Source organism: Mycobacterium sp. DL, assembly GCF_039729195.1.
Taxonomy (GTDB): Bacteria; Actinomycetota; Actinomycetes; order Mycobacteriales; family Mycobacteriaceae; genus Mycobacterium; species Mycobacterium hippocampi_A.
This window is the reverse complement of sequence record NZ_CP155796.1, coordinates 5,712,843-5,828,185: the sequence shown is the minus strand read 5'-3', so window position 1 is coordinate 5,828,185 and position 115,343 is coordinate 5,712,843. Positions and strand designations below refer to the sequence as shown.

106 protein-coding genes (1 of these 106 only partly in view) are annotated in these 115,343 nt (G+C 67.7%); 54 read left to right on the top strand and 52 right to left on the bottom strand.

Annotated elements, in window-relative coordinates; all coding sequences use genetic code 11:
* On the bottom strand, positions 1-1,129 hold the 5' portion of the coding sequence (locus ABDC78_RS27685; protein WP_178359648.1) for an MFS transporter. Its footprint begins 161 nt before the window's first position; only the first 1,129 of its 1,290 coding nucleotides appear in the window; its start codon is at positions 1,127-1,129; the stop codon falls past the left edge of the window.
* 64 nt (positions 1,130-1,193) lie between these two features.
* On the bottom strand, positions 1,194-1,508 hold the full coding sequence (locus tag ABDC78_RS27680) for a hypothetical protein (RefSeq protein WP_178359649.1): 315 nt from the start codon (positions 1,506-1,508) through the stop codon (positions 1,194-1,196).
* A gap of 47 nt (positions 1,509-1,555) precedes the next feature.
* Here ABDC78_RS27680 and ABDC78_RS27675 point away from each other — a divergent pair, with 47 nt between their 5' ends.
* From ABDC78_RS27675 to ABDC78_RS27660, 4 genes are all read left to right on the top strand, one after another.
* The gene (locus ABDC78_RS27675) at positions 1,556-2,011 is read left to right on the top strand and encodes a PPOX class F420-dependent oxidoreductase (RefSeq protein ID WP_178359650.1); all 456 of its coding nucleotides are present in this window, start codon (positions 1,556-1,558) and stop codon (positions 2,009-2,011) included.
* A gap of 216 nt (positions 2,012-2,227) precedes the next feature.
* On the top strand, positions 2,228-3,463 hold the full coding sequence (locus ABDC78_RS27670) for a glycosyltransferase family 4 protein (protein ID WP_178359651.1): 1,236 nt from the start codon (positions 2,228-2,230) through the stop codon (positions 3,461-3,463).
* A complete protein-coding gene (locus tag ABDC78_RS27665) occupies positions 3,457-4,182 on the top strand; it encodes a class I SAM-dependent methyltransferase (protein WP_178359652.1) in 726 nt (241 codons plus the stop codon). Before ABDC78_RS27670 ends, ABDC78_RS27665 begins: the two co-directional genes overlap by 7 nt.
* Complete coding sequence (locus tag ABDC78_RS27660; protein WP_178359653.1) at positions 4,175-5,239, top strand: prenyltransferase; 1,065 nt, start codon at positions 4,175-4,177, stop codon at positions 5,237-5,239. Before ABDC78_RS27665 ends, ABDC78_RS27660 begins: the two co-directional genes overlap by 8 nt.
* Here the strand turns inward: ABDC78_RS27660 and ABDC78_RS27655 are convergent.
* Complete coding sequence (locus ABDC78_RS27655; RefSeq protein WP_178359654.1) at positions 5,236-5,940, bottom strand: class I SAM-dependent methyltransferase; 705 nt, start codon at positions 5,938-5,940, stop codon at positions 5,236-5,238. The genes ABDC78_RS27660 and ABDC78_RS27655 overlap by 4 nt on opposite strands.
* 53 nt (positions 5,941-5,993) lie before the next feature.
* Between ABDC78_RS27655 and ABDC78_RS27650 the strand changes: the two genes are divergently transcribed.
* Complete coding sequence (locus ABDC78_RS27650) at positions 5,994-6,563, top strand: TetR family transcriptional regulator (RefSeq protein WP_178359655.1); 570 nt, start codon at positions 5,994-5,996, stop codon at positions 6,561-6,563.
* A 3-nt stretch (positions 6,564-6,566) separates the two neighbouring features.
* On the opposite strand, the gene ABDC78_RS27645 is transcribed toward ABDC78_RS27650, so the two are convergent.
* Positions 6,567-7,148, bottom strand: coding sequence for a TetR/AcrR family transcriptional regulator (locus tag ABDC78_RS27645; RefSeq protein WP_178359656.1), 582 nt, complete (start codon positions 7,146-7,148; stop codon positions 6,567-6,569).
* A gap of 99 nt (positions 7,149-7,247) precedes the next feature.
* On the opposite strand from ABDC78_RS27645, the gene ABDC78_RS27640 reads away from it, so the two are divergent.
* The gene (locus ABDC78_RS27640) at positions 7,248-8,624 is read left to right on the top strand and encodes a cytochrome P450 (RefSeq protein WP_178359657.1); all 1,377 of its coding nucleotides are present in this window, start codon (positions 7,248-7,250) and stop codon (positions 8,622-8,624) included.
* Positions 8,625-8,635: 11 nt separating this feature from the next.
* On the opposite strand, the gene msrA is transcribed toward ABDC78_RS27640, so the two are convergent.
* Positions 8,636-9,145, bottom strand: a complete 510-nt coding sequence (msrA, locus tag ABDC78_RS27635) for a peptide-methionine (S)-S-oxide reductase MsrA (protein ID WP_178359658.1) — start codon at positions 9,143-9,145, stop codon at positions 8,636-8,638.
* Positions 9,142-9,609 carry a peptide-methionine (R)-S-oxide reductase MsrB gene (gene msrB, locus ABDC78_RS27630; protein WP_178359659.1) on the bottom strand — a complete coding sequence of 156 codons (468 nt, stop codon included), beginning with the start codon at positions 9,607-9,609 and terminating at the stop codon, positions 9,142-9,144. Before msrB ends, msrA begins: the two co-directional genes overlap by 4 nt.
* A 67-nt stretch (positions 9,610-9,676) precedes the next feature.
* Here msrB and ABDC78_RS27625 point away from each other — a divergent pair, with 67 nt between their 5' ends.
* The 4 genes from ABDC78_RS27625 to ABDC78_RS27610 are packed head-to-tail and all read left to right on the top strand — an operon-like array spanning position 9,677 to position 13,121.
* Positions 9,677-10,111 (top strand): hypothetical protein, encoded by a 435-nt coding sequence (locus ABDC78_RS27625; protein ID WP_178359660.1) that lies wholly within the window; start codon positions 9,677-9,679, stop codon positions 10,109-10,111.
* A gap of 44 nt (positions 10,112-10,155) precedes the next feature.
* Positions 10,156-10,662, top strand: a complete 507-nt coding sequence (locus ABDC78_RS27620) for a nuclear transport factor 2 family protein (protein WP_178359661.1) — start codon at positions 10,156-10,158, stop codon at positions 10,660-10,662.
* Positions 10,659-11,708 (top strand): NAD-dependent epimerase/dehydratase family protein, encoded by a 1,050-nt coding sequence (locus tag ABDC78_RS27615; protein ID WP_178359662.1) that lies wholly within the window; start codon positions 10,659-10,661, stop codon positions 11,706-11,708. Before ABDC78_RS27620 ends, ABDC78_RS27615 begins: the two co-directional genes overlap by 4 nt.
* Positions 11,709-11,738: 30 nt before the next feature.
* Entirely contained in the window at positions 11,739-13,121 is a 1,383-nt protein-coding gene (locus ABDC78_RS27610) for an FAD-dependent oxidoreductase (protein ID WP_178359663.1), read from the top strand.
* Here the strand turns inward: ABDC78_RS27610 and ABDC78_RS27605 are convergent.
* Positions 13,118-13,591: an SRPBCC family protein gene (locus ABDC78_RS27605; RefSeq protein WP_178359664.1), complete on the bottom strand. Its 474-nt coding sequence runs from the start codon at positions 13,589-13,591 to the stop codon at positions 13,118-13,120. The genes ABDC78_RS27610 and ABDC78_RS27605 overlap by 4 nt on opposite strands.
* Here ABDC78_RS27605 and ABDC78_RS27600 point away from each other — a divergent pair.
* The 3 genes from ABDC78_RS27600 (at position 13,582) to ABDC78_RS27590 (ending at position 15,543) form a co-directional block, all read left to right on the top strand.
* Positions 13,582-14,004 (top strand): DUF427 domain-containing protein, encoded by a 423-nt coding sequence (locus ABDC78_RS27600; RefSeq protein WP_178359665.1) that lies wholly within the window; start codon positions 13,582-13,584, stop codon positions 14,002-14,004. The genes ABDC78_RS27605 and ABDC78_RS27600 overlap by 10 nt on opposite strands.
* Positions 14,005-14,013: 9 nt before the next feature.
* Positions 14,014-14,925: a DNA-3-methyladenine glycosylase 2 family protein gene (locus ABDC78_RS27595; RefSeq protein ID WP_178359666.1), complete on the top strand. Its 912-nt coding sequence runs from the start codon at positions 14,014-14,016 to the stop codon at positions 14,923-14,925.
* Between the two features lie 69 nt (positions 14,926-14,994).
* A complete protein-coding gene (locus ABDC78_RS27590) occupies positions 14,995-15,543 on the top strand; it encodes a DNA starvation/stationary phase protection protein (RefSeq protein ID WP_178359667.1) in 549 nt (182 codons plus the stop codon).
* Positions 15,544-15,547: 4 nt separating this feature from the next.
* Here ABDC78_RS27590 and ABDC78_RS27585 read toward each other — a convergent pair whose 3' ends face one another.
* Positions 15,548-16,351 carry a PaaI family thioesterase gene (locus ABDC78_RS27585; RefSeq protein ID WP_178359668.1) on the bottom strand — a complete coding sequence of 268 codons (804 nt, stop codon included), beginning with the start codon at positions 16,349-16,351 and terminating at the stop codon, positions 15,548-15,550.
* Between the two features lie 639 nt (positions 16,352-16,990).
* On the opposite strand from ABDC78_RS27585, the gene gltB reads away from it, so the two are divergent.
* Positions 16,991-21,580, top strand: coding sequence for a glutamate synthase large subunit (gene gltB / locus ABDC78_RS27580; protein WP_178359669.1), 4,590 nt, complete (start codon positions 16,991-16,993; stop codon positions 21,578-21,580).
* Positions 21,573-23,039: a glutamate synthase subunit beta gene (locus tag ABDC78_RS27575; RefSeq protein ID WP_178359670.1), complete on the top strand. Its 1,467-nt coding sequence runs from the start codon at positions 21,573-21,575 to the stop codon at positions 23,037-23,039. Before gltB ends, ABDC78_RS27575 begins: the two co-directional genes overlap by 8 nt.
* Before the next feature lie 501 nt (positions 23,040-23,540).
* Here the strand turns inward: ABDC78_RS27575 and ABDC78_RS27570 are convergent.
* Positions 23,541-24,401 (bottom strand): LLM class F420-dependent oxidoreductase, encoded by an 861-nt coding sequence (locus ABDC78_RS27570; protein ID WP_178359671.1) that lies wholly within the window; start codon positions 24,399-24,401, stop codon positions 23,541-23,543.
* A gap of 81 nt (positions 24,402-24,482) precedes the next feature.
* Here ABDC78_RS27570 and ABDC78_RS27565 point away from each other — a divergent pair, with 81 nt between their 5' ends.
* Entirely contained in the window at positions 24,483-25,052 is a 570-nt protein-coding gene (locus ABDC78_RS27565) for a TIGR03086 family metal-binding protein (RefSeq protein WP_178359672.1), read from the top strand.
* Between the two features lie 21 nt (positions 25,053-25,073).
* Here ABDC78_RS27565 and ABDC78_RS27560 read toward each other — a convergent pair whose 3' ends face one another.
* The 3 genes from ABDC78_RS27560 to ABDC78_RS27550 form a co-directional block, all read right to left on the bottom strand.
* Positions 25,074-26,474 (bottom strand): GntP family permease, encoded by a 1,401-nt coding sequence (locus ABDC78_RS27560; protein WP_178359673.1) that lies wholly within the window; start codon positions 26,472-26,474, stop codon positions 25,074-25,076.
* Between the two features lie 68 nt (positions 26,475-26,542).
* Entirely contained in the window at positions 26,543-27,505 is a 963-nt protein-coding gene (locus tag ABDC78_RS27555; RefSeq protein ID WP_178359674.1) for a 3-hydroxyacyl-CoA dehydrogenase family protein, read from the bottom strand.
* 23 nt (positions 27,506-27,528) lie between these two features.
* Positions 27,529-28,449, bottom strand: a complete 921-nt coding sequence (locus tag ABDC78_RS27550; protein WP_178359675.1) for a sugar phosphate isomerase/epimerase family protein — start codon at positions 28,447-28,449, stop codon at positions 27,529-27,531.
* A gap of 177 nt (positions 28,450-28,626) precedes the next feature.
* Between ABDC78_RS27550 and ABDC78_RS27545 the strand changes: the two genes are divergently transcribed.
* The 4 genes from ABDC78_RS27545 to ABDC78_RS27530 all read left to right on the top strand — a co-directional run bounded on the left by ABDC78_RS27545 (position 28,627) and on the right by ABDC78_RS27530 (position 32,433).
* The gene (locus ABDC78_RS27545; RefSeq protein WP_178359676.1) at positions 28,627-29,349 is read left to right on the top strand and encodes a GntR family transcriptional regulator; all 723 of its coding nucleotides are present in this window, start codon (positions 28,627-28,629) and stop codon (positions 29,347-29,349) included.
* Between the two features lie 100 nt (positions 29,350-29,449).
* The gene (gene lerK / locus ABDC78_RS27540; RefSeq protein ID WP_178359677.1) at positions 29,450-31,165 is read left to right on the top strand and encodes an L-erythrulose 1-kinase; all 1,716 of its coding nucleotides are present in this window, start codon (positions 29,450-29,452) and stop codon (positions 31,163-31,165) included.
* A 25-nt stretch (positions 31,166-31,190) separates the two neighbouring features.
* On the top strand, positions 31,191-31,649 hold the full coding sequence (locus ABDC78_RS27535; protein WP_178359678.1) for a ribose-5-phosphate isomerase: 459 nt from the start codon (positions 31,191-31,193) through the stop codon (positions 31,647-31,649).
* The gene (locus ABDC78_RS27530) at positions 31,642-32,433 is read left to right on the top strand and encodes a triose-phosphate isomerase (protein ID WP_347133248.1); all 792 of its coding nucleotides are present in this window, start codon (positions 31,642-31,644) and stop codon (positions 32,431-32,433) included. The genes ABDC78_RS27535 and ABDC78_RS27530 overlap by 8 nt, the downstream gene beginning before the upstream one ends.
* A gap of 2 nt (positions 32,434-32,435) precedes the next feature.
* On the opposite strand, the gene ABDC78_RS27525 is transcribed toward ABDC78_RS27530, so the two are convergent.
* Both ABDC78_RS27525 and ABDC78_RS27520 read right to left on the bottom strand, forming a co-directional pair.
* Positions 32,436-34,067, bottom strand: a complete 1,632-nt coding sequence (locus tag ABDC78_RS27525; protein WP_178359680.1) for a SulP family inorganic anion transporter — start codon at positions 34,065-34,067, stop codon at positions 32,436-32,438.
* Positions 34,064-34,438 carry a metalloregulator ArsR/SmtB family transcription factor gene (locus ABDC78_RS27520; protein WP_178359681.1) on the bottom strand — a complete coding sequence of 125 codons (375 nt, stop codon included), beginning with the start codon at positions 34,436-34,438 and terminating at the stop codon, positions 34,064-34,066. The genes ABDC78_RS27525 and ABDC78_RS27520 overlap by 4 nt, the downstream gene beginning before the upstream one ends.
* Positions 34,439-34,549: 111 nt before the next feature.
* On the opposite strand from ABDC78_RS27520, the gene ABDC78_RS27515 reads away from it, so the two are divergent.
* The gene (locus tag ABDC78_RS27515; RefSeq protein WP_178359682.1) at positions 34,550-35,554 is read left to right on the top strand and encodes a PHP domain-containing protein; all 1,005 of its coding nucleotides are present in this window, start codon (positions 34,550-34,552) and stop codon (positions 35,552-35,554) included.
* A gap of 1 nt (position 35,555) precedes the next feature.
* Here ABDC78_RS27515 and dinB read toward each other — a convergent pair whose 3' ends face one another.
* Together dinB and ABDC78_RS27505 are read right to left on the bottom strand one after the other, a co-directional pair.
* Positions 35,556-36,794 (bottom strand): DNA polymerase IV, encoded by a 1,239-nt coding sequence (gene dinB, locus ABDC78_RS27510; RefSeq protein WP_178359683.1) that lies wholly within the window; start codon positions 36,792-36,794, stop codon positions 35,556-35,558.
* A gap of 24 nt (positions 36,795-36,818) precedes the next feature.
* Entirely contained in the window at positions 36,819-37,463 is a 645-nt protein-coding gene (locus tag ABDC78_RS27505) for a TetR/AcrR family transcriptional regulator (protein WP_178359684.1), read from the bottom strand.
* 76 nt (positions 37,464-37,539) lie between these two features.
* Here ABDC78_RS27505 and ABDC78_RS27500 point away from each other — a divergent pair, with 76 nt between their 5' ends.
* Positions 37,540-39,015 (top strand): NAD(P)/FAD-dependent oxidoreductase, encoded by a 1,476-nt coding sequence (locus tag ABDC78_RS27500; RefSeq protein ID WP_178359685.1) that lies wholly within the window; start codon positions 37,540-37,542, stop codon positions 39,013-39,015.
* Positions 39,016-39,022: 7 nt separating this feature from the next.
* Here the strand turns inward: ABDC78_RS27500 and rraA are convergent, their stop codons facing one another.
* The 5 genes from rraA to ABDC78_RS27475 all read right to left on the bottom strand — a co-directional run bounded on the left by rraA (position 39,023) and on the right by ABDC78_RS27475 (position 42,207).
* Positions 39,023-39,508, bottom strand: coding sequence for a ribonuclease E activity regulator RraA (rraA, locus tag ABDC78_RS27495; protein WP_178359686.1), 486 nt, complete (start codon positions 39,506-39,508; stop codon positions 39,023-39,025).
* Positions 39,509-39,515: 7 nt separating this feature from the next.
* Entirely contained in the window at positions 39,516-39,971 is a 456-nt protein-coding gene (locus ABDC78_RS27490; RefSeq protein WP_178359687.1) for a hypothetical protein, read from the bottom strand.
* 78 nt (positions 39,972-40,049) lie between these two features.
* A complete protein-coding gene (locus tag ABDC78_RS27485) occupies positions 40,050-40,916 on the bottom strand; it encodes a CopD family protein (RefSeq protein ID WP_178359737.1) in 867 nt (288 codons plus the stop codon).
* 53 nt (positions 40,917-40,969) lie between these two features.
* On the bottom strand, positions 40,970-41,509 hold the full coding sequence (locus ABDC78_RS27480) for a copper resistance CopC family protein (protein ID WP_256736151.1): 540 nt from the start codon (positions 41,507-41,509) through the stop codon (positions 40,970-40,972).
* Positions 41,510-41,550: 41 nt separating this feature from the next.
* Entirely contained in the window at positions 41,551-42,207 is a 657-nt protein-coding gene (locus tag ABDC78_RS27475; RefSeq protein WP_178359689.1) for a DUF6474 family protein, read from the bottom strand.
* A 215-nt stretch (positions 42,208-42,422) separates the two neighbouring features.
* On the opposite strand from ABDC78_RS27475, the gene ABDC78_RS27470 reads away from it, so the two are divergent.
* From ABDC78_RS27470 to ABDC78_RS27460, 3 genes are all read left to right on the top strand, one after another.
* Positions 42,423-43,412: a hypothetical protein gene (locus tag ABDC78_RS27470; protein ID WP_178359690.1), complete on the top strand. Its 990-nt coding sequence runs from the start codon at positions 42,423-42,425 to the stop codon at positions 43,410-43,412.
* Positions 43,413-43,474: 62 nt separating this feature from the next.
* Positions 43,475-43,966: a DUF955 domain-containing protein gene (locus tag ABDC78_RS27465; protein ID WP_178359691.1), complete on the top strand. Its 492-nt coding sequence runs from the start codon at positions 43,475-43,477 to the stop codon at positions 43,964-43,966.
* Positions 43,963-45,159, top strand: a complete 1,197-nt coding sequence (locus ABDC78_RS27460) for a hypothetical protein (protein WP_178359692.1) — start codon at positions 43,963-43,965, stop codon at positions 45,157-45,159. Before ABDC78_RS27465 ends, ABDC78_RS27460 begins: the two co-directional genes overlap by 4 nt.
* A gap of 33 nt (positions 45,160-45,192) precedes the next feature.
* On the opposite strand, the gene ABDC78_RS27455 is transcribed toward ABDC78_RS27460, so the two are convergent.
* From ABDC78_RS27455 to sodN, 4 genes are all read right to left on the bottom strand, one after another.
* Positions 45,193-45,591: a helix-turn-helix transcriptional regulator gene (locus ABDC78_RS27455; protein ID WP_178359693.1), complete on the bottom strand. Its 399-nt coding sequence runs from the start codon at positions 45,589-45,591 to the stop codon at positions 45,193-45,195.
* Positions 45,592-46,012: 421 nt separating this feature from the next.
* Entirely contained in the window at positions 46,013-46,732 is a 720-nt protein-coding gene (locus ABDC78_RS27450; RefSeq protein WP_178359694.1) for a TMEM165/GDT1 family protein, read from the bottom strand.
* Between the two features lie 264 nt (positions 46,733-46,996).
* The gene (locus tag ABDC78_RS27445; protein WP_178359695.1) at positions 46,997-47,530 is read right to left on the bottom strand and encodes a peptidase; all 534 of its coding nucleotides are present in this window, start codon (positions 47,528-47,530) and stop codon (positions 46,997-46,999) included.
* Between the two features lie 176 nt (positions 47,531-47,706).
* The gene (gene sodN, locus ABDC78_RS27440) at positions 47,707-48,129 is read right to left on the bottom strand and encodes a superoxide dismutase, Ni (protein WP_178359696.1); all 423 of its coding nucleotides are present in this window, start codon (positions 48,127-48,129) and stop codon (positions 47,707-47,709) included.
* Positions 48,130-48,151: 22 nt separating this feature from the next.
* Between sodN and ABDC78_RS27435 the strand changes: the two genes are divergently transcribed.
* The gene (locus ABDC78_RS27435) at positions 48,152-48,505 is read left to right on the top strand and encodes a S26 family signal peptidase (RefSeq protein ID WP_256736152.1); all 354 of its coding nucleotides are present in this window, start codon (positions 48,152-48,154) and stop codon (positions 48,503-48,505) included.
* Positions 48,506-48,508: 3 nt separating this feature from the next.
* Here ABDC78_RS27435 and ABDC78_RS27430 read toward each other — a convergent pair whose 3' ends face one another.
* Positions 48,509-48,667, bottom strand: a complete 159-nt coding sequence (locus ABDC78_RS27430) for a hypothetical protein (protein WP_178359697.1) — start codon at positions 48,665-48,667, stop codon at positions 48,509-48,511.
* Positions 48,668-49,036: 369 nt separating this feature from the next.
* On the opposite strand from ABDC78_RS27430, the gene ABDC78_RS27425 reads away from it, so the two are divergent.
* The 3 genes from ABDC78_RS27425 to ABDC78_RS27415 are packed head-to-tail and all read left to right on the top strand — an operon-like array spanning position 49,037 to position 51,266.
* Positions 49,037-49,378 (top strand): rhodanese-like domain-containing protein, encoded by a 342-nt coding sequence (locus ABDC78_RS27425; protein ID WP_178359698.1) that lies wholly within the window; start codon positions 49,037-49,039, stop codon positions 49,376-49,378.
* 36 nt (positions 49,379-49,414) lie between these two features.
* Complete coding sequence (locus tag ABDC78_RS27420) at positions 49,415-50,440, top strand: DUF4328 domain-containing protein (RefSeq protein WP_178359699.1); 1,026 nt, start codon at positions 49,415-49,417, stop codon at positions 50,438-50,440.
* Between the two features lie 4 nt (positions 50,441-50,444).
* Entirely contained in the window at positions 50,445-51,266 is an 822-nt protein-coding gene (locus tag ABDC78_RS27415) for a glycerophosphodiester phosphodiesterase (protein WP_178359700.1), read from the top strand.
* Here ABDC78_RS27415 and ABDC78_RS27410 read toward each other — a convergent pair.
* The 4 genes from ABDC78_RS27410 to ABDC78_RS27395 form a co-directional block, all read right to left on the bottom strand.
* Positions 51,263-51,808 carry a ferritin gene (locus ABDC78_RS27410; protein WP_178359701.1) on the bottom strand — a complete coding sequence of 182 codons (546 nt, stop codon included), beginning with the start codon at positions 51,806-51,808 and terminating at the stop codon, positions 51,263-51,265. The genes ABDC78_RS27415 and ABDC78_RS27410 overlap by 4 nt on opposite strands.
* 126 nt (positions 51,809-51,934) lie before the next feature.
* Positions 51,935-53,083, bottom strand: a complete 1,149-nt coding sequence (locus ABDC78_RS27405; RefSeq protein WP_347133547.1) for an LCP family protein — start codon at positions 53,081-53,083, stop codon at positions 51,935-51,937.
* 148 nt (positions 53,084-53,231) lie between these two features.
* Positions 53,232-53,999, bottom strand: a complete 768-nt coding sequence (locus ABDC78_RS27400; protein ID WP_178359702.1) for a type II CAAX endopeptidase family protein — start codon at positions 53,997-53,999, stop codon at positions 53,232-53,234.
* A 39-nt stretch (positions 54,000-54,038) separates the two neighbouring features.
* Positions 54,039-54,827, bottom strand: a complete 789-nt coding sequence (locus ABDC78_RS27395; RefSeq protein ID WP_178359703.1) for a DUF2470 domain-containing protein — start codon at positions 54,825-54,827, stop codon at positions 54,039-54,041.
* Between the two features lie 114 nt (positions 54,828-54,941).
* Here ABDC78_RS27395 and pheA point away from each other — a divergent pair, with 114 nt between their 5' ends.
* Both pheA and ABDC78_RS27385 read left to right on the top strand, forming a co-directional pair.
* Positions 54,942-55,883, top strand: coding sequence for a prephenate dehydratase (gene pheA, locus ABDC78_RS27390; RefSeq protein WP_178359704.1), 942 nt, complete (start codon positions 54,942-54,944; stop codon positions 55,881-55,883).
* The gene (locus ABDC78_RS27385) at positions 55,880-56,578 is read left to right on the top strand and encodes a histidine phosphatase family protein (RefSeq protein WP_178359705.1); all 699 of its coding nucleotides are present in this window, start codon (positions 55,880-55,882) and stop codon (positions 56,576-56,578) included. The genes pheA and ABDC78_RS27385 overlap by 4 nt, the downstream gene beginning before the upstream one ends.
* A gap of 254 nt (positions 56,579-56,832) precedes the next feature.
* Here the strand turns inward: ABDC78_RS27385 and ABDC78_RS27380 are convergent, their stop codons facing one another.
* Entirely contained in the window at positions 56,833-57,183 is a 351-nt protein-coding gene (locus tag ABDC78_RS27380) for a metallopeptidase family protein (protein WP_178359706.1), read from the bottom strand.
* A 3-nt stretch (positions 57,184-57,186) separates the two neighbouring features.
* Entirely contained in the window at positions 57,187-58,575 is a 1,389-nt protein-coding gene (locus tag ABDC78_RS27375) for a septum formation family protein (protein WP_178359707.1), read from the bottom strand.
* A gap of 122 nt (positions 58,576-58,697) precedes the next feature.
* Between ABDC78_RS27375 and serS the strand changes: the two genes are divergently transcribed.
* From serS to ABDC78_RS27360, 3 genes are read left to right on the top strand one after another with little or no spacing between them, the layout of a single operon-like run.
* Positions 58,698-59,963, top strand: coding sequence for a serine--tRNA ligase (gene serS / locus ABDC78_RS27370; protein ID WP_178359708.1), 1,266 nt, complete (start codon positions 58,698-58,700; stop codon positions 59,961-59,963).
* A gap of 5 nt (positions 59,964-59,968) precedes the next feature.
* On the top strand, positions 59,969-60,772 hold the full coding sequence (locus ABDC78_RS27365) for a DUF5718 family protein (RefSeq protein ID WP_178359740.1): 804 nt from the start codon (positions 59,969-59,971) through the stop codon (positions 60,770-60,772).
* A 7-nt stretch (positions 60,773-60,779) separates the two neighbouring features.
* Entirely contained in the window at positions 60,780-61,766 is a 987-nt protein-coding gene (locus ABDC78_RS27360; RefSeq protein WP_178359709.1) for an MOSC domain-containing protein, read from the top strand.
* Positions 61,767-61,772: 6 nt separating this feature from the next.
* Here the strand turns inward: ABDC78_RS27360 and ABDC78_RS27355 are convergent, their stop codons facing one another.
* The 4 genes from ABDC78_RS27355 to ABDC78_RS27340 are packed head-to-tail and all read right to left on the bottom strand — an operon-like array spanning position 61,773 to position 65,694.
* Positions 61,773-62,114 (bottom strand): hypothetical protein, encoded by a 342-nt coding sequence (locus tag ABDC78_RS27355; protein ID WP_178359710.1) that lies wholly within the window; start codon positions 62,112-62,114, stop codon positions 61,773-61,775.
* A complete protein-coding gene (locus ABDC78_RS27350) occupies positions 62,111-63,661 on the bottom strand; it encodes an MBL fold metallo-hydrolase (RefSeq protein ID WP_178359711.1) in 1,551 nt (516 codons plus the stop codon). The genes ABDC78_RS27355 and ABDC78_RS27350 overlap by 4 nt, the downstream gene beginning before the upstream one ends.
* 38 nt (positions 63,662-63,699) lie before the next feature.
* A complete protein-coding gene (locus ABDC78_RS27345) occupies positions 63,700-64,404 on the bottom strand; it encodes a phosphotransferase (protein WP_178359712.1) in 705 nt (234 codons plus the stop codon).
* 15 nt (positions 64,405-64,419) lie between these two features.
* Positions 64,420-65,694: an Nramp family divalent metal transporter gene (locus tag ABDC78_RS27340; protein ID WP_178359713.1), complete on the bottom strand. Its 1,275-nt coding sequence runs from the start codon at positions 65,692-65,694 to the stop codon at positions 64,420-64,422.
* A 160-nt stretch (positions 65,695-65,854) separates the two neighbouring features.
* On the opposite strand from ABDC78_RS27340, the gene ABDC78_RS27335 reads away from it, so the two are divergent.
* From ABDC78_RS27335 to ABDC78_RS27325, 3 genes are read left to right on the top strand one after another with little or no spacing between them, the layout of a single operon-like run.
* Positions 65,855-66,631, top strand: a complete 777-nt coding sequence (locus ABDC78_RS27335) for a 1-acyl-sn-glycerol-3-phosphate acyltransferase (protein ID WP_178359714.1) — start codon at positions 65,855-65,857, stop codon at positions 66,629-66,631.
* A 5-nt stretch (positions 66,632-66,636) separates the two neighbouring features.
* Positions 66,637-67,383: a lysophospholipid acyltransferase family protein gene (locus ABDC78_RS27330; protein ID WP_178359715.1), complete on the top strand. Its 747-nt coding sequence runs from the start codon at positions 66,637-66,639 to the stop codon at positions 67,381-67,383.
* Positions 67,380-68,219, top strand: a complete 840-nt coding sequence (locus ABDC78_RS27325; protein ID WP_178359716.1) for an HAD family hydrolase — start codon at positions 67,380-67,382, stop codon at positions 68,217-68,219. Before ABDC78_RS27330 ends, ABDC78_RS27325 begins: the two co-directional genes overlap by 4 nt.
* Before the next feature lie 12 nt (positions 68,220-68,231).
* On the opposite strand, the gene ABDC78_RS27320 is transcribed toward ABDC78_RS27325, so the two are convergent.
* The gene (locus ABDC78_RS27320) at positions 68,232-69,854 is read right to left on the bottom strand and encodes an N-acetylmuramoyl-L-alanine amidase (protein WP_178359717.1); all 1,623 of its coding nucleotides are present in this window, start codon (positions 69,852-69,854) and stop codon (positions 68,232-68,234) included.
* A gap of 161 nt (positions 69,855-70,015) precedes the next feature.
* Entirely contained in the window at positions 70,016-70,966 is a 951-nt protein-coding gene (locus tag ABDC78_RS27315; protein ID WP_178359718.1) for a hypothetical protein, read from the bottom strand.
* Between the two features lie 196 nt (positions 70,967-71,162).
* Here ABDC78_RS27315 and glf point away from each other — a divergent pair, with 196 nt between their 5' ends.
* From glf to ABDC78_RS27235, 16 genes are all read left to right on the top strand, one after another.
* Complete coding sequence (gene glf, locus ABDC78_RS27310) at positions 71,163-72,392, top strand: UDP-galactopyranose mutase (RefSeq protein WP_178359719.1); 1,230 nt, start codon at positions 71,163-71,165, stop codon at positions 72,390-72,392.
* Positions 72,389-74,452 (top strand): glycosyltransferase, encoded by a 2,064-nt coding sequence (locus ABDC78_RS27305; protein ID WP_178359720.1) that lies wholly within the window; start codon positions 72,389-72,391, stop codon positions 74,450-74,452. Before glf ends, ABDC78_RS27305 begins: the two co-directional genes overlap by 4 nt.
* Complete coding sequence (locus ABDC78_RS27300) at positions 74,445-74,981, top strand: phosphatase PAP2 family protein (protein ID WP_178359721.1); 537 nt, start codon at positions 74,445-74,447, stop codon at positions 74,979-74,981. Before ABDC78_RS27305 ends, ABDC78_RS27300 begins: the two co-directional genes overlap by 8 nt.
* A 2-nt stretch (positions 74,982-74,983) precedes the next feature.
* Positions 74,984-75,919, top strand: a complete 936-nt coding sequence (locus tag ABDC78_RS27295) for a decaprenyl-phosphate phosphoribosyltransferase (RefSeq protein ID WP_178359722.1) — start codon at positions 74,984-74,986, stop codon at positions 75,917-75,919.
* Positions 75,920-75,971: 52 nt separating this feature from the next.
* Positions 75,972-77,939, top strand: a complete 1,968-nt coding sequence (gene zomB, locus ABDC78_RS27290) for a flagellar motor control protein ZomB (protein WP_256736157.1) — start codon at positions 75,972-75,974, stop codon at positions 77,937-77,939.
* A 219-nt stretch (positions 77,940-78,158) separates the two neighbouring features.
* Positions 78,159-79,208 carry an alpha/beta hydrolase family protein gene (locus tag ABDC78_RS27285; protein ID WP_178359723.1) on the top strand — a complete coding sequence of 350 codons (1,050 nt, stop codon included), beginning with the start codon at positions 78,159-78,161 and terminating at the stop codon, positions 79,206-79,208.
* 179 nt (positions 79,209-79,387) lie between these two features.
* Positions 79,388-80,299 (top strand): alpha/beta hydrolase family protein, encoded by a 912-nt coding sequence (locus ABDC78_RS27280; protein WP_178359724.1) that lies wholly within the window; start codon positions 79,388-79,390, stop codon positions 80,297-80,299.
* Positions 80,300-80,368: 69 nt separating this feature from the next.
* Positions 80,369-80,815, top strand: coding sequence for a DUF732 domain-containing protein (locus ABDC78_RS27275; protein WP_178359725.1), 447 nt, complete (start codon positions 80,369-80,371; stop codon positions 80,813-80,815).
* Positions 80,816-80,833: 18 nt separating this feature from the next.
* Positions 80,834-81,844 (top strand): cutinase family protein, encoded by a 1,011-nt coding sequence (locus tag ABDC78_RS27270; protein WP_178359726.1) that lies wholly within the window; start codon positions 80,834-80,836, stop codon positions 81,842-81,844.
* A gap of 191 nt (positions 81,845-82,035) precedes the next feature.
* Positions 82,036-83,925, top strand: a complete 1,890-nt coding sequence (fadD32, locus tag ABDC78_RS27265) for a long-chain-fatty-acid--AMP ligase FadD32 (RefSeq protein ID WP_178359727.1) — start codon at positions 82,036-82,038, stop codon at positions 83,923-83,925.
* 63 nt (positions 83,926-83,988) lie between these two features.
* Entirely contained in the window at positions 83,989-89,367 is a 5,379-nt protein-coding gene (gene pks13 / locus ABDC78_RS27260; RefSeq protein ID WP_178359728.1) for a polyketide synthase Pks13, read from the top strand.
* A 16-nt stretch (positions 89,368-89,383) separates the two neighbouring features.
* Positions 89,384-90,940 (top strand): acyl-CoA carboxylase subunit beta, encoded by a 1,557-nt coding sequence (locus tag ABDC78_RS27255; RefSeq protein ID WP_178359742.1) that lies wholly within the window; start codon positions 89,384-89,386, stop codon positions 90,938-90,940.
* A gap of 34 nt (positions 90,941-90,974) precedes the next feature.
* The gene (locus ABDC78_RS27250) at positions 90,975-91,925 is read left to right on the top strand and encodes a DUF4331 family protein (RefSeq protein ID WP_178359729.1); all 951 of its coding nucleotides are present in this window, start codon (positions 90,975-90,977) and stop codon (positions 91,923-91,925) included.
* A gap of 36 nt (positions 91,926-91,961) precedes the next feature.
* On the top strand, positions 91,962-92,348 hold the full coding sequence (locus ABDC78_RS27245; RefSeq protein ID WP_178359743.1) for a hypothetical protein: 387 nt from the start codon (positions 91,962-91,964) through the stop codon (positions 92,346-92,348).
* Positions 92,332-92,775, top strand: a complete 444-nt coding sequence (locus ABDC78_RS27240; RefSeq protein ID WP_178359730.1) for an RDD family protein — start codon at positions 92,332-92,334, stop codon at positions 92,773-92,775. The genes ABDC78_RS27245 and ABDC78_RS27240 overlap by 17 nt, the downstream gene beginning before the upstream one ends.
* Positions 92,769-94,094, top strand: a complete 1,326-nt coding sequence (locus ABDC78_RS27235; RefSeq protein ID WP_178359731.1) for a serine/threonine-protein kinase — start codon at positions 92,769-92,771, stop codon at positions 94,092-94,094. Before ABDC78_RS27240 ends, ABDC78_RS27235 begins: the two co-directional genes overlap by 7 nt.
* A gap of 5 nt (positions 94,095-94,099) precedes the next feature.
* Here the strand turns inward: ABDC78_RS27235 and ABDC78_RS27230 are convergent, their stop codons facing one another.
* The 9 genes from ABDC78_RS27230 to ABDC78_RS27190 all read right to left on the bottom strand — a co-directional run bounded on the left by ABDC78_RS27230 (position 94,100) and on the right by ABDC78_RS27190 (position 111,132).
* Positions 94,100-97,219 carry an arabinosyltransferase domain-containing protein gene (locus ABDC78_RS27230; protein WP_178359744.1) on the bottom strand — a complete coding sequence of 1,040 codons (3,120 nt, stop codon included), beginning with the start codon at positions 97,217-97,219 and terminating at the stop codon, positions 94,100-94,102.
* A gap of 56 nt (positions 97,220-97,275) precedes the next feature.
* Complete coding sequence (locus ABDC78_RS27225) at positions 97,276-100,473, bottom strand: arabinosyltransferase domain-containing protein (protein WP_178359745.1); 3,198 nt, start codon at positions 100,471-100,473, stop codon at positions 97,276-97,278.
* Between the two features lie 72 nt (positions 100,474-100,545).
* On the bottom strand, positions 100,546-103,767 hold the full coding sequence (locus ABDC78_RS27220; protein ID WP_347133247.1) for an arabinosyltransferase domain-containing protein: 3,222 nt from the start codon (positions 103,765-103,767) through the stop codon (positions 100,546-100,548).
* 4 nt (positions 103,768-103,771) lie between these two features.
* Positions 103,772-105,646, bottom strand: a complete 1,875-nt coding sequence (locus tag ABDC78_RS27215) for a galactan 5-O-arabinofuranosyltransferase (protein WP_178357811.1) — start codon at positions 105,644-105,646, stop codon at positions 103,772-103,774.
* A complete protein-coding gene (locus ABDC78_RS27210; protein WP_218620478.1) occupies positions 105,646-106,440 on the bottom strand; it encodes a decaprenylphospho-beta-D-erythro-pentofuranosid-2-ulose 2-reductase in 795 nt (264 codons plus the stop codon). The genes ABDC78_RS27215 and ABDC78_RS27210 overlap by 1 nt, the downstream gene beginning before the upstream one ends.
* Positions 106,441-107,823 carry an FAD-binding oxidoreductase gene (locus ABDC78_RS27205; protein WP_178357812.1) on the bottom strand — a complete coding sequence of 461 codons (1,383 nt, stop codon included), beginning with the start codon at positions 107,821-107,823 and terminating at the stop codon, positions 106,441-106,443.
* Between the two features lie 43 nt (positions 107,824-107,866).
* Positions 107,867-109,006, bottom strand: coding sequence for a hypothetical protein (locus ABDC78_RS27200; RefSeq protein ID WP_178357813.1), 1,140 nt, complete (start codon positions 109,004-109,006; stop codon positions 107,867-107,869).
* A 12-nt stretch (positions 109,007-109,018) separates the two neighbouring features.
* Positions 109,019-109,414, bottom strand: coding sequence for a GtrA family protein (locus tag ABDC78_RS27195; protein ID WP_178357815.1), 396 nt, complete (start codon positions 109,412-109,414; stop codon positions 109,019-109,021).
* 41 nt (positions 109,415-109,455) lie between these two features.
* Positions 109,456-111,132, bottom strand: a complete 1,677-nt coding sequence (locus ABDC78_RS27190) for a DUF222 domain-containing protein (RefSeq protein ID WP_347133246.1) — start codon at positions 111,130-111,132, stop codon at positions 109,456-109,458.
* A gap of 283 nt (positions 111,133-111,415) precedes the next feature.
* Here ABDC78_RS27190 and ABDC78_RS27185 point away from each other — a divergent pair, with 283 nt between their 5' ends.
* Positions 111,416-111,721: a hypothetical protein gene (locus ABDC78_RS27185; RefSeq protein ID WP_178357503.1), complete on the top strand. Its 306-nt coding sequence runs from the start codon at positions 111,416-111,418 to the stop codon at positions 111,719-111,721.
* A 64-nt stretch (positions 111,722-111,785) separates the two neighbouring features.
* Here the strand turns inward: ABDC78_RS27185 and ABDC78_RS27180 are convergent, their stop codons facing one another.
* Genes ABDC78_RS27180 through nadD form a run of 5 tightly spaced genes read right to left on the bottom strand, consistent with a single transcriptional unit; the run spans position 111,786 to position 115,048 of the window.
* Positions 111,786-112,625 (bottom strand): DegV family protein, encoded by an 840-nt coding sequence (locus ABDC78_RS27180; protein WP_178356886.1) that lies wholly within the window; start codon positions 112,623-112,625, stop codon positions 111,786-111,788.
* A 9-nt stretch (positions 112,626-112,634) separates the two neighbouring features.
* Positions 112,635-113,390 carry a diglucosylglycerate octanoyltransferase gene (gene octT, locus ABDC78_RS27175; RefSeq protein ID WP_178356887.1) on the bottom strand — a complete coding sequence of 252 codons (756 nt, stop codon included), beginning with the start codon at positions 113,388-113,390 and terminating at the stop codon, positions 112,635-112,637.
* The gene (gpgP, locus tag ABDC78_RS27170; protein WP_178356888.1) at positions 113,380-114,057 is read right to left on the bottom strand and encodes a glucosyl-3-phosphoglycerate phosphatase; all 678 of its coding nucleotides are present in this window, start codon (positions 114,055-114,057) and stop codon (positions 113,380-113,382) included. The genes octT and gpgP overlap by 11 nt, the downstream gene beginning before the upstream one ends.
* On the bottom strand, positions 114,054-114,431 hold the full coding sequence (gene rsfS, locus ABDC78_RS27165) for a ribosome silencing factor (RefSeq protein WP_178357206.1): 378 nt from the start codon (positions 114,429-114,431) through the stop codon (positions 114,054-114,056). Before rsfS ends, gpgP begins: the two co-directional genes overlap by 4 nt.
* Positions 114,428-115,048, bottom strand: a complete 621-nt coding sequence (nadD, locus tag ABDC78_RS27160; protein WP_347133546.1) for a nicotinate-nucleotide adenylyltransferase — start codon at positions 115,046-115,048, stop codon at positions 114,428-114,430. The genes rsfS and nadD overlap by 4 nt, the downstream gene beginning before the upstream one ends.
* Between the last annotated feature and the right edge of the window lie 295 nt (positions 115,049-115,343).

Sequence of the window (115,343 nt, the reverse complement as noted above, 5' to 3'; positions counted from 1 at the left end):
CGGCGGCCAGCGGGCCGAACGCGGTGCCCAGCGACAACGCCGCGACCAACCCGCCGAAGAGGCCGCCGAAGTTCTTGAGGCCGAAGTATCGCGAGGCGAGGTAGGCGATGACATCGACCTCGGCTCCCAGGGTCAGGCCGAACAGCGCGGCGGCGGCGGTCTGGCTCACCGGGTTGCCGCCGTCGAACAGCAGCAGGGCGCTGCCCACGATCGGCACCAGGTACGCGCACGCCCCGACGAAGCGACCCGAGAACCGGTCCAGCAGCACCCCGATGCCGAGACGGCCGATGATCGAGAAGACACCGACCAGTGAGGCGGCGCCCGCTGCGGCGAGCGGTTCGGCGCCCGCGTCGCGCAGAATCGGCACCAGGTGCACCACCACCCCCAGCGTGGTGAAGGCGAAGAGGCCGGCAGCGGCCAGAAGCTTGTAGAACGTCGCCGACCTCAGACCTTCGCCGAGTGTGAGCCCGGGCAGGTCGGCCGCTGCGGGCACCGGGATCGTCTGGCTGCGGACGGGCGCGGCTGTTCTGTCGTCCTGTGCGCCGCGGAAGAAGAACCCGACGACGACGAGGACGAGCAGACCCCACAGCACACCGAGGCCGAGAAACGCCCCGCGCCAACCCCATTCGCCGATCAACACAGTGGCCAGTGGCGGGAACACCGCGGCTGCCAGTGAACCCCCGGACAGCGTCACCGCGAAGGCGAGCCCGCGCGATGTCTCGAACCGGCTGGCGACCGCGGACGTCCACACGGTGGTCTGCACCCAGAAGGAGGCGAAGGCCAACAGCGCCCACAGCATGATCCAGTTGGCCATCGAACCCGTCGCCGTGGCCAACAGCGCGAAAGCCGCGGCCATGAGCGTCACACCGACCAGGCCCACCCGTCTGGGACCCAACCGGTCGACGGTCAACCCGATGGGCACCGCCGCCGCGGCGGCGGCCATGCCGACGATCGTCAGTCCTACCGAGGCCTGGGCGCGGCTCCAGCCGAACTCGTTCTGCAGCGGTTCCATGAACACGCCCAGGCAGTAGACGTGGATGACGCCCATCGAATAGCCCAGGCCGGCTGCAAACGGCACCGAGCCATATCGCCGCCATTCGGCGACTCCCGCGCTCCCGATTCCGGCCATGGCACTCCCTTGACAGTGATGGGCCAGATTGTAAAGACAGACAGGCGGGTGAGTGAGTGTTCGGTCAGGCCGACTTCGGTTCGACGGCTCCGCCTGCCTCGCTGATGCGTCGGCGCGCTTCGCCGACGGAGATGCGTAATCGGCGGGCCAGTACCTCGGCCCACGGCGCGCCGGCGAACTCGATCGGTGTCGGGCCGGCGACGAGCGCGCCGAGGAGGCGACGCTGCAGGGCGCCCACCGTCTTCTCCATCGCATCGAGTCGGATCAGCACGGCGCGCTGATCTCTCGGGGGCAGGGTGTGAACCGGCAGGGCTGCAAGGGCCTGCCAGGCCGCGTCCGCGGCGTTCAGGGCGGTCAGGATGTCATTGTTCGAACTCATGTTCGACACAGTACGGACGAGGTCCGACACGTCGATACATTGGAGACATGGCCCGAAAGCTCGCCACGGCCGACGTGGTCACCCTGCCCGAACTGCTCGACTTCGTCCGGCCGCGGCACCGCATGGTGCTGACGACGTTCCGGGCAGGCGAATCACTGCAGAGTTCGCCGGTGACGGGCGGGGTCGACGGCGAGGGGCGCATCGTCGTCGCGACGTACCCGCAGCGCGCGAAGTCGGCGAACATCCGGCGCCGCCCGCGCGCGAGCGTGGTGGTCCTGTCCGACGAATTCGACGGCCCTTATGTCCAGATCGACGGCCATGCCGAGGTGATCGATCTGCCGGAGGCCGTCGAGGGTCTCGTCGAGTACTTCCGGTCGGTGGCCGGCGAGCATCCGGACTGGGAGGAGTACCGCCAGGCGATGATCGACCAACGGAAATGCCTGATCAGAGTCACTCCGCAACGGTGGGGTCCGGTGGCGACAGGCGGGTTTCCGCCGCAATAAGCCAGGGTAAGCGGAAAGGGCTGGGCAGGACGCCCGACGGCGTCTGTGGTAGTCAGAGCTAGCGGTCGCGTTGCGTCAGCTAGCACGTCAAACTATAGTCTGGACACATGTCCAGAAGGGTCCGGGTTACTTGCTGCACACGATTCGACCAGCTCAGGGCGGCTATTGTTCCTGGATCACTGCGCCTTCGCGCCGTCCAGGGCATGTGAGCTGACCATGCGCATCGCCTTACTGTCCTACCGGAGCAAGACCCACTGCGGGGGCCAGGGCGTCTACGTCCGGCACCTGAGCCGCGGTCTTGTCGAACTCGGCCACGACGTCGAGGTCTTCTCCGGGCAGCCCTACCCCGAGGGCCTCGACCCCCGGGTGCGCCTGACCAAAGTGCCCAGCCTCGATCTCTACCGGGAGCCGGACCCGTTCCGCATCCCGATGCCCAACGAGATCAAGACCCGGATCGACCTGCAGGAGCTGTTCGCCACCTGGACCGCTGCCTTCCCGGAACCCAAGACCTTCAGCCTGCGTGCCGCGCGACTGCTGGCCGAGCGCCGCGACGACTTCGATGTGGTGCACGACAACCAGTGCCTGGGCACCGGGCTGCTGTCCATCGCTCGATCGGGCCTGCCGGTGGTCGCCACGGTGCACCACCCCATCACCCGTGACCGGGTCCTCGACGTGGCCGCCGCCAAGTGGTGGCGCAAGCCGCTGGTGCGCCGGTGGTACGGATTCGCGGAGATGCAGAAGACCGTCGCCCGGCTGATCCCCGAGTTGGTCACCGTGTCCTCGACATCGGCCGCCGACATCGCCGAGGATTTTGCCGTCAGCGCCGACCAACTCCACGTCGTACCGCTCGGGGTGGACACCGAACTGTTCCAACCGTCACCGCACCGGGTGCGCAACCGGATCATCGCCATCGCCAGCGCCGACGTCCCGCTCAAGGGTGTCAGCCACCTGCTGCACGCGGTGGCGCGGCTGCGCGTCGAACGTGATCTCGAGCTGCAGCTCGTCGCCAAACTGGAACCCAACGGCCCGACCGAGAAGCTCATCGCCGAGCTCGGCATCTCCGACATCGTGCACAGCTCGAGCGGGCTGAGCGATTCGGAGCTGGCGAGTCTGTTGGCCTCTGCCGAGGTCGCCTGCATCCCGTCGCTGTACGAGGGCTTCTCGTTGCCGGCCGTAGAGGCGATGGCCAGCGGCACCCCGATCGTCGCCAGCCGGGCGGGCGCGCTTCCCGAGGTGGTCGGCGCCGACGGCGAATGCGCCCGGCTGGTCAAGCCTGCCGACGTGGACGAACTGACGAATGTGCTTGGCGAACTGCTCGATTCACCGATCGAGCTGCGCAGACTCGGTGCCAACGGACGCCGCCGTGCTCTAGACGTCTTCAGTTGGGAATCCGTCGCCGCGCAGACCGTGGCCGTGTACGAGCGGGCCTGCGAAAGGGTTGCACGATGCTGACTGTGGACTTCGACCGACTCGGAGTCGGGGCCGGAACCAAGGTCATCGACGTCGGTTGTGGCGCGGGACGGCACACCTTCGAAGCTTTCCGACGAGGTGCCGACGTGGTCGGATTCGACCAGAGCGCATCGGATCTCAACGACGTCGACGAGATCCTGCAGGCGATGAAGGAGCAGGGGGAGGCGCCCGCATCGGCCAGAGGTGAGGCCGTCAAGGGTGATGCCCTGGAGTTGCCCTACGGCGACGGCACATTCGACTGCGTCATCGCCTCGGAGATCCTCGAGCATGTTCCCGCCGATGACCGTGCGATCGCCGAGTTGGTACGAGTCCTCAAACCCGGTGGTGCCCTGGCGATCACGGTTCCACGCTGGCTTCCCGAGCGGATCTGCTGGGCACTCTCGGACTCCTACCACGCCAACGAGGGCGGGCACATCCGCATCTACCGCGCCGACGAGTTGCGCGACAAGGTCGTCGCCCACGGCCTGGAGTTGACCCACACCGAACACGCGCACGCCCTGCATTCACCGTTCTGGTGGCTCAAATGTGCTGTCGGAACCGAGAAGTCGAACAATCCGGTGGTGGCTGCCTACCACAAGCTGCTGGTCTGGGACATGATGAGTCAGCCGTGGCTGACGCGCACCGCCGAGTCGGCCCTGAACCCGCTGATCGGCAAGAGCGTGGCACTCTATTTCCGCAAGGCCGACGTCGCCGATGGCTGAGATCCCCAGCGTGCCGGGTGTGTTCACCACTGAGCAGTGTCTGCAGACAGCGGAGTCGATCGCCGCGACGCAGGAGTCGACCGGGGCGATCCCCTGGTCTGACGGTGGCCACACCGACCCGTGGGATCACATCGAGAACGCGATGGCGCTGACGGCCGCGGGACTGCTCGGCCCGGCGCGGGCAGCCTTCGAGTGGTCGCGCCGGACGCAGCGACCCGACGGAACCTGGCCGATCCAGCTACGTGACGGCGTCGTCGAGGATCCCAACAGCGACAGCAACTTCTGTGCGTACATCGCCACCGGCGTCTGGCACCACATCCTGGTGACCGACGACCGGCGGTTCGCCGAGGCGATGTGGCCCGTGGTCGCCAAAGCCATCGACTTCGTTCTCGAACTCCAGGGCAGTACGGGCGAGATCGCCTGGGCGCGAAGCCCTGCCGGTATCGCCGACGAGGCACTGCTGACAGGTTGCGCGAGCATCCACCACAGCATCCGATGCGCGTTGGCGCTGGCCGACTACATCGGCGTACCGGAGCCGGAATGGGAGGTGGCGGTCGGGCGACTCGGTCACGCGATCGCTCACCACCCCGAGGTGTTCGTCACCAAGGACCGGTGGTCGATGGAGTGGTACTACCCGGTGCTCGGCGGTGCGTTGCGCGGGTCGCAGGCGCAGGCCCGCATCGACGAACGCTGGGACGATTTCGTCGTCGAGGGTCTGGGAATCCGCTGCGTCGACGACCGTCCGTGGGTCACCGGAGCCGAAACCTGTGAGCTGGTAATGGCTCTGGAGGCTCTCGGCGACCGGGAGCGGGCCCACCAACAGTTCTCGGCCATGCATCACCTGCGGGAGGGCGACGGCTCCTACTGGACGGGTCTGGTCTACTCCGACGGCAAGCGCTGGCCGGTGGAGCGCACCACCTGGACGGGTGCCGCGGTGATCCTCGCCGCCGACGCGCTGTCGTCCACCACGCCCGGCTGCGGCATCTTCCGCGGTGCGGATCTGCCGAGAGGCCTTGAGGGCGAATACGATTGCGAGTGCGCAACCAGCGAGCGCTAGGCGAGGCCGAGCGTTCCCACTCGTCCTGCCGCCCGCTCGAGCACTCGCATCGAACCGGTGGCCCGGATCTCACGGAACTCGCCGGTGTCCAGCGCCCGACGGTAGATGAGGTACGGCGCGCGACCGCCGTCGGCCGGATCGGGAAAGACGTCGTGGATGATCAACGCGCCACCGACGTCGACCCACCGGGCCCAGCCGTCGAAGTCGCGGTTGGCCGCCTCCTCGGTGTGGCCGCCGTCGATGAACAACAGCCGCAACGGAGTTCGCCACCCCCTGGCCACCACGGGGGACCGTCCGACGATGGCGACGACGTGGTCGTCGAGGCCGGCGGCGTCGAGGGTGTGCCGCATCGTCGGCAGAGTGTCGAACAGGCCGGTGACGGGGTCGACCATCGTCGTGTCGTGGTACTCCCACCCGGCCTGGTGTTCCTCGGACCCGTGATGGTGATCGACGGTGTAGACCAGTCCGCCGGTCTGCTTGGCGGCAGCGCCCAGCATCACCGTCGACTTGCCGCAGTAGGTGCCGATCTCCACACCGATGCCGTCCCCCAAATAGCCGACGGCAGTGTCGTACAGCGCGCGGCCCTCGTCCGCCGGCATGAAGCCGGTGACGCCTTCGGCGAGTTCGAACAGGGCGGCGGCGGCCGGTGGCAGTGCAGTGCCGCTTTCGGGTTGACCGCTTACCTCGGTCGTGTGGTTCATCTGGCCCAACTTACCGTTGCTGGCCCCTGCCAGTTGTAGTAGCGTCCGGACATGTGTCCGATCCGGCTCTGGAGTCGACTCGGCGCCGGTTGACGGCCAGGCAGGCCGACACCGTGGACCGGTTGGGCCGAGCCGCCGTCGATCTGCTCAGTCGTGAGGGTTTCGCCGGTCTGACCGTGCGGCGGGTGGCTGCGGAGGCGGGCGTGGGAGCAGCCACGGCGTACACATATTTCTCGTCCAAGGAGCATCTGGTCGCCGAGGTCTTCTGGCGCCGTCTGGCCGGTTCGCCGTGCACTCCCCAGGACACCGGCGATCGGGCGGCCAAGGTGGTCCAGGTTCTCGGGCACATCTCGCTCCTGGTCGCCGACGAACCCGAGTTCGCGGGCGCCGTGACCACTGCGCTGCTGGGCCGGGACCCGGATGTCGAGGTCCTCAGGCTCCGCATCGGACGCGACATCAGGGATCGACTCGCCACCGCGCTGGGGCCGGACACCGATCCCGATGTCCTCGACTCGCTGGAGATGCTCTACTCGGGTGCGCTGGTGCGGGCGGGCATGGGGTACGCGTCGTACGAGGAGATCGCCCAGAAGTTGGAGAAGTCGGCGCGGTTGGTGCTGGGCTGATCTCTACGAAGGGCCGAGCATCGCTGTCCCGGCGGCGACCGCGGGTTCGATGATGCCGGCGATGTCACCGCCGTCCTCGACGAACAGCGCTGTGAGTTCGCGCAATCCACCGAGAAGGATCAGGGCCATCGGCCGCGAGATCGGGGTCAGGTGTGCACGCCGGAAACCCGGGCTGTCGGTGAGGGTGACGAGCATGTCGGTCAGGAGGTCCATGGCCTGGCGATGCAGCGGGCGGGCCACCGCGCCCAGCGCGGGAGCCTCGCGGATCCAGCTCAGGGTCACGGCGGGCCGCGCCCCGATGTGGTCGACGTATGCGCCGACCGCCTGGCGGATCTGCACCCGCCAGTCCGCTTCCCCGTCCACGGTCGCCTGGATGCCGGCGATCAGATCGTCGTTGTTGCGGCGCAGCAGTTCGATCAGACAGTCCTCCTTGCTGGCGAACTGTTCGTAGAAGGTGCGCTTGGAGGTCCGGGCGTGGCGCACGATGTCGGCGACGGTGCTGTCCCGGTAGCCACGTTCGCCGATGGACGAGGCCAGGCCGTCGAGAAGGCGGTCGGCCACCGCGGCGAGCACCGGAGTCGTCATGACCGCTCCTTCACCCTTGCGCCGTCGTGGTACCACCCGGTACCGTACCGGAGAAGTCTGCGGTACACCGTAGTACCACCGATCGACCGGGAGATTCCGATGAGCGAAGCCACGATCGTGACGCCGGCTCCAGCCGCCCCCACCGACCCCGCGGAAGCTGCCGCGCCGCCGCTGCCGGTCCGGTTGCCGCCGACCCCGCCCCTGCCCAAGTTCCTGCAGGGCCTCGGCTTCTCGGTCTCCCGCAAGTGGACGGTCGCGCAGATCGTCCGCCGCTGCGGTGACGTCTTCACGCTGACGCTGCCGGTGTTCGGACGGACGGTGATCGTCACCGACCCGGCACTGGCCAAGCAGTTGTTCATGGCCAACACCGACGATGTGGGCAACATCCAGCCCAACCTGTCCCGAGTGCTCGGCTCGGGGTCGGTCTTCGCCCTCGACGGGAAGGATCACCGCCGCCGCCGCAAGCTGCTCACACCGCCGTTCCACGGAAAGAGCATCAAGAACTACGAAAAGATCTTCGAAGAGGAGACGCTGCGCGAGGCCGCGGACTGGCCCGAGGGGCAGGCCTTCGAAACCCTCGAGCCGATGATGCGGATCACGCTGAACGCAATTCTGCGGGCGGTGTTCGGCGCCGACGGTGCGCAGCTCGACGAGTTGCGCCGGATCATTCCGCCGTGGGTCACGCTCGGTTCGCGCCTGGCGGTGCTGCCGACCCCGACCCGCACCTACGGCCGATTCAGTCCCTGGGGGCGGCTGGCCGCCTATCGGCGCCGGTACGACGAGGTGATCGGTCGGCTGATCGACGCGGTGCAGGCCGACCCGGACTTCGAGACGCGCGACGACGTGCTCGCGCTGCTGTTGCGCAGCACCTACGAGGACGGCTCGACGATGTCGCGCCAGGACATCGGTGACGAACTGCTCACGCTGCTGGCGGCCGGACACGAGACCACGGCAGCGACCCTGGGGTGGGCGTTCGAGCGCATCAGTCGCCACCCCGAGGTGCTGGCCGAGTTGGTGGCCGAGGCTGACACCGACGCAGGCGAGTACCGGCAGGCGACCATCCTGGAGATCCAGCGATCGCGCACTGTGATCGACTTCGCCGGCAGGCACGTCTACGCTCCCACGTTCCAGCTCGGGGACTGGGTCATCCCGCAGGGGTATTCGATCGTCGTCGCGATCGGTCAGGTGCACCACCGGCTGCAGGAGTTCCCGGACCCGGAGCGCTTCGATCCTCAGCGCTTCATCGGCGAGCGGCCGAACACCTTCGCCCACATTCCGTTCGGCGGCGGCACCCGCCGCTGTGTCGGCGCCGCGTTCGCCAACGTCGAGATGGACATGGTGCTGCGAACGGTGTTGCGGCACTTCGTGATCAGCACGACCACCGAGGCGGACGAGAAGTCACACTCGCGGGGGGTCGCCTACACCCCCAAGGACGGCGGCCGCGTCATCCTGCACCGCCGCCGCCCTGCCGTCTGACTGTCGCGGGATCAGACCTCGGCGCGTTTGGGCAGCTTCCAGCCCGGCCGCGGGAAGTGACAGGTGTAGCCGCTGGGGTAGCGCTCCAGGTAGTCCTGGTGCTCGGGTTCGGCGTCCCAGAATTCCGGCGCCGGGCTCAGTGCGGTGACGACCTTGCCCGGCCACAACCCGGATGCATCGACGTCGGCGATGGTGTCCTCGGCGACCTGGCGTTGCTCGTCGTCGACGTAGAAGATCTCCGAGCGGTAGCTCGTGCCGACGTCGTTGCCCTGGCGGTCCTTGGTCGTCGGATCGTGGATCTGGAAGAAGAACTCCAGCACCGCCCGGTAATCGGTCTGCTCGGGGTCGTAGACGATCTCGATGGCCTCCGCGTGCCCGGGGTGGTTGCGGTAGGTCGGGTGGTCGTTCTTGCCGCCGGTGTATCCGACCCGGGTGGACACGATGCCGGGCTGCTTGCGGATCAGATCCTGCATCCCCCAGAAGCAGCCGCCCGCCAACACTGCGCGCTTGTAGTCGCTCACTTGTGTTCCTTTCCTGCCGGATTCATGAAAAGTCCCTTGTACTCTGCATACCCCTCCGCCTCGAGATCGTCGAGGTGGACAAAACGCAGGGCCGCCGAGTTGATGCAGTACCGCAGGCCGCCTTCGTCGCGCGGACCGTCCTTGAAGACATGGCCGAGATGGCTGTCGCCGTGGGCGGAACGCACCTCGGTGCGAGGCAGCAGGAGCTTGAAGTCACGCTTCTCCACGACGTTCTGCCTCTGGATCGGTTTGGTGAAGCTCGGCCACCCCGAACCGCTCTCGAACTTGTCGACCGAGGCGAACAGCGGCTCTCCGGACACCACGTCGACGTAGATGCCGGGTTCGTGGTTGTCCCAGTACTCGCCGGTGAAGGGCCGCTCGGTGCCGTCGGTCTGGGTGACGCGGTACTGCTCGGGTGACAGCGCGGCGACGGCCGCGGGGTTCTTGTTGTATTTATGTGTCATAGTGCCGGTATAACCGTTTGTGCTGCGGTTTTAATCCGAATCGTTGGCTCCGCATTACGCTCGGGCCATGCGCAACGGTGCGGGTGTACTTGCGGTTTTTCTGGTGCTCGCGATGGCATGCGGTGCCGCACCGGCGACCGCCCAGCCGATGCCCGAACCGCCGCCGATCCCGGTCCCGGTCCCGGAAGTGTTGGCAGGGACTCCCGCATTGATGTTCACCGACGAGCCGGCGATCGTCGACGGCCACCCGATGCACCCCGAGGCGTGGAGCCGCACCACCGACGACCGTGTGGTCCGCCTGCATTTCACCACCGGGACTCCGGAGTGTTTCGGGGTGACCGCACGCGTCCACGAAACAGCCGACGACGTGGTCGTCGACCTGCGCTCCGGAACGCTGCCCCAGGCGGTGGGGCGGGCCTGCATCATGATCGCGGTGTTCGGGGGGCTGGATGTCCCGCTGCAGAATCCGCTGGGCGCACGGCGTGTGCTGAGCCTCGCCTGATCGGCGCTCGACAACCGCGGGTAGAACGTGTTCTAGTTCCTGGTGTGGCGGCCAACACTTTCTCCAGGGAAGAACTCGTAGCTGCGTTCGGGGAGTTCGAGAGGACGGTCGACCGCGCGGCGCAGACCCGCGACTGGGATCCATGGGTTGACCAGTACTCCGACGACATCCTCTACATCGAGCACGCGGCCGGGACGATGCGCGGCCGTGAGGAGGTGCGACCCTGGATCTGGAAGACCATGGAGACCTTCCCGGGCAGCTACATGACGTCGTTCCCGGCGCTGTGGCGGGTCTACGACGAAGCCTCGGCTCGCGTCATCTGCGAACTCGACAACCCGATGCGCGACCCGGGGGACGGCACGATCATCAGCGCCACCAACATCTCGATCGTCACCTACGCCGGTGACGGGAAATGGTGTCGGCAGGAGGACATCTACAACCCGCTGCGGTTCGTCTCGACGACGGTGAAGTGGTGCAGGAAGGCCGCGGAACTCGGCACGCTGCCCGATGTCGCAGCGGAGTGGATGGCCAAGTTCGGGCCCCAGAAGTGACCGGACCGTCTCCCGTCGCTTCGCTCGCCCCGGTCCTCGTGATCGGCGCCAACGGTTACCTCGGCAGCCACGTGACCCGTCGGCTGGTGGCCGACGGCCGGGACGTGCGGGTGATGGTGCGCGAGGGCGCGAACACCATCGGCATCGACGATCTGACGGTGACGCGGTTCATCGGGGACATCTGGGACGACGCGGTGCTGCGGCAGGCGATGACCGGCTGCGATGTCGTCTACTACTGCGTTGTGGACGCCCGCGGCTGGCTGCGTGATCCCGCACCGCTTTTCCGCACCAACGTCGAGGGCACCCGCAACGTCCTCGACGTCGCCGTGGAACCCGCTGTCGCCGAGAGGCTGGAGAAGTTCGTCTTCACCAGCAGCTATGTGACCGTGGGACGTCGGCGTGGCCGCGTCGCCACCGAGTCGGACACCATCTCCGACCGCGGATTGACGCCGTACGTCAGGTCGCGAGTGCAGGCCGAGGATCTGGTGCTGGACTACGCCCGCTCCCGGGGGCTGCCCGCCGTGGCCATGTGTGTGTCCACGACCTACGGCGCCGGTGACTGGGGACGCACCCCGCACGGCGCGATCATCGCCGGCGCGGCATTCGGCAAGCTGCCGTTCGTGATGAGCGGCATCGAACTCGAAGCGGTGGGCATCGACGACGCCGCCGACGCCATGGTGCTGGCAGCGGAGAAGGGCCGCGTCGGGGAGCGCTACCTGATCTCCGAGAGGATGATCTCCAACGCCGACGTGGTGCAGATCGCCGCCGACGCCGCGGGCGTCCCTGCGCCGACGAAGAAGATGCCGCTGGTGCTGTCCTACGTGCTGGCGGCGATGGGCAGCGTCAAAGCGCGGTTGAAGGGCACCGACGAACGCTTGTCGCTGGACTCGCTGCGCTTGATGCGCGCTGAGGCGCCCGTCGACTGCAGCAAGGCGAAGCGCGAATTGGGTTGGCAGCCAAGGCCGGTCGAGGAGTCCATCCGGGAAGCCGCGAAGTTCTGGGTGGGCCTGCGTGCTGCCAAACGGGCGAGCAAGCCCGCCGGTTGAGGACCGCGCTCCGGCTGCCACAATCGGTAGGTGTCCACCCGAGCGCCCATCAACGGCCACGTCTCGCACTGGTTCGACGGTGCGCCGGTCCCTCGGGACCCGCTGCCCGGCAGCCGTGAGGCCGACGTCTGCATCGTCGGTGCCGGGTACACCGGGCTGTGGACGGCCTACTACCTGAAGAAAGCCGATCCCGGGCTGCGCATCGTGGTGCTCGAGGCCCGGTTCGCCGGTTTCGGGGCGTCGGGCCGTAACGGGGGCTGGCTGTCGGGTCTGGTTCCCGGCGACCGGGAGCGGATGGCGCGCCGGCACGGGCGTGACGGCGTGGTGGCCTGGCAGCGGGCGCTCAACGAGGCCGTCGACGAGGTGATCGACGTCGCCGCCCGCGAGTCCATCGACGCCGGGATCGTCAAGGGCGGCACCCTCGAGATCGCCCGCAATCCGGCCCAGGCGTCGCGGCTGACCGCAGCTCTGGAGGCCGAACGGCGCTGGCAGATCGACGGTATCGAGGAGCTCACGAAAGAGGATGCCGCCCAGCGCATTCGACTCGACGGCGTCGTCGCGGCCTACCACAATCCGCACTGTGCCCGAATCCAACCGGCCATGCTGGCACGGGGCCTTGCCGACACCGTCGAAAGGCTCGGCGTCGCCGTCTACGAGCGCTCCCCGGTCCTCGAGATCAGCGCCGGCCGCGCATCCACGACGTGGGGGACGGTCAGCGCCCCGGTGGTCGTGCGCGCCACCGAGGGCTTCACCACGACCCTGCCCGGTCTGAAGCGTCGATGGCTCCCGATGAACAGTTCGATGATCGCCACCGACCCGATACCGGCAGCACGCTGGGACGAGATCGGCTGGCAGGGCCGGGAGACCCTGGGCGACACCGCGCACGGCTTCTTCTACGCCCAGCGCACGGCCGACGACCGGATCGCCCTCGGGGGGCGCAGCGTGCCGTACCGGTTCGGATCCAGAACCGACCGTGACGGACGGGTGCCCGAACACACCATCGCGCACCTGCGCGACACCCTGCACGCCATCCTCCCGCAGGTCGCCGACGTGCCGATCGCCCACGGCTGGTGCGGTGTGCTGGCGGTGCCGCGGGACTGGCAGGCGGGGGTCGACTACGACAGGGCGACCGGGCTGGGCTGGGCGGGTGGCTATGTCGGGCACGGCGTCACGGCCACCAACCTCGCGGCGCGCACCCTCGCCGATCTGATCCTGGACCGGACCACGCCGCTGACCGCCCTGCCGTGGGTCGGTCACCACTCACGCGCATGGGAACCGGAGCCGCTGCGGTGGTTGGGAGTGCGCGGAATGTACCTGGCGTACAAGGCCGCCGACCGGCACGAGGCCCGCGGGAGATCTCACACGTCCCCGATCGCGGTGGTGGCCGACAAGATCGCCGGGCGTCCGCACTAGATCTGTTCGGCGCGCTCCTTGAGCCGCTGCAGGGTGATCCTGATGTGTTCGGTGTTGGCGGCGGTGCGGTCCCTGATGCCGGTGGTCAGCGCCGCGGGCCTGAGAATCCACCGGGGTCGGCGGTCCCATGCGGATTCGGTGACGGTGCAGCCGACATCTGTCGCCGCGATGTCGTAGCGCCAGTGGGCGATCGGCACGATGCCGAAGGACCGTACATCGAAGGCGAACGCCCGGCCCGGATCGGCAGCGGTCACCGTGCACTTCGTGGTCCACGTGTGGGAGCCGTTGCGGTTCTGTCCCGAGAACACCGCCCCGGGGCTCGCGGTCTCTCCCTTTCGCCACTGCATCGTCTCGGCTTCTTCGGCCAGAGCGGCCAGCGTGGGCAGATCGGTGAGCAACGCGTACACCGCGGCGGGGTCGGCGGCGATCGTGACTGATCCCTGGGCGTCGGGTGCGGCCGATGAGGTCATATCGGGGATGTTATCGGCCACCGCTGTCGTTGAACGACGACGTGACCCGACCCGTACTCGAACCCACAGCCGAGCACCCCATCACCGTCGAACCGACAGGCGCCCGCGTCACCGTCCGCATCCACGGACAAGTGGTCGCCGAATCCGATGCCGCGCTCACCCTGCGGGAAGCCAGCTATCCCGCGGTGCAGTACATCCCGATCGCCGACGTCGTCGCCCAGTTGACCCGCAGCGACACCGAAACGTACTGCCCGTTCAAGGGGGACGCCGGCTACTACCACCTGCAGACCGCTGACGGAGGAACCGTCGACGACGCGGTGTGGACCTACGAGGAACCCTTCCCCGCGGTCGCCGCCATCGCAGGTCACGTCGCGTTCTATCCGGACAAGGCCGATGTCGGTGTAGACGCCTAGGCTGGCGTCGTGCCCAGCTCGGCCAGCGTGGTCTTCGACGGACCCGCCAGTCCGGGTCTGACGCTGTCACCGTTACGTCGCGGCAGGGGAGACCCCTGCTATCACGTCGGCGCCGACGGGGCGATCTGGCGGACCAGCGTGATGCGCAGCGGCGCGGTCACGGCCCGGATCTGCCGGGGGGCGCCCGACACCGTCGACTGCGAAGCCTGGGGGCCGGGTGCGGACGAGTTCACCGACGGGTTGCCCGCTCTACTGGGCGCCGACGACGACGCGACGGCGTTCCAGCCCGTCGAGCCGACCCTCGCTGCGGCCCGGCGTCGGGTCCCTCACCTACGGCTCGGTCGCACCGGCCGCGTCCTGGAAGCACTGCTACCCGCAATCTTGGAGCAGCGCGTCTACGGCATCGATGCGCACCGTGGCTGGCGTCGCCTGGTCACCCGGTTCGGCGCGCCGGCACCCGGACCGGGGCCTGCGCATCTGCGGGTCCCGCCGACCGCCGACGCCTGGCGGCGGATCCCGTCGTGGGAGTTCCACCGGGCCAACGTCGATCCCGGCCGGGCCCGCACGATGGTGGGATGCGCCCAGCGTGCGGATGCGCTGGAGAGGCTGGTCAAACGCCCCGCAGAAGCGGCGCGTGCGGCGTTGATGTCGCTGCCCGGCGTGGGGGAGTGGACGGCCGCCGAGACGGCGCAGCGGGCCTTCGGCGACGCCGACGCGCTGTCGGTCGGTGACTATCACCTCGCGAAGATGGTCGGTTGGAGCCTGCTCGGGCACCCGATCGACGACGCACAGATGCTCGACCTGCTCGAGCCGGTCCGTCCGCACCGGCACCGGGCGGTGCGGACGCTGGAAGCCAGTGGACTCGCCGTTAATCCGCGGTTCGGGCCGCGTGCGCCGATCCCGAATCTGGCCGAACTGTGACGCTCCCCGCACGTGATTATCGCCTTGTCCGCCCGGGTACACGACGCGGGACAAGCGAAGGAGCTGACCATGACTTCATTCACCGTGCCCGGCATGTCCGCAAAGGACGGCGCCGAGGTGGCAGAGCTGCTGCAGAAGGCGCTCAGCCGGTACAACGACCTGCACCTGACCCTCAAGCACATCCACTGGAACGTGGTGGGCCCGAACTTCATCGGTGTGCACGAGATGATCGACCCACAGGTCGAGCTGGTTCGCGGATACGCCGACGAAGTGGCCGAGCGCATCGCCGCCCTGGGCAAGTCACCGCTGGGTACTCCCGGAGCCATCATCAGCGACCGCACCTGGGACGACTACTCGGTCAACCGTGACACAGTGCTGGCCCACCTGGCCGCGCTCAACCTGGTCTACAACGGCGTCGTCGAGGACACCCGCAAGAGCATCGAGGTGCTCGGCGACCTCGATCCGGTGTCCGAGGACATGCTGATCGGCCACGCGGGTGAACTCGAGAAGTTCCAGTGGTTCGTGCGGGCACACCTGGAGAACGCCGGTGGCGAGTTGGTCACCGAGGGCGCCGCCAGCGAGAAGGCTGCAGCGAGCAAAGCCAAGAAGAAGTCCTAGAGATTCACCGATACGCGGTCAGTCGGGCCGTCAAGGCGACCCTGCCGTCGGCCCCGACTGCCTGCGTCTCCGCCACCCCGCTGCGGCGACCCGCATGCAGCGGTCTGGCGACGTAGTGGGCTTCGGCGCCGCCGTGGAACGGCCGTAGAAAATTCACCCGGAGCGAGGCGGTGCGGAACAGCGTTTCCGCGCCGTCTCGATTCAGTGCCGCGGAACCGACCAGTTCGAGTCCCATCGACGACACCCCGCCGTGCACCGCGCCCACTGCGTTGTTGAGAACCGGGTCGTCGTGCTGCATCAGAACCGTTGCGGTTCCCCCGGTTTCACCGATCTGCACTGCCATCAGTTCGGCCAGCGTCGCGCCGACCGTCGACCCCGCGGGGCCGTCGGGCCACGTGGCCACGTCGTCGGGAACGCTGATGTAGAAGGAGCGGACCGTCGCGGTCGCGACGATGTCGTCGCCGACGCTGAGTTCACACAACGCCAACGCCGAAGTGCCCTTCCGGCCCAGCGGGCGCGATGTGCCCACGACCTGGTCGTCGGGGTGGCGGTTGATCACGTCGACGGCGTCGGGCGTCACCTCGAGGGACAACTCGCTCGAGACCGTCCACTCTCGCGGCGCACGGCGACCGTGATTGCTCAAACCGCCGATATGGTCGACCAGCATCGCCAGCGGGGCGATCGTCGGCGCGCCGGTCAGCGGATTGAGCATGCCCGCGGCCGGAATGGAGGCGACGCAGCGCTGTGGGCCCTCGTCGGTGGTGTCGATCCCGAAGCGACCGAGCGGGGTGTTCAGCGGGTGAGGCACCCCTGCAGCCTGACGGCAGGCGCGATCAGCCCATACCCGGGGTGGGTATATCGAATGCCCGGCCACGGCACCCGGAGCCGTCGAGCCGTCGGCAAGCGCCCCAGGCCTCCGCCGCGGCAGACAAAACCGCTGGCGGACAGCGGAATACGGCACGCCGCCAACACCGCGGGCGATTCGGTTGCCCGAGGCGATGTCCGGTGCCCCCGCGACGGGTTTCTAAGAATCCGACTAAGCTTTTGCGCAAATTTTGCGGACGGCGTCGTTGCAGCACAGAATGAGAAAAAAATGTGCACAGCAAAGTTTCTTTCGATCAGGTCGCTGGGGGTGATCTTTCCCTCACCCGTGGCCACTGATTCCTGGCGCAGCGAAAAGGATGCCGCGGCAACGTTATTGGCCCGTAACCGGGGCGGGAACGCATTGCCCGGACGACGCAGCCGGCGAATCTACTTAGGGCGGACTAAGTTGGCATGTCAGTGGCCCTTTGTCATATCGTTTTCACCACTTGTGGCGAGTGGGAAAAGGGCCGTCGTTCGGTGCTGCACGAAGGTACCTCCATCGCCATACCGGCTAACGCTCTCGTCGACGGTTGCCGTCCCTGCGCTCCGCGAAGGCGTGTGCACGAAAATAAGGTAGGTGGGAATGGCGCCCAGTCGTCAAGGGCTGTACAACCCCGCGTTCGAGCACGATGCGTGCGGCGTGGCGATGGTGGCCGACATGCACGGCCGTCGCAGCCGCGACATCGTCGACAAGGCCATCACCGCCCTGCTGAACCTCGAGCACCGAGGCGCCCAGGGCGCGGAGCCGAACACCGGCGACGGTGCCGGCATCCTGCTGCAGGTGCCCGATGATTTCCTGCGGGCGGTCGTCGACTTCGAACTGCCCGAACCGGGCGCCTACGCCACCGGTATCGCCTTCCTGCCGCAATCGTCGAAGGACGCGGCCACCGCGTGCGAGTCGGTGGAGAAGATCGCCGAGGCCGAGGGGCTGCACGTTCTCGGATGGCGCGACGTGCCGACCGACGACTCCTCGCTCGGGGCGCTGGCCCGCGACGCGATGCCGACCTTCCGCCAGGTGTTCATCGCCGGCGCGTCCGGAATGGATCTGGAACGCCGCGCCTACGTGGTGCGCAAACGAGCTGAACACGAGCTCGGCACCAAAGGGCCCGGTCAGGACGGCCCGGGCCGCGAAACCGTCTACTTCCCAAGCCTTTCCGGTCAGACCTTCGTGTACAAGGGGATGTTGACGACACCGCAGCTGCGAGCGTTCTACCTCGACCTGCAGGACGACCGCCTGACCAGCGCATTGGGCATCGTGCACTCGCGGTTCTCCACCAACACCTTCCCGTCGTGGCCGCTGGCGCACCCCTTCCGCCGGGTTGCGCACAACGGTGAGATCAACACCGTGACCGGCAACGAGAACTGGATGCGGGCCCGGGAAGCGCTGATCAAGACCGATGTGTTCGGCGGCCAGGATCTCGACAAGATCGTCCCGGTCTGCACCCCGGGGGCATCGGACACCGCACGCTTCGACGAGGTGCTCGAACTGCTGCATCTGGGCGGACGCAGTCTGCCGCACGCCATGCTGATGATGATCCCGGAGGCCTGGGAGCGCCACGAGTCGATGGACCCCGCCCGCCGGGCCTTCTACCAGTACCACGCCTCGCTGATGGAGCCGTGGGACGGCCCCGCGTCGGTGTGCTTCACCGACGGAACCGTCATCGGCGCAGTGCTGGACCGCAACGGCCTGCGCCCGTCGCGGATCTGGGTGACCAGTGACGGCCTGGTGGTGATGGCGTCGGAGGCCGGTGTCCTCGACCTCGATCCCGCCACCGTCGTCAAGAAGATGAGGCTGCAGCCCGGCCGCATGTTCCTCGTCGACACCGCGCAGGGCCGGATCGTCGCCGACGAGGAGATCAAGGCCGAACTCGCCTCCGAGCAGCCGTACCGGGAGTGGCTCGACGCCGGGTTGTTCAACGTCGACGAGCTGCCGCCGGGTGACTACGTGCGCATGCCGCACCACCGCGTCGTGCTGCGTCAGCAGGCGTTCGGATACACCTACGAAGAGTTGAACCTGCTGGTCGCGCCGATGGCGCGAACCGGCGCCGAAGCCCTCGGGTCGATGGGCACCGACACCCCCGTCGCGGTGTTGTCGGCGCGGCCCCGGATGTTCTACGACTACTTCCAGCAGTTGTTCGCCCAGGTGACCAACCCGCCGCTGGACGCCATCCGCGAAGAGGTCGTGACCAGCCTGTCGGGCACCGTCGGTCCGGAGGGCGACCTGCTCAATCCGGGCGCCGCGTCGTGCAGGCAGATCGTCCTGCCGCAGCCCATCCTGCGTAATGCCGAGCTCTCGAAGCTGATCTGTGTCGACCCCGACCACGAGATCCGGGGCCACAAGCACGGGTTGCGCGCGGCGGTGATCCGCTGTCTGTACCCGGTGAACCGCGGCGGTCAGGGCCTCAAGGAGGCGCTCGACAACGTCCGCGCCAAGGTGTCGTCGGCGATCCGCGACGGCGCACGCATCATCGTGCTGTCCGACCGCGAGTCCAACGAGCAGATGGCGCCCATCCCGTCGCTGCTGAGCGTGTCGGCCGTGCATCACCACCTGGTGCGGGAACGCACCCGCACCCAGGTCGGCCTGGTCGTCGAGGCGGGCGACGCCCGCGAGGTGCACCACATGGCGTGCCTGGTCGGCTTCGGCGCCGCGGCGATCAACCCCTACATGGCATTCGAGTCCATCGAAGACATGGTCGATCGCGGAGTGATCGCCGACATCTCCAGCGATCAGGCCAAGGCCAACTACGTCAAGGCTGCCGGCAAGGGCGTGCTCAAGGTGATGTCCAAGATGGGCATCTCCACCCTGGCCTCCTACACCGGTGCCCAGCTCTTCCAGGCCATCGGTATCAGCCAGAAGGTGCTCGACGAGTACTTCACCGGACTGTCGTGTCCGGTCGGCGGCATCGACCTCGACGACATCGCCGACGATGTCGCCGCGCGGCATGCGCTGGCCTACCTGGACCGGCCCGACGAGTGGGCGCACCGCGAACTCGAGGTCGGCGGCGAATACCAGTGGCGCCGCGAGGGCGAGTACCACCTGTTCAACCCCGATACGGTGTTCAAGCTGCAGCACGCGACGCGCACCGGGCAGTACTCGATCTTCAAGGAGTACACGTCGCTGGTCGACGACCAGAGTGAGCGGATGGCCTCGCTGCGCGGGTTGCTGAAGTTCCGCGAGGGTGACCGTGCGTCCGTACCGATCGACGAGGTGGAATCCGCCGCCGAGATCGTCAAGAGGTTCTCGACCGGGGCGATGAGCTACGGCTCGATCTCCGCCGAAGCCCACGAGACGCTCGCCATCGCGATGAACCGACTCGGTGGACGGTCGAACTCAGGTGAGGGCGGTGAGTCCGTGTCGCGGTTCGACCGCGAGGAGAACGGCGACTGGCGCCGCAGTGCCATCAAACAGGTCGCCTCGGGCCGGTTCGGCGTGACCAGCCACTACCTGTCCAACTGCACCGACATCCAGATCAAGATGGCCCAGGGCGCCAAACCCGGTGAGGGCGGCCAGCTTCCGGGGCACAAGGTGTACCCGTGGGTGGCCGAGGTGCGCCACTCGACCCCCGGCGTCGGCCTGATCTCGCCGCCGCCGCACCACGACATCTACTCGATCGAGGATCTGGCCCAGCTGATCCACGATCTGAAGAACGCGAACCCGCAGGCGCGGGTGCACGTGAAGCTGGTGAGCGAGAACGGCGTCGGGACCGTCGCCGCCGGAGTTTCCAAAGCGCACGCCGACGTCGTGCTGATCTCCGGTCATGACGGCGGCACCGGCGCCACCCCGCTGACGTCCCAGAAGCATGCGGGCGCTCCGTGGGAGCTGGGCCTGGCGGAGACCCAGCAAACGTTGCTGCTCAACGGTTTACGGGACCGCATCGTCGTCCAGGTCGACGGCCAGCTCAAGACCGGCCGCGACGTCGTGGTCGCCGCGCTGTTGGGCGCCGAGGAGTTCGGGTTCGCCACCGCGCCGCTGGTGGTGGCGGGCTGCATCATGATGCGTGTCTGCCACCTCGACACCTGCCCGGTGGGGGTGGCCACGCAGAACCCGGAATTGCGCAAGCGATTCAACGCCAAGCCTGAATTCGTCGAGAACTTCTTCATGTTCATCGCCGAGGAAGTCCGCGAGCTGATGGCGCAGTTGGGATTCCGCACCGTCAACGAGATGGTCGGACAGGTCGGCGCACTCGACACCGCCCAGGCCGCCAAGCACTGGAAGGCCCACAAATTAGACCTCGCGCCGGTGCTGCACGAGCCCGAATCGGCGTTCATGAACCAGGATCTGTACTGCAGTTCGCGCCAGGACCACGGTCTGGACAAGGCGCTGGACCAGCAGTTGATCGCGCAGTGCCGGGAAGCACTGGATTCCGCTTCACCGGTGCGGTTCTCGACGACGATCAGCAACGTCAACCGCACAGTCGGCACGATGCTCGGCCATGAGGTGACCAAAGCGTATGGCGGTCAAGGACTTCCTGACGGCACGATCGACATCACCTTCACCGGCTCGGCGGGCAACAGCTTCGGGGCGTTTGTGCCCAGCGGCATCACGCTTCGGGTGTACGGCGACGCCAACGACTACGTCGGCAAGGGCCTGTCCGGTGGTCGGGTGGTGGTCCGGCCGTCCGAGGGGGCGCCCGCTGACTATGTGGCCGAGGACAACATCATCGCCGGCAACGTGATCCTCTTCGGTGCCACCAGCGGCCGGTTGTTCCTGCGCGGTCAGGTCGGTGAGCGATTCGCCGTGCGTAACTCCGGCGCGCACGCGGTCGTCGAGGGTGTCGGCGACCACGGGTGTGAGTACATGACCGGCGGCCGGGTGGTCATCCTGGGCCCGACCGGCCGCAACTTCGCCGCGGGAATGTCCGGCGGTGTCGGTTTCGTCTACGACCCCGATGAGGTGCTGGCCGACAACCTCAACGCCGAGATGGTGGAACTCGAGGCACTCGAGGATTCCGAGTCCGAAGACGCCGTGTGGCTGCGCGGCATGATCCAGGAGCATGTTGACGCTACCGATTCGGCGGTGGGACAACGGATTCTGGCCGATTGGAGCGTTGAATTGAGGCACTTCAAGAAGGTGATGCCGCGCGACTACAAGCGCGTGCTGGAGGCGATTGCCGAGGCCGAACAGACCGGCGCGAACGTGGACGAGGCGATCATGGCGGCCGCGAATGCCTGATCCCCGCGGATTCCTGAAGGTCACCCGTCGCGAGACCCCGCCCCGGCGTCCGGTCGACCTGCGGCTGCGCGACTGGAAAGAGGTCTACGACGAGTTCTCCCACGACACGCTCAAGTCGCAGGCAGGCCGATGCATGGACTGCGGTATCCCGTTCTGCCACAACGGGTGCCCGCTGGGAAACCTCATCCCCGAGTGGAACGACCTGGTGCGTACCGATCGGTGGCGTGATGCCATCGAGCGGTTGCACGCGACCAACAACTTCCCCGAGTTCACCGGTCGGCTGTGTCCGGCACCGTGCGAGGGCTCGTGCGTGCTGGGTATCAACCAGGACCCGGTGACCATCAAGCAGGTCGAGGTCGAGATCATCGACAACGCCTTCAACGAGGGCTGGGTGGTGCCACTGCCACCGGATCGGTTGACCGGCAAGACCGTCGCCGTCGTGGGCTCCGGACCCGCGGGTTTGGCTGCGGCGCAACAGTTGACGCGGGCCGGGCATACGGTGACCGTTTTCGAGCGGGACGACCGGATCGGCGGTCTGCTGCGTTACGGCATCCCGGAGTTCAAGATGGAGAAGCGCCACATCGACCGGCGCCTCGATCAGATGCGCGCCGAGGGCACCGAGTTCCGCACCGGCGTCAACGTGGGTGTGGACGTCACCGCCGCAGAGCTGCGCTCCCAGTTCGACGCGGTGGTACTGGCCGGCGGGGCGACCGCACGCCGTGACCTGCCGATCCCGGGCAGGGACTTCGAGGGTATTTACCAGGCCATGGAGTACCTGCCCTGGGCGAACCGGGTCCAGTTGGGTGACTCGGTGGTCGACGACGACGGTCAGCCGCCCATCACGGCCAAGGGCAAGAACGTCATCATCATCGGTGGTGGCGACACCGGGGCGGACTGCCTGGGGACCGCCCACCGGCAGGGTGCGGCCAGCGTGCATCAGTTCGAGATCATGCCGCGGCCCCCCGAGACACGGGCGGATTCGACCCCGTGGCCGACCTACCCGCTGATGTTCAGGGTGACCTCCGCGCACGAAGAGGGCGGTCAGCGGGTTTATTCGGTGAACACCGAACAGTTCCTGGGCGACGACGGCAAGGTGACCGCACTGCGCGGCCACGAGGTCGAGATGAAGGCCGGCAAGTTCGAGAAGATCGACGGGACCGATTTCGAGTTACCCGCCGACCTGGTGCTGCTGGCCATGGGATTCACCGGTCCGGAACGTGAAGGGCTGCTGTCCGATCTGCGGGTCGAGATGTCCGACCGCGGCAACGTCGCCCGCGACGATGCCTTCGCCACGTCGGTGCCAGGGGTCTACGTCGCCGGCGACATGGGACGCGGACAGTCTCTGATCGTCTGGGCGATAGCCGAGGGGCGCGCCGCGGCCGCCGGTGTGGACCGCTATCTGATGGGGCGTACTGCGTTGCCGGCGCCGATCAAGCCGACCATGGTGCCGCAGCGATGAGCGCTTGCGCCGGTCAGCGCTTGCGCCTCTCAGCGTCGAGTGTGACCTGAGGGCTGTGCACGGGGGCGGTTTCACGACCCTGGTCTCACTTTCGCCACCGTGACCGGTTTCACACCGTCACTTCCGTCACATTGACCACTCCAGTCACAATAAAAACATCCGATCTTTACTCGGCGTGCCTCCTTCAGTTAGCCAGCGCGGAGGTATCTAATGACTCGGTAAGGGCGCTGCGGTAAGGTGGCTCCCCGGTCCAGCTATTGGAACACCGCAGGAGTAATCACCGTGTATAACAACCCGATCGCCCGGTACCGGGTGGGGCGTATGGCCTGGTCATTGTTCCGTCACCCTGTCAAGAGCCGGGAATTCCCGGCAAAGCACGAGCGGTTGATCACCGCTGACGAACTCCTCCGTTACGGCGTCTAGCGAACTTGCGGCCGGCAGATTCGCCCCTGCGGCGGCCGGTCGCCACATGTTTGCCTGATCGTTATCGGTCTGTGACCGTCACTGGCCTTTGCTGGCGAGCAAGCCGGATTCGGTGATCGCCGAGGCCAGCGGTTCCAAGATCGACGGGTCGTAAGGCGGCGGCAGGTAGATGATCGCCAGATCCAATCCCTCAGCGCCCAAGGCGATGGCATCCTCGACCACCTTGCGGTGATTGTGGTCCTCGCCGAGCCGGATATGGGCCGACAGCGTGATGTCCTTCGGATCCCGGCCGACATCGGCGCAGTGCGCGGCGAGCACGTCGCGCTTGCGGGCGAACTCCTGCGGCGTGCCACCCACGAAGTTCCAGTGATCGGCGTACTGCGCGGTGATCCGCAGCGTGCGCTTCTCGCCGCTGCCGCCGATGCAGATCGGAGGGTGGGGTCGCTGCGGGCCTTTGGGCTCGTTGCGGGCGTCGACGAGCTGATAGAACTTGCCGTCGAACGTGGTGGTCTCCTGCGTCAGGAGACCCTTGAGCACCTGGCACGCCTCCTCGAAGCGGTCGAATCGCTCGGTGATGCTGCCGAGTTCGATGCCGTAGGCGCCGGACTCCTCCTCGTTCCAGCCCGCCCCGATCCCCAGCTCGAGGCGGCCGCCGGACACGATGTCCAAGGCCGAGGCCATATTGGCCAGGACTGCCGGGTGGCGGTATTGGATGCCGGTGACAAGCACGCCGACCCGGAGTCGGGTGGTGGCCTGGGCGAGCGCGGTCAGCGTCACCCAGCCCTCCAGGCAGGGACCGGTGGGGTCGGAGAAGATCGGATAGAAATGATCGAAGGTCCAGCCCGACTCGAACACATCGATGTCGTCGGCGGCCTTCCAGACGGCGAGCATGTCCGACCAGGTGGTGTTCTGGGGTGATGTTTTGAAGGCGAAGCGCACGTGTACCGAGATTAGTCGCGTTTCCTGGGCGGTACCTGGCACGAGCGATGAGTTTCGGCCCGACCGCAGGTCGATAACCGCATGATCGATTTGACCGAACCGTGCCGCCGCACGATCGAGGTACTGGCCCACGTCAGAGACGACCAGCTCGATGCTGCCACCCCGTGCACCGATATGACGTTGCGGGAGTTGGTGGCGCACATCGGGGCGCTGTCCGTGGCGTTCGCCGCGGCAGCCCGCAAGGAGCTCGGGCCGCTGACCGACACACCGCCCGAGGAAGTGGTTGGCCTGGAGCAGGATTGGCGCAGGAGCTATCCCGAGCACCTCGCCGCGCTGGCGCAGTCCTGGACCCGGCCCGACGCCTGGACGGGGATGACCCGGGCGGGTGGCGTCGACCTGCCGGGTGACGTGGCAGGGTCGGTGGCCCTGGCAGAGGTGGTCATCCACGGCTGGGATGTGGCCCGGGCTACCGGCCAGCCCTACGACGTCGATGCGGCCACTGCCCAGGCCTGTCTGACCCATCTCGCGCAGTTCGACACGTCAGGAACGGAAGGACTCTTCGGACCCGCGGTTGCGGTCCCGGACGACGCGCCCGTCATCGATCGCATCGTCGGGCTCAGCGGGCGTGATCCGCGATGGGCCGCGGGTTGAGCACAGCCCGGCGGGGATGCCTCAGCTGGCGACCAGATAGACCACCGAAGCCAGCGCGAACGACATGAAGCCGATCGCCGTGGCCACCACCGTCCACGTCTTCAACGTCGTCACCGTGTCGAAGCCGCAGAACCGCCCGATCAACCAGAAGCCGGAGTCGTTCACGTGGGAGAACGTGATCGAACCGGCGCAGATGCCGACGACGACCGCCGCCAGCGGAATAGCGCCGAGGTTCATCTCGGCCACGGCGGGCGCCATGATCGAACCCGCGGTGGTCGCCGCGACGGTGGCCGAGCCCTGCGCCACCCGGAAGATGATCGCGATGAGGAAGCCGGCGAGCATGACCGGCAGGCCCACGGCGTCCAGGCCGTCGGCCAGGGTCTGACCGATTCCGGTCTCGGTGAGGATTCTGCCGAAGGCGCCGCCCGCCCCGGTGATCAGGATGATCGAGCAGACCGGCGCCAGCGCATCGTCGACGAGGTTCTCCAGCACGCCGCCGATCGGCTCGCCGCGTCGTCGTCGGGGCACGACATACAGCAGCACCATCGCCAGCAGGACGGTGATCAACAGTGCCATCGAAGTCGTCCCGATCAACCGGGAGAGCTGGAACGCGATGCTGTCGTCGCTCACGGCGCCATCTGCCTCGAGCGTGGAGAACACCGTGTTGAAGAAGATCAACACCAGAGGCAGCAGCAGGACGAAGATGATCGTCCAGAAGCCCGGCCGCTCGTCCTCCGGGTAGTCCTTGGGATCGCCGAGCAGGTTCGGCACCGGCATGTTCGGATAGCGCTTGGCGATGAGCAGGCCCAGTCGGTAGCCGGCGAGGTACCACGTCGGCAGGCCGACGAGCAGCGCAACGATGACCACCATCCCGACGTCGGCACCCATCACCGTCGCCGCGGCCGTCGGGCCGGGATGCGGAGGAGTCAGCGCGTGCATCATCAGGAATGCGCCGATGGACGGCAGCACATAGAGCATGAACGATCCGCCCAGCCGCCGAGCCACGGTGTAGATGATGGGCAGCATGACGATGAAACCGGCATCGAGGAAGATCGGGAAGGCGTAGAACAGCGAGGCCACGGCAAGAGCCAGCGGTGCTCGGTCCTCGCCGAACCTCTGCAGCATCCTGTCGGCCAATGTCTGTGCGCCACCGGTCATCTCGACCAGTCGCCCGAGTACCGCGCCGAAGCCGACGAGCAACGCCACCGCCCCGACGGTGGTACTGAAGCCGTCGATCACCACGCTGACGACGTCGCCCATGCTGATGCCCGCCGCCAGGCCGGTCAGCACGCTGACCACGATCAGCGAGAAGAACGCGTGCAACCTGACCTTGATGATCAGGAACAGCAGCACGAGGATGGCGACGAGGGCGATGGCGACGAGCAGGGCGGCTGGCCGCTCCGCGAGAACTACTTCGTCCATGGGGGTTTCCTTACGGGGTTGGCAGACGAGGAAGGCGGTCGTCGACGCAGCCGCCTGATCTTGGGCGGTCAGGATCCTTTCGGCGCAGGCCCGAGCTCGCGCAGCAGATCACCCATGCGGGAGTACGCCTTGTTCCGGTAGGCGATGACTGCGGCCTTCGTGTCGTCGTCGAAGTCGCCGGTCAGGCCCTTGCCGTTCTTGGTCCCTTCGCGGCCGCCGGCAACGGCGTCCGTGAGCAGCTTCGGGGTGGCCATGCGCTCGCCGAACTCGTTCTCCAGGGTGGTGTAACCCTTGGCGTACACCGGGAGTCCGGCTTGGTCGGCGATGGCGAACGGTCCGAAGAAGCCGAGCCGGAAACCGAAGGTGGTGCGCACGATGGTGTCGACGTCCTCCACCGAAGCGACGCCCTGCTCAACGATGAGAGTCGCCTCCTTGAGCAGCGCGTACTGCAGGCGGTTCAGCGCCATGCCGGGTGTGTCGGCGACCTGGGCACCCTCGCGGCCGGCACGCACCAGGAGGTCCTTGACCGAGTCGATGACCTCCTGGGTGGTGGCCTCGCCGGCGACCAGCTCGACTCCGGGAATGAACGGTGCGGGGTTGGAGAAGTGCACGGTGAGGAACCGCTCGGGGTTGGTGACCGCGTCCACCAGCACCTTGACCGGGATGGTGGAGGTGTTGGTACCGATGATCGTGTCGGGGCGGGCGCTCTTGCAGATCCGCTCCAGGACTTCCTTTTTGACCTCGGGGTCTTCGAACACGGCTTCCATCACGAAGTCGACATCGGAGACCGCGTCGTCCAGGCTGGCGCCGGCGGTCAGGTTGCTCATGATGGTCTCTGCGCTGCCCGGGCCGAACAGTCCCTGTTCCTCGAACTCCCCGGCCTCCTTCTCCAACCTCGCGAGAGCCTCGTGGGTGGCTTCTACGCTGACGTCGGCTATCTGAACCTCGAAGCCGTTCAGGGCGAGAACCTGGGCGATTCCGCCGCCCATGTAGCCGGCGCCGACGACTGTGACGGTGTTGATCTTGCGCATGCGATGTCCTTCGGGGTTGGAGGTCAGGCGAGTGCGGATGTGAGAACCTGCTCGATGTACTCCCGGTTCTCGGCGCACACGCCCAGGGAGTCAGAGCCGTAGTGCTCGCAGCAGAACGGCCCGGTGTAGCCGAGTTCGAGTGCGAGCCGGATCATTTGGCGATAGTTGATGTATCCGTGTTTGAGCGGCAGTGGCGCGGAGCTGTACGCCCCGGTTGCGGGGTCGTAGTCGCGCGAGTAGTTCTTGATGTGCCAGAAGTTGGAGTACGGAAGGACTTTGGCGAACATCTCGCTGAAGTGTGGCATCGGCCGGTGCAGCCGGATCAGGTTGCCCAGGTCCGGGTTGAGACCTACGGCGTCGTGGTCCACGTCGCGCAGGAAGCTGACGGCCTCGTCCGGTGTCCCGATGTAGGTGTCCTCGTACATCTCGAGGCTGAGTTCGATCCCATTGGTCCGGGCATGGTCACCCAACTCGCGGATGCGTTCCACCGCCAGGTCGCGCAGCGCGGGGTCGTCGACGTGCCCCTCCACCAACCAGAACCAGATCTGCTCGCCCTGCTCGGGGGTGATCGCCTGCATGAATCCGGTGTTCACGATGGTGGCACCGAAGGATGGCGCCAGATCGATGAGGCGGTGCGCGTCGGCGAGGTTCTGGGGGCCGTTGGTCACGTCGACCACCGAATTGCGGGTCATCGAGATCGACGAGATCGCCAGACCCTCGTCTCCCAGGACGGTGCGGAACTCCTCGACACGATCGTCCGACAGGGCGGCCAACGGAACCCACGCATCGGTGGGATCGATGTAGTCGAACCCGAGTTCGCGGACTTGGCGCAGCTGCGCGGCCCACACCGAGGCCGGCGCGTCCTTGATGTGGCCGCCGTCGGGTGCGCGATTGCCGAACCCGAGCATGTTGGCCGCGATCGGCCAGGTGTGAGCCGAATGCATACGGACCTCCGTCGTGATCTAGATCATGGGGTGATCTAGATCATATAGGATATAGGCCAGCAGGTGCCCGATGTCAATGCCGGGTTAAACTCTGTCCCCTGGATCAGAGCGCGTCTGCGTCGGTGGTGACACCGGCGAAATGCGGAAAGGCCCGAGGTGGGAGCCGACGAGTACGCGATGCCTGTGCGCAGCACGCTTGTCGACCAGGTCTACGAGCGCCTGATGGACCTGCTCCTCGACGGCACGCTGCACTCCGGAGATCCGATCAGCATCGACGGGACGGCACGGCACCTGGGCGTCTCGCCCACGCCGGTGCGCGAGGCATTGGCCCGTCTCGAGTCCACCGGAAATGTCGTCCGGGTGGCCATGCGCGGGTACCGCGTGCCGGAGATGCCCGATGCCAAGGAGATCGCGGACATCATGGATGCCCGTCTGCTCATCGAGTCCCAGTTGGCGGAACTGGCCTGTGCCAGGGCCGATGCCGGCCTGTTGGACGCCCTGGAGAACGCGATCGCCGAGCAGGAACGGGCACCGCACACCTCCGATGCCGCGGCGATCAGGGCCTACCACCGTGCAGACGAGCGTTTCCACCGGCTGATCGCCGAACATGCCGACAACGGTGCGCTGTTGCGCGCCTATGACGCACTGGGCGGCCACGGGCAGCGGTTCCGGCTGTTCATCGGCGTGGGCGTCCAGGATTCGGCGTGCGCGATCGCCGAGCACCGCGAGCTTCTGGCCGCGCTGCGGCGGGGGTACGGCCCCGAGGTGTACCGCATCATGCACACCCACATCGGGGGCGTGAAGGAACGTGCTCTGGCCGAGCACGCACAGGCCGTGCGGATCAGGCCGACGCGCAACGCCGACGGGCGCCTGCAGAACGGCGATCTACCCGACCGGTGATTTAGTGCCCGCAAATCCTATAGGATTGTGAGATCGAACACTGGGTCGGTCAGCTCCTAGCGGCGCTGACCGGCGCACGGCGCATCCGAAGGACGGAACAATGACGTACCTCCTCAACTCTCCAGACGACTTCGCCGACGAGGCGGTTCATGGCCTCGTGGCCTCCCACCCCGAACTCCTCGCCGAGGTCCCCGGTGGAGTGGCCCGCGCGACGCAGACGCCCCAGGGGCAGCCCGCACTCGTGATAGGCGGCGGGTCCGGGCACTATCCCGCCTTCGCCGGGTGGGTCGGCCCCGGTATGGGCCACGGCGCGCCCTGCGGCAACATCTTCTCCTCGCCCTCTGCCTCGGAGGTGTACTCCGTGGTGCGCAACGCCGAGAACGGCGGCGGCGTCATCCTGGGTTTCGGCAACTACGCCGGGGACGTCCTGCACTTCGGTCTCGCCGCGGAAAAGCTGCGTCACGAGGGAATCGACGTGCGCATCGTCACCGTCAGCGACGACATCGCCTCCAACGAGCCGGAGAACCACCGCGACCGCCGGGGCGTCGCCGGTGACCTACCCGTCTTCAAGATCGCCGGGGCGGCCATCGAGACCGGTGCGGATCTCGACGAAGCCGAGCGGGTGGCCTGGAAAGCTAACGACGCGACTCGTTCGTTCGGTTTGGCGTTCGACGGGTGCACGCTGCCCGGGGCCGAAGGGCCGCTCTTCCACGTCGAGAAGGGACAGATGGGCGTGGGACTCGGAATCCACGGCGAGCCGGGCGTGCGGGACGACCGTCTCGGCACCGCGGCCGAGGTCGCCGACCTGCTGTTCGACCAACTAATGACCGAAGAGCCGGAGCGCGGCGAGCACGGATACGACGGCCGAGTCGCAGTGATCCTGAACGGGCTCGGCACGGTGAAGTACGAAGAGCTCTTCGTCGTTTACGGGCGCATCGCCCAACGCCTCGAGGAAAAGGGTCTCACCGCCGTGCGCCCGGAGGTCGGCGAGTTCGTCACCAGCCTCGACATGGCCGGCCTGTCGCTGACGCTGGTGTTCCTCGACGAGGAACTGGAAAAGCTGTGGATGGCACCGGTGGAGACGCCCGCCTACCGACGCGGGGCGATGCCGGATGTGGAACGTCCTGCGCGCAAAAGCATCTGGGACGCGGCCGAGGCGGAGATCCCGCAGTCGAGCGAGGACTCCCGGGCCTGCGCCCAGCGCATCGTCTCAGTGCTGGAGACCTTTCAGACGGTGTGCGCCGAGAACGAGGCCGAACTGGGCCGCCTCGACGCGGTCGCCGGCGACGGTGATCACGGCCAGGGGATGGCGTTCGGCTCTCGCGGCGCTGCACAAGCTGCCCGCGCGGCCGCCGAACAGGGCGCCGGCGCTCGGACCACGCTGCTGCTGGCCGGTCAGGCATGGGCCGACTCGGCCGGGGGCACTTCGGGCGCCCTCTGGGGGGCGGCGCTGACCAGCGCCGGGGGTGTCTTCTCCGACACCGACAAGGGCAACGATCACAACGTCGTCGACGCGGTCAGCGCGGGGATCGACGCCATCATGCGGTTGGGCGGCGCAAAGCCGGGTGACAAGACCATGGTCGACGCCGCCGTGCCGTTCCGCGACGCCCTGGCCGACGCCTTCGGAGCCGAGGCAGGACCGGCCATCACGACCGCAGCCGGCGTGGCCCGCGATGCGGCCGACAAAACAGCGGACATCACGGCGCGGTTGGGCCGCGCGCGGGTTCTCGGGGACAAGAGTGTCGGGACCCCGGACCCTGGCGCGCTGTCGTTCTCGATGCTGATGGCTGCCCTCGGCGAGCATCTGAGCCGCTGAACCGAACCCCTGGAAGGAGCGAACCATGGCACTGAGAATCGTGGTCGGCGGCGACAACGCCGGATTCAACTACAAAGAGGCGCTGCGCAAGGACCTCGAGGCCGACGACCGGGTGGAGGTGGTGGCCGACGTCGGTGTCGGCGACCCACAGGACGACACGGCCTACCCCAACGTGGCCGTCGCTGCCGCCGAGAAGATCGCCAACGGCGAGGCCGACCGTGCGCTGCTGATCTGCGGAACCGGTCTGGGCGTTGCGATTTCAGCGAACAAGGTCAAAGGCGTCCGCGCCGTGACCGCCCACGACATCTACTCGGTGCAACGGTCCGTGCTGTCGAACAACGCGCAGGTGCTGTGCATGGGCGAGCGGGTCGTGGGGCTGGAGCTGGCGCGAACGCTGGTCAAGGAATGGCTCGGTCTGGAGTTCGACCCGCAGTCCTCCTCTGCGGCCAAGGTCGATGCCATCTGCGCGTACGAGGGTGACTGACACGGGGGTGATCGGCGTGGGCCCGTTGTGGGTGGGCACCAGCTGGAAGATGAACAAGGGACTCACCGAGTCCCGCAGCTACGTCCGGGCACTGTCCGACCATGTCGGACGGAAAGGCCTTCCAGGCGTACAGCCTTTTGTCATCCCGTCGTTCACTGCGCTCGCCGCCGCGCGCGATGAGTTGGGAGCCGATTCGCCGGTTCTGCTCGGTGCGCAGAACGCGCACTGGGAGGACGCCGGAGCGTGGACCGGCGAGGTGTCCGTCGCCCAGGTGAAGGACGCCGGTGCCCAGATCGTCGAGATCGGCCATTCCGAGCGGCGCGAGCACTTCGGCGAAACCGTGGAGACGACCCGGCTCAAAGTCGCCGCCGTTCTGGCCCACGGGCTCGTCCCACTGCTGTGCATCGGGGAGAGCGCCGAGGTCAAACGCGCCGGCGAATCGACGCGGTTCATCCTGGAGCAGGCGGCCGGTGCGCTCGAGGGTCTCAGCGCAGAGCAGTTGGGTCGCGTCCTGATCGCCTACGAACCCATCTGGGCGATCGGAGAGAGCGGCCGTCCTGCCACGGTTGACGAGCTGCGGGAGCCCTTCGCCGAACTGGGGCGCGAATACGGCGGCCGCATGACGGGATTGCTCTACGGCGGCTCGGTCGATCTCGACAACGCCGAGGAACTGCTGGGCATCGACCACGTCGGAGGGTTGTTCGTCGGTCGGGCCGCGTGGCAGTTGCCCGGATACCTGAGGCTGCTCGAGATCGCCGCAGCTCACCCCAAGGCGACCGGCTGAGCTCATCGGGCCGCCGAGCTCACGTGAGTGCGGGCGTGTTCGATCGCTTCGTCGAGGGTGTCCACGAGGTGGTGCTGGTGACGCAACGAGTCGAAGACGCCGACATTCGCCAACAGCGTCGTGTGTTCGGCGCGAACACCTTTGATGATGACCGTGATGCCCCGGCCCTCGAGTTCGGTGCAGATCTGGGCCAGCGTGTTCGCACCGGTGGCGTCGAGCATGCCCAGCTGTGACATCCGGATGATGACCACCGACGTCCGCTGGTGTTCGGCGTCCACGATGGCGGTCGAGATGCGTTCGGCCACACCGAAGAACATCGCGCCGTCGAGGCGAAGCAGCACTATCTCGTCGTCGCCGGGACGGTGGGGTCCGGGCAACACCTCCCGGACGACGCTGCTTCTTCGGGCCACACTGCGCAGTGCGAAGAACGCCGCGACGAGGACACCGATCTCGACGGCCTCGATCAGGTCGAAACACACCGTGACAAAAGCCGTCAGGATGAACAACAGGGCATCAGAGCGGGTGGAACGCAGGATCTTCCGGATGGTTGATCCGGAGATCATCCGGAATGACGTGACCATCAGCACGCCCGCCAGCGCGGCGAGCGGGATCGCCGATACCGGTCCGGTAGCCAGGTAGACCACACCGAGCAGAACTGCCGAGTGTGTGATCGCCGAAAGCCGGGTGCGGGCGCCGGATCTCACGTTGACGGCCGTGCGGGCGATTGCGCCGGTCGCCGGCATCCCGCCGAACACTCCGGATGCGACAGAGGCGAGCCCCTGACCGACCAGTTCCCGGTCGGGGTCGTAGGGTCCGGTCGGCGCCATCGTCGCGGCGACCCGCGCCGAGAGCAGGGATTCGATTGCCGCCAACGCGGCGATGGCCAGTGCCGCACCGACGACGTCGCGCAGTGCGCCGAGGTCGGCGTGCGGGAGCACCGGGGCGGGCAGATTCGACGGCAGTTCGCCGATGGTGGCGATCGGTATGTCCAGCGCGACGACCAGCACGGTGACCGCGACGACCGCCGTCAGTGATTCCGGGATGGCCCGGTGCAGATGGGGCAGCAGAATCATCAGCAGTGCGATCAGCGCGACCGCGCCGAGAGTGATTGCCGCCTGGGTCCAGTCGGCGTTGGTGAGGATCCGCCACGCCGCTGCGAGCGTCCTCTCGCCGGGCGGACTCGTGGTGGCGAACGCCGCGGGAACCTGCTGCAGGAAGATGATGGCCGCGATGCCGAGCGTGAATCCCTCGATCACCGGCCACGGGATGAACGTCACAGCCCGGCCGAGTCCGGTGACACCGGCGGCCAGCACGATCAGGCCGGCCAGCACGGTGACCAGGGCGATGCTTCCGACGCCGTGCAGGACGACGATCGGTGCCAACACCACGGCCATGGCCCCGGTCGGACCCGACACCTGGACATGCGAGCCGCCGAACACAGCGGCGACGAGTCCGGCGACCACCGCGGTGATGAGTCCGGCGGCGGCGCCGACCCCCGAACTGATGCCGAACGCGAGGGCGAGGGGGAGTGCGACGACGCCGACGGTGACCCCGGCCAGGATGTCGCGTCGCCATGACCGGGAGAGGTGCGAGTAGTCGAGGCGGCTGGGCAGCAGGCGGGCGACGCTTCTCATCGAGGTTGCACCGGGGGTAGCGATCTGAGTGCTTTGAGCTGATCACGTTGTGCACCAAGGGTATCGGCGAGAAATACGCGCGCGATCACGAGCAACTCGGAGATCTTGGGATGCGCCAACCGGTAGAAGACCGCGTTGCCCACTCGGTCACTGGTGACGACGTGGTGGCGCTTGAGCACTGCAAGGTGCTGGGAGAGCAGGGTGGGCTCGATGTCGGTCTGGGCCAGGATTTCGCTGACCGGCGTCGGCTGTCCGCCGGCGGACAGGATCTCCAGGACGCGGATCCGGGCGGGATGGGCCAGGGCCTTGAACAGGTTGGCCTTGATCTCGTACAGCGGCCTGTCCGGGGCGTTCGGGACTCGGTCCGGCATGGACGGCCTCTCGGATTGATGGATTGAATGATTACTCAATCCACTGTATCCGCTGCCGCCCTCCTTCCGGTGACAGTGTGGCGAGGCCGACCTTTTGGGCACACTGGAGCCATGGACCCGGTGACCGCGCTACGCCAGATCGCCTACTACAAGGATCGCGCGCGCGAAGACTCCCGCCGGGTGATGGCCTACCGCAACGCCGCCGACGTCGTCGAAGCGCTCACCGAACAGCAGCGGGAAAAACACGGGGCCGCCAACAGTTGGCAGTCGCTACCGAAGATCGGACCCAAGACCGCCGGGGTCATCGCGCAGGCGTGGGCCGGTCATGAGCCCGACGCGCTCACGGAACTGCGCGAAGCCGCCGAAGATCTCGGCGGCGGCGAGATCCGCGCCGCCCTGCGCGGCGATCTGCATGTCCACTCGAACTGGTCGGATGGCTCGGCGCCGATCGAAGAGATGATGATGGCGGCACGCGATCTCGGCCATGAGTACTGCGCGCTCACCGACCACTCGCCACGACTCAGAATTGCCAACGGCTTGTCACCGGAGCGGCTGCGCCAGCAACTCGACGTCATCGACGAAATCCGCGAAAAGGTTGCTCCGATGCGGATTCTCACCGGGATCGAGGTCGACATCCTCGAGGACGGCTCGCTGGATCAGGAGCCCGAACTGCTCGACCGCCTCGACGTCGTCGTCGCCAGCGTGCACTCCAAACTCGCGATGGACGCGCCCGCGATGACCCGACGGATGCTCAAGGCGGTGACCAATCCGCACACCGATGTGCTCGGTCACTGCACCGGCAGGCTCGTCACCGGCGGCCGCGGCCAGCGTCCCGAATCGAAGTTCGACGCCGAGAAGGTCTTCACCGCCTGCCGGGACAGCGGCACTGCCGTGGAGATCAACTCCCGTCCAGAACGCCGTGATCCGCCGACGCGTCTACTCGACCTCGCGATCGACATCGGGTGTGTCTTCTCCATCGACACCGATTCGCACGCGCCCGGTCAGTTGGAGTTTCTCGGCTACGGCGCTCAACGCGCGCTGGATGCCGGGTTGGCCGCCGACCGGATAGTCAACACCTGGCCTGCCGGCAAGCTCCTCGAATGGACCGACGCCTGAATCAGTCCGGCAGCATCGGCATCTCCAGGCCGGGGTCGCGCCCCAGCAGTACCCCGCGCGTCAGGGCGGCGTTGCCGTAGCGGCCCCGGACCCGGTCGATCGCCACGTCGATGGTCAGCGAGTCCCGGGTGTGCACCGCTTCGGCGAATGGCAGCTCCATCTGTTGGGCTCCGTCGCGGTCGATGTTGCACACGGCGAAGCCGACCAGCGTCAGGCCGCGCTCGGCGATCAGCGGGCCCGCTGCGGCGACCAAGGCGCGTGCGGCACCGAGAACGACGTCGGTTGATGCGGTGGCCTGCGGCATCGTGTGCGAGCGCGTCGCCCGGCCGAAGTCGTCGAAGCGCAACCGCAGCACCACGGTGCGACCGGATCGACCGGCCTTGCGCATCCGTCGGGTGATCCGGTCGATCAGATTGACGACGACGGCGTCCACGTCGGCCGGCGACATCGTGTTGCCTGCCCGTCCGAGCGCGCGTTGCGCGCCCACCGAACGACGGCGATGACCCGTCACCACCCGGCGGTGATCGATGTTGCGGGACAACGCAAAAAGCTGCCTCCCCATCGCCCCGCCGACCATGGAGTTCAGCATCGGTTCGCTGAGCTCCGCCACGTCGGCGACGGTCTGGATACCGTGCGCGCGCAGTTTGTCGGCGGTCTTCGCCCCGACCCCCCACAGTCGACGCACCGGTAACGGGTGCAGAAAGGCCAACTCGCGGTCCGGTGGCACCAGGAGAAGCCCGTCGGGTTTTCCCTCCTGGCTCGCGACCTTGGCGAGGAACTTGGTGCGGGCGATGCCGACGGTGATCGGCAGCCCGACCCGGTCGCGGACCTCTTCGCGAAGCCGGGCGCCGATCTGGACCGGGGTGCCCGCCACCCGGCGTAACCCGGAGACGTCGAGGAACGCCTCGTCGACCGACAGCGGTTCGACAACCGGAGTGGTGTCGTGGAACACCTCGAACACCGCAGTGCTGGCCTGCGAGTACGCCCCCATCCGCGGTGGGACCACCACGGCGTGGGGACACAGCGCCCGGGCCTGGCGTCCACCCATCGCGGTGCGCACCCCGTAGGCCTTCGCCTCATAGCTGGCAGCCAGAACGACGCCGCCGCCGACGATCACCGGCCGGCCGCGCAGCGTGGGATCATCACGCTGCTCGACCGACGCGTAGAACGAGTCGAGGTCGGCGTGCAGGATGGTCGCCGACCGGGCCGGCGATCGCGCAGAGGCGTCGGACACGAACATATGTTCGCATCCACTGCCGACAGGTCAGGCTGTCCCGGCGCCGTAGATGCTCGTGGTCCAGATGTGGACGAGGTTGTCGAGGACTCTGTCGTCGGCGAGGGCGGGCTGGTGGCCGGCGAACGACGCCGTCATCACCGATTCGTTCATCAGGTTCAGCGCGGTGGACAACTCGAGGGCGGGCAGCGTCACCGGCGCCGCACCGGCCGCCCGTTCGGCCTCGATGACCGCGGCGATGTGATCGATCCAGCGTTGCATCGACGTCGCCCACAGGTCACGGGCCTCGGAGTGGGTGGACTTGAGCGCGACCGTGGCCGCGCAGACCGCCCGGTGTGCGCCGAAGGTCCGGACGAATGCGTTGATGCCGTCACGCCAGATCGCGCGGCGGTCCGCGGGTCGATTCGCGATCAACCGCTGCAGGGCGGCGTCGGCCTCGCCGATCACCCGCTCGAGAAGCGTGAGCAGGACGGCATCTTTGGAGGAGAAGTAGAAGTAGAACGTCGGGCGCGAGATGCCGGCCCCCCGGGCCAGATCGTCGACCGAGATCTCGGCCAGCGATCGGCCTTCGAGGAGCCGCTCGGCGGTCTCCAGGATGGCCAGCTCGCGATCGTCCCCGGATGGGCGCGCGGCGCGTCGGCCCCGGCCGGGGCGGGCTTGGCTGGCAGTCGTCACGTCCGCGACTTTACATCACGTCGAGTTTCTCGACAGACTGTTGACTTATTCGACACCGCGTTGATAACTTGACGTCATGACCGAATTTGTCGACGTAGTGATCGTGGGAGCCGGCATCTCCGGCATCAGCGCCGCTTGGCATCTGCAGGACCGCTGTCCGGGCAAGAGCTATGTGATCCTGGAACGCCGGGACAATCTCGGCGGCACCTGGGACCTGTTCAAGTACCCGGGCATCCGTTCGGACTCCGACATGTTCACCCTCGGCTTCCGGTTCAAGCCGTGGACTTCGGACAAGGCGATCGCCGATGGGCCGGACATCATGGCCTACCTCCAGGAGACCGTCGCCGAGTCCGGCATCGACAAGCACATCCGTTACGGCCAGAACGTCAAGTCCGCCGACTGGTCCGACGAGGACAGTCGCTGGACGGTGCACGTGGATCGCGACGGCGAGCAGATCGAGATCTCTGCCCGGTACCTGATGGCGTGCAGCGGCTACTACAACTACGACCAGGGCTTCTCGCCCGAGTTCGCGGGATCCGAGGACTTCGCCGGCACCATCATCCACCCGCAGCACTGGCCCGAGGATCTCGACTACACGGGCAAGCGCATCGTCGTCATCGGCAGTGGTGCCACCGCCATCACTCTCATTCCGGCACTTGCCAATTCAGGGGCCGGCCACGTGACGATGCTGCAGCGGTCGCCGACCTACGTCGGCGCGCTGCCCGACGTGGACCCGTTCACCGTCCGGATGAACAAGACACTGCCCACCAAACCGGCCTACGTCGTGAACCGTTGGAAGAGCATCGTTTTCCAGTCGGCGCAGTACCAGCTCGCCCGCCGTTTCCCGAAATTCATGCGCAAGACGTTGATGACGATGGCGCAGCGCCGCCTGCCTGAGGGTTATGACGTCGCCAAGCACTTCGGACCCAGTTACAACCCGTGGGACGAGCGGCTGTGCCTCGCGCCCAACGGCGACCTGTTCAAGACGATCCGCTCGGGCAAGGCCGACGTGGTCACCGATACGATCGAGCGGTTCACCGCTGCGGGCATCAAGCTGTCGTCCGGTCAGGAACTCGAAGCCGACATCATCGTCACGGCAACGGGTTTGAACCTCCAGCTGTTCGGCGGGGCGCAGATCACCCGCAACGGCAAGGAGATCGAACTCAACGACACGATGGCCTACAAGGGCATGATGCTGACCGAGATGCCCAACATGGCCTTCACCATCGGGTACACCAATGCGTCGTGGACCCTGAAGGCAGACCTGGTCTCGGAGTTCTTCTGCCGCGTCATCAACCACATGGACGCCAACGACTACGACACCGTCGAGCCGCGCCATCCGGGCAACAGTGTGGACGAGCGCCCGCTGATGGACTTCACGCCCGGCTATGTGTTGCGGGCGCTGGATTACCTGCCGAAGCAGGGTTCGCGTGCACCGTGGCGGCTCAAGCAGAACTACCTGATCGACCTGCAGTCCATCCGGCGCGGGAAGGTGGACGACGACGCGTTGGCCTTCTCCCGGAACCGGGTGCCTGCGACGACATCCGCGTAGCCGGTAGTCAGCCCGGGGCAGCGACGACGACGATGCCGTCGTCGTCGCTGTGCGCGATGTGCCCGGGTACGAACACCACGCCCCCGAACTCGACGGCGCCGTCACGCACGCCCTCGCCGGTCTTGGAGCTCTTACGCGGGTTGGTGCCCAGCGCCTTGATGCCGATGTCGAGCGTCCGGAGCACCGCCGCATCCCGCACCGCGCCGTTGATGATTAGGCCCGACCACCCGTTGGACCGGGCCAACTCGGCGATCAGGTCACCGACCAGCGCGGAGTGCACCGATCCGGCCCCGTCGATCACCAGCACACCGCCGTCGCCCGGTTCGGAGAGCACCGACTTGAGCAGGGCGTTGTCCTCGAAGCACCGCACGGTGGTGATCGGCCCGGCGAACTGGGCGCGGCCGCCGTACTGACCGAGCTGCAGATCGCAGCTGCGGACGTCGGAACCGATCTCGTCGACGAGGTCGGCGGTGGGGCGGGGGTTAACAGTCATGAATTGTCTACTCGCCACTGCTGCGTCGGGCGACGTAGAGCACCGCGACGATCGTCAACAGCCCGGCGATCAGCGCCGCGGCGACGGGAAGACGCGACGAGTCGTGTTCGTCCCGCTGGGCCGGGGGCGCGCCGGCGACTGTGTCGGTGGCGGTGGCGACGGCTGCTTTGGCTTGTGCTGCTGCCTCTTTGGCGGCCGAGGCCAGGTCGCCGTTCGTCTTCGCGAGTGGCGTGGGAGACGCCTGTGGCGCAGGTGCCGGGGCCTTCTTGGCGGGTACAGCTTTCTTCGCCGGAGCCTTCTTGGCAGCAGCTTTCTTCGCGGGAGCCTTCTTCGCAGCGCTCGCCTTCTTGGCGGGCACGGCCTTCTTCGCGGCCGGCGCCTCGTTCACCGGCGGCGCCGACGGTTCGCGCGCAGGGGTGGCGGCATCGGGACTCTCGTCGGGCCGATCCGGCTGGTCTGCCATGTAACTGCTCCTTTTGCGTGGTCTGCACCCGGCAGTGTCCCCATCATGCCAGGGGGCGAACTCACGTCGATTCTGGCGTCATCCGGTGACCGCGAGGGCGGCGGCCGCAGCCAATGTCACGGCCATCAGCGCCAGTTCGGTGTATGCGCGTGAGCGTGAGATGACGGCCGTGGCACGGTGCGCTCGCGCGGCGGGCAGCCAGTGCGCCCGATTACGCCATGCCAAGGCCATCAGCACTGCGGTCAGCACGATCTTGGCGGTCAGCACCCTGCCGTACCCGGTGGTGTACAGATCGGTGGGTGAGCTGATCACCACTGCTGCGCCGACGACGCCTGCCGCCAGCAGCACCGCGACGCACCACAGCGACAGCCCAGAGAAGCGGGGCAGTACCCGGGCCCATTGACCGCGGTGCTCGACGGTGAGGACCAGACCGGCGAGAACGCCGCACCACAGCGCCGCGGCGAGGGCGTGGACCGCGATCGCGGTCCCTCCCCACGGGCTCGCCGACAGATGCCCGGTCAGCGGGTGCCCGAGAATGCCGACCGCAGCCACGCCGGCGGCGACGGCGCGCGACGGGCCTGAGCGCGGGGCGATCGCGGCGATCAGGAGCACCGCTGCGGCGCCGGTCACCGTGACCAGACCCGCGCGCCCCGGAGCGGTGTACAGGGTGAAGTCTGCGGCGGTCCTCAGCCCGAGGCCGGTGGGACCCGTCCCCGCCGCCTCGGCCGCTGCGAGGACGAGCCGGACGAACTCGGCGATCACCCACGCGGCCGATGCGGCCACCAGCGGTGAGGTGGTGCGCTGCGCGAACTCGTCGCGGTGCCGTCCGGTGTCCAGGGCCGGCAGAACGGCCAGGCCCAGGGTGACGACCGCCGCCCCGTCGGCGACCGCCCTGGCCATCGCGGGAGCCAGAGAAGTGTCGGGATACGCCAGTGCCCAGGCCATCGCACATGCCGCGACGGTGACAAGGACAGCGCCCGCCACCGCGCGATAGTGCGTCACGACCTGCGCCGGACCGCCAATATCGCGCCGGCCGCCACGATCGCCGACGCCGCGGCGGCGATCGGCCAGACCGGGATGCCGCCGTCGTCGCCGGCCGCTGTCGGAGGTTCGGGGGTGGCCACCGGCGACGCGGACGTCGTCGGCGGCTCCACGGTGCCGGGTGCGGACGCGATCAGGCGGTACGACCACGAGCCGGTGACGACGTGTCCATCGGCGGAGGTTGCCCGGTAGTTCACGGTGTAGTCGCCGGAGGGACCGCCGGGGCGCACGCCGACGCTGATCACCGCGCCGTCGACCTCGGGTTCACCGTCGGTCCACTGATCGCCGTCGGGTCCGATCACCGTCATCGCCGCGAACTGGGCCTGCATCGGCTCGTTGAAGGTTGCGCTCACGCGGGCCGGCTGTTCGGTCAACTCGGTGTTCTCGGCGGGGTCGGCGGCGATCCGGGTGGCGTGTGCCCACGCCGGTCCGGCCTGCGTCAGTGCCCCGGCGAGGAGACCGACGGTGAGCGCGGCGCCGACGAGGACAAGGACCATGGCGGGGACGGTTCGCTGCAGTGCTCTCATCGGGTCGGGTGTCAGACCACGCCCAGGCGCGCCAGCAGGTCGGCGTCGATGCCGTCGAGTTGCTCGGCGATGGCGGCGTGGGCGGCTTTCCGGCGTGCGGTGGGCATGTTCTCCGCCGCAGTGACCGCGGCTGCCAGGTCGCTGAGCCGTTCGGTCATGGCGGCGGTGAACTGCTTGGTCTCCGGGTCCTTGGGCTTCTTCTCGGACAACTGACGCAGCGACTGTTCGGCCCCCGCGATCCGCGCCGAGAACTGGGCACCGTGTCCGGAGAACTGCCCGAGCTGGCTCAGCGGCACGCCCAGCTTGTCAGCCCGACGCTCGTCGATCAGCCCGCGAGCGGCAATGGACGCGCGGTAGACCAGGGGCACCACCACCGGCGCCAGCAAACGCGACACGGTGAGTGCCCTGCGAACCTTCGTGGGCGAGAACAACTTGCCCTCGCGGGCGGCCTTCAACTGTGTTTCAGCAACTTTGAGCGCCGCCCGGTCACTGTCGCGCTGCGCGTTGAGCTGGGCCCGCAGCGCCCGTGTCTGGGCTTTCTGCTCGGACTTGAACCGACGGACCTCGTTCTTGGCCGACAGCCTGGCTTCGAGCTTGGCCTTCGCCTTGATCGCGCGGGCCTCGGCCCGGCGGGTAGCGCGGGATTTACGTCGTTTGAACAGACTCATCCCTGCGGCCTCCCAAGATCTTTCGTCGACACATCCCGCCGGGTATTCAGCGGTGGCGCTGACCAAACCCTAGCGTTCGGCGCCGACCGGGGTGGCTGCGGCCCGGCAACCAAGGCGTTTGGGCTTCTCAGCAAACCGCAGCGCGCGATTGTGCGAGAATCGACCCAGCATCGGGGGTCGGACGGCACCAGGTACGTCGAAGGGCAGGTGGCGACGTGGGTTCGCGTGCGCGTGTTGCCGCAGCGGCCTGCGTTGCGGCCTCGGGATTGCTGTTCGGCGGTGTGGGCAGCGCCGTTGCGGTCGCCGACACGGGACAGCCCACCAGCGGTGACACCTCAGATCGCCAGACCGACGCCGCGCCATCGGCGGATGGTCGCCCCGACTCGAGGGAATCGGACGGGGATCCTTCCAGGGGCGAACGCGAGGGCGACAAGCGCGACGAACCGGGGTCCGGCGACGAAAAGGAGGGGTCCGGCGACGAAGCCGAACCCGCAGTCCGCGAGGACGACGGGACGGTCGATCCGAAAGCCGAGGACGAACCCGGGGTTCCCCCGCGGGATGAAGACGGGGACAAGGAACCACCTCCGCCGTGCTGTGACGACGGCGAAGACGACTGCTGGCCATGGCCGTGGCCGCAACCGGACACCGACCCGCCGCAGTCGGGTGGCGACGGCGGCGGTTATCCGGGACGGCCTCCGGTGGGGCTGCCGTTTCCGCCGATCGGCATTCCACCGGAGATCCCTCCTCCGGTGGGGGAGCCCATCGAGCCCGAGATCGTGGATACGGTGCCCGGCGTCGGGGTGGCCGGAACCGGGCTCTCCGGCGCTCCGATCAGCGTGCCCGTTCTTGTTGTCGCCCCGACTGTTCTGGGTCCCGGGCCGGCCGGTCTCGCGGCCGGTCCGACCGGCAGCGGCGCCGGATCGTCGTTGCCGGCGGCGCCGCGCCAGGGTCCTGCGGAACCGCCCAGAGTCCGTGAGCCGCTCCCGGCGACCGCGGGCGGCCCTGCCACGCTGCCCGCGTCGTCCTTCCGCGTCGGATACGGCGAGTATTTGAGGTCCGCCGGAATGGCGCAGATCGCCGTGCTCGCGGTGCCGGGTCTGCTCGGGATTCTGGTACTCACCGGAGCGGGGGGCTTTGTAGGGTACCGCCAGGCCAAAGCAGGCCATGCGGTCCGCCACAGCGGTGTCGGGCGGTACATGAACTAGCGGGAATCGCTCGCCTCGCGACGGCGGGCAGCGGATAGTGGAGATCATCGAGAGGGGGAGACATGCCTGCCAGCCGCCGCGTCACCCGCGCGGTCAGCGAGGTGCTCGACCTGGCCCCGAAACGGGGTGAGGTGTCGTTGCCTCGACTGGTCGACGCGGTCAGTGAGAACCGCGGCAGGCCGATCGAGCTCACCACCGCCGACCTGCCGCCAGGGGTCTGCGGTCAGTGGCGCCAGTATGCGGATCACGACGTGTTCCTGATCCAACAGGGCCTCCCCGCGTGGGACCGGACGCTGGCCCATGAACTCGGGCACCTCGTGCTCGGTCACGACGGCATCCCCGTCGTACAGGCTGCCAAGGAGAGCACCGAGGTGGCCAGCTCCGAGCTGATCGGCTACATGCTCAATCAGCGCACCGGCTGCATGGGCCCCAACGGCGAGGACCAGGAGCAGGAGGCCGAGGACTTCGCCGCGCTGCTCATCTTCCGGCTGGGGCGCCTGCCCTCAGACCGGTCGTCGATCGTCCAGGTGCGACTCGGAGAGGCGTTTGGTTGATCATCTGGGTGATCGCCGGCCTGCTTGGCTTGGCCACTGGCCTTCGCATCGGGTGGGCGCTGGTCAACAAGCAGTCGCTGGTGAGCACCGCGATGATCCTGGCGCTGGGCAGCCTGGGTGCGGTGGCGGCGCTGAACTGGCAGCCGTTGACGCTGCTGCTCGACACCCTGCTGCGCTGGCCCAACATCTCGATCGGGCTGAGTCAGGTGGCGCTGATCGCCTGCGCGGCCGGCAGTTGCGTGATGATCACGACGGTCTCGTCGATCCGGACGCCGGCGGTGGCCAAGAAGATCGCCCTCGCGCAGTACAGCGTCGCCGCGGTGATCGCGGTGGCGAGCATGTTCATCTTCTTCTCCAACGGTCAACAACCCGAGATGTCGCCGGAGGAGTACCTCAGGCGCCATCTCGGCTCGGGTGGCGCATCACTGACCTGGCTGCTTCCGCTGTTGTACGTCATGCTGGCCCTGAGCCTGGTGGCATGGGCGGGGCTACGGCACTCCAACCGCAGCAGGCGCGGGCGCGCGCTGTTCGTCTTCACGATCGGGATCGTCCTGATCGTGATGGCGCTGGCGTTTGTCCTGCTGCGCGCTGCCGGAACCAGCGACCGTGTGGGGATCGGAGCCGCCGCGACGCTGCTGGGATGCGCGATGCTGATCGTTGCGGCCGGATCCCTGCTGCCCAGCGTCGAGGACTGGTTCGGCGCCAGGCGGGAACTGCGCACGATCCAGCCGATACTCGACGAACTCGGTCGCCGACATCCTGACGTGGGGATCGGTGTCCGCCCGCGGGGGCCGCTGGTGTTCCGGGTGGCCGAACGGATGTCGCTGATCTCGGACGCACTGTTCCTCGAGGCCACCGCCGCCGACGGGGCACTGCACCGCATCGACGCCGCGGGCACACGGCAGGGACGCGGCGGGACCGACACCGGCGATCGCGACGACCTGGAAGACCTTGCCGACCTGCCCGCACTGGACATTGCGCCGGAGGATCAGGCAGCAGCCCTGGCTCGCTGGATTCACCAGAGTAGCGACGGCGCCGCTGTGGGAGAGCGGGCCGAGTTCCCGGGCTTGGCGTGGTTACGCCAACCGGAGAGCTACTCCGACAGGGAGTGGATACTCGAAATCGCCAGTCAGTACCGACAGCTCACACTCGGTGCCGTCGACGTCGGGGAGAATCAGAAAAAGCAGGCGTGATTCGCCGGCTTCCATCCGGACCCGGCGGTCGGGCTAAGCGTCCAGGTTCTCGCGACGGCGCAGTTCATCGACCTTCTGCGAGATGTCCTGCTTGGCCTCGGCGGAGAGGCCGACCGTGCGCGCCGCAATGCGGCGAACACCTTCGTCGCGCATTCCGGCCAGCCACGTGAGCTCCTTGTCGAGCTTCTCGTAGTACTCGTCGTCGGTGAAGTACGCAGGCTTGATCCGGAAGAAGTTGGCAAGCGCCGCCATCGTTGCCGCAGACGGGTTGGTTCGGTTGCCGGAGCGCAGCTGCGACAGGTACGGGGCGGACATGGTGACCCCCTCCGCCTTCAGCGCTGCGATCACTTCGGCCGAGGTGTGGGGACCCCGTCCCGGCGGGTAGACCACGTCGAACAATCGGTTCAGGCGAGCGGCGAAAGTATTGCTCATTGGATTGACCTCCACATGCAGACGAGCGGTGTTCTTGGGCGGCGTATTTGCTGATCATCGTAGCGACAGTTGTGGCGACAACCAAGTGCAAACTGAATAATAGGTTAACGCGGTTCGGCCTCTCGGCCCGCCGCTCCCGGGTCGAACGACTGTGGTGCGGGACGGTTCGATTGCCACGCCACGGAGCAGCCAAGCAAATAATAACGGTCCCGTAGCAAGCGTACGCGCACCTTGTGCGCCATCGCGGCAGACGGACCTGACAATTTACTGTGGGCAACTCCCGCGCCGAAGCTGCAACGAAGTATTTGCGTTTGCTGTCTACTCACGAGCACAGCAATTCAGCGCCACCGACGATGTGCTCCGCTCCACGTGGCGCCGCAGAGGACAGCTGTCAGCGCGCGAAAGTCAGGCAGGGTAACTGTCAGTAGCCAGTGGCATGCCCGGGCGCCTCTACCGAAGTTTCCTGTTCGGCAGACCGATCAGCGCGTCGACGGCGGCGACCCCACTGAACGAGGGCCAGAGATGCCGCCAGCGCCGCCACCGCGCCGGTGACCGCGACCGCCACCCATGGCAGTCCCAGGCCGCCGTTGAAGAACAGGAATAGTCCGAAGAGGAGGAACAGCACGCTCGCCAGGCCGTGCAGGAACCGCTCGGGAAGCCGCTTGTGCATCAGCACTCCGACGGCGATGGCCACGCCGTCGGCCAGCACCATGCCGATCGTCGCACCGATCCACACACCGGCCCAGTGGTGGTCGCTGGCCAGCGCCACAGTGGCGAGCATGGTCTTGTCGCCGAGTTCGGCCAGAACGAACGAGGACACGATCGCGAACACCACGAACCGCGGTTCGGCGACACGCACGTCGTCCTCACCGTCCTCGCCGCGGGAGCGCCAGGTCCACCACGCGAACAGCAGGAAGGCGAGCGACGCGGCGAACGCGATCGGCCGCTCGGGCAGTGTCATGCCCAGGAAATGGCCGATCGCGACGGACAGGCCGTGAACCAGCATCGAGGCGATCGCCACCCCGGAGAGCACCACCCACCAGCGGTGGCGCAGCGCGTACGTCATGGTGATCAGCTGCGACTTGTCGCCGAGTTCGGCGACGAACACCACGGCGACACTGACGAGGATGGCGGTGAGCATGGGAGACCTTTCGACTCTCCGCCTGACAGGAGGTTGCACCACCGGTCAGGCTTCGGTCGAAGGTCTCGCCCACCGCCTCCCGTGATCGGGTTGCGGTTCGTCTGCCGGGCTCACGCCAGTATGTCGACACGACGATTGGGGGCTACTCCCCTTCGCTGATGACACCGACGATAACCGGCGACGAGTGAATGCGCCAGCGCTGGGCCGGGTTTCGGTCAGCCGAATCGAACGTTCAGGGACTCGAATACTCAGATTCGAAATCCCTTACGCGGCAAGGAGCATCGCAAGAATCGCAGTGTCGGGATGGCTGATCGGGTCGACACCGACCCGGCTCACCATGGATGTGACTGTGCCGTCGGACTCTGCCTCCACCCACGCAGCCCGGTGTTCCAGGCCCAGGTGCGGCAGTCCCGGTAGCAGGACACAGCCCGAAGCCGCGCCGCTGCATTCGGGAAGGGACGGGGTGGTTTCCGAGGGAGGATGCAGCATCAGCAGCGCCGGCGGTTGGCGGTTGGCGAAATGACCTGGTGCCATGGCGGATTCACCCACCACAGTGCCTTCGGCGACGACCAGGCCGACGGTGCCCGGTTCGGGTTCGTCAGGGAGCTCCTCCCGGACGCCGAAAATCGTTGTGGTGGAAAGCAATCCCGGCAGGGATGCCACGCGCACGGCGACCATGAGAAGCTGCGCCCACTCTTTTGTCGAGTCCGGCCAGCGGCCCGACACCACAAAACCCTTGAGGGACCCACGCGAATGAAACGGGGCGATCTCGATCGCCCGTCCGGATCCTAGATCCATTCCGCCTCCCGGCATCCTGATGAAAATGCCCGACACGACTGTGGGTCGATCAGCTCAGGATGAGGCAGGTGCCCCTTGGCACGCAAGTGGACACGAGTGCCAGTCGCAGAAAAACGAAACCCGGCCCGGTGCGAGACCGAGCCGGGCGACGCCGGGTTGGGAACTTCAGGTTGCCGTCAGGCAGGCGGGTAGACGCCCATGCCCTTGGCCTTCTCGGTCTGCCAGAAGATGTCGGAGATCTCGTCGATGGTCTTCAGAAGCTTCTCTGCGACAGCCACATCGAGCGACTTCTTCACGTCGCCCGCGCCGTGAACGCCGTCCCAGAACAGCTGGTGCAGGTTGGGGAACTGCTCGAAGTGGTCCTTGGTGAAGAAGTCGGCCCAGAGCACCATCAGGTGGTGCTTGACCTCCTCGGCGCGCTGCTCCTTGATCAGGATTGCGCGGACCTTGAAGTGCTCGTCGTCCGAGTCGTGGTACTTCTGGAGCGTCTTGAGGCACGAGAGCGCCTCGATCTTGGCCTGCGCCGGGTCGTAGACGCCGCAGTACAAGTCGCAGTGGGCATGGGCGGGTGTGGCGTTGGAGAAGAGTCGATGCAGCATGTCCCTAACTTACCCTTAGCCCATGCGCTGTAACCATCGGCTGCGGGCAGCTCTTCGTCGCTGGCCGATACGCGGCTTCGTCGTCGTCGAGGACTCCATGCGGCCGACCCTCAACCCCGGCGACGGACTGCTGGCGCTGCGTGACGACAACCCGCAGCGCGGCCAGTTGCGACTCTTCCGCCATCCGGCGAAATCGTCGCAGTGGCTCGTCAAGCGTGTCGGTGATGTGTACCGCGGGGAGCGGAGCGTGACGTTCGAAGCACGCTCGGACAACCCGAACGCGCCACGGGCCGCCGACTCCCACGATTTCGGGTGGGTGGAGGCGACCGAAACGTACCGGGTGATCTGGACGGCGAGATCCGGCGAGAGCCGGTGACCGTCAGAACAGGACGATCAGTGCCAGGATTCCGAGCAGCACGAGCGCGATGACGCCTGCCCGCAGGCACGCCATCAGCTGGCTGCGGTTGTAGACGCGCGGGGAGGACTGCCATCCGGATTCCTGGAACGCGGATCCCGAGTTCATCGACGACGATGCCATCAGATGTTCCTCACCTGCACGCTTGTACCTCCCCAGTGAGATCAGTCACAGAGTGACTCATGTGACGCCGATCATAACCCCTGGTGATCGCCGCGCGGAAATCGAGCCGAGGTGGGCGTCCGCGGGAAGATTATTGCTTAGCCGTGCGAGTGATTTCGCTCGGGCGGTGACGCGCCTGTTGATCGCTGCGGCGTGGCGGCCGCGGGTTATCCCCAAGCGCTGCACCTGGTCACACCGTTGTTGCGGGTCAACAGGGGTGAGCGTAGGGACGACCCTGTGGATGAACCTGTGGAAACTGTGGATAGCCCGCGGATTGCTGACGCCACCGGTGGGTGGTCCCGGGCGGCCGGACCGTGCCAGCATGTGGTCATGGAAGACACAGACGTGCCGCAGGCAGCCATTGGTGATGTTCCCGGGACCTTCGGTGACGGGGTGGTGCTGCTCGACGTGCGTGAAGACGACGAGTGGCAGCGCGGCCACGCACCAGGTGCCCAGCACATCCCGATGGGCGACGTTCCGGCGCGGATGTCGGAGATCGACACCGAGGCCGAGCTGTACGTGGTCTGCCATGCCGGGGGCCGGTCGCAGCGGGTTGCGCAGTACCTCGCCCGCAACGGCTACGAGCCCGTCAACGTCACCGGCGGCATGTTGGCGTGGGCGGGGGCGGGACGCCCCGTGGTGACCGACGGCGGCGGCGTGGGCACGGTCTGAACCGGCCCACGTCGGTCCTCCCATTAGGCTGATCAGATGATCCAGGTGTGTTCCCAGTGCGGGACGCGGTGGAACGTTCGCGACCGGCAGCGCGCTTGGTGTCCGCGGTGCAACGGTTCGCTGCTCGCCCCGGCGGCTCCCGCCGGTCAGGCGCAGTGGGGGCCGCAGCAGGCCCCGGCTCAGCCGGGGCAGCGACGTTCCGGACCCTCGCTTCCGTCGGGATTCCGATGGGTGGCCGTGCGGCCGGGCACGCCGCCGCCACCCCGTCGCGGGCGGCGTGAACTCGGCCCGACGCCGCGCTACCTGAGCGTTCCCCGCTGGGGACTTGTCGAGCAGTTCGACGTACCGGCCGAGCAGCAGCAGGCTGTGCGCGGGGGTCCGTCGGCCAACGCGGTGCGGAGAACGCTGGTGGCGACGATGGCGGTGCTCGGTGCCGCAGCGTTGATCCACCTGGTTCGTTATGTGTTGCTGATCGTCAACCGCACCGTGCTGCTGAACCCGTGGGTGGCCGGGGCGGCGACGTGGGGTGGCGTCGCGGTCAGCGTCGTCGCGATGTTCATGGTCGTGGCGAGCGCGCTGGTGCTGACGAACTGGCTGATCGCGCGGCGGTCGGCCGCCTTCGCTCACCACGGCCACCAGGAACCGCGGTCGGTCTGGGCACTGCGCGCCGGGTGTCTCGTACCGGTGGTGAACCTGGCGTGGGCGCCGGTGTACGTCATCGAGTTGGCCGACATCGAGACGAGGCTGAAGTGGCTGCGCCGGCCGATCGTGGTGTGGTGGGCGGTCTGGGTGGTCAGCACCGTCGTGTCGATCTTCTCGATTGCGACCAGCTTCACCACCGACCCGCAGGCCATCGCCAACAACACCGTGACGACGATCGTGGCCTACCTGCTGGGGCTCGCGGCGCTGCTGCTGGCGTTGCAGGTCTTCCTCGGTTTCGAGCGTCAGCCCGTGGAGCGGGCCTCGAGGCGGTGGGTGGTGGTCCCCGACGATTCGGCTGCCCGGGAATCCGCGAAACCCGGGTCTGCGGTTGAGCCCGAAGGGCAGAACCCGGCAGCATAGCCCTATGAGCTCCGGCGAGACCCTCGGCAGCCATCCCTTCGTAGTTGCTCATCGCGGCGCCTCGGCGGAGCGCCCCGAGCACACCAGGGCCGCCTATCAGCTGGCTCTCGAGCAGGGAGCCGACGGCGTCGAATGTGATGTCCGGCTGACCAAGGACGGTCACCTCGTGTGTGTGCATGACCGCAGCCTGGAACGCACCTCAACCGGAACCGGCCTGGTCAGCGAGATGACACTCGCGCAACTGCGTGAGCTGGACTACGGCGCCTGGCACCCGAGCCGGCGCGGCGACGGCAGCCAGGGCGACACCGGCCTGCTGACCCTCGAGGATCTGGTCACGCTGGTGCTGGACTGGAATCGGCCGGTCAAGATGTTCATCGAAACCAAGCATCCGGTCCGCTACGGCGCACTGGTCGAGAGCAAAGTGCTGGCGCTGCTGCATCGCTACGGCATCGCGTCGCCGGCGTCGGCCGACCTGTCACGGGCCGTGGTGATGTCCTTCTCCGCGGCCGCCGTGTGGCGGATCCGGCGCGCCGCACCGATGCTGCCGACCGTCCTGCTCGGTGAGACGTCGCGCTACCTGGGTGGCGGCGCGGCCACGACGGTCGGCGCGACTGCGGTCGGTCCGTCGATCGCTACGCTGCGCGAGCACCCGGAGTTGGTGGACCGGGCGGCCGCCCAGGGGCGTGCCCTGTACTGCTGGACCGTCGACCACTACGAGGACGTGCAGTACTGCCGAGACATCGGGGTGGCATGGATCGCGACCAATCATCCGGGCCGCACCAAGGTGTGGCTGCAGAACGGGCTGACGGGCGCCGATCGCGATTAGAGGGCGCCGCCTGCGGTCTTCGGTGCAGTGGAATCGCTTGAGGCCGAGGGAATCTCGCGAGCGACAAAATCCTCGAGATGGAACAGGTCGGCCCCGGCACGGTCAGCGATCCGCACCAGCGTGGTCATCAGCGCGACTTCTTCGACCTGTTCCTTGAGGAACCACTGGACGAACTGCTCGCCGAGGTAGTCGCCTTCGTCGCGGGCGGTGCCGGCCAGCCGGCTGAACTGTTCGGTGACCGAGCGCTCCAGGTCCAGTGCGAGGCCGATGGCGTCGCGGGGTGATTCGAAGTGATTGCGCACCGGGTCGATCGCCGGGATCTCGACGGGCACCCCGCGGTCGATGAAGTACTGCACGAGCATCAGCGCGTGATTGCGCTCCTCGACCGACTGCCGGTAGAAGAGCCTGGCCAGCTGGGGCAGATCCGCACCGTCGAAATAGACCCCGATCGCGAGGTACTGCTGCGACGCGCTGAGTTCGCTGCGGACCTGGTCGTGAAGCAGTCCGTGGAACTTCGTGTCGAGCGTGTCTGTGATCGTCATGTCGCAAGGATAGACCAGCTCAGCGGCTATTTTCAGCCAAGGTCGACCTAACAGAGGTCAGCATGTCCTAAGTAAGGCGAGGCGCTGCAACATCCATTGCGCAGCTGCGATTGAGTTTGCTGATAGCTACGGGTTGGCGGCGTCGAGCACGTCTTGCGGGATGGCTGTGTCCGAGGCCAGCGCAGAGAACAGGCGCTGCGCCGCCTCGCTGTCCCACACCACGATCGAGCCGGAACCGTTGTCGGTGAATTCGCCGATCGGCACGGTGACGGTTCTGGTCGAGTCCCCGCGCAACGCCCACCCCAGTCGGACGAGGTCCCAGAGGTGGTCGCCGTCGTCGACGGTGACGGTGTCGCCGGCAGCGCGGGCCATCGGATACCAGCGCAGTGGGTTGAGGACGACTGCGGGGCTCGCGACGCGCTGGACGAGCGCCGACATGAACTCACGCTGGTTGGTCATCCGATCCAGGTCGGCCCGCGGAGTGGCGCGGCTGCGCACGAAGCCCAGCGCGGAGCGGCCGTCGAGCTGCTGGCAGCCGGCGGGCAGGTCGATGCCGGCCAGCGGGTCGCTGATCGGCTCGGCGGGGCACATGGTCACGCCGCCCACGGCGTCGACGAGTCCCGCGAACCCGGCGAAGCCGACCTCGGCGTAGTGGTCGACACGGAGCCCGGTGGCCTGCTCCACGGTCTGGGCGAGCAGCGGGGCCCCGCCGATCGAGAAGGCGGCGTTGATCTTGTCGCTGCCGTAGTCGGGTATCGGGACGTAGGAGTCACGCGGGATGGAGACCAACGTGGCCGGGGTGCTGGAGCCGAATCCGGGCAGATGCACGAGCATGATGGTGTCGGTGCGACTGGCGCCCAGATCGCCTCCGGTGGCCAGCTCGGCCTGCTGCTCGGGTGAGAGGTTCTCGCGGCCGTCGGAACCGACGAGCAGCCAGGTGGTGCCGGCACCCTGCGCGGGCCGGCCGGGATAGTCGACGAGGGCGGGGATGCGGGTCAGTGACGTCTCCACCCAGATACCTGCGGCGACGGTCGCCGTCACGAGCAGCAGCAGCACCATCCCGATGATGCGCAGCGCGCGGCGCACGCGGCGGGGTTTCTTTCGTGGACGCGCGGGGGCGACGGGTGGCGGGACGACCCGCGCCGAGGGCGTGGGAGCGGGTCTGCGCGAGGGCGGAGGTGCCTGACGCGGCGGGGGTGGAGGTGGCCGACGCGGCGGTGCCTGACGCGGAGGTGCCTGACGTGGCGGGGGAGGTGGCCGGCGCGGCGGGGTCACCGGGTTGGGTGGCCAGGCAGGCCGGTAGTTCGGGTCGCGCCGGAGCGCAGGCGGCGGCTCGCGGCGACCCGGCGCTCTTCCCTGTGGAGGAGGCGGTGTCGGCCCCGGTCGAGGCGGCCGCTTGTCGGTCACAGCAAGAATGTACGTCCTACCGGAGCCAGCCGAGGTGAGCGGCGAGCAGCGAATAACCGACGAACGCGACGACATCGATCAGGGCGTGGGCGATGATCAGCGGCCACAACCGGCCGGTGCGCTGCCAGACGTAGCCGAACACCAGCCCCATCGCGACGTTGCCCAGCCCTGCGCCGAATCCCTGGTAGAGGTGATAGAGGCCGCGGAGCAGGCTCGAAACGGCCAGGGCGACCCACGGGTTCACCCGCAGTTGACGCAACCGGGTGAGCAGGAACCCGACGACGATGACTTCCTCGGCCCACCCGTTGCCGAAGGCCAGCAGTAGCAACACCGGGATGCGCCACCAGGTGTCGTTCAGTTCGGCAGGCTCCACCGAGGCGTTGGCCCCGAGAATTCGGGCGACCTGGTAGAGCGCCAGGCCTGGGACGCCGATGAGGGTGGCCAGCCCGATCCCACCGAGAACATCGGCCCGCCAGCGAATCCGTCCGAGGCCGACCTGTGACGAGCCGAATCCGCTGCGCCACAGCAGGTATACCGCCAGCGCTCCCCAAGCCAGCAGCTGGAACACGCTGGCCAGGTTCAGTCCGAGGTCGATGAGGCCGAACCGGGAGCGCTGTGGATTGAGTGCCACGGTCTGACCGGACAGCCCGACGAGCACACTCTCGATGAGGCTGAGCAGCGCGGTGTACGCGCTGAGGCCGAACGTGACTGCCAGGACGACGGCGATCTCGATGCGCAGCGCACGTCGCTGCACATCGGTGAGTTCATCTTCGGGGCCGGTCACCGCAGCCACGGTAGCCGGGTCCGGAGGTCACCGGCGCGCTCAGACGCCGCGTGCGCGAAGCCCGTTGAGGAATGGGCAACCCATCAGCACCCGGATCGCCTGGCTGAGGCCGGTCACATCGTCGACCGGCTTGGCGAACGGAAGCCGGACGTCGTGGTCGCCGTCATCGCCTTCCACCCGTAGCTGCACACCGTAGCGATCAAGCCCCAGCGGACGGACCCGGCCGCGGCGCAGTGCCGTGGGAAGCCGATCGGCCAGTCGATCGACGACATCGCGATGCGCGGACTCCATGTGCTGCAGCCAGCAGGACTCCATGGCGCAGAACGGATCCGGGCTCGCTCCCAGCAGTGCGCCGAGGGCGACGGACTCGGCGCCGGTCGCGTCGGCGACCACGACGGATTCGATCTCGAGGCGCATCAGCGCGTAGCGGGTCTCGCCTGCTGCGCTCGAGAGCTCGGAATCGACCTGCAGCAGGGCCGGGTTGGGGTCCGACGCCGCGATCAGGTCGAGCAGGCCGGCGACCGCATCCATCGGGACCTCGCGGAGCCTGCCCTGGATCCAGACGAGCGATCGAACCGGTTCCCGCAGTGGCAGGGGCGCGTAGTCGGTCATCTCCAGCACCGCCTGCACACCCTCGTCGGCCGCGGAGGCCACCGTCGCGGCGAGCACTCCGTCGACCGGTGCGGTGGTCGCGAACGATCCGTCGCCGAGCAGGTGGTGTACCGGCGTGGGTGTGGGGTCGAGGCCCTCGACGGCGAGCATCGCACCGCCGGCGCGTGCGCATGCGCTGCGGATTCGCTCTGCGGTGGACGGTGCAGGAGAAACCATGTCGCGACCTTTCTTCTTGGTAAGGTGAGCCTAACTTAACTAGTTGCCGGTCGACCGCGCAAGGCTTTCCCGCAGCGGAATGGGATTACCGCAGCGAACCGATACGCTGGCGAGGTGCCTGGCATCACGTATCTCGGCCCCCAAGGAACGTTCACCGAGGCGGCCCTGCGCGCCATCGCCGACCACGGCCTGATCCCACCGACCGGCGGTTCCGGCACCGCCGGCAGTGGGGAGGTCACGCCGATCGCCACGGACAGCACCCCTGCCGCCCTGGCTGCCGTCCGCGCCGGCGATGCCGAGTTCGCGTGTGTGCCGATCGAGAACTCGATCGACGGATCGGTGACACCGACACTGGACAGCCTCGCCAACGGATCGCCACTGCAGATCTACGCCGAGTTGACCCTGGACGTGGCCTTCTCGATCGCGGTCCGCCCGGGGACTGCGGAATCAGACGTGCGCACCGTGGCGGCGTTCCCGGTCGCCGCCGCCCAGGTCAGGTGCTGGCTGTCCGACCATCTGCCCAAAGCCCAACTCGTCGCGGCCAATTCGAATGCCGCCGCGGCCCAGGACGTCGCGGCCGGGACGGCGGACGCAGCGGTCAGCACCGCGCTGGCCGCGCAACACTACGGGCTGGACACCCTCGCCGACGGTGTCGTCGACGAGCCCAACGCCCGAACGAGGTTCGTTCTCGTCGGAGCGCCCGCTGTGCCGCCGAAGCGCACGGGCGCGGACCGGACATCGGTGGCGTTGCGGGTGGCCAACGTGCCGGGCGCGCTGGTGTCGGCCATGACGGAGTTGGCCATCCGCGACATCGACCTCACCCGCATCGAGTCCCGGCCCACCCGCACCGAACTCGGCACCTACGTCTTCTTCCTGGACTTCGTCGGACACATCGACGACGACTCCGTCGCCGAGGCGCTTCGGGCGCTGCACCGCCGGTGTGCCGAGGTCCGCTATCTGGGCTCGTGGCCGACGGGCGAGGTGGTCGGGGCGACGCCACCGCCGATGGACGAATCGGCCGAGTGGCTGGAGCGGATGCGGAAGGGCCGGCCGTGAGCGGCCGGTTGGTGCTGGTGCGGCACGGACAGACGCACGGCAACGTCGACCGTCGCCTCGACACCCGCCCGCCCGGGGCCGAACTGACCGATCTCGGACGTGATCAGGCGAGGGCCTTCGCCCGGGCCCTGCCGCGCCCGCCGGCGATGATCGCCCACTCGATCGCCACCCGCGCCGTGCAGACCGCATCGGAGATATCCGACCTTATCAGCGCAGCCCCGGCCGCCGGATTGCACGAGTTCGAGGGCATTCACGAGGTTCAGGTCGGCGACCTGGAGAATCGCAGCGACGAAGCCGCACACGACGAGTTCAACGGGATCTACCGGCGCTGGCACGGCGGTGAGCTCAGCGTGCCCCTTCCCGGTGGTGAGAGCGCGCACCAGGTTCTCGACCGCTACCTGCCGGTGCTCGAACAGCTACGGCTGCGTTATCTCGACGACGACGCGTTCCCCGGTGACATCGTGGTGGTCAGCCACGGCGCAGCCATCCGGCTCGTCTCCGCGGTGCTCGCGGGTGTCGACGGCGCGTTTGCCATCGACCATCACCTCGCGAACACCGAATCGGTGGTCCTCGCCCCGATCACCGATGGCCGATGGAGCTGCGTGCAGTGGGGAGCGCTGACCCCACCGTTCGGTGTCACGCCGACGCCGACCGGTGTCGACGACTCGAGGCGCTCAGCCGAGCCGATGGGCTGAGACGACCACTGATTCGAGCTGGTCGCACATACAGCCCACGGCAGTGCAGTCGAGGTGCATGGAGTGCTCACCCGAAGCGGCCAGGCACTCGTCCTCGGTGCATTCGGCGCGCCGGAAGGCGTGGTGAATGAGTGCACCGTGGCAGTGCTCCAGGCCTGCGCGGCAGGCACGGCATTCACGGGTCATGACCCGTTCATAGCACTCCGTACCGACGACTTCGGGTTGCCGCGCGTAGAGGCCGCCTCGGGTGTGTGTCAGGCCCAACCCAACTCGTGGAGCCGGTCGTCGTCGATGCCGAAGTGGTGGGCGATCTCGTGGATCACCGTGACGGCCACCTCCTCGACCACCTCTTCGGGGCTGCCGCACACGTCGAGCAGTGCGTCCCGGTAGATCGTGATCGTGTCCGGCAGCGAACCGCCGTACGACGAATCCCGTTCGGTCAACGCGATGCCCTCGTACAGACCGAGCAGGTCCGGCTCTTCGTCGTTTCGCGGGGCAACCAGGATCACCACGTTGTCGATCGCCCGCGCCAGCTCGGACGGAATGAGGTCGAGCGCGTCACCGACCAACTCGTCGAACCGTTGCGGGGTCATCCGCACGGTCACGGGCTAGATCCCGGGTGGCGGCGGCGGTGGCGGGGGCAGCTCAGGCGGCGGCCCGGCCGGCTGACCGGGCGGCGGTGCACCCGGGGCCGGTGGCGGCGGCACCCCGGGCGGGGCGGGTGGCGGCGGAGGCGGTCCATTGAGGAACGTGTTCCCCGACGGCGGGGCGGTGTCCGCCGGCGGCTCCTGTTCGGTGTCGGCGGTACCGGTGCTGGGCGACTGCTGCGGCATGTGCTGGGTCTGGTCGTCCTGGCCGTCGTCGTAGGTCGATCCCGAGGAGCTGCTGGACCCCGAGGACCCGGTGGACTGCGACGACGACTCGTTCGGGAAGTCGGGCATCGGGATCGGCGGCAGGTTGAGGCGTTCCTCGGGGATGTCCGGGGGCGGCACCGGCGGCTGACCGTTGATCATCAGCGGACCCTTGGCGCTGTTCAACAGCGTCGACCACCCGCCGTTGCCCAGGGTCGCGCCGATGCTGCACGACACCTGATGGCTGCCCGCCGCCCAACTGGGCAGCGACACGGTGCTGTAGATCAGCGTCAGCGTGGTGTTGCGCAGCTGGATCGGCGCCAGGTACGCATCCGTCATCCGGGTGCACGTGTCCTTGATGAACGAGTCCTGCTCCGCCTCGGCCGGGAGTCCGTCGGGGAATCGTTCGGCGAGGTTGACCGCGCCGGTCACCTCCATGGCGTGCGGCGCCGCACAGTCGACCGGGATATCGGTCGGCTGGTTGGTCGCCGGGTCGATGCCCAGGCACGTGCCCGGCGCCCACACCTTCGACTGGTCGATCTCGGCGACCCTGCCGGTGAACGGCAGCTGCTGGTTGTTGGGGCCCGGCAGTTGCAGGCCGCAGAGCATCCTGCGCTCGCCCGACTGTCGCCACGCCTTGTCACCGGACCACAGCATGCTGACGGTGAACTTGCTCTGTGGGTCGAAGCGGGGGCCGAGGTAGCGCTTCACGGCCGCCGAACACTGCTCCTGGCTGATCTGCTGGATACGCGCGGCGGACGGCGGCGCCGCATCGGGCCCGTACTCGCTGCCGGGGAACGTGCGCATGTCGACCGACTCCGCGACCTCGAACCGGTGCTCGGTGGTGCAGTCGACGATCTCCGCCGCATCGGGTGTGCGGTCCGGCCAGTTGAGGCAGTCGCCGCTCTTGGCGTGGTCGAAGGTGTCGTTGCCGCGGGGACCCAGTGAGATGGAGTTGGCGGTGAGGCTGCCGGTCCGATCCGACTGGGGCAGTGCCGTGATCACCCCGGCGATCAGTAGCCCGCCGAGCGCGGTGAGAAGCAGCGCACGACGGGTCGACTCGGCTTGGAAGCTCCGCCACCAAGCCTTCTCGCCCGGTGTCGAGCCGCCCTCTGGGTGTTCGGGTGCCTGCGACATCTGCTCCATTGTGACAGGCGTGTCGGGTGCTGTGACAAGTGATGCAGTTGTAACGTTATGGGGCTGTGTCGCGGCAGCGGCGAATGTTGCGCCTGTGCCGGACGCTCCGACCACCACGTAGGGTTTTGCCCGTGATCGACCTGAAGGTGCTGCGAGAAAACCCCGCTGCGGTGCGTGCATCACAACAGGCCCGCGGTGAAGATCCGGGCCTCGTCGACGTGCTGGCCGAGGCCGACGCTGCGCGACGCTCCGCCATCTCTGCCGCCGACAACCTGCGCGCCGAACAGAAGGCGGCCAGCAAGCTGGTCGGCAAGGCAGCGCCCGACGAGCGACCGGCACTGCTGGCCACCGCAAAGGACCTCGCCGAGCGGGTCAAGGCCGCCGAGGCGGCCCAGGCCGAGGCCGAGAAGTCCTACACCGCAGCCCATATGGCGATCTCGAACGTCATCATCGACGGCGTGCCCGCCGGTGGCGAAGACGACTTCGTGGTGCTGGACACCGTCGGGGAGCCGCCTACGCTCGAGAACCCGAAGGACCACCTCGAGCTGGGCGAGTCGCTGGGGCTCATCGACATGGAACGCGGCGCGAAGGTGTCCGGCTCCCGGTTCTACTTCCTCACCGGCGCCGGTGCGCTGCTCCAGCTGGGGCTGTTCCAGCTCGCGGTGCGCGTCGCCGTGGACAACGGATTCACCCTCGTCATCCCGCCGGTGCTGGTGCGGCCCGAGGTGATGCAGGGCACCGGCTTCCTGGGCGCCCACGCCGACGAGGTGTATCACCTCGAGGAGGACGACCTGTACCTCGTCGGCACCTCCGAGGTGCCGCTGGCCGGCTTCCACGCCGACGAGATCCTCGACCTGTCGCAGGCGCCGAAGCGCTACGCCGGCTGGTCGACCTGCTTCCGGCGCGAGGCGGGCAGCTACGGCAAGGACACCAGGGGCATCATCCGCGTGCACCAGTTCGACAAGGTCGAGGGCTTCGTCTACTGCCGACCGGAGGACGCCGAAGCCGAGCACCAGCGTCTGCTCGGCTGGCAGCGCCAGATGCTCGCCCACATCGAGGTGCCGTACCGCGTCATCGACATCGCGGCAGGCGACCTCGGATCGTCGGCGGCGCGGAAGTTCGACTGCGAGGCCTGGGTGCCGACGCAGGGCACCTACCGCGAGCTGACGTCGACCTCGAACTGCACCACGTTCCAGGCGCGGCGGCTGGCGGTGCGCTACCGCGACGAGAACGGCAAACCGCAGACCGCAGCGACGCTGAACGGAACCCTGGCCACCACGCGGTGGCTGGTGGCGATCCTCGAGAACCACCAGCAGCCCGACGGCAGCGTGCGGGTACCCGAAGCGCTGGTGCCCTACGTCGGAACCGCCGTGCTCGAACCCGGGAGGACAACATGATCGATGTGATCGAACTGGACGACGACGAGCTGCGGACGTGGTTCGGTTTCGGTGTCGCGGGCAACTTCGCCGGGCACCTCGAGCAGGCCGGCGAGGCCGCCGATTTTGTGAACGTCAGCTCCGAGGGGTCGGCTCCCAAGGGCATCTTCCCGTGGTACGCACCGGGACACGACAGCTTCCTCGGGGAGTTCCCGCTGTCGCACGACACGATCAGGCTGCCCGCCAGCGACACTCCGCTGAACCTGCAGATCGAACCCGAGGTCGGGCTGGCGTGCGAGGTCAAGTGGGCCGGTGACACCGTGGCGTCGTTGCAGCCGTTTGCCCTCGGTGCGTTCAACGACTGCTCCATACGGCGGCCGAACGCGCCCAAGATCAGCCACAAGAAGAACTGGGGTCCGGCGTCGAAAGGTGTTGCGCGGCAGTTCTTCGACGTCAGCGACCTCACCCCCGACGGTCCCACCGCCACGCTGCGGCTGGTCTGCCATCTGCTCACCGCCGACGGTCAGCAGCACGAGTACGGGGTGGACAGCCCGCTGCTGGGCTACTCGTACTACGGCGAGGTACTGCTGGACTGGATCGTCGACCGGCTGGCCCACCAGAAGGGTTCCGCCGACACTCCTCTGGAGGATGTCGGGGCCCTGATGGTCGCCAGCGGTCACCCGACGAAGCTGTTGATCGGCATCGGCGCCACCCGGTACACGCCACTGGGCGAATCCACCTATCTGCAGCCCGGCGATCAGGCCGTCGTGCGGGTGTACGACACCGCAAGCGATGCGTACTCCGAGCTGCGGCAGACGGTTTCGGGATGAAGTCGTCATGAGCGGTTCGGTGGTGCAGCTCTGGCGGTTCCCGGTCAAGTCGATGGGCGGCTCGCCGGTCGACGAGGTACGCATCGATCGACGCGGGGTGCACGCCGACAGGCTGTGGGCGGTCCGCGACCTCGAGCAGAACATCACGGCCTCCGCGCGCAGGCTCCCCAAGCTGCTCGGCTGTTCGGCCCGCTATGCGCTCGCTCCCGGTCCTGACGCCGGCCCGGGCAATGTGCCCGAGGTGATCGTCACCATGCCGGACGGCACCGAATTAGCCAGTGGCGGTGGCGAAATCGATCAAGCACTGTCGGATCTGGTGGGACGCGAGGTACGGCTGACGGCCCTTCCGCCGAGCTCCGACACCAGCCTGCACCGGTTGTCGGTGCAGCAGACCCGCGCCAACTACTCGCCGACCGAGGTGCGCCGGGACTTCGGCCTGTCCGATCAGGAAGCGCTGCCCGACACGTCGGTGTTCACGACCAGGCAGATGCTGACCCTGGCCCGATTCGCCACCCCGCCGGGCACCTTCGTGGATCTGAGCCCGGTGCACGTCGTCAGCACCACCAGCCTGGCGACTCTCTCCGCCGACGGTGTGCCTTATGACGTGCGCCGGTTCCGGCCCAACGTGCTGGTGGCACTCGACGAGGCGGGAGACGGGTATCCCGAAGCGGGCTGGGTCGGCGGCGACGTCGAATTCGGTTCGGCGGCACTGCGGATCACCAACCCGACCATCAGATGTGTGGTGCCCACCCGTCCGCAGCCCGGGCTCGAACTCGATCGTGCACTGACCCGCAGGCTGGCCGAGGCCACGCAGCGATTCCTCGGCGTCTACGCCGACGTCGCCACACCCGGGGTGGTACGCGTCGGCGACGCGGTGCGGGTGCGCACGCCCGATCCGCCGAACGCGGTCCGGCGAGCGGCGAGCGTCGCAGGCCGCACAGCGATGCGTCAGGTCCAGCGGGCGCTGGAGGCCACCGTCCTGCGGGAGCGGTGAGCCCGGCTACCGCGACTGCGTCAACAGGTCCTCCAGGAGGTCGACGAACTCTGTCGGCCGCATGGGGGTGCACGCCGGATCCGGGAAGGACCCGGGTACATCGAGGGTCACCAGCGTGGACTTCAGTGGCCGCCGGACGTCCAGGGGCAGCCACCGCTTCAGATCAGAGGTGCCCCAGATGCGGAACCGATCCAGGAACAGTCCGAGCGGGCTGGTGCGGTAGCCGCGGATGTCACGCAACCGGATGATCTTCGACGTTCCCGACGGGAAGTGATAGCGGCGCAGCGTCAGCGCCTCCTGATCCAGCTGGATCAGGCCGTCGTCGTAGAACCTCGGCGTGGTGGTCACAGCTTCGCGGACCGGAGTTCGTGGCCTCTGGTGGTCAGGCACCTGCCGTTCTGCAGGTTCCACTGCCAGCCGTGCAGGTTGCAGGTCAGCGTCGTGCCCTCCACGACGCCGAACTTCGAGAGATCGGCCTTCAGATGCGGGCAGCGACGCTGGATCTCCCAGCCGTCCAACGTGATCGATGCGCTGTCATCGTGTGTCTCGGCGAACCAGCCGTCGGCGTAGGCGATCCGCTCGTCGGTCAGACACTTGAAGAACGTGTACAGGTACTCGTTGTACCCGCCGACCCGCCACGCCTTGAAACGGGTGGACAGGAAGATCGTGTTCACCCAGTCGGGCTCCCGATCACGGACGACGGTACGCACCAGCTCCGGTGCGATCGCGAAGCCGTAACGGAACTTCTCGTCCGGGATCGCCTCGCGCACAGCTCGTTTCGGGAAATCCAAGACCACGGTCTCGTCCCCGAGTCGGAGCTCGACCGGGTAGCCGATGCCGTCACAGATCTGATCGCCGGCGAGCATGATCGGTTCGAACAGATCCCGCAGCGGTTCCAGCAGGGGCTCTCCGGCTGCGCCCGCCCAAGCCGCCTTCTCCGCGGCGATCACCGGCGCCATCCGGTCGGCGTACGCCGCGATGTAGTCGGCCTTGCCGGTGGTGAAGATGGCGCGCACGTCGTCGTCGGGGATCGGGTGGGCGAGCGAATCGAGTTGGGAGCCGGTGAAATCCGCGGTGGTGCCGGGCATCATCAGCAGGCCACCGTCGTGGCCGTGGAGCTGCATCTGGTCCAGGAAGACCACCTGGTCGGGAAAGATGTTGGCCGGATCGCCGTGGTCGTCGTTGAGGTCACGAAGCTCGTCGTCGAGGAAGCACGGGGGACCCGCCGACGGGATCACCCAGGTCGCACCGACCTGGGTGATGTACTGCCGGCAGCGGTCCATCTGGCGCTGGCGCTTCTGGATGCCGAACGACTCCTTGGCCCGGGCGGGCATGTCGTAGACCATCGGGTACCAGATCGCCCCGGAGTACTGCAGCATGTGCACATCGATCTGCCCGAAGTCGGCATTCAGGACGTCGAGATCCACGGGCCGGGCGTCGTTCATGTTGAATGCGACCGTCTCGCCGTCATCGACCACGAGGCCCGAGTCGCCGATGGGCCCGTCGGCGGGAGCTCGCAGCGCGATGACCATCACGTCCAGATCACCCTTGGGCCCGCTGACCCGGTGCTTGACCGAATCCGTCGTCTCGAAGAAGCGGTGGAATCCCAGCTTCTCGAGCTCGCGCCGCAGATCGGGCACGGGGAAGTCCGGCAGCAGCACGACGGCGTCCTTGTTGACGTGCTCGGTCAGGTTCCGCGGATCGAAGTGGTCCTTGTGCAGGTGGGAGACGTAGAGGTAGTCCACGTCGCCGAGCGCCGCCCAGTCCAGACCGCTGTTGTCGGGGAAGGGGAACCAGGAGGCGAAGTACGCCGGGTTGACCCACGGGTCACACAGGATGCTCCCGGCCTTGGTGTCGATACGGAAGCCGGCGTGTCCGACGCTCGTGACCTGCACAGATACCCCTTCTGGTGACACTTGGTTCGGGGCCCAGCTTAACCGGACGGGACGGGCTCGTCGTTCCAGCGAGCCCGGTAGTACGCGATGCGGTCGCGGTCGGGCGCCACCCCGTAGGCATCCAGCAGCACGGCTTCCCAGCCCCGGTCTTCGTCGCTCGCATAGTTCCAGTCCAGCGACAGGGTCGCCACGGCCAGATCCGCCCAACGATCGGCGACCCCGAGATCGCCCAGATCGACGTGCCCGCTGTAGTTGCCGTCGTCGGCGATCAGCGTGTTGGGTGCGCAGGCATCGCCGTGACACACCACCAGCCGGTCGGGCGACGATGCGGCGCCTCCCACCCAGGAGGGCGGGCCGAATGGGCAGTCATCGGCCGGGAGCGCGTCGTGCAGTATCCGTAGGCCGCGCCCGATGGCCCGAGCCGCGGTCTCGGGACGCCTCGACCAGTACGGGTCGACTGCCGAGCGTCCGGGCAGCGCCGCGGTGTGCAGCCAGCCGTTTCCGGAGCCGAGAACGATGGGGACCGCGGCATGCGCGCGCGCCCAGCGCAGCCGCGGTACCTCGTCGGCCAGCAGATGCGCGGCGTCGTCGGGGTAGACCTTCACGTACTCGACGGCAGGAGAGGTGCCCACGGCGAACGTCACCCCGCCGAGCTCGTTGACCCACACGGCGGTCACGGATCGGGTACCGGCGATGTCGGCGACAACGGCAGGTACCGGCACCGGTCCGGTGGGAGCGGTCACGGCTGTCCGCCGAACTCAGAACACGTTGCTCAGCGCCCCGATGGCCTGGTCGACTCCGAGCCACGCGAACACCACTGTGCAGATGGCCAGCGCAGTGTTGGTGTGCCAGCGGTTGCGCCATCCGTCGGGGATCTTCTTCGAGTTCAGCAGCAGCAGCAGCGTGACGGCCAGGAACGGCATGAACAACGCGCCCAGCACGCCGTAGGCCAGGACCAGGCCGACCGGTTGACCGAGCCAGAGCAGCGCCATCGGCGGGAACGTGAGCCAGATGACGTACCACCTGAAGTAGCGGCCTCCGACGCGGGTGTCCTCGTGGCCGTCCGGCAGGCCCTTCAACTGGCCGACGAAGTCGGCGAACATCAGGCTGACCCCGTTCCAGACCCCGATCAGCGAGGAGAAGGACGCCGCCCAGAATCCGATCAGGAACACATGCCCGAACACGACGCCGTAGCGCTCGTCGAGAACGGCGGAGAGGTCGACCAGTCCGCGTTCGCCGGTGCTGATGGCGATGTTCGTCGAGTACAGCAGTTCGGCGCCGACGATCAGCATCGCGACGACGAACACGCCGGTGAGCGCATAGGCCGCGGTGTTGTCGATACGCATCACGCGCATGAACCGGGGTGTGGTCCACTGCTTTTCCCGTAGCCAGTAGCCGTACGCGGCCAGCGTGATCGTTCCACCGACGCCGCCTGCGAGACCCAGCACGTAGACGATCGAGCCGTCGGGGATGATCGGCCGCAGGCCTTTGACGATCTCGAGGACGTTCGGGGAGGCCACGATCGCTGCGCCCACCACAGTCACGAACATGATGCCGACCAGCACGGCGATGATCTTCTCGAAGAACCGGTAGCTGCCCATCCAGACCAGCAGGAAGCCGACGATGCCGGACACGATCGCGACGAGCTTGATGTCCAGCGACGGGTAGAGCGCCACGATCGGCAGTGCGCTCGAGGACATCGCGGCCGCGCCGTAGACGAACCCCCAGATGACGATGTAGGGCGCGAAGTAGATGGTGGTCCACTTCCCGAGGGACCGCCAGCCCTGGAAGATGGTCCGCCCTGTGGCGAGGGTGTAGCGGCCGGCGCCCTCGACCAGCACGACCTTCATCACCACGCCGACGACCACCACCCACAGCAGGGCGTAGCCGTAGCGGGACCCGGCGACCAGGGTCGCGACCAGGTCGGCCGCACCGACGCCGGTGGCCGCGACCACCAGTCCGGGGCCGATGACCCGCCACCGCGGGGGTGGCGCCTCTGCCTCGTCGTGGACGTCCGGCTCGGGTGTCGTCATCGGTGCTCCTCACTCGTCGGCGTGGCGGCGCCCCCCGCGGCCGATCCGGTATGAGCTGAGCCACAGCGCGTCGCAAACCCCTACATCCCAGCGTCTATGGCAACTCTGCGCAACCGGCACAGGCTTCGCACGGATGATCCCGGCGACTAGGCTGGCCGGCGTGGAACCCGTATACGGCACAGCCATCCAGCTCGCCCGACTGGTGTGGCGGGTGCAGGGCCTCACGTTCACCGTCACCGGGGTGGAGAACCTGCCGCGTACCGGCGGTGCGGTGATCGCGATCAATCACACCAGCTACTTCGACTTCACCTTCGCGGGCCTTCCTGCCTATCAGCAGCACCTCGGGCGCAAGGTTCGGTTCATGGCCAAAAAGGAGGTCTTCGACAACAAGAAGACCGGCCCGCTGATGCGGGGCATGCGGCACATCGAGGTCGACAGGAACAGCGGCGCGGCCTCGTTCGAGCAGGCGGTCCAGAAGCTGCGCGACGGCGAGTTCGTCGGCGTGTACCCCGAAGCCACGATCAGCCGCAGCTTCGAGATCAAGGATTTCAAGTCCGGAGCGGCCCGGATGGCCATCGCCGCCGGCGTGCCGATCGTGCCGCACATCGTGTGGGGTGCACAGCGCATCTGGACCAAGGACCACCCGAAGAAGCTGTGGCGTCCCAAGGTCCCCATCTCGATCGCGGTGGGTAAGCCCATCGAACCCACATTGCCCGCCACCGAACTGACCTCGTTGCTGCATTCGCGTATGCAGCACCTGCTCGAGCAGGTGCAGGACGCCTACGGTTCACATCCGCCCGGTGAGTTCTGGGTGCCGCACCGGTTGGGCGGCGGCGCGCCGACGATCGCGGACGCCAATCGACTGGACGCCGAGGAAGCCGCGGCTAAGGCGGCGCGCCGGGCGCAGCACAACGGATCCACCGAGGCGCCGGGATAAGCCCGATGGAACCGGTTTTCCGCACCCTCGAGATCGCGGCGAAACTGGCGGTGAGGGTCACCGGGACACGGATCACCTATCAGGGACTGGAGAACATCCCCGCCTCCGGCGCCGCGGTCGTTGCCATCAACCACACCGGCTACGTCGACTTCCTTCCCGCTGCGTTGGCGGCCAACAAACGGGGGCGGCGGATGCGGTTCATGATCAAGGCGGAGATGGGTGGGGTCAAGGTCGTCGGTTGGTTGATCGGGCACACGGGCACGATCACCGTCGATCGTCAGGCAGGTCGTGGTGCCTACGCAGCCGCGGTGGCGTCGCTGCGGCGCGGCGAACTCGTCGGGGTGTATCCGGAAGCCACGATCAGTCGAAGCTTCGAGCTCAAGGAGTTCAAGAGCGGTGCGGTCCGGATGGCCCGGGATGCGCGGGCGCCGATCGTGCCGCTGATCGTCTGGGGCGCGCACCGCATATGGACCAAGGATCATCCGAAAGCATTGGGGCGAACCAAATTTCCGGTGGCAGTCGCCGTGGGCGAACCCATCGAACCTGTCGGCAGCGTAGAGGAGATCACGACGACCATGCGTTCGGAGATGACGCAGTTGCTGACTGCGACGCAGGCTGACTATCCGCGGCCGCAGGGTGCGTACTGGCTACCGCGACGGTTGGGTGGCACCGCGCCCACACCTGTCGAGGCCGCGGCTCTCGACGAGGCGGAACTCGCGGAGCGGGCCCGACGCCGGACGGGCGACACATGACCCAGCCGTTGCGGGGACGCGATCAGAAGCCGGTGCTGATCGCCACCGACGTGGACGGCACACTGCTCGACGACGACGAGAACGTCAGCCCGAGAACCCGGGCGGCGGTGCGTGCGGCGGTCGACGGGGGTGCCCAGTTCGTCCTCGCCACCGGCCGACCGCCGCGCTGGGTCGGTCCCATCGTCGACCAGCTGGGCTTCGCGCCGATGGCGGTGTGCGCCAACGGGGCGGTGGTCTACGACCCGTCGACGGACCAGATCATCTCGGCCCGAACGTTGTCGGCGGATGTGCTGGGCGAACTCGCCGAGATCGCCACCCGGGTGATCCCCGGTGCCGGTCTGGCCGTCGAACGGGTGGGCCGCAGCGCGCACGACGCGGCAACCCCGCAGTTCGTCAGCTCACCGGGCTACGAGCACGCGTGGCTCAACCCCGACAACACCGAAGTCTCGATCGACGACCTGCTCAGTGCCCCCGCGGTCAAACTGCTGATCCGCAAGGCCGGCGCGCGCAGCGCGGACATGGCGGCTGAACTCGCGCGGCACATCGGTCTCGAAGGTGACATCACCTACTCCACGAACAACGGTCTGGTGGAGATCATGCCGCTCGGGGTCAGCAAGGCGACCGGTATCGAGGAGGTGGCCCGACCCCGGGGGATCACCGCCTCGGAGGTGGTGACGTTCGGTGACATGCCCAACGACGTGCCGATGCTGAGGTGGGCAGGGCTGGGCGTGGCCATGGGCAACGCGCATCCCGACGCCGTTGCCGCCGCCGACGAGGTGACGGCCACCAACGTCAAGGACGGGGTGGCCCGGGTTCTCGAACGGTGGTGGCTGTAGCGCGGGTCGAGCTCAGACGGGGTTGCTCGGCGGGGTGAACCGCTCCAGCTGGATCGGGGCGAGATCGGCCGGCGGTGGCGGCAATTCGACCGGGACACCGTCGACCACGCGCGTCACCGTGCCCTTCTCGCGGTCGAAGTTGAGGGTGCCGTGCTGGAAGTTCTGCACGATCCACAGCGGTGTGGGGATCTCGGCGCTCGTCGGCAGGCCCAGCGCACCCCGCTCGAATCCCAGTGCGCCCCAGGATTTGTAGAGTTCGCCGGTGACGGGTTCGGCGCCGCTCTCGGGAGACCAGTAGACCGCGCCGCGTTCGAAGGTGACGTAGCGGGTCCCGCCCAGGCCCTGGGCCTCCGGCGAGGTGGGCTTCCCGAGGTAGCTGTTCATGCCGCCGAGCGCGTCCCACTTGGCGAAGATCGCGCCGCCGCGCAGGGATTCGGCCAACTCCTCGGGACCGGGCGGGTCGTTGAATCGGGCCGCGATGTCGCGGATCTGAGGCATCAGCGCGTACGCGGCGTTGCCCGGGCACTCGGTGTTGCCGACGTCGCGGTGCGTGAAGATCGTGGGCAGCGTCGGCGCGGCGCCGAACGGGAACTTGGTGAACGAACCGCCTTCCGACGGAAGCACGACCGCACCCCGCGGATCGACTCGTGCCTGACCCAGAACCCAGCCGAGCAGCCTTGCCGTGGTGCGCAATTGAATCGGTGTCGGCGGCACCACGTCGAAATTGCCGAGCATCGCGACGCCCCACGTGTTGTGGTTGAAGCCACCGGTGTGGGCGCCCTCCACGGGTCGGTTCATGCCGCCCGCGCGGCCTTCGAAGACCTGGCCGTACTTGTCGACCATCGCGTTGTAGGCGATGTCGCACCAGCCCAGGGTGCGGGTGTGGTACTCGTAGATCGATCTGATGATGCCTGCTGAGTCGCCGGGCGTGTACTCGTTGCTGCCCGCGGTGTGGTGCACCACGCCCGCCTGGATTCCTCTGTCGTACCGGGGTTCTCCGCAGCGCATGCCCTCGTCGGCGCCCCACTGCGCCCGGTTGATGATGTTCGGTGGTTGCCCCGGCGGGGTGGCCGCGTTCGGCAACGGAAGCATGTCCGCCGGCGTCTGCGGAGGACTGATCAGCACCGCGTTGATGTTCTGCCCGAAGGGTTGTTCGACGTTGGCGGGCACGTAGCCCAACTCCGGGCCGGCGTCGTCGCGATGCGGTTCGGGCGCGTTGCCGGTGGCGGGGGCGTCGGCAGGTCGGGTCACGGCGATCTGCACGGTGTTGGTGCGGCCGATGAACACCGGCTCGGTGCCACGGGGGCCCGGCAGGTCGGCGCCGACCCCTCCGAGTTGCTCGGCCTCGTACCAGGGGCCCCAGGACCCGTCGCCCTTCTTGGCGCGCATCCGTGCGCTCGTCCCGGTGAGATCTTCCGATGTCAGCGCGACCATCGAGAACGGCTCGTCCTGATGGATCTCGCGGATGGTCTCGCCACCGGGCAGATCGGCCAGGGGTTGCTGGACCATTCGAGGGGCGTCCGCCGCCGGGGACTTGTCGTCACCGGGGGCGCCGTTGAGCGCCCAGGGCAGCAGCACCACTGTCGCCGCGAGCGCGGTGAACAGTATCGATGGCACGGGACGACGACACGGCACGGGCTGATGTTACGTATGTGCCAGATGTTGCTCGTGTTACGACACGGTTGTTTGGGGACTCAATCCGGTCGCATTCCGCACACTGCGCACCTGCAACGGCACCGCAGAGCGTGCTGGCGCTTCTGCGGTGCCGTTCGGTGGCAGGACTGGTGTGGCCCGGGCTACGCGCCCGGGGCGAGCGGTGCCTCGGCCGCCAGTGCGCCCGACGCAGCGTCCAGGGGTGCGGCTGCTGCTGCCTCGGCGGCAGGCGCAGCTGCGGCGGCTGCGGCGGCCGGAGGCTTGACTGCCGACATGATCGCGGGCATCAGGATGCCCTTGAGCAGGTCGATCGCCTCGCCTGCGCCGAGTTGGTTCGCGGCGCTGGTGAGGTCGCCCATGATGCCGCCGCTGCTCGAGGCCACCGGCGCGGCCAGTGAGGGATCAGCCAGGATCGGGTAGCCGCCCAGCGCCGGATCCAGGCCGATCGGAGCCGAGATCGGGATCTCGCCGGTCAGCGGCAGTCCCGAGGTCGAGATCGGCGCAGCGCCCAGGACCGGGTCGGTCAGTGCCGGCGGCGTCGACAGACCCGGTGTGGTCAGCGTCGGATCGGTCAACGACGGCGTGGTCAGGCCGGGTGTACTGACTCCCGGCACCGTGAGTCCCGGAGTGGCCGCCAGTGCCGGATCGGTCAATGACGGTGTGGTCAGCCCCGGAGTGGTCAGGCCCGGGACCGCGCCGGTCGGGCTGGTGAGCGACGGGTTGGTCAGCGCGGGGTTGGCGAGTCCGGGGTCGGTCAGAGACGGCATCCCGGTCAGGCCCGTGGTTCCCAGGCCGGGCACTCCCAGCCCGGGGGACAGCGTCGTGGGCGCGGTGGCACCCGATCCGGTGAGCAGACCTGTCGGCATCGGCGGCAGGTTGATGCCGAACTGGGAAAGGCCCTGGGACAACGCGGTGATCAGCTCACCGGGTAGGTCGGTGATGGTCGCGGCCTGCACGAACTCGCGGTGCTGCGGGGTGCCCTCGGGGGCTGCGGACAGCTCGGAAACGGCAACAATGGCAACTGGACTCGCGACTGCCAGAGCGGCGACTGTGCTCAAGGCTGTCGAGAGCCGGCGTCGACGTCGGTTCGGCACGGAAGTCTCCTCAATACATGGACGTAGAAAATCGGCTGCCTGAATCGGCTACCTGTGCGTGATTCTTCGTACGCGGTCGATGTTACTGATGTGACTACTGGGACTAGAGTGACGATGCGGAATTGTGAGCTAATTGCGACCTGCGCGGCTCGGCCATTGCAGGGCCTGCGCGTGTGGTCGGATACCCTTGCTGCCGATGATCTCTCCTGCTCCCCGCCCTCCCACCGACGCTTTCGACCTCATCGTCGTCGGCTCCGGGTTCTTCGGCCTGACGATCGCCGAACGGGTGGCCACCCAGCTGGACAAGCGGGTCCTGGTCCTCGACAGGCGCCCCCACATCGGCGGGAACGCCTACTCGGAGCCCGAACCCGCGACCGGCATCGAGGTGCACCGCTACGGCGCGCACCTGTTCCACACGAGCAATCAGCGGGTGTGGGACTACGTCAACCAGTTCACCGAGTTCACCGGCTATCAGCACCGGGTGTTCGCGATGCACAACGGGCAGGCCTATCAGTTCCCGATGGGGCTCGGCCTGGTGTCGCAGTTCTTCGGCAGGTACTTCACCCCGGACGAGGCCCGCGCGCTGATCGCCGAACAGGCCGCGGAGTTCGACACCAAGGACGCCCGGAACTTCGAGGAGAAGGCGATCAGTCTGATCGGCCGCCCGCTCTACGAAGCGTTCATGAAGCACTACACCGCCAAGCAGTGGGAGACCGACCCGACGAACCTGCCGGCGTCCAACATCACCCGGCTGCCGGTCCGCTACACCTTCGACAATCGCTACTTCAACGACACCTATGAGGGTCTGCCGGTCGACGGGTACACCACGTGGCTGCAGAACATGGCCGCCGACGATCGCATCGAGGTGCGACTGGACACCGACTGGTTCGACGTCCGCGACGAGTTGCGGACCCAGAGTCCGAACGCTCCGATCGTCTACACGGGCCCGCTGGACCGTTACTTCGACTACTCGGCGGGCCGGCTCGGCTGGCGCACCCTGGACTTCGAGACCGAGGTCCTCGACACCGGTGATTTCCAAGGCACGCCCGTGATGAACTACAACGACGCCGACGTGCCCTTCACCCGCATCCACGAGTTCCGGCACTTCCACCCGGAGCGGGACTACCCGACCGACAAGACCGTCATCATGCGGGAGTTCGGTCGTTTCGCCAAGGACGACGACGAGCCCTACTACCCGATCAACACCCGTGAGGACCGCCTGATGGTCACGGCCTACCGCGAGCTGGCGCAGGCGGAGACGGCGTCCTCGCAGGTGCTCTTCGGCGGCCGCCTGGGCACCTACCAGTATCTGGACATGCACATGGCGATCGCCAGCGCGCTGAACATGTACGACAACACCCTGGCGCCGCACCTACGTGACGGTGTCGCGCTGGTCGCCCCCGAAACAGAAAGCAGTCGACAATGAGTGACATCCCGTCCGGCGCGCTCGAGGCCGGACAGTCACGGGCAGTCAGCCTGCTGGCCCGCGTCATCCTCCCGCGCCCCGGTGAACCGCTCGACGTCCGCAAGCTCTACATAGAGGAGTCGGACACCAACGCCAGGCGCGCCCACGCACCGACGCGGACCGCGCTCGAGATCGGCGCCGAATCCGAGGTCTCCTTCGCGACCTACTTCAACGCCTTCCCGGCCAGTTACTGGCGCCGCTGGTCGACGCTGGAATCAGTGGTGTTGCGTGTCGAACTCACCGGCAGCGCGCGCGTCGACGTCTACCGGTCCAAGGCCACCGGGTCCCGGATAACCGTCGGCGGGGCGCCGATCTCCAGCGAAAATGTCGGCGCGAGCGCCTCGGGATCTGATGGCGGCGCAAGCGCCTCGGGATCTGATGTCGGCGCAAGCGCCTCGGGATCTGATGTCGGCGCAAGCGCCTCGGGATCTGATGTCGGCGCGAGCGCCTCCGTGGAGTTCGAGGTCGACCTCACCCCGTTCGAGGACGGTGGCTGGATCTGGTTCGACATCACCACCGACGCCAACTCGACGCTGCACAGCGCAGGCTGGTACGCACCGGTCGAGGCGCCCGGCCGGGCCAGTGTCGCCGTCGGCATCCCGACGTTCAACCGGCCGTCGGACTGCGTCAACGCGCTCGCCGCACTGACGTCGGATCCGTTGGTGGACAAGGTGATCACTTCGGTCATCGTGTCCGACCAGGGAACCAGCAAGGCCAAGGACCATCCCGGATTCGACGCGGCGGCAGCGGCGCTCGGAACCCGGCTGTCGCTGCACAACCAGCCCAACCTCGGCGGCTCCGGCGGCTACAGCCGGGTGATGTACGAGGCGCTGAAGAACACCGACTGTGAGCAGATCCTGTTCATGGACGACGACATCCGCATCGAGCCGGACTCGATCCTGAGGGCGCTGGCGCTGAACCGGTTCGCGAAGACACCGACTCTCGTCGGTGGCCAGATGCTCAACCTGCAGGAGCCCTCGCACCTGCACGTGATGGGTGAGATGGTCGATTCCGCGAACTTCATGTGGACCAACGCGGTCAACACCGAGTACGACCACAACTTCGCCAAGTTCCCGCTCAATGACGAGGAGCACGAACGCAGCAGGCTGCTGCACCGTCGCATCGACGTCGACTACAACGGGTGGTGGATGTGCATGATCCCGCGGCAGATCGCCGAGGAGCTGGGTCAGCCGCTGCCGTTGTTCATCAAGTGGGACGACGCGGACTACGGCCTGCGGGCGGGCGAGCACGGATATCCGACCGTCACGCTTCCCGGTTGCGCGATCTGGCACATGGCGTGGAGCGACAAGGACGACGCGATCGACTGGCAGGCGTACTTCCATCTGCGCAACCGGCTGGTGGTCGCGGCCCTGCACTGGGACGGCAACGTGCGTGGGCTGATCGCGAGCCACCTGAAGGCGACGCTCAAACACCTTCTGTGCCTTGAGTATTCGACCGTCGCCATCCAGAACAAGGCGATGGACGACTTCCTCGCCGGACCCGAGAACCTGTTCACGATCCTGGAGTCCGCGCTTCCCGATGTGCGCAGGATGCGCGCGGAGTTCCCCGACGCGGTGGTGCTGCCCGGCGCGACAGCCCTGCCACCGCCGTCGGAGAAGCGGTGGCGCAAGCGGGTGAGCATCCCGACCAACCCGCTGGCGATCTCGACGCGGCTGGCCGGCGGGGTGGTCCATCAGCTTCGGCCGCACGATCCCGAACATCACCGGCGCCCGCAGATCAACGTCGCCACCCAGGACGCCCGGTGGTTCTCGCTGAGCCGGGTCGACGGTGTCACGGTGACCACCGCCGACGGCCGCGGGGTGGTGTACCGGCAGCGCGACCGGGAGAAGATGCTCGAGTTGCTCCGGGAATCGCTGAAGCGACAGGCGCTGCTGGCCCGCAAGTTCAACCGGATGCGCAAGGTGTACCGCAATGCGCTGCCGATGCTGACCAGTCAGCAGAAGTGGGAGAGTGTGCTGAACTCCGGCGAGCAGGGGGTCGTGGCCTCCCGTGATGGCTGATCCGGTCGTCCCGCCTGCGGGTGAGGACCTCGCGCTGGTAGCTGTCCAGTCGGCGTTGGCCGACCGGCCCGGGGTGCTTCCCGTCGCCCGCGGGCTCTCGCATTTCGGCGAGCACAGCATCGGGTGGCTGGCGCTCGCCGCCGCCGGGGCGCTGGTCGCCCCGAATCGCCGCCGCGACTACCTCGCGGCGGGGGCGGGTGCGTTCCTCGCCCACGCCTGCGCGGTGGTCGTCAAACGGTTGGTGCGCCGCAAGCGCCCGCACCACCCGGCGATCGCCGTCAATGTGAGCACGCCGAGCAGGTTGAGCTTTCCGTCCGCGCACGCCACCTCGACCACCGCGGCGGCGATGCTGCTGGCCCGGCCCACCGGACTGCCGCTGCCGGCCCTGCTGGTACCGCCGATGGCGCTGTCCCGCTTGGTTCTCGGTGTCCACTACCCCAGTGATGTGCTCACCGGCATCGCAGTCGGGGCCGCAGTCGCGAAGGTGGTCGGCGCAGTGTCGGACCGGGTCGAAGGAGGCCTCGAGTAGCCATGAGCTCATCCCAGGTGGGTCAGGACACCGGCTCGACCGCCGGACCGCCGAAGAATCTCCCCGCGGGCATCGTCAAGGCGCTTCGACCCCGGCAGTGGGTGAAGAACGTTCTGGTGTTCGCCGCCCCGGTGGCCGCGCTCGGCGACGACCGCTACGCCTACGACTACCGAGAAGTGCTGGTCAGCGTACTTCTGGCGTTCGTCGTGTTCAGCCTGGCGGCATCGTCGGTGTACCTGGTCAACGATGCGCGTGACGTCGAGGCCGACCGCGCGCATCCGACCAAGAGGTTCCGCCCGATCGCCGCCGGGGTGGTGCCGCAGTGGCTGGCCTACTGGATGGCCGCTGTGTTGGGCGTTGCGTCACTGGCGATTTCGTGGCTGGTCACTCCGAACCTGGCCGTGGTGATGGCGGTCTACATCGGGATCCAGCTGGCCTACTGTTTCGGGCTCAAGCATCAGCCCGTGATCGACATCTGCATCGTGTCGTCCGGGTTCCTGATCCGGGCGATCGCCGGTGGTGTCGCGGCGGACGTGCCGCTGTCGCAGTGGTTCCTGTTGATGATGGCCTTCGGGTCGTTGTTCATGGCGGCCGGGAAGCGGTACGCCGAACTGCAGTTGGCCGAACGGACCGGCGCCAAGATCCGAAAGTCGTTGGAGAGCTACACCAGCTCGTATCTGCGGTTCGTGTGGACTCTGTCGGCGACGGCGCTGGTGCTGTGTTACGGGCTGTGGGCCTTCGAGCGCGATGCGACCGGCGGCACGTCGTGGTTCGTGATCTCGATGGTGCCGTTCACGATTGCGATCCTTCGCTACGCGGTCGACGTCGACGGCGGTGCGGCGGGTGAACCCGAGGAGATCGCCCTCGGGGACCGAGTGCTCCAGCTGCTGGCGCTGGCCTGGATCGGAACCATCGGTGCCGCAATCTTCCTCAGCTGAGCGCCAGCGCAGCATTCCGGCGGGCCGCCAGGACACCACTCCGGCGGGTCGTCTGACGACAGCTGCGGCGGACCGGCTGGCCCGCTGGCCGGCCTTCCCCTACGACGTCTCGGTTCGGATCAGTCTCTGGGTCAGCGTGACGCTGGTGTGCCTGCTCTTCGGATGGGGCGCCTGGCAACGTCGGTGGATCGCCGACGACGGCCTGATCGTGCTGCGGACCACACGAAACATGTTGGCGGGCAACGGCCCTGTCTTCAATGCCGGTGAACGGGTCGAGGCCAACACCTCGACGGTGTGGTCGTACCTGATGTACTTCGGCGGGCTGGTCTCCGGGTCGGCGCGGCTGGAGTATGTGGCGCTGACATTCGCGCTGCTGCTCAGCGTTCTCGGGGTGGCACTGGTGATGCTGGGCACGGCGCGGCTGTACGCGCCGACGCTCGCGGGCCGGCGCGCGCTGCTGCTTCCCGCCGGTGCGCTGGTCTACATCGCGGTGCCGCCGGCCCGCGACTTCGCCACGTCCGGTCTGGAGAACGGCCTGGTGCTGGCGTATCTGGGCCTGCTCTGGTGGATGATGGTCTGCTGGTCCCAAGGCCTGCGCCGGGCCGAGAACCCGAGCACGTCGCAGACCTTCGACGTGGTGCTGGCGGTGGTCGCCGGCCTCAGCGTGCTGGTTCGCCCCGAACTGGCGCTCATCGGTGGCCTGGCACTGGTCATGATGCTGATCGCCGCGCCGGACTGGCGACGGCGCGCGCTGATCGTCGCGGTGGGCGGGCTTCTCCCTGTGGCGTACCAGATCTTCCGGATGGGGTACTACGGGCTGATCGTTCCCGGTACCGCGGTGGCCAAGGACGCGTCCGGTGCCAAGTGGCAGCAGGGCTTCACCTATCTCGCCAACTTCAACCAGCCCTATCTGCTGTGGGCTCCGGCGATCCTGTTGGTCGGACTGGCGCTCATGGTGATGCTGCTGCGCGGTCGGCCGTCGTCGGTCAACCGCCAGGCCCCTGCGGGTTCCAGATTGCTTGCGCGCACGGTGCAGAGCCCGCAGGCGGTGGTCGCGTTCATGCTTGTCAGCGGCGCTCTGCAGGCGGTGTACTGGATCCGGCAAGGCGGCGACTTCATGCACGGGCGCGTGTTGTTGACGCCCATGTTCTGTCTGCTGGCGCCCGTCGCGGTGATCCCGCTGATGTTGCCGGACAGGTCGCGAATGGCACGCGGGGCGGGCTACCTCTATGCCGGGGCCACCAGCGTGCTGTGGCTTGCGGTGGCGGGTTGGGCGCTGTGGGCGGCGAATTCGCCGGGCATGGGCGCCGACGCCACCCGCGTGACCTACACGGGCATCGTCGACGAACGTCGGTTCTACGCGCAGGCGACCGGTAACCCGCATCCGTTGACGGCGGCCGACTACCTCGACTATCCGCGGATGCGTGCGGTGGTGACCGCCATCGAAAACACCCCGGACGGCGCGCTCCTGCTCCCCGCCGGCAACTATGACATGTGGGAGGTCGTGCCGGCGATACCACCGCCACCGGATGCTCCTCCGGATCCCTCTGTGGACCGAAGAGGGCCTCACACAGTATTTTTCACCAACCTCGGTATGTTGGGCATGAACGTCGGCCTTGATGTCAGGGTGATCGACCAGATCGGTCTGGCAAACCCGCTGGCGGCGCGTACCGCGCGCATCGAGGACGGTCGCATCGGTCACGACAAGAACCTGTTCCCCGACTGGGCGGTCGCCGAGGGCCCCTTCCTGAAGGAACGGCCCTACATCCCCGTGTACCTGGACGAGGACTGGATCAGGCAGGCGGAGGCGGCGTTGAAGTGCCCCGAGACCGAGGCCGCGCTGGATGCGATCCGGGCGCCGATGGGGCCCCGTCGGTTCTTGTCGAACCTGGTCAACGCCGTGGAGCTGACCCGCTACCGGATAGACAGGGTGCCGCTGTACGAGCTCGAACGGTGCGGTCTGCCGGTGCCGGAGCCGGTGAACCCGCCCTACACCGGGCTGCCCGCGACAGGGCCTTGAGCGGCAGGCGATTTGGCGGCACCCGGAGTTTTCTGCTTTCGTAACGCTGCAGCCATGTCGGTCAGATAAGGCATATGTCGGACCTCTTCGCGCCGTTCGCGGCAATGAGAGAACACCACAGAGTTGTGGTTGACTACGAAGGCAACGTGGCCGGTGTGGTGACCGTTTGAGTCCAGCCGGTCCGTTGCCGTTTTTACGACAGATGGGAAAGACACAAGGATGAAGCTCGTTCCGAAGAAGCTCGGCGCATGGGGCCGTCGGCTCACGGTGGTAGCCGCAGCGGCAGCCGTGTTGCCAGGCCTGATCAGCGCCGTCGGCGGTTCGGCGACTGCAGGGGCTTTCTCTCGTCCCGGTCTGCCGGTGGAATACCTGTCGGTGCCGTCGGCAGCGATGGGCCAGGACATCAAGATCCAGTTCCAGAGCGGTGGGCCCAACGCTCCCGGCGTTTACCTGCTCGACGGGCTGCGCGCGCAGAACGACTTCAACGGCTGGGACATCAACACCGCGGCATTCGAGTGGTACCTCGATTCCGGCCTCGCGGTGGTCATGCCCGTCGGCGGCCAGTCCAGCTTCTACAGCGACTGGTACAAGCAGGCGTGTGGCAAAGCGGGTTGCAGCACCTACAAGTGGGAGACCTTCCTCACCAGCGAGCTGCCGGCCTACCTGGCCGCCAACAAGGGTGTCGATCCGGGCCGCAACGCGGCAGTGGGTCTGTCGATGGCCGGTTCTGCCGCGATGACGCTGGCGATCTACCACCCGAACCAGTTCCAGTACGCGGGCTCGCTGTCCGGCTTCCTGAACCTCTCCGAGGGCTGGTGGCCCATGCTCGTCGGCATCTCGATGGGCGACGCGGGCGGCTACGAGGCCGAGGACATGTGGGGCCCGTCCAGCGACCCGGCCTGGAAGCGCAACGACCCAATGGTCAACATCTCCAGCCTGGTGGCCAACAACACCCGGATCTGGGTGTTCTGCGGCAACGGCAAGCCTTCGGAACTCGACGCCGGTTCCAGCTCGGGCAACCTGTTCAACGCGAAGTTCCTCGAGGGCTTCACGCTGCGCACCAACAAGACCTTCCAGGAGGAGTACATCGCCGCGGGTGGTCGCAACGGTGTGTTCAACTTCCCGGCCAACGGCACCCACAGCTGGGGCTACTGGGGTCAGCAGCTTCAGCAGATGATGCCTGACATCCAGCGGTCACTCGGTGCGATCCCGCAGCCGTCGGCTCCGCCGGCACCGGTGGAAGCTCCCGCTGCCGAGATCGGTGGCTGAGCCTTCCCGGGCTTGACCTGACAACAACAGATATTGACGGCGGTGATCCTTTCCAGGGTCACCGCCGTCAGTCGCTTTAGCCCCCGGCCCGTCGCAGTGATGTGATTCACTACTTTGCGGTAGGCCGGACGGGTGTCGGCAGAGGGACGCGAGAGATTGCCAGAGAAAAGGTGGGGCCGATGCGTGCGTTGACTCGAATGATCGCGGCTGCGGCGCTGGCCGTGGCGACCATGTCGGTGGGCACCGTGTCCTCGCAGACCTGGGCGCCCGCACCGCCGACCGCGGGCGCGCAGGGCGTCGAGATGTTGATGGTGCCGTCGGCGGCGATGGGCCGGGACATCCCGGTCGCTTTCCAGGGCGGCGGCCCGCACGCGGTGGTCCTGCTCGACGCGTTCAACGCCGCACCCGACGTCAGCAACTGGGTGACCGCGGGCAATGCGATGAACACGTTGGCCGGCTCCGGCATCTCGGTCGTCGCCCCCGCCGGTGGCGCCTGGAGCATGTACACCAACTGGGAGCAGGACGGCAGCAAGCAGTGGGAGACGTTCCTGGCCGATGAGCTGCCGAACTGGCTGGCCGCCAACAAGGGACTGGCTCCCGGCGGTCACGGCATCGTCGGCGCGGCGATGGGCGGCACCGGAGCGCTGACGATGGCAACCTTCCATCCCAACCGGTACCGGTTCGCCGGATCGCTGTCGGGCTTCCTGACGCCGTCGGCCACGGCGATGAACGGTGCGATCACCGCGGGGCTCGCGTCGTTCGGGGGCGTGAACACCCAGGCGATGTGGGGTGCGGCACAGTTGGGCCGCTGGAAGTGGCACGACCCGGACGTGCACTCGCAGTTGCTGGTGGACAACAACACGCGGCTGTGGGTGTTCAGCCCCGCTACCACCACGTGCAGCGACCCGGCCGCGATGATCAACTACTGTGACCAGGCTCAGGGCAGCAACCGTAGCTTCTATCAGCACTACCGGGGGATCGGCGGGAGCAACGCCCATTTCGACTTCCCGACCGGCGGTAATCACGACTGGGGTTCGTGGAGCGGCCAACTCGCCGCGATGTCGGGCGAACTCGTCGCGACGATCCGGTAACCCGGTCGCCCTTCGGGCAGCCGGTACCTTGGAGGAGTGCAGCACGGGTCCAGGTCAGCGTTGGCGGGTATGTCGCTAGTGGTGGCTTCGTCGGCGGCGTGGCTGACCGGGTGCTCGTTCGGCGAGGACATGATGGTCGGTCTGGGCTCTGAGACGGAATCCCCCCCGGCGCACGCCCGGACGTCGGCCCAACTGCCCGGACCGCCACAGGCCGGCGCCCAGTCCAATGCCCTGGTCGTCACCCCGCGGCAGCAGTCCTACCTGGACGCGCTCGAAGCGGCCGGGGTGAACACGTCCACCGACCTGACCGCGCTGAGCATCGGCTCCTACGTCTGTCAGGCGCGCGCAGCCAAACAGACCGACCAGGCGGTGTGGGATTTCGTGGCGCCGCTGGTGCGCAACGAGGTCACCGACCCGGACAACCGCGACGACGCGGACGGGATGGTGCCATCGGTGGGTGAGGTCGACGCCGCGACGTCCGATTACATTCGCATCGCGACAGAACGACTCTGCTAGCAGGAGCACGAATACTCAATGGCGAAGACCAACCGGCGGAAACGCCATCGACTTCTCGCGCTGTTCGCAGCCGGCGCGGTAGGCCTTGTCGTGGTGCTGATCGTGGCGATCGTGGTGGTCGTCCTGAGAAGGCCCGACGCCCCGCCGACCGCGATCCCGCCCAGCGCGGTCCCACCGACGGCCGTACCGCCGACGGGCAGCAAGCCGCGCCCGGAGTTCCAGGACGCCAGCTGCCCGGATGTTCAGCTGATCTCGATTCCGGGCACCTGGGAGTCCTCGGTGGCGCTCGACCCCTTCAACCCGGTGCAGTTCCCGGCGGCGTTGCTTCTCAACGTCACCAATCCGATTCGTGCGCAGTTCGGTTCGGACCGCCTCGAGGTGTTCACCGTGCCGTACACCGCGCAGTTCCACAATCCGCTGTCGGCCGACAGGCAGATGTCCTACAACGACAGCCGCGCCGAAGGAACCCGCGCCGCCGTCGCCGCGATGACGGACATGAACAACCGCTGCCCGTTGACCAGTTACGTCCTGGTCGGCTTCTCGCAGGGCGCGGTGATCGCCGGTGACATCGCCAGCGACATCGGCAACGGCCGCGGACCCGTCGACCAGGACCTGGTCCTCGGCGCGATGCTGATCGCCGACGGCCGCCGTCAGGCAGGCGTCGGTCAGGAGATCGGGCCGAACGCCGAAGGCCAGGGCGCGGAGATCACGCTGCACGAGGTGCCGACGCTCTCGGCGCTCGGGCTCACGATGTCGGGTCCGCGTCCCGGCGGGTTCGGGGCACTGAACGACCGCACCTACGAGATCTGCGCGCGGGGGGACCTGATCTGCGCCGCTCCGGAGTCGGCGTTCAACATCACCCAGCTTCCGAAGACGCTGGAGGTGCTCAGTGGCGGTGCGGGCCAGCCCGTGCACGCGATGTACGCCACACCCGATTTCTGGAATCTCGACGGCCTGCCGGCGACGCAGTGGACACTGAACTGGGCGCAGGGCTTGATCAATAACGCTCCGCAGCCAAAACATGGCTGATACGTGATCGGGTTGATTTGTCCTGCGTGACGGCCCGGACCTACCATGGCCTAACATTAAGGAAAATCTAAGAGCGTTGTGCTGCGCCTGAGGGTTGGGGGGCCCTCTTCCCGGTACGATCTCCGGGCTGGGATGCAATCCCGACATGGATGGAGTGGGGTCGCCGATCCCGTTCGATTGGAGAGTGTGACATGGCCTTCCATAACCCGTTCATCAAGGACGGACTGATCAAGTTCCCGGAGAACGGGAACCTGGTCAAGCACGTCGAGCGATGGGCGCGAGTTCGTGGGGACAAGGTCGCCTACCGCTTCGTCGACTTCTCCACCGAGCGCGACGGTGTCGTCCGGGACCTGAGCTGGGCCGTCTTCGGCAAGCGCAACAAGGCCGTCGGGGCGCGGTTGCAGCAGGTCACCCAGCCCGGTGACCGGGTTGCCATCCTCTGCCCGCAGAACCTCGAATACCTCGTCGCGTTCTTCGGCACGCTGTACTCCGGGCGCATCGCGGTGCCGCTCTTCGATCCGTCCGAACCCGGCCACGTCGGTCGCCTGCACGCGGTGCTCGACGACTGCAAGCCGACCGCGATCCTGACCACCACCGAGGCCGCCGAAGGGGTGCGGAAGTTCTTCCGGAGCCGCCCGGCCAACGAGCGTCCTCGCGTCATCGCCGTCGACGCAGTTCCCGACGAGGTGGGCGCCACCTGGGAGCCGGTCGACGTTCAGCACGACACCATCGCCTACCTGCAGTACACCTCCGGTTCGACGCGGATCCCGACTGGCGTGCAGATCACCCACCTGAACCTGGCGACGAACGTCGTGCAGGTCATCGAGGCGCTGTCCGCCGAAGAGGGGGACCGCGGGGTCTCGTGGCTGCCGTTCTTCCATGACATGGGTCTGATCACGGTGCTGCTGCCCACGGTGATCGGTCACTACATCTCGTTCATGACGCCGGCCGCCTTCGTTCGGCGCCCCGGGCGTTGGATTCGCGAGATGGCGCGCAAACCCGACGACACCGGCGGCGTCATCTCCGTGGCGCCGAACTTCGCGTTCGACCACGCCGCGGTGCGCGGGCTGCCCAAGGAGGGTGAGCCGCCGCTGGACCTGTCCAACGTCAAGGCGCTGCTCAACGGCAGTGAGCCGATTTCGGCGGCAACGGTCCGCAACTTCAACGATGCGTTCGGCCCCTACGGATTCCGTCCGCAGGCGATCAAGCCGTCCTACGGTCTGGCCGAGGCGACGCTGTTCGTGTCCTCGACCCATATCGACGACTCCCCGAAGATCATCTCCGTCGACCGCGAACAGCTCAACAACCACCGCTTCGTCGAGGTGCCGCCGGACTCGGAGAAGGCCGTGGCCCAGGCTTCGGCCGGCGTGGTCGGGGTGGCGGAGTGGGCGGTCATCGTCGACGCCGAGTCGGCGTCCGAACTGCCCGACGGTCAGATCGGTGAGATCTGGATCAGCGGTCAGAACATGGGCACCGGCTACTGGGGCAAGCCCGAGGAGACGGTCTCCACGTTCCAGAACATCCTCAAGTCGCGCACCAGCCCGTCCCACGCCCAGGGGGCCGCCGACGACGCGACCTGGGTGCGCACCGGGGACTACGGCGCGTTCCACGACGGCGAGCTCTACATCACCGGCCGCGTCAAGGATCTGGTGATCATCGACGGCCGCAACCACTACCCGCAGGACCTCGAGTACTCCGCGCAGGAGTCCACCAAGGCGCTGCGGACCGGCTTCGTCGCCGCCTTCTCGGTGCCCGCCAACCAGCTCCCCGACGAGGTGTTCGCCGATGCCCACGCCGGTCTCAAGCGCGACCCCGACGACAGCTCCGAACAACTGGTGATCGTCGGAGAGCGGGCGCCGGGCGCGCACAAGCTCGACATGGGTCCGATCGCCGACGACATCCGCGCCGCGATCGCGGTGCGCCACGGCGTGACGGTGCGCGACGTGCTGCTGACCCCGGCCGGGGCGATTCCGAGGACGTCGAGCGGCAAGATCGGTCGGCGGGCCTGCCGGGCCGCCTACCTGGACGGCAGCCTGCGCAGCGGCAAGGTGGCCAACGCCTTCCCGGACGAGTTGGACTGACGCTCAACTACAGCAACGGCAACGGCGGCCACGGCCGCGTGTCGATCGTGAGGTTATGTGAACATGGCTGAAGCACAAGATGATTCGGGCAACGTGCCGGCGCCGGGTGATGGCGAAGATTTCGGCATGACCGTCAACGAGATGCGCGAGTGGCTGCGCAACTGGATCGGCAACGCCACCGGCCAGGCGCCCGACTCGATCAACGAATCGACGCCGATGGTCGAACTCGGACTTTCGTCGCGGGACGCGGTCGCGATGGCCAGTGACATCGAGGACCTCACCGGCGTCACGCTGACCGCCACCGTCGCGTTCCGGCACCCGACCATCGAAGCGCTGGCCACCGTCATCGTCGAGGGTGAGCCCGAGGTGGACACCGCGGCTCTCGACGCCGAGGACTGGTCGCGCGACGCCGACGAGGGCGTCATGAACATCGCGATCGTCGGTGTGGCCACCCGTTTCCCGGGCGACATGAACACCCCCGACGAGATGTGGACCGCGCTGCTGGAAGGCCGCGACGCGATCACCGACCTGCCGGAGGGGCGGTGGTCGGAGTTCCTCTCCGAGCCGCGCGTCGCCGAGCGGGTCGCCAAGGCGCACACCCGCGGCGGCTACCTGTCCGACATCAAGGGCTTCGACGCCGAGTTCTTCGCGCTGTCCAAGATGGAAGCCGACAACGTCGATCCACAGCAGCGAATGGCACTGGAACTCACGTGGGAAGCGTTGGAGTACGCCAGGATTCCGGCGTCAAGCCTGCGCGGCGAGAACGTCGGCGTGTTCGTCGGCAGTTCGACCAACGACTACATGATCATGGCGCTGTCCGATCCGTCCGTCGCGCATCCGTACGCGATCACCGGTAACTCCAGTGCGATCATCGCCAACCGGGTGTCCTACTTCTTCGATTTCCGCGGCCCGTCGATGGCCATCGACACGGCGTGTTCGTCGTCGCTGGTCGCCGTGCACGAGGGCATCAAGGCGCTGCGTTCCGGCGATGCCGACGTCGTGGTCGCCGGCGGGGTCAACGCGCTGGTCACACCGATGGTGACCGTCGGTTTCGACGAGGTGGGCGGCGTGCTCGCACCGGACGGCCGGATCAAGTCGTTCTCCGCCGACGCCGACGGTTACGCCCGCTCAGAGGGCGGCGGCATGCTGGTGTTCAAGCGTCTCGAAGACGCCCGCCGCGACGGTGACGACATCTTGGCGGTCGTCGCCGGCGGTGCGGTCAACCACGACGGACGCTCCAACGGTCTGCTGGCCCCCAATCCCGATGCGCAGGAAGCGGTGCTGCGCAAGGCGTACAAGGACGCCGGCATCGACCCGCGGACGGTCGACTACGTCGAAGCGCACGGCACGGGCACCATCCTCGGCGACCCGATCGAGGCCGACGCGCTGGGCCGGGTCATCGGCAGGGGCCGCGCCGACGACCGGCCGGCGTTGCTGGGTGCAGTGAAATCCAATGTGGGACATCTGGAATCGGCGGCCGGTGCGGCCAGCCTGGCCAAAGTGGCGCTGGCGCTCAAGAACGACAAGATCCCGCCGTCGATCAACTACTCCGGTCCCAACCCGTACATCGACTTCGACAAGGAACACCTCAAGGTCGCCGACACCGTCACCGACTGGCCGCGCTACAGCGGCAAGGCGATCGCCGGGGTGTCCGGCTTCGGTTTCGGTGGCGCCAACGCGCATCTGGTGCTGCGGGAGGTACTGCCCAGCGACCTGGTCGAGCCTGCTCCCGAACCCGATGTGGCCGTGGTCAGCCCGGCCAACGACGACGCCAAGGCCGTGTACGTCGGTGGGGTGCGGATGGACGAGTACGGCGAGTTCATAGACGATGACGACGACGCTCTGGACGCGCCGGCCGCATCGCTCGACGACGAACCCGAACTGCCGGGTCTGACCGACGAGGCGTTGCGCCTCATCGAGGTCGCCCGCGAGGAGCTCGCGGCCGAAGAGCCCACGGCGAAGCTTGTGCCGCTGGCAGTTTCGGGATTCCTGACCTCCCGCAAGAGGGCCTCGGCCGCTGAGCTCGCGGACTGGATCGACAGCCCCGAAGGCCGGGAGTCGTCGTTGGAGTCGATCGGGCGGTCGCTGTCGCGCCGCAACCACGGGCGGTCCCGCGCGGTGGTGCTGGCACATGACCACGACGAGGCGGTCAAGGGGCTGCGGGCCCTCGCCGACGGCAAGCCGAACCCCATCGTGCTCAGCGCAGACGGCCCGGTCACCAACGGGCCGGTGTGGGTGCTTGCCGGATTCGGTGCCCAGCACCGGAAGATGGCCAAAAGCCTGTATCTGCGCGACGAGGTGTTCGCCGAGTGGATCAACAAGGTCGATTCCCTGGTCCAGGACGAGCTCGGCTACTCCGTGGTGGAGTTGATCCTCGACGACTCGCAGGACTACGGAATCGAGACCACGCAGGTCACGATCTTCGCGATCCAGGTCGCTCTCGGAGAGCTGCTCAAGTCCCACGGTGCGAAACCCGGTGCGCTGGTGGGTCAGTCACTGGGTGAGGCCGCCGCGGCCTACTTCGCCGGTGGCCTGTCGCTGGGCGACGCCACCCGCACGATCTGCTCGCGCTCGCACCTGATGGGTGAGGGCGAGGCGATGCTGTTCGGTGAGTACATCAGGTTGATGGCCCTGGTGGAGTATTCCGCCGAGGAGATCGTATCTGTCTTCAAGGAAGATGAAGCTTTCACCGGTCTCGAAGTCTGTGTGTACGCCGCACCGTCACAGACGGTCATCGGCGGCCCGCCGGATCAGGTGGACGCGATCATCGCGCGCGCCGAGTCGGAGGGCAAGTTCGCCCGCAAGTTCCAGACCAAGGGTGCCAGCCACACCTCCCAGATGGACCCGCTGCTGGGTGAACTGGCCGCCGAACTGCAGGGCATCGAAGCCCAGTCGCTGCAGGTGCCGTACTACTCGACTGTGCACGAGGGCAGCCTGATCCGGCCGGGTGCGGACGCCATCCACGACGTGGACTACTGGAAGAAGGGGTTGCGGCACTCCGTCTACTTCACCCACGGCATCCGCAACGCGGTCGACAACGGCCACACCACGTTCCTGGAGTTGGCGCCGAATCCGGTGGCCCTCATGCAGGTTGGTCTGACCACGGCCGCCGCTGGCCTTCACGATGCGCAGCTGATCGCGACGCTGGCGCGCAAGCAGGACGAGGTGGATTCGATGACCACCGCGATGGCCACCCTGTTCGTGCACGGTCACGATCTCGATTTCCGGACGCTGTTCCCGCGGCGCTCGCGGGGGCTGGCCGGAGCGCTGGACTTCGCCGACATCCCGCCGACCAAGTTCCGCCGCAAGCCGCACTGGCTCGACGCGCATTTCACCGGCGACAGCTCGGCGGTCGTCCCCGGCAACCACGTCGCGACACCTGACGGCAGGCATGTCTTCGAGTACTCGCCGCGCGGTGCGACAGATCTGGCCGCGCTGGTGAAAGCCGCTGCGGCTGCGGTCCTTCCGGACGCCAAGCTGGTCGCCTCCGAGCAGCGTGCGGTCCCCGGCGACGACTCACGGCTGGTGACCACGCTGACCCGGCACCCGGGAGGGGCGAGTGTGCAGGTGCACGCCCGCATCGACGAGTCCTTCACCCTCGTCTACGACGCGATCGTGGCCCGGGCCGGCGCGCAGACGGCGCTGCCCACCGCGGTGGGTGCCGGCACGATCGCCGAGACGGGGACGGTGGTCGGCCAGGCCCCGGTCGAAGAGGAACCCGAGGAAGACGCGGCGATCCTGCACGACAACCTCACCGCGGGCGCAGGCATCGCGGCGGGCTTCGCCAAGTGGTCGCCGGACACCGGAGAGACCATCAGCGAGCGCCTCGGCACCATCGTCGGCGCCGCGATGGGTTACGAGCCCGAGGATCTGCCCTGGGAGGTGCCGCTGATCGAACTCGGCCTCGACTCGCTGATGGCGGTTCGGATCAAGAACCGTGTCGAGTACGACTTCGACCTGCCGCCGATCCAGTTGACCGCGGTGCGTGACGCCAACCTCTATGCCGTCGAGAAGCTCATCGCGTACGCGGTCGAACACCGCGACGAGGTCGACGATCTCGCCGAGCAGCAGAAGGGGCGCACTGCCGAGGAGATCGCCGCGGCCCAGGCCGAGCTGATGGGTGGGGCGACGACCGTCGCCGAACTCGAGGCGAAGCTGGCCGAGGCCGGGCACCCGATCGCCGAGCCGTCGTCTGATGTCGCGGGCGTCCCTGCTCCGCCGACCGACCCGTCGGGTCCGGCTGTCCCACCGCCCCCGACCGACCCCTCCGGACCGGCGGCCGCCGGGAAGCCGTCGGCGGCGGGAATCGCCGCCAAAGTGCTCACCCAGGAGGCGGTCACCGAGGCGCTCGGCGCCGACGTCCCGCCTCGCGACGCGGCCGAGCGCGTCACCTTCGCCACGTGGGCGATCGTCACCGGCAAGTCACCGGGCGGCATCTTCAACGAGCTTCCGGCGGTTGACGCCGCGACGGCGGAGAAGATGGCGCAACGTCTTTCCGAGCGTGCCGAGGGAACGGTCACCGCCGAGCAGGTCACGGCGGCTCGCACCATCCAGGACCTGTCGTCGGTTGTCCGTGACGAGATGGACGCCGGTGAACTCGACGGGTTCGTCCGCACGATCCGGGCCCGGCCCGAGGGGTCGACCCGGGTCCCGGTCTTCGTGTTCCATCCAGCCGGCGGATCGACCGTCGTCTACGACCCGCTGCTGAAGCGGTTGCCGGCAGACACCCCGGTGTACGGGCTCGAGCGCGTCGAAGGCTCCATCGAGGAGCGGGCAGCCGAGTACGTGCCCAAGCTGATGGAGATCCAGGGCGATGGGCCCTACATCCTGACCGGTTGGTCACTGGGTGGCGCGCTGGCCTACGCCTGCGCGGTGGGCCTCAAGCGCCACGGTGCCGACGTCCGATTCGTCGGCCTGATCGACACCGTGCGCGCCGGCGAGGAAGTGCCGCAGACCAAGGCGGAGATCCGCGCCCGCTGGGATCGTTATGCCCTGTTCGCGCAGCGCACGTTCAACGTCGAGATCCCGGAGATCCCGTACGAGCAGCTCGAGGAACTCGACGACGACGGACAGGTCAGGTTCATTCTCGACGCGGTCAAGGAGGCGGGCGTCGACATCCCGGGCGGCATCATCGAGCACCAGCGGACGTCCTACCTCGACAACCGGGCGCTGGACACCGCCGTCATCGAGAATTACGACGGCCACGTCACGCTGTACATGGCAGACCGTTACCACGATGACGCGATCATGTTCGAGCCGCGCTACGCCACCAGGCAACCGGACGGTGGCTGGGGCGAATTCGTCAGCGACCTCGAGGTGATAGCCATCGGGGGCGAGCACATCCAGGCCATCGATGAGCCGTACATTGCAAAGGTCGGCGCGCACATGAGCGAGGCGATCAGTCGGATTCAAAGCGAGGAGGCGACCCACGGTGACAGCTGAATCTCCCGCCGAGACCATCCCGAAGACAGCGGTGACCACCGCCGAGAAGCTCGCCGAGCTGCGCGAAAAGCTCGAGCTCGCCAAGGAACCGGGCGGAGAGAAAGCCGTCGCCAAACGGGAGAAGAAGGGCATCCCGAGCGCGCGGGCCCGCATCTACTCGCTACTGGATCCGGGCAGCTTCCTCGAGATCGGCGCGCTGGCCAAGACACCCGGTGACCCCAACGCGCTCTTCGGCGACGGCGTCGTCACCGGCCACGGCACCATCAACGGCCGGCCCGTCGGGGTGTTCAGCCACGACCAGACCGTCTTCCAGGGTTCGGTGGGGGAGATGTTCGGCCGCAAGGTCGCCCGCCTGATGGAGTGGGTGGCGATGGTCGGCTGCCCGATCATCGGCATCAACGACTCCGGTGGCGCCCGCATCCAGGACGCGGCGACGTCGCTGGCCTGGTATGCCGAACTCGGCCGCCGCCACGAGCTGCTGCGCGGACTGGTGCCGGAGATCTCGCTGATCTTCGGCAAGTGCGCGGGCGGCGCGGTGTACTCGCCTATCCAGACCGATCTGGTGGTCGCGGTGCGTGACCAGGGCTACATGTTCGTCACCGGCCCCGACGTCATCAAGGACGTCACCGGCGAGGACGTCACGCTCGACGAACTGGGTGGCGCCGACGCGCAGGCCAGCTACGGCAACATCCATCAGGTCGTCGAGTCCGAGGCCGCGGCGTTCGAATACGTCCGCAACTACCTGAGCTTCCTGCCCGCCAACACCTTCGACGACCCGCCGATCATCAACCCGGGCCTCGAACCGGAAATCACGCCGCACGACCTCGAGCTGGACGCGATCGTGCCGGACTCGGACAACCAGGCCTACGACATGATGGAGATCCTGCTGAGGATCTTCGACGACGGTGACGTGTTCCCGGTCGGTGAGCAGTCCGGCCCGGCGATCATCACCGCGTTCGCCCGAGTCGACGGCCGCCCGGTCGGGGTGATCGCCAACCAGCCGATGTACATGTCGGGAGCGATCGACATCGAGGCCTCCGACAAGGCCGCCCGGTTCGTCCGGTTCTGCGACTCGTTCAACACCCCGCTGGTCTTCGTGGTGGACACCCCGGGCTTCATGCCCGGCGTCCAGCAGGAGAAGGGCGGCATCATCAAGCGTGGTGGCCGGTTCCTCAACGCGGTCGTCGAGGCCGACATCCCGAAGGTCACCATCACGGTGCGCAAGTCCTACGGCGGCGCCTACGCGGTGATGGGTTCCAAGCAGCTCACCGCCGACCTGAACTTCGCCTGGCCGACCGCGCGCATCGCCGTGATCGGCGCCGAAGGTGCCGCGCAGCTGCTGGTGAAGCGCTTCCCGGATCCGACCGCGCCCGAGGTGCAGAAGATCAAGGCCGACTTCATCGAGGGCTACAACGCCAACATGGCCGTGCCCTGGGTGGCGGCCGAGCGCGGCTTCATCGACGGCGTCATCGAACCGCACCAGACCCGGCTGTTGCTGCGCAAGTCGATGCACCTGCTGCGTGACAAGCAGATCAACCGTGTGCAACGCAAACACGGCCTGACTCCGATCTAGGCGTCGGGTGCGGTTGGATGGAGCAGTGTCGAACATGTCAGGAACGAACAAACCAGCGTCGAGTCACTTTCCGGACCTGAGCGCCGGCGCCCCGTTCGGAGATCCCCGGCTGGATCTGCGAGATCTCTTCGTGTTCCCGTCGCCGAACGATCCGCTGCGGACCGCGATCGTGCTGACCGCCAACCCCGATGCCGGGCCGCTGCACCCGGATGCCGTGTACCGGCTGGCCATCGACCACACGGGGGACCTGCGCAACGACTTCGCGTTCAGCTTCTCGTTCTCGCCACCGGTCGACGGACGCCAGCGCGTGGACGCCTTCCTCGCCGTCGGCAACCAGTCCTCCGCGGTCGCGGCGGTCGGTTCCCGGATCTTCGGCGACGTCGACGTGTCGTTCGGCGAGACCACCACGATCGTCGAGTCGGGCGGGTTCACCTTCTTCGCAGGTGCGCGCAGCGACCCGACGTTTGTTGATCTCGACGGCACCGGCGCCGACTCCTACGCCGAATCCAACGTGATCGCGATGGTGATCGAACTGCCCACCAGCTATCTGAGCGCCGCTCCCGATGTCCGGATCTGGGCGCGCTGCACTCTGCTGAAGGACAACGACTGGGTCCACGTGGACCGGGCCGGTCAGCCGTGGCTGGGCAACATCATCACCACCGAGGACACCAGGGACGAGTACAACGCCGGCGAACCCAACCGCGACCGGGAACTGTGGATCGGGCCGCTCATCGACACGATGGCCCGCACAGGCGGGTACAGCAGGGACGAGGCGATCGCCGCGATCAACGCCGAGGGCACCCTGCCCGACGTACTGACCTACAACCCGTCCCGGCCGGCGAAGTATCCGAACGGTCGGACGTTGTCCGACGACGTGATGGCCCATCGGCGCGCATTCCTGACCAACGGGGCCCGGCCGTCGTCGGGCCTGCACCCGCACACCGACATCCTGCCCGAGTTCCCGTACCTCGGAACGCCGCACTGAGGACGTGTAGTGCCTGAGCCGCCGCCGCCGTCGTCCATGCTGGTGGATGCCTACCGGACCTGTGAGGCGCTACCGCTGGTGGGAGGGCTGTTCACGCGCGGCAGGCACGAGGTGCAGGCGGTACTGTCGCTGATCGTGGCCGCGGTGATCGACGAACTCGACCTCACCGCGATCGTGCGCGACCGTCTGCCGGCCGAGGCGATCGAGGCGGTGATCGCCCGCATCGATCTCGTGGGTCTGGCCAACGAGGTGATCGACGCCGTCGACCTGCCCGCCATCATCCGGGAGTCCACCAGTTCGGTGACCGCCGAGGTGATGACCGACGTGCGCACCCAGGGGGAGCGGGCCGACGACGCGGTGTCCGGATTCGTCGACCGGGTCCTGGGCCGCAGACAGGGCTACCACCGTGACCGTCCGCGATGAGACGACGGCCCGCGCCGCGGGCGTGGTCAGCCGGTGCGTGGCCGCGCTGATCGACCTGTGTGTCGTCGGAGCGCTGCTGGGGCTGCTCTACTCCGGTCTGGTGCTGAGCCTGCTGGCGCTCAATCCCGGCTCGTTCCGGTTCCCGGCGCTGGATCTGGTGTTCTCGGGTGCCGTCGGGTTCGTGGTCGCGGTGCTCTATCTCGCCGGCTGCTGGTCGGTCTCGGGCTGTACCGTCGGTTCGGTGGCGATGGGCCTGCGGGTCGTCGGGCGCCGCTCGGGCCGGCTGAAGCCACTGACCGCGCTGCTGCGTGGGGTCGCGTGTGTGGTCTTCCCGGTGGGACTGCTGTGGGTGGCGCTGGATCGGCACCGAAGATCGTTGCAGGACATCGTGTTCGGCAGCCGAGTCATCTACGTCCGGCCATGCTGACCGAAGGTGAGGTGATCGCGGATTACACCATTCTGCGATTGCTGGGCGCGGGCGGCATGGGTGAGGTCTATCTGGCCAGGCATCCCCGGCTGCCGCGCCACGACGCGCTGAAGGTGTTGTCGGCAACCGTCTGTGCCGACAGCGAGTATCGGGAGCGGTTCAGCAGGGAAGCCGACATCGCGGCCACCCTGTGGCATCCGCACATCGTCGAGGTGCACGACCGCGGTGAGCACGACGGCCGGCTGTGGATCTCGATGGATCACGTCGAGGGCACCGACGCCGCCCGCCTGCTCGCCGAGCGGTATCCGAAGGGGATGCCGCCGGCTCTGGTGATCCGCATCGTCACCGCGGTCGGGGACGCGCTCGACTACGCACACCAGCGCGGCCTGCTGCACCGTGACGTCAAGCCCGCGAACATCCTGATCGCCGATCCGGAGACCGACAATGAGCGGATCATGCTGGCGGACTTCGGCATCGCCCGCCGCGTCGGAGAGATCAGCTCGCTGACGGGTACCGACATGACGGTGGGCACCGTCGCGTACTCCGCGCCCGAGCAGTTGACCGCCGACAAACGGATCGACGGCCGTGCCGATCAGTACGCGCTGGCGGCCACCGCCTTCCAGCTGCTCACCGGTTCACCGCCGTTCCAGCATTCCAACCCCGCCATCGTCATCAGTGCGCATCTGACTGCTCAGCCGCCGTCGATCGGCGCGCACCGTCCCGAACTCTCTAGTGTGGGAAAGGTTTTCGACAAAGCGCTGGCGAAGTCGCCTGCCGACCGCTACGAGCGGTGTGTGGACTTCGCGCGGGCCCTCGCCAACCGCGCCGGCGTCGGGGCCGACGATGCCGATGCCACGGCGGCGGCGCCCGCGGCGGCCGGACCCCGGCACGCGAAACGAGCGGCGCCGACGCGCGCCCGGGGCCGCGTACCGGTGGTTCTGGGGCTGGCGCTGGTGTTGAGCGTGATCGCGGTCGCAGCGGTGGTGTTCCTCGCGATCTACGACAGGCCCGAGCGGCCGTCTTCCGCCGCAGCGGGGGACGTGACGTTACCGGTCGTCGTCGTGGGCGCGGACTGCGCGACGCTGGGCGCGGCCGGGGTGACCGAAGGCGGTCAGCCCGCCTACTGCGCGCGCCTGACATCGACGGGTGCCCCGCTGTGGTCGCAGTACCCCGGTGAGATCAAACGCCCCGCGGGTGATCCGAATACCGCGACGCCTGTGCTGGTCTGCATGGAGCAGACCGGCCAGACCCGCGTCGACTGCCATGACGACATCCTGCGGGAGAACACCGATCCCGGCGCGAACGAGCCGTCAACCTAGAACGGTCAGGGCCCGATCCGGATCTCGCCGGGTGACCACAGTCCCGAGCGGGTGGCCGAACCCAGTTCGAGCTCGGCCGGTACGGCGTCGACGATGGTGTCGAATCGGCGCAGCGACCCCCAGTCCTGGCCCCAGTCCTGCGACAGGTAACTCGACATCACCGAGGCTCGCAGCAGCAGGTCGGTGATCCCGAGCAGGCCGCCGTTGACGCCGTCCTGCCACGTGTCGGTGCTCTGCAGCTTGGCGAAATAGTCGGGCGAGATGCGGAACTTGGGCACCTCGGTGACACCGTTGGCGTGCAGCATCGGCTGCTGGCAGGGGAACGCCATCCCGACCGCCCAGTCCAGCAGGACCGGTTGCTCGGAACCGACGTACTCCTGCACCGAACGCAGCTCCGGTATCCGCGGCGGCGTGACCGCGACCCAGTCGCCCTGGCTCAGCGACAGGTCCTCGGCGACCACCCGAACCGCGATGGCTTCGGCGGGGATCTGATCACGTGGGTAGCGGAGATTGCGCCACGACGGTGTCGGGCCGATGTCGTACGGACTGATCCGGCCGGCGGGTGCCGGGCTCCCGTCGGGCCCCGGCAGCGCGTACTCGAGTTCGACTGTCTGACCTGAGCTCTCGCCTTCCGCAACGCTGCTCCCGGCGATGGTCCCGGCTGCGGTGATCACCACCAGGGGGTGCGCGTCCTCTGCCGGGGGGAGCTCGTACCAGGACGAGGCCAGTCGGCTCTCCTGTTGCGCCTCAGTGGAATACGTACCCGCCACCGGCACCCGCGCGGGGTCCAGACCGTAGGGCAGCGGCACCCTCGATCCGTTGACGCCGGCACGGGGCAGTTGCCGTGGACGAACCCAGTCGTAGTCGGTGCCCGGCTGCGGATTGTTCAGCCGGATCGCTTCGGCGATGATCCGGTCGGGAACACCGTTGGGCGAGAAGCCCACCGGATCGGCGCCGCCGAGCGGGCCCAGCGGCCCGTCCTCGCCGGGCAGGGCGCGAAGGAAGCCGTCGTTGGAATCAGGCTCGACGAGTACGTCGTCGGCCATCCCGCAGCCGCCGACGAACGCGCGCATATTGGCCCAGCCGTTGGAGTAGGTCGGGTACTGGCGCACCACGCCCACCGCCATCGAGGCGACGAACACCACGACCATCAACCCGGCCGCGATGGGAATGGGTGCAGCGGTCAGCTTGTCGACGATCTTCGAATCCTGGCGCGCCGTCACGTGCAGCCAGAACGCCCACAACCCCGCGATGGCGAACAGCACGAAGAACACCGTGCTGACAGTCACGCCGCCGAGCTGGGGCACCGAGTTGTTGTAGGGCACACCGAAGTTCGAGACGTACCACCAGCCGTTGGTCGAGGCGAAGCAGAACGCCAGCACGAAGAACACCAGGGACAGGAACGCCATCCGGTTGCGCGCCGAGCGTAGTACCACAGGCGACACCATCACCGTCGCCAGCGCCGCCATCGCTCCGCCGACTGCGGCGAACAGACCGAAGTGGTGGATCCACTTGGTGGGGGTGAAGATCAGGAAGAAGATCGTCGCGAAGATGACGCCCATCAGCCGCCAGGCCGGGCCGCGCGCCACCCCGGGAATGCGCTTGCGCCGCAACATCATGAACAGCGACGGGAACAGGCACAGCACGGTGAACATAAACGCGAAGCGGCGTGAGATCGCGGCGTCGGTGGTCGGCAGGATCAGGTAGTAGTAGCGCAGGATCTCGGTGAACCACTCCTGGCTCGGGCCGATGGAGGTCCGGATCCTGGTGGCTTCCAGCACCGTAGCGAATGTCTGGTCGGCGAACACCACAGCCAGGATCACGGTGCCCGCAGCCAGCATCGGGGCCAGGAGCGGCCAGGTGCCGACAACGAGACGCCTGCGCATGATGATCCGCAGGATGGGTCGGCCGCCTGCCACCAGCGCGGCCACCGCGATCAGCCCGGTCGGCTGGATACCGAGGGTGAACGCCGCCGAGAAGATGGCCAGCGCGGCGGGCGTCAACCGGCCCGACGTGATGGCCCGTTCGATCAGCACGTAGGTGATCAGCGCCCCGGTGGCGATCTGCCCCTCGGGGCGCAGGCCGTTGTTGAACGGCATCCAGGCGCCGATCAGGACCAGACCCGCCGCCCACAGCGCAGGCCGGCTGGCGATCACGGCGGGCCCCAGTCGAGGCAGCACCTCGCGGGACAGCAGCAGCCAGCACACCAGCGAACAGATCAGGTCGGGCAGACGCATCCAGATGCCCGCGGTGCTCACCTGCGACATCAGCGCCAGCACGTTGTAGTACCAGCCGAACGGGTCCTCGGGAACGCCGAACCAGCGGAAGTAGTTGGCCATGTAGCCGGAGTGCTCGGCGGTACGGGCCATCTGCATCTGATAGCCGTCGTCGGAGGAGTTGGCGCCGATGATGTACCAGAGCGCGAACACACCGACCACGAAGACGTCCACGGCGGAGAAGGTCCGCCAGCGGGTCGGGATCAGCCGGTGCATGCGCCGTCCGTCGGTGCGGTCCAGCTGCCACAGCGCGAACAGGGCGACGACGGTCGAGATGATCGCCAACAGGATCGCCGTCAACTTCAACGGTGTCGGGTTCGTGGTGAACCGGGTGTCGATCGTCGCCGAGAACTCCATGCCCGGGGGTGCCGGCCCGGTCAGGTCGGTGAACACGCCGACGATGGCGGGCCGCAGGTTGGGGTCGGCGAAGCCGGTGCGCTGAGGCGACCCGTCGGCTTTGCGCAGCCCGACGAACTCGGCGAAAGTGCCGTCCAGCGACGAGGTGATGTCGATCGTGGAGCAGCCCGGGGCGGCCCCGGCGCCGGCCACCCGGTCCCGGTTCACGCTGGCCACCACGACGTTGCGGACGATCACGTCGACCCGGGTCTCGGTGACGTTGACCAGCATCGCGTTCAGCGCCGCGTCCCTGCCCTCTGCCGGCGCGGTGCCGAGGACCAGTCCGCCGTCGGCCGGCAACGTCTCGATGACCTCGCAGGGCACCGTCGCGGTCAGGTCCACCGGGGCCTGCGAGATCAGCGGCGCCGTGACGTTCTCCAGCTGCCCCTGCTGAGGCCAGTTCAGCGTCGCGGTCGTCTGGGTGACGGGCAGCAGCGGCGTGGCGACCGCCATCACAAAGCCGAGCAGGCCGGCGATCGTCGCGACCCAGCGCGCCACCCTGACGTCACTCACGGCAGCGCCCTGATCGGTCCGCCGCGACTCCAGCCGAACACTCGCGTCGACCCTTCCTCGATGGCGGCCTGCGGCGCCCTCTCACTCGGTACCACCCGGATGTAGCGCTCGATCGCTCCCCAGTCGCGGTACCAGTCGCCGCTGAGGTACGTCGGGATCGCCTCGGTGCGCAGCAGCGCCTGGATGAACAGGAACGGGCCGCCGTCGTCGGCGGACTGCCACTGGTTCGACGAGGACACCATCTGCTCGAAGTTGGGCAGAACCCGGTAGTCCGGCAGTTCGGCGACCCCGAGGTGCTCGGAGAACGGCCGCTGGCACGGGAAGTTCGCCGCGGTGGCGATGTCCATCAGCACGGGCGTCTCGGTGCCGAGGAACTCCTGTGCGGTCTGCAGCACCGGCACCCGGGGTGGGGTGAACGCAAACCACTGATCGTCGGACAGGTTCGGGTCGTCGGCCACGATGCGGGCCACGTTCGCCTCCGGCGGTGCTGAGGTCATCGGGAACCGCAGATTGCGCCAGGCCTTCTGCGGGAAGATGTCGATCGGCTGCACCTCGCTGAGCGCCTCGTACGACCCGTCGGGCCGGTGCACACCCCACTGCAGCTTCAGCGACTGGCCGTAGCTGAACTCGCCGTCCTCTTCGTAGTACCAGATCGCGCCCGCGGCGGCGATCGTCACCAGCGGCCGCTCCGGGGTGGGGGGCGGCAACTGGTACCACGCCGAGGTGGCCTCGGCGGCCACGGTGTTCTCGTCGAAACTGCCCATCACCGGGGTGCTGTCCGGATCCAGTCCGAACGGCAGGAAGACCCGCGAGCCATTGACACCTTCGGGGCCGTAACCACCGCCGGTGCCCGCCGCGTAACCGATGCCGATGTTCGGCTTGTCGACGGCCCCGTCGGAGTTCACCAGGCCGGGGTTGGCCGCCACGGGTTCGGCGGGCTCGAGGGTGTCGCTGACACCGTTGGGCGTGAAGCCCACGGGATCCTCGCCGCCCAGCGGTCCGTACTCCCCGAAACTCTGGCCCGGAACCGGTTGCAGCATCCCGGCATTGGGGTCCTCTTCGACCAGGACCGCGTCGGCCATCGCGCAGCTCGGCGACGATCCGGGCAGGAATGCGGCCAGCGCCGAGACGTTGGCCGCGCCCGTGGTGTAGACGGGGTAGCGGCCTGCGGTGGCCTTGAGCATCGACCCGACCGAGAGCACCACCATGATGGCGGCCACGATCAGCAGCGGGGTCGACGCGACGGCCCGGTTGCGCCCGGTGTCGGCGACCTCGGTGTGCCCGGCGTAGTCCATCCGGAAGTGCAGCCATCCGGCGAGTAGTCCGCACGCGATCGCCAGCACCAGGAACATCGACGTGACGGGCTGGCCGAGGAGAACGGGTTGCCGGTCGAACCACGGCACCCCGTAGTTGCCGACGTAGAACCAGCCGTTGATGCCCGCGTTCGCCCACGCCAGGACGAACAGCAGGGCGGCCGCGTACAGGGCGAGGTTCCGGCGACTGTGCAGGCCGACGCGGGCGAAGGCGAACGCGGTCAGCGCGCCCAGCGCGCCGGCCAGACCGGCGAACACCCCGAACTGCGCCGACCACTTGGTGGGGGTGAGCATCAGCAGAACCAGGCCGATCGCCGTCGCTCCCGTCAGCCGCCACACGGGCCCGTTCATCACACCCGGCAACGTGCCCCGGCGCAGCAGCACCACGAGCAGACCGAACACGCACAGCAGCAGCACCAGAACGGCGAAGCGCCGGGTCAGCGACGCGTCGACGCTGTCCTCGACCATCACGAAGTAGTAGCGCAGGAACTCCTGGTACCACGGGATCGTCGGGCCGACGACGTACTTGATGCGGGCCGACTCGGCGACGGTGGCCAGGGTCTGGTCGCGGAAGACGACGACGAAGACGAGAGACGCCGCGGCGGCCAGAGGCGCGAGTTGGGCGGCGAGTCCGTCTGTGGCGCGGCGATCGCTGACGATGCGGGTGATGGCGCGGGCGCCGACCAGCAGCGGCGCCAGCGCGACCATGCCCTGCGGAGCGAGCGTCACGCAGAACACCGCCACGACGATCGCCAGCGCGACCGGCCACAGCGTCCGCTTCCCGATCGCCAGTTCCACCAGCATCCATACGGCGACCACGCCGAACGCGATCAGCGGTTCGGGGCGCAGGCTGTTGTTGAACGGCAGCCACGCCGCGAGGAACACCGCGGCGGCGGTCCACACCGCGACCCGGTTGATCGCCAGTCGCCGGCCTAGGCGCGGCAGCACGCAGCGGCTGAGGATCAGCCAGGTGCCGATGGCGGCCGCGGTGGCCGGCAGTCGCATCCAGATTCCGGCGGTGCTGATCGACGCCAGGTGCGTCAACACGCTCTGGTACCAGTCGAAGGGCGCTTCGGAGGCGCCGAAGAACCGGTAGTAGTTGGCGGTGTAGCCGGCCTCGCCGGAAATCCGCGCGATGGTCAGGTTGTAGCCGTCGTCGGAGGACTGCGGCCCGACCAGGTGCCACACCAGCAGCACAGCGATCACGCCGGTGTCGGTGAGCCACGTCGACACCCCGGCACGCCGGCGGGTCGGCGGGGCCCGCCTGCCCGACACCCGGTCCAGCAGCATCAGTGCGACGAACGAGGCCACCACACAGAGCACCCCGAGCACCATCACGGCGAGCTTGAGCGTGGTCGGAGTCGTGATGAAACGGGTGTCGACGTCCACGGTGGCCGACACGCCGCTATCTGCAGGCACCTCCAGTTCGGAGAACATGCCCGCCACCTGGGGCCGGTTCTCGGCTCCGAGCGTGCCGGTGGCGCCGGGGATGCCGACGAAGTCGGCGCCGACCGCGCCGACATCGGCCCACACCCGGATGTCGCTGCATGCCCCGGACTCCACGGCGTCGCGGGGCGCCACCGCGGCCACCGAGTCCCGGAACGCGACGGTGACGCTGTCCTCGAAGGCGCGGATGAACAGGCCGTTGCGCCCCGCTTCGATGCCGCCGGGCGGGATCGTGGAGAACACCAGACCGCCGTCGGCGGGGAGGGTGGCCACCGTCCGGCACGGGATCACGACGTCGAGCGACTTGGGGGCACCGGAGACCAGCGGTGCGGTGACGCTCTCGATGTTGCCGTCGCTGTCGACGGCCTGCGGCCACTGGATCGTCGCGGTCATCTGGGTGACCGGCAGCAACGGTGCCAGCGCGCACAGCAGCATTCCCAACACGCCCGCGACGATCGCGATGAGGCGGGTAGTCCGGTCTGGCACGAGGCTCAAGGGTAGGCGACGCTAGCTCAGACGCAGCGGCGCCGGGCTCCACAGACCGCTGCGCGTCGCCGAACCGAGATCCAGCCGGGCCGGCTCGGCGTCGGGATAGAAGGGTGTGAGCCGCTGCAGCGCACCCCAGTCCCGCAACCAGTCGTTCTTCAGGTAGGTGGGGACGGTGGTGGAGCGCAGCAGCAGCTCGGTGATGCCCAGCGGTCCTCCGCCGAGGTAGTCCATCACCGGCGAGTTGGCCTCGGCGCCGAACCGGTCGGGCAGGATGCGCCACTTCGGCACCTCGATGACACCGTTCTGATGGTCGAACGGGCGTTGACAGGGGAAGGCCAGCCCAACCAGCCAGTCGAGCAGCACGGGATCGGTCGAGCCGACGACGTCCTGGAGGGTCCGCAGGGTGGGGATCCGGGGCGGGGTGAGGGCTATCCAGTGTTCGGGGCTGAGATCGTCGTCGGTGGCGACGAGCCTGATCCGGGTGGCGTCGGCGGGCAGAGCGGACAGCGGCGCGCGCAGGTTGCGCCACGCGGGGGCGGCGCCGACGTCGCCGAGGGTGATGGTGCCTGCGGACTCGTCCGCCGGGTCCCCCTCGCGGGCCCACTGCAGGACCACTTCACTGTTGTCGAACCGTCCGGCCGCGGACACCACGAGCAGTGATTCGTCCGCATCGTCGCGCCACCCGTCGGGCAGCTGGTACCAGGCCGATTGCAGGTTCGCGGGCTGCTGCGTGCCGGCGCGCCAGCTGCCCATCACCGGTGTGCTGGCGGGGTCGAGGCCGAACGGCAGGCGGGCGCGTGATCCGTTCACCCCTGCCGCGGAGGTGGTTCCGCCTTCGGTGCCGGCTTCATCTGCGGTGTCCGCACCGTTCTCGGTGTCGGCGAAGTTGCCGGCGCCGGACTCCTCCGTCACCGGATCGGCTGACAGATCTGACGGAATTCCGTTGGGGCTGAACCCTATTGCGTTTCCGTCGGCGACCGCGCCGAGTGCGTCACCGACCGGTACCCCGATGGGTGTGAGCAGACCCTGGTTGGGGTCCTGCTCGACCAGGACGTCCTCGGCCATGCCGCATGTTTTCCCGGTGAGGGCCTCGAGATTGGATCGCCCGACGGTCCACGCCGGGTACTGCCCGGTCATCGCCAGGGTGAGCGACACGATCTGGAACGTCACCAGGGCCCAGGTCGCGATGGCCAGTGGGGCCTGCGCGATCGACCGCCACCGTCGCGCGCCACCGTTGGACGGTGCACCGTCGCGACCCGAGAAGTGGAACCAGGCGGCCAGCAGCAGCGCGAGGATCGAGCAGCCGAGAAGCAGGGTGGTGAAGCCGATCTCGTACTGCGGGAAGTCATTTGACCACGGCACCCCGAAGTTGGAGACGTACCACCAGCCGTTCACCGTGGCGAACGACAGCGCGGTGATGAACAGCACCGCCGCGGCGAACAGCGTGCGGTTGCGGCGCGACCGCATCGCCGCCGCGGAGACGGCGACCGCGGCCAGAGCGCCCAGCGAGCCGGCCAACCCGGCGAACACACCGAAGTGGTGGGTCCATTTGGTGGGGGTGAACATCATCGCCAGGAACGCGATGATGGTGATCCCGATGATTCGGCGACTCGGCCCCAGGGCCGTGCCGGGAATCCTGCCTCTTCGCAACGACATCGCCACCGAGACCGCCAGGGCGAGCAGCAGTGTGAGCACCGCGAACCGGCGCGCGACGGAGCCGTCGGGGCTCGTGGTGAACAGCCGCGAGTAGCGGATGTGCTCGTCGAACCAGGCCAGGCTGGGTCCGACGGAGGACTTGAAGCTGCTGGCCTGGAGCTCCGCGGCCAGCGTCTGGTCGCGGAAGATCAGGAAGATGGTGACGGTGCCGGCCGCGGCGATCGGCGCCAGCAGCGCCAGGTATCCGAACCGTGAGGTATGAGCGGCCACAATGGTTTTCAGCGGCCCGATGGCGACGAGCAGGGCGCCGATCGCGGCGACACCGGTGGGGCCGGAGAACACTGTCAGCGCTCCGATGATGATCGCGACCGCCACTGGCAGCAGCCTGCTGGTCGCCACCCCGCGCTCGACCGAACACCAGGTGAGCAGGATGCCGAGCGCGATGATCGGTTCGGGGCGCAGCCCGTTGTTCAGCGGCAGCCAGAAGGCGAGGAACAGTCCGGCGGCCGTCCACACCGCGGCCCTGCTGTGTTTGACCGCCGAACCCAGGCGCGGGATGACCTCACGGCTGATCACCCACCAGCAGGCCAGCCCCATCAGCAGCGTCGGCAGCCGCATCCACACGCTGGTGGTGCTGATCTGGGCCCACACCGCCAGCAGGTCGTAGTACCAACCGAAGGGGGCCTCGGGGGTGCCGAACCAGCGGTAGTAGTTGGCCATGTATCCGGCCTTCTCGGATACCCGGGCCATCGTCAGGATGTAGCCGTCGTCGGCAGTGTTGGCGCCGACGAAGTGCCACCACACCAGAGCCGCCGTCACCACCCCGTCCAGCGGGGACAGCGACCACCACCGCTGCGGCAGGAAGCGCCGGTGCCGCATGCCGTCGGCGTTGTCGAGCACGTGCAGCGCACCCAGGGCGATGATCGTCATCGCCACGCCGATGATCATCGCGAGCACCTTGAGCAGCGTGGGTGAGGTGCTGTAGCGCGAGTCGATCGTCGCGGAGAACTGCAGACCAGGAGGAGCGGGGCCGGACAGATCGGTGAACACCCCCACGATCTGGGGTCTGAAGTCGTAGCCGCCACGCTCACCCCGCAGCGGTTCGCCCGGGTCGGGGCTGTCGGGTCCCTGGGTGAGGCCGACGAACTCACCGGTCACCGAGTCGGCGTGGGCGGTGAACGTCAACTCCTGGCAGGCGGGGCTGAGCACCTCGTCGAGCGGCGCACTGACCACCGGGGTGTTGCGGACGATGACGAGCAGGTCGTCGTTCACCCGTTCGATGAGCAGACCGCGGTCGATCGCGTTGGTCGCCTGCTTGGGCACGGTCGACAGCAGCACGGTGCGTCCGGGTCCGTCGAGGCCGGCGGCGGCGCTGCACGGCACGCTGATCTCGAGGTCGGTGGCGACGTAGCCGATCAGCGGGGCGTTGACGCTGCCGAGCACGCCGTCCTGCGGCCAGTTCAGCTCGGCGGTGGTCTGGTTGACCGGGAGCAGCGGGGTAGCGATCGCCAGAAGTGTCCCCAGCAACCCGGCGACGATCGCGATGAGCCGCGCAGTGCGGTGGTTGCTCGGCTCTCGGACCACGGGGCTAGATGGTAATTGGCTTGCGGATGGCCAGCACGAACGGCCCGACCGTGGACACGTCGAAGCGGGGATCGTCGAACAGCGCGTCGTCGAGCGCGACGTGGTAGCGGCGCACGTTGGGCTGGTTGGGGTAGACGTCCGACGCCAGCCGCAGGGTGTAGGTGTCGTTGGCGCCTCGGCGCATCAGGAACACCGTCGGCGGCTCCCACGGCATCGTGTCGAGCGCGCTGATGAACTGGTCGGCGTCGGTCAGCCTGGCCCACCCCTCGATGGCCTCGGCACGCTGCTCGAACTGCGCCAGCGGGTTGGCGTAATGCGAGGTCAGGCCTTGGAAACCGTAGTACGGGTAGTAGGACAGGAAGCTATAGTCGGCGGTCATGACGACGGTCTCGTTGCGCGGCCGGCCCGTCACCTCCAGGATCCGGTCATCGATCTCCCGGTAGTACTGCTCCGCGCCGGGCGGACGCCGGTCGGCGCGCTGGCCGTAGCCGTCGGTGTCGGTGTAGGCGACGACGATGTCGGAGCGCAGCACGTCGGGGATGTCCTGGCTGAAGGTCACCGCGCCGAGGGCGCCGATCGCGGTGGCGACCGCGACGACCCGGCTCGCATTGGGTGTCTGCACGCGGGCGGCGACTGCGCGGGCCGCCTCGAGGAAACCGAAGGCACCGGCGGCCGTCAGCAGGATGGTCAGGGTCGGCTGCAGCCGGAAGGACAGCAGCGTGGTCCCCACCAGCGTGGTCAGCATCGACAGCAGGGACCAGGCGTAGACCGTCAGCACCGCCACGGCCAGCGCCCCCGCGCGGGTGGAGGTGCAGGCGTAGATCACCAGCCACAGGGTGCCGAGCATGCACAGCGCGCCCAGCAGGGTGAACTGCAGCATCGGGAAGGACAGCTGGGCGCCGTCGGCGGGCAGATAGTGCTGGGCGGTGCCCGAGTCGGCCGGTGTCCCGCGGGCGGCGGCGAGCAGGTAGGGCGCCCAACCGATGAGGGCGAGCAGGCCCGAGATGACCGCGATCACGAGCAGTCGCAGCAGTGGTTCCCAGTGTCTGCGGCTGACGCTGACCAGGACCGCCATGACCGTCAGCGTGAACGCGGCGTACCCGAGCAGCAGGGTGTAGGACAGCGCGGCGACGCCCAGGAAGATGCCGACGCCGACAACCGCGGCCCAGCCGCCTCGTCTGTCCGCCGCACGCAGACCCGACCAGCCGAGGACAAAAATCGGCGGCAGCATCACCGCGATGACGGCCGCGTAGGGCTCGGCCGGGGCGTATGCCAGCGCGGCCGCGGCAGTGGCGGTCGAGACCACCAGCGCGTACTCGAAACGGATCATGTTGGCCCACAGCACAAAAGCCAGCACGATCGCGATCGTGATCGAGATGATCGACCAGGGCTTGAACATCTCCCATGCCGGCGTCCCGGTGAGGTCTGCCAGGCGGCCGCCGATCCAGAACCACCCTGGCGGGTAGAACGGTGGCAGTCCGATGTAGGTCATGTCGTGCAGGCCGGGCGAATCGGCGAGGCGGGTCATGTACTCGGTGCGGAACTGCTGGTCGACCGAGATTCCGAAGAGGTACAGCTTGGTGGCGCCGAGTGGCATCGCGAGCGTGACGAGCGAGAACGCCGACAGCATGGTGACCGCGCCGAGGCGGGCCAGTACCTGTCGGCCTCGTCGCCACAGCAGTCCGCACGCCAACAGCCCTGCCAGGCAGACCACTTGGCCGACGGTGGTCAGCGCGTGCAGCTGGTTCGACGAGTTGTAGGCGGGCCAGTCGACGCGTGCGATCGCGAACAGTGCGACGACGGCGATCACCACCGTGACGGCGATCGCCAGGACCATCTGGCCGGCCACTCTGATCGGCGCGGCCAGTGCGCCACCCATCAGATAGGCAGCTTGCGGAAGACGGGGCGAGGGATGTGACGCAGCACCATCATCACGTAGCGGAACGCGCCCGGTGCCCAGATCAGGTCCGTACCTTTGTTCGACGCCGCCACCGCCATCTCGGCGACGTCTTCCTTGTCGACGGTGAACGGCGCCTCTTTGGCGCCGGTGGCCTTCCAGTGCTCGATCGTCGTCGTCGTGCGTACCTGGCCGGGCCGGATGACCAGAACCCGAACGCCGAACTCCCGCAGAGCTTCCCCGAGTCCGAGATAGAAGCCGTCCAGGCCGGCCTTGGTGGAGCCGTACACGAAGTTGGAACGGCGGACGCGCTCGCCGGCCGCGGAGCTCATCGCGATGATGCGGCCCGAGCCCTGCGCACGCATCTTCTCGCCGAGCAGGACACCGACGGAAACAGCCGCGGTGTAGTTGATCCCGGCGATCTGGACGGCCTTGCGCTGGTCCTGCCAGAGCTCTTCAGCATCACCGAGCAGGCCGAAGGCGACGACCGCGACGTCTATGTCGGTCTGGGCATCGCCCACGCGACAGGCCGAGTCGATCACCTTCGGGTGACTCTCGGTGTCCAGCGCGTCGAAGTCGACCCAGTCGACGGCCTTGGCGCCCGCAGCCCGCATCTGCTCGATGGCAGCGTCCTTACGCGGGTGTCCCGGGAGATCTGCGAGCACCACCCGGGCGCGCGCGTCGCGCAGATAGCGCTCGGCGATCGCGAGAGCGATCTCGGAAGTACCGCCCAGCAGCAGGATCGTCTGCGGATTACCGGTTGCGTCGAACACCATCTAGAGCAGCTCCAGTCGTCGGGCCATGTCCGAAACGAAGACCCCGTCGGGATCGACCTTGCGGCGCAACAGGATCCACTCGTCGATGCGCGGGTACATGGCGTGGAAGGTTTCAGCGGTGGTGCGTGAGTCCTTGGCAGTGTAGAGACGTCCGCCGAACTCGAGCACCCGCTTGTCGAGGCCGTTGAGGAACTCGTTCAGGCCGGGCTTGATCTGGAAGTCGACGCAGACGTTCCAGCCCGGGATCGGGAAGCTCAGTGGCGCATCGTTGCCGGCGCCGAAGAGCTTGAACACGTTGAGGAACGAGTAGTGTCCCGACCGCTGGATGTCGACCATGATGCGCTTGAACTCGTCGACCGCCTCGAGTGGCACCACGAACTGGTACTGGCTGAAACCTGCTGCGCCGTAGGCGCGATTCCATTCACCGACCATGTCGAGCGGGTGGTAGAACTGCGTCAGGTTCTGCGGCTTGCCGCGATAGGTCTTGCCCATCCGGTACCACAGCGCCGTCATCGCGCCGAAGATCGGCTTGTTGCCCAATCCGCTGGGGAAGACGTCGGGTGCGGTGAAGTACTGCGGCGCATCGAATTTGAGTGGGTCGCGCTGCAATTTCTTCGGGAGTTGGTCGACGGTGGCCAGGGAGCCTCGGGAGATCACCGCCCGGCCCAGCCGAGGTGGTGCGCTGATCGCGTCGAACCACGCGCTGGAGTAGGTGTAGTTGTCCTCGGTGCCGTCGCTGTGGAAGGCGATCGTCTCGTCCAGTCCGGCGGTGACGTCACCGTCGGCGATGAAGTACGCGGTCTCCGTCGGTGTCATCTCGATGACAGCGCGCAGGATGATGCCGGTCAGCCCGTTGCCTCCGACGGTCGCCCAGAACAGGTCGCTGTCGGGTCCCGCGGGAGTCAGGCGGCGGACGTTGCCGTCTGCGGTGAGGAGGTCCAATGAGCGCACATGGTTGCCGAAGCTGCCCGCGCTGTGGTGGTTCTTGCCGTGGATGTCGCAGGCGATCGCCCCACCGATGGTGACCTGACGGGTGCCGGGCAGCACCGGTACCCACAGACCCAGCGGCAGCGCGGCCCGCATCAACTGGTCGAGGTTCACCCCGGCGTCCAGGTCGACGAGGTGGGTGTCGGCATCCATCGAATGGATGCGATTGACCACGCTCATGTCGACGACGAGACCGCCGCCGTTCTGCGCGTTGTCGCCGTAGGAGCGCCCCAGCCCGCGGGCGAGCATTCCTCTGCCGCCCCCGTCGGCGGCCTGCGTCACCGCCTTGACGATGACGTCGGGATCCGGGGTCGACAACACCTGGGCCACGGACGGGGCGGTGCGACCCCAGCCGGTGAGCCGTTTCGTAGTGGTCGAGAACTCGGTGCTCAACATCGTCACAGAGGGTACCGCTTGCGCCAGGCGGGCCGGTGCAACGTCACACGAGGGAGCGGTAACGGTCGCGAGCGGCGAGCGTGAGGCGAAGGTCATCGAGCATCGGGTCGACGAAGTCGGTTCGATGCGCCGGATCGGCTGCCACGCGGGCGCTGAGATACATGAAGGTCATGGCGACCAGGATGATCGTCATGTGCACCAGGGCCTGATCGATCGGGAGTGGGATGTCGAGCCAACGGCTCTGCGTCGGACTGGCGTCCGTCAGGTGGTTGAGGACGGCGCCGTTGAGGATGACAAGACCCATCACGAAGAACAGGAAGCCGGTGACCAACGAGATGACGAGCACCTGGATGCTCTGAGCCAGAACCGCTACGGCAACGACGTTGACCCGCTCGGAGCGTCGCAGAGGTTCCAACTGCTGAGGTTCCGGGATCCCTGCCAGAGGTGTGGTTTCGACGGTGGGCGGCTGATCACCGGCTTCGGCGGGTCGGGCGAGAAGTGACCGGGTGACGTGGACGGATTCGGTGCCGACGAACGCTATCGCGATCGCCGCCAGGCAACCGGCCAACTGCCAGATACGGAAGGTCTCGAGGTTGGCTGCGATGAACCACACGGTGCTGTTGAAGAACACCAGGAACGTGAGCAGCACGACCGGCAGGGCGCGGGCCATCAACTGGCCGGCAGAGCGGAGGTGGTCGAAGGTGACGCGCAGCGCCCAGCTGAGCAGCGCCCCGAGGCCCGAGGCGGTTCCGGCGAGGATGAGCAGCACAACCACGACATCGGTGGCCTCGATCGCCAGCAGGTCCCACACGCCGTCCTCGTAGGTGTCGGAGCCCAACCCGGCAACGATGCAGGCGTAGGCGATGAGTTGGCGCGCACGCGCGCTCGGGACCCGTGCGACCGCATAGGCGGCGGCCGCCATGGCCGGCAGCATCACCGCGAGAACAACAAGCACCGACCAGTCGGCCAGTGTCGGGGCGTCCGCGATGTCGATGTCCTGATCACCGGAAGCGATCAAGACATAGAGGTTCAGCACCATCAACACGGCCCAGGCGGCGAGCGCCGGTGCTGAGCGACGGACGATCGCGTGGAGTCGACCCTGGCGGGTGAGCACCGCGGGCATTCCCCGGGCGAGAAACCATTCCTCACACGCCCGCACTGCCGGGACATCGGTTGCCGTCATTCGCGTTGCTCCCTAGCGCAGGCGGAAGATGACCAGGCGCTGCACGATGAAGTTGATGACCGTCGCGGTGCCCTGGGCGATGACGAACGCGACCGGCACCCGCCACGGCTGGTCCTCGAACTCCATGTAGAAGTAGTAGTTGATGCCGATCTGCACGGCGTAGGTCACTGCGTAGAGCACCACCACGGCGACGAACCGTTTTTTGCTCGGCGGTGCCTGGAAGGTCCACCGCCGGTTGATCAGATAGGCGGTGGTGGTGCCCGCGATGAAGCTCAGGGTCTTGGCGAGGTTGACGTGTAGGCCGGCGGCCAGCAGCGCAACGTAGAGGCCGAAATCGACGACGGCCGCGAGTCCGCCGGTCAGGATGAAACGCCAGATCTGTGTCCCGAGGCTCAGCTGGGGTGACATGGGAGGCTCGGCCACCCGGGCAGCTTACGGGGTGGCCCGGTTCAGAAGGGTGGTGGTTTGTTGTGTTCGGTGACGAGGTCGTCGTTGAGTTTTCGTTCGGTGGTGATGGCGTGGGCGCGGTTTGCGGCGCGGGTGTGTCGGCGGCGGGGCATTTTGGTGGCGCGGGTGTCGGGGTTGGTGGGGGCTTGGGGTGGGTCGCTGTTCCACAGGGTGGCGGTGGGTGGGCTCAGGGCGGGGAATAGTGCCGCGCCGGCGGGTCGGGTGGTGTAGGTGTGGCCGGTGGGGCTGGTCCAGGTGATGGTTCCGTCGGGGTACTGGCGGTCGTGCCAGCCGTTGGGTCCGGTCCAGAAAGTTTTCAGTAAGTGGTGAAAACGGCACAGGCACTTCAGGTTTGAGGCGTGGGTGGGACCGACCGGGTAGGGCACGGTGTGGTCGATGTCGGTGTCGGTGGCGGGTTTGTCGCAGCCGGGGAAGCGGCATGTCAGGTCGCGGCAGCGGATGAACTCGGCGAGCGCGCGTGAGGGGGTGTAGCGGTTCTCGGGGCCGGTGTGGCCGGGGTGAGTGATGGGGCGGATGAGGGCGCCGTCCAGGAGCGGGGTCAGCAGCGGTGCGGGCACGATCCCGGCGCCGAACACGAACCCCGCCACTGCCGGACAGCCCGCTGCGGACGCAGGCCCTGTGGGAGCAGCAGACGGTGTCGCCGGTGGGGCGGGTGCTGAGGCGCCGGGTGGTCTGGTGTCGTGCGAGGTTGTTGCGTCCGGATCGGGCGGCTCGGCCGGCTCCTCAGCATCGCCGTCGTCGCCGTCGTCGCCGTCGTCGCCGTCGCCGTCGCCGCCGTCAGGCCCGTCCCCTCCGCCGCTGTCGCCGCCGCCGCGGCTGTCGTCGCTCCCGTTGGTCGGGGCGGCGGGGTCGGTGAGGACGTAGACGATGGTGTTGCGGGTGGGGGTCGGACGGTCGGCGGCCTCGCAGTCGGGGTCGCCGCATCGACAGGCCAGGGTGGTTCGGGCCAGCAGCGCGCTCAGGGAGTCGGCGCGGCGTTCCTCAGCGTCGCGGGGGTCGCGGTCGCACACGCTGTAGGCCATGTCCTGGACGTTCTTCTCACCGATCGCGGCATCAGCGCTGTGCAGCCGGGCCCACAGGCTGGTCAGTCCGGGCGCGTCGGCGGGCGAGCCGAATTGCACGTTGCGGTTGCTCGCCGATTCCTGGGAGCGCCGCAACGCGCCGGGGTCGTGGCGTTCGACCAGAGCGTCGATGGCGCGTTCGGTCTTCTTGATCGACAGCGCCCCCCAGGAGGTGATCTCGGCGGCCAGGTCGGCGTCGACGGCGGCCATCGCCGCCTGGTCACCGATCAGGTAGGTGCGCCAGACGATGGCGCGGACCAGCATTTCGCTGACCAACCCGGCGTCGAACAGCGCCGCGACCTTCGGCAGCCGGTCGCGCAGCGCGACCCCGCGGTGGGTTTGGTGCAACGCCAAACCGTGGGTGATGTTCTGCGCGGCGGCCAGCTCGGCGGCCACTGCGGCCTCGGGGTCGAGCCACCACAGCTCGCGGTCGCCGGCGGGTAGCCCGGTGCGGCGGGTGAAGATCTCGGCCATCACCGCCAACTTGCGCGCGCACGCGGCGTTCTCCGCCCGCGCCCACCCGCGGGCGGTGTCGATCAGCTCGGCGTCGCTGAGCCCGGCGAGCTCGGAGGCCTCCGCCAACCTGGTATCGAACATGTGTTCGATTTTAGCGGACTCCACCGACTCGGAGTGGTTGGCGGGCGCAGCTTGTGGATAACCGCGGCCGCGAACCGAAGGTTGTGGATACCGCTGGTGAAAGTCGCGAACGCGGCTCGGTCACCGGCACGTTTCTGCCATCGGCCGTTCAATTTCTGCCAGTGGAATGAAACCCCTGACCTGCCGGTTTAAGCCATCAGAACCAACAAGATCACCACAAAGAAGTCGAAACCGCGTGACTCGCTCCACGGCTCCGGCCCGACACATAGGGAAGAGCAGAACAATGAAGAACACCACCATCATCACCGCCACCACCGCCGCCGTCGCAGGATTCGCCGCCACCCTCATCGGTCTGGCCGCACCCGCCGCCGCCGCCCCCGCCGGAGGCTCCGCCGCCGACACCATCAGCTCACTGGAAGCCGACGGCAACCGCGTCATCGTCAACCGCCAAAGCTCCACCCCGCTGTCCGAAGCCGGCGTCACCTCGGTCCGCCAGGGCCAGCCGATCCGCGAATACGTCTGGGACGCCCAGGGCGACGACCAGGTCCGCGAAATCACCGGCCACGTCTACTTCGTCGACGTCAACTAACCCCCCACCAAAAGGGGCACCTCCTCCGGGAGGTGCCCCTTTTGTCTGTCTACAACTACAGCACCTAAGACGGGGCCACCACGACCGCAACTCCGACCGCGCCGCCACCCACGTGCACGGACAGGACCGGTCCCATGTCGGCGACGGTGAGCGACGACAACTGCGGAAGTCGTTGTGTCAGCGCGGCACCCAGCGAGTCTGCGGCGTCATGGTTGTCCACATGGTGCACCACGACGTCGGCGGCGTTCTCCCCCACCACCTCGACTACCCGATCCACCATGGCTGCATGGGCCTTGGTGACGGTGCGGATCCGTTGGTCGAGCACCAGTCGCCCGTCGACGTCGAGACACAGCAGGGGTTTTAGGGACAACGCAGTACCCAGCCAGGACGCGGCGGTACGGATGCGACCGCTGCGCCTCAGGTTGTCCAGGCGGTGCACGACAAGGAACACATGAGCCCGGCTCATGGCGGAGCGTGCCGCGGCTTCGACAGCCTCGATGTCGCCACCGTCGGCGGCACACCGAGCTGCGGCCAACGCGACGAATCCGACACCCATCGCCGCCGACCGCGAGTTGACGACCCGCACCGACGGGCCGAACTCACGCGCCGCCGTCACCGCCGCGCTGTAGGTGCTCGACAACGCCGCCGACAGATGCACCGCCACCACGCCGTCACCATCACTGTCGAGCAGGGCTTGGCGGTAGGTGTCGACCAGTTCGGCAGGCGTCGCACCGGCGGTCGTCACCTTGGGCCGGTCGTGGATGTCGTACGGGATCTCATCGATGCCGTCGCGCAGATCCATGCCGTCGACCAACACATGCAACGGCACCTCGCGGATGTTCCACCGCTTGAGCTCCTCGGGCTGCAAACGCGAAGACGAGTCGCTGACCACCACCACGGACATGACGTTGAGCTATCCGCGCGAATCGGACAGGGGCACGCCCGCTTCGGAAAGGCCCTTGATCATCAGTTCCGCCACCGCCCGGTGCGCCTCGAAGTTCCAGTGGATGCCGTCCGGGTTGGCCCGGCCGCTCATCACCTGCTCCCCCACCGCCGCCTTGAGATCGACCAGGGGTATCTCGTGCTCGGACGCCCACCGGGTGATCGCCTCGACTGTTCCGGGTCTTCCGTGGTGGGCCATTCCATAGGTCGGCGCGATGTGTACTGACGGCAGGGACGCCACCACCGGAATGCCGGGACGGTTGAAGTCGATTGCCGCTCTGGTCATCTCGAGGTATTCGACGGTCAGGTGGGGCGGCAGCGCGGCTCGCGCGACCGGTGAGAATCTCGGCTGCGCCCAGCCGTAGCCGTCGCGCACCCAGCGGCGCAGCCACGGCGGCCGGACGTAACGGATCATTTCGCGTAGCGCCGTCGGCAGCGGCGACGGCAGCGAGTCCATCCCCGACGTCGCGAAGATCACCGCGCCGGCCCGCGGCAGCGCCGCCCACGCGCGCGGATCCTGCGTCGCCGCCCACCACACGTCGCGGCTGGTCCAGCCGATCCGGCCGATCAGCTCCAGATCCCAACCCAGTTGTTCGGCCACGATATTGGGCCAGATTCGGGGATCGTCTGACGGCAATCCCCCGGTCGGTCCGTAATAGGACAGCGAGTCGCAGAAGAGCAGCAGGGTCCGGCGGGCCGGATCCGCAGCGGACTCCTCAGAGGACATCGTTGGCGACCTGCGCCGAGGCGTTCCAGACGTCCAGACGCCACCGGATGTCGTCGAAGGAATCGAGTTCCCCGTCGGTGCGGGTGTGACCGGCCAGCTGCACCCAGCTGGCGTTGCCCATGCCACCCAGCACCGGCCAGTTGTCGACGGGCAACCCCAGCAGTGCTCCGGTCAGGGCGGCGATCAACCCACCGTGGGCCACCAGCACCACCGGGCGATCGGGTTCCTCGACGCCCCACTCACACTGTTGCTGCACCAACTCCCTCACGAGCGGGATGCTGCGATCGGCGACGTCGACGCGGCTCTCTCCGCCGTGCGGAGCCCAGCGCGCGTCGTCGCGCCAGGCCAGCCTCGCACCGGGGGCGACGGCATCGACCTCGAGATGGGTCATCCCCTGCCAATCGCCGAGGTGGGTTTCACGCAGTCGGGTGTCGATGCTCACCGGTTGCCCACTGCGGTCACCGAGGGCGACGGCAGTGTCGAGCGCGCGCCGCAGATCTGACGAAACGATCAGCAGCGGTTGACGTTTGGCGAGCACCGCTGCTGCCGCGAAGGCCTGTTCACGCCCGAGGTCGCTCAGGTCGGTGTCCAACTGGCCCTGCATCCGACTGCCGGCGTTGTAGTCGGTCTGCCCGTGCCGCAGCATGACGAGTCGACGGATCGTCACTGGGTCTCCCCGGTGTCGTCCAAGTCGACCGGCACCGTGGGGCAGTCACGCCACAACCGGTCCAGTGCGTAGAAATTGCGCTCGTCCTGGTGCTGGATGTGCACCACGATGTCGACGTAGTCGAGCAGCGTCCAGCGGCCCTCGCGGGTGCCCTCGCGGCGAGCGGGCTTGTATCCGGCAGCGCGCATCTTCTCCTCGACCTCGTCGACGATGGCGTTCACCTGCCGCTCGTTGGATGCCGAGGCGATGACAAAGCAGTCGGTGATGACGAGTTGGCCGGAGACGTCGATGACGACGACATCGTCGGCGAGTTTGGCGGCCGCCGCCCGAGCGGCGACTCCAGCCATGTCGATGGCTTCCTGTGTGGCGGTCAGAGACGGTCTCCTTCGACTTCGAGGGGGCTGCTGGGAGGCTGGTACAGATTACGTTTCGCGACATACTGCACGACGCCGTCGGGGACGAGATACCAGATGGGTCGCGACTCCTGCGCACGGATCCGGCAGTCGCTGGACGAGATCGCCAGAGCGGGCACCTCCACAAGCTGCAACGCGTCGGCTGGGAGTTCCGCCATCGCGGCCGAGATGTGTTTGGCATCGAGTTCGTACCCGGGGCGGCTGACGCCGACGAACCTGGCGATGGCGAACAACTCCTCCCAGTTCTGCCACGACAGGATGGACGCCAGCGCATCGGCGCCGGTGATGAAGTACAGGTCCGCGTCGGGGTTGAGCGCGCGCAGGTCTCGCAGCGTGTCCTTGGTGTAGGTCGCCCCGCCGCGGTCGATGTCCACTCGGCTGACCGAGAACCTCGCGTTGGACGCCGTGGCGATCACCGTCATCAGGTATCGATCCTCGGCAGCCGTCACGTGACGGGTGCGCTTCTGCCACGGCTGACCAGTGGGAACGAACACCACCTCGTCGAGGTCGAACAGGTCGGCGACCTCACTGGCCGCGACGAGGTGCCCGTTGTGGATGGGGTCGAATGTCCCACCCATCACGCCCAGCCGCCGTCGCGATTGCATGAGCAGCCAGCTTACGGGAGCGTCGCATCGAACTCCGTACAGCTACAACAGCGCACCGAGTCACAGGTACAACACCGTCGCCTCGCAATGGCACCCAATCAATATCAGGTATGCTGCAGGTACTTCAAGCAAACTCGACAGGCATTCAGGTCGGCGCAGCGGGCGACCAGAAAACTAAGCCCTTCCGCTTAAACCGGATTACAAATAAGCAGCTCATACGACTAGATTCCTGATACTGAGACAGAGAAAACGTGACCGACCAAGTAGG

Coding starts and splice junctions, on each gene's coding strand:
- ABDC78_RS27555 (WP_178359674.1), bottom strand. CDS start 27,505: ATGCGCAAGATCAACACCGTCACAGTCGTCGGCGCCGGCTACATGGGC.
- rraA (WP_178359686.1), bottom strand. CDS start 39,508: ATGACTGTTAACCCCCGCCCCACCGCCGACCTCGTCGACGAGATCGGT.
- ABDC78_RS27210 (WP_218620478.1), bottom strand. CDS start 106,440: ATGGTGTTCGACGCAACCGGTAATCCGCAGACGATCCTGCTGCTGGGC.
- ABDC78_RS27625 (WP_178359660.1), top strand. CDS start 9,677: ATGCGCAACGGTGCGGGTGTACTTGCGGTTTTTCTGGTGCTCGCGATG.
- ABDC78_RS27680 (WP_178359649.1), bottom strand. CDS start 1,508: ATGAGTTCGAACAATGACATCCTGACCGCCCTGAACGCCGCGGACGCG.
- ABDC78_RS27295 (WP_178359722.1), top strand. CDS start 74,984: ATGAGCTCATCCCAGGTGGGTCAGGACACCGGCTCGACCGCCGGACCG.
- ABDC78_RS27670 (WP_178359651.1), top strand. CDS start 2,228: ATGCGCATCGCCTTACTGTCCTACCGGAGCAAGACCCACTGCGGGGGC.
- ABDC78_RS27480 (WP_256736151.1), bottom strand. CDS start 41,509: ATGGTCCTTGTCCTCGTCGGCGCCGCGCTCACCGTCGGTCTCCTCGCC.
- ABDC78_RS27280 (WP_178359724.1), top strand. CDS start 79,388: ATGCGTGCGTTGACTCGAATGATCGCGGCTGCGGCGCTGGCCGTGGCG.
- ABDC78_RS27430 (WP_178359697.1), bottom strand. CDS start 48,667: ATGGCATCGTCGTCGATGAACTCGGGATCCGCGTTCCAGGAATCCGGA.
- ABDC78_RS27665 (WP_178359652.1), top strand. CDS start 3,457: ATGCTGACTGTGGACTTCGACCGACTCGGAGTCGGGGCCGGAACCAAG.
- ABDC78_RS27520 (WP_178359681.1), bottom strand. CDS start 34,438: ATGCCGGACCGAGTCCCGAACGCCCCGGACAGGCCGCTGTACGAGATC.
- ABDC78_RS27270 (WP_178359726.1), top strand. CDS start 80,834: ATGGCGAAGACCAACCGGCGGAAACGCCATCGACTTCTCGCGCTGTTC.
- ABDC78_RS27250 (WP_178359729.1), top strand. CDS start 90,975: ATGTCAGGAACGAACAAACCAGCGTCGAGTCACTTTCCGGACCTGAGC.
- ABDC78_RS27360 (WP_178359709.1), top strand. CDS start 60,780: ATGAGCGGTTCGGTGGTGCAGCTCTGGCGGTTCCCGGTCAAGTCGATG.
- ABDC78_RS27500 (WP_178359685.1), top strand. CDS start 37,540: ATGACCGAATTTGTCGACGTAGTGATCGTGGGAGCCGGCATCTCCGGC.
- sodN (WP_178359696.1), bottom strand. CDS start 48,129: ATGCTGCATCGACTCTTCTCCAACGCCACACCCGCCCATGCCCACTGC.
- ABDC78_RS27605 (WP_178359664.1), bottom strand. CDS start 13,591: ATGACCTCATCGGCCGCACCCGACGCCCAGGGATCAGTCACGATCGCC.
- ABDC78_RS27305 (WP_178359720.1), top strand. CDS start 72,389: ATGAGTGACATCCCGTCCGGCGCGCTCGAGGCCGGACAGTCACGGGCA.
- ABDC78_RS27200 (WP_178357813.1), bottom strand. CDS start 109,006: ATGACGGCAACCGATGTCCCGGCAGTGCGGGCGTGTGAGGAATGGTTT.
- ABDC78_RS27455 (WP_178359693.1), bottom strand. CDS start 45,591: ATGAGCAATACTTTCGCCGCTCGCCTGAACCGATTGTTCGACGTGGTC.
- ABDC78_RS27195 (WP_178357815.1), bottom strand. CDS start 109,414: ATGTCACCCCAGCTGAGCCTCGGGACACAGATCTGGCGTTTCATCCTG.
- ABDC78_RS27235 (WP_178359731.1), top strand. CDS start 92,769: ATGCTGACCGAAGGTGAGGTGATCGCGGATTACACCATTCTGCGATTG.
- ABDC78_RS27325 (WP_178359716.1), top strand. CDS start 67,380: ATGACCCAGCCGTTGCGGGGACGCGATCAGAAGCCGGTGCTGATCGCC.
- ABDC78_RS27450 (WP_178359694.1), bottom strand. CDS start 46,732: ATGCTCACCGCCATCCTCGTCAGTGTCGCCGTGGTGTTCGTCGCCGAA.
- ABDC78_RS27180 (WP_178356886.1), bottom strand. CDS start 112,625: ATGTCCGTGGTGGTGGTCAGCGACTCGTCTTCGCGTTTGCAGCCCGAG.
- ABDC78_RS27535 (WP_178359678.1), top strand. CDS start 31,191: ATGGCACTGAGAATCGTGGTCGGCGGCGACAACGCCGGATTCAACTAC.
- ABDC78_RS27215 (WP_178357811.1), bottom strand. CDS start 105,646: ATGGGTGGCGCACTGGCCGCGCCGATCAGAGTGGCCGGCCAGATGGTC.
- ABDC78_RS27660 (WP_178359653.1), top strand. CDS start 4,175: ATGGCTGAGATCCCCAGCGTGCCGGGTGTGTTCACCACTGAGCAGTGT.
- ABDC78_RS27675 (WP_178359650.1), top strand. CDS start 1,556: ATGGCCCGAAAGCTCGCCACGGCCGACGTGGTCACCCTGCCCGAACTG.
- ABDC78_RS27230 (WP_178359744.1), bottom strand. CDS start 97,219: ATGGCGGTCGCCACGCCGCTGCTGCCCGTCACCCAGACGACCGCGACG.
- ABDC78_RS27415 (WP_178359700.1), top strand. CDS start 50,445: ATGAGCTCCGGCGAGACCCTCGGCAGCCATCCCTTCGTAGTTGCTCAT.
- ABDC78_RS27545 (WP_178359676.1), top strand. CDS start 28,627: ATGCCTGTGCGCAGCACGCTTGTCGACCAGGTCTACGAGCGCCTGATG.
- ABDC78_RS27645 (WP_178359656.1), bottom strand. CDS start 7,148: ATGACGACTCCGGTGCTCGCCGCGGTGGCCGACCGCCTTCTCGACGGC.
- ABDC78_RS27420 (WP_178359699.1), top strand. CDS start 49,415: ATGATCCAGGTGTGTTCCCAGTGCGGGACGCGGTGGAACGTTCGCGAC.
- ABDC78_RS27515 (WP_178359682.1), top strand. CDS start 34,550: ATGGACCCGGTGACCGCGCTACGCCAGATCGCCTACTACAAGGATCGC.
- ABDC78_RS27465 (WP_178359691.1), top strand. CDS start 43,475: ATGCCTGCCAGCCGCCGCGTCACCCGCGCGGTCAGCGAGGTGCTCGAC.
- ABDC78_RS27490 (WP_178359687.1), bottom strand. CDS start 39,971: ATGGCAGACCAGCCGGATCGGCCCGACGAGAGTCCCGATGCCGCCACC.
- ABDC78_RS27600 (WP_178359665.1), top strand. CDS start 13,582: ATGAGGTCATATCGGGGATGTTATCGGCCACCGCTGTCGTTGAACGAC.
- ABDC78_RS27285 (WP_178359723.1), top strand. CDS start 78,159: ATGAAGCTCGTTCCGAAGAAGCTCGGCGCATGGGGCCGTCGGCTCACG.
- ABDC78_RS27640 (WP_178359657.1), top strand. CDS start 7,248: ATGAGCGAAGCCACGATCGTGACGCCGGCTCCAGCCGCCCCCACCGAC.
- ABDC78_RS27340 (WP_178359713.1), bottom strand. CDS start 65,694: ATGACGACACCCGAGCCGGACGTCCACGACGAGGCAGAGGCGCCACCC.
- ABDC78_RS27655 (WP_178359654.1), bottom strand. CDS start 5,940: ATGAACCACACGACCGAGGTAAGCGGTCAACCCGAAAGCGGCACTGCA.
- ABDC78_RS27330 (WP_178359715.1), top strand. CDS start 66,637: ATGGAACCGGTTTTCCGCACCCTCGAGATCGCGGCGAAACTGGCGGTG.
- ABDC78_RS27410 (WP_178359701.1), bottom strand. CDS start 51,808: ATGACGATCACAGACACGCTCGACACGAAGTTCCACGGACTGCTTCAC.
- ABDC78_RS27395 (WP_178359703.1), bottom strand. CDS start 54,827: ATGGTTTCTCCTGCACCGTCCACCGCAGAGCGAATCCGCAGCGCATGC.
- ABDC78_RS27575 (WP_178359670.1), top strand. CDS start 21,573: ATGCCTGATCCCCGCGGATTCCTGAAGGTCACCCGTCGCGAGACCCCG.
- ABDC78_RS27190 (WP_347133246.1), bottom strand. CDS start 111,132: ATGTTCGATACCAGGTTGGCGGAGGCCTCCGAGCTCGCCGGGCTCAGC.
- ABDC78_RS27275 (WP_178359725.1), top strand. CDS start 80,369: ATGTCGCTAGTGGTGGCTTCGTCGGCGGCGTGGCTGACCGGGTGCTCG.
- gltB (WP_178359669.1), top strand. CDS start 16,991: ATGGCGCCCAGTCGTCAAGGGCTGTACAACCCCGCGTTCGAGCACGAT.
- ABDC78_RS27485 (WP_178359737.1), bottom strand. CDS start 40,916: ATGGCCTGGGCACTGGCGTATCCCGACACTTCTCTGGCTCCCGCGATG.
- dinB (WP_178359683.1), bottom strand. CDS start 36,794: ATGTTCGTGTCCGACGCCTCTGCGCGATCGCCGGCCCGGTCGGCGACC.
- ABDC78_RS27205 (WP_178357812.1), bottom strand. CDS start 107,823: ATGTTGAGCACCGAGTTCTCGACCACTACGAAACGGCTCACCGGCTGG.
- ABDC78_RS27560 (WP_178359673.1), bottom strand. CDS start 26,474: ATGGACGAAGTAGTTCTCGCGGAGCGGCCAGCCGCCCTGCTCGTCGCC.
- octT (WP_178356887.1), bottom strand. CDS start 113,390: ATGTCCTCTGAGGAGTCCGCTGCGGATCCGGCCCGCCGGACCCTGCTG.
- ABDC78_RS27590 (WP_178359667.1), top strand. CDS start 14,995: ATGACTTCATTCACCGTGCCCGGCATGTCCGCAAAGGACGGCGCCGAG.
- lerK (WP_178359677.1), top strand. CDS start 29,450: ATGACGTACCTCCTCAACTCTCCAGACGACTTCGCCGACGAGGCGGTT.
- ABDC78_RS27225 (WP_178359745.1), bottom strand. CDS start 100,473: ATGCTGCTGTGCGCGCTGGCACCGTTGCTGCCGGTCACCCAGATGACC.
- ABDC78_RS27525 (WP_178359680.1), bottom strand. CDS start 34,067: ATGAGAAGCGTCGCCCGCCTGCTGCCCAGCCGCCTCGACTACTCGCAC.
- ABDC78_RS27435 (WP_256736152.1), top strand. CDS start 48,152: ATGCGCTGTAACCATCGGCTGCGGGCAGCTCTTCGTCGCTGGCCGATA.
- ABDC78_RS27565 (WP_178359672.1), top strand. CDS start 24,483: ATGATCGATTTGACCGAACCGTGCCGCCGCACGATCGAGGTACTGGCC.
- ABDC78_RS27185 (WP_178357503.1), top strand. CDS start 111,416: ATGAAGAACACCACCATCATCACCGCCACCACCGCCGCCGTCGCAGGA.
- fadD32 (WP_178359727.1), top strand. CDS start 82,036: ATGGCCTTCCATAACCCGTTCATCAAGGACGGACTGATCAAGTTCCCG.
- ABDC78_RS27245 (WP_178359743.1), top strand. CDS start 91,962: ATGCTGGTGGATGCCTACCGGACCTGTGAGGCGCTACCGCTGGTGGGA.
- msrB (WP_178359659.1), bottom strand. CDS start 9,609: ATGACACATAAATACAACAAGAACCCCGCGGCCGTCGCCGCGCTGTCA.
- pks13 (WP_178359728.1), top strand. CDS start 83,989: ATGGCTGAAGCACAAGATGATTCGGGCAACGTGCCGGCGCCGGGTGAT.
- ABDC78_RS27375 (WP_178359707.1), bottom strand. CDS start 58,575: ATGGAGCAGATGTCGCAGGCACCCGAACACCCAGAGGGCGGCTCGACA.
- ABDC78_RS27550 (WP_178359675.1), bottom strand. CDS start 28,449: ATGCATTCGGCTCACACCTGGCCGATCGCGGCCAACATGCTCGGGTTC.
- ABDC78_RS27425 (WP_178359698.1), top strand. CDS start 49,037: ATGGAAGACACAGACGTGCCGCAGGCAGCCATTGGTGATGTTCCCGGG.
- nadD (WP_347133546.1), bottom strand. CDS start 115,048: ATGGGTGGGACATTCGACCCCATCCACAACGGGCACCTCGTCGCGGCC.
- ABDC78_RS27300 (WP_178359721.1), top strand. CDS start 74,445: ATGGCTGATCCGGTCGTCCCGCCTGCGGGTGAGGACCTCGCGCTGGTA.
- ABDC78_RS27475 (WP_178359689.1), bottom strand. CDS start 42,207: ATGAGTCTGTTCAAACGACGTAAATCCCGCGCTACCCGCCGGGCCGAG.
- ABDC78_RS27445 (WP_178359695.1), bottom strand. CDS start 47,530: ATGGATCTAGGATCCGGACGGGCGATCGAGATCGCCCCGTTTCATTCG.
- glf (WP_178359719.1), top strand. CDS start 71,163: ATGATCTCTCCTGCTCCCCGCCCTCCCACCGACGCTTTCGACCTCATC.